Annotated in this window: 104 protein-coding genes, 1 tRNA gene, 1 other RNA gene and 1 pseudogene (1 of these 107 cut by a window edge); 42 read left to right on the top strand and 65 right to left on the bottom strand. The window is 65.6% G+C overall.

What is annotated here, in order from left to right:
• Positions 1-52: 52 nt before the first annotated feature.
• From purL to purS, 3 genes are read right to left on the bottom strand one after another with little or no spacing between them, the layout of a single operon-like run.
• Positions 53-2,353, bottom strand: coding sequence for a phosphoribosylformylglycinamidine synthase subunit PurL (purL, locus tag CIK75_RS09190; RefSeq protein WP_096223813.1), 2,301 nt, complete (start codon positions 2,351-2,353; stop codon positions 53-55).
• On the bottom strand, positions 2,350-3,120 hold the full coding sequence (purQ, locus tag CIK75_RS09195) for a phosphoribosylformylglycinamidine synthase subunit PurQ (RefSeq protein WP_096223815.1): 771 nt from the start codon (positions 3,118-3,120) through the stop codon (positions 2,350-2,352). Before purQ ends, purL begins: the two co-directional genes overlap by 4 nt.
• Positions 3,117-3,371 carry a phosphoribosylformylglycinamidine synthase subunit PurS gene (purS, locus tag CIK75_RS09200; protein WP_086999270.1) on the bottom strand — a complete coding sequence of 85 codons (255 nt, stop codon included), beginning with the start codon at positions 3,369-3,371 and terminating at the stop codon, positions 3,117-3,119. The genes purQ and purS overlap by 4 nt, the downstream gene beginning before the upstream one ends.
• A 181-nt stretch (positions 3,372-3,552) precedes the next feature.
• On the opposite strand from purS, the gene CIK75_RS09205 reads away from it, so the two are divergent.
• Positions 3,553-3,987, top strand: a complete 435-nt coding sequence (locus CIK75_RS09205) for a YchJ family metal-binding protein (protein WP_096223817.1) — start codon at positions 3,553-3,555, stop codon at positions 3,985-3,987.
• Here CIK75_RS09205 and CIK75_RS09210 read toward each other — a convergent pair.
• Together CIK75_RS09210 and CIK75_RS09215 are read right to left on the bottom strand one after the other, a co-directional pair.
• Positions 3,984-5,555 (bottom strand): Na+/H+ antiporter, encoded by a 1,572-nt coding sequence (locus CIK75_RS09210; protein ID WP_086999265.1) that lies wholly within the window; start codon positions 5,553-5,555, stop codon positions 3,984-3,986. The genes CIK75_RS09205 and CIK75_RS09210 overlap by 4 nt on opposite strands.
• 79 nt (positions 5,556-5,634) lie before the next feature.
• Positions 5,635-6,081, bottom strand: coding sequence for a hypothetical protein (locus CIK75_RS09215; RefSeq protein WP_143413304.1), 447 nt, complete (start codon positions 6,079-6,081; stop codon positions 5,635-5,637).
• Positions 6,082-6,151: 70 nt separating this feature from the next.
• Here CIK75_RS09215 and CIK75_RS09220 point away from each other — a divergent pair, with 70 nt between their 5' ends.
• Positions 6,152-6,739: a heme-binding protein gene (locus CIK75_RS09220; RefSeq protein WP_096223821.1), complete on the top strand. Its 588-nt coding sequence runs from the start codon at positions 6,152-6,154 to the stop codon at positions 6,737-6,739.
• A 14-nt stretch (positions 6,740-6,753) separates the two neighbouring features.
• Here the strand turns inward: CIK75_RS09220 and CIK75_RS09225 are convergent, their stop codons facing one another.
• Both CIK75_RS09225 and CIK75_RS09230 read right to left on the bottom strand, forming a co-directional pair.
• Positions 6,754-7,293 carry a hypothetical protein gene (locus CIK75_RS09225; protein WP_143413306.1) on the bottom strand — a complete coding sequence of 180 codons (540 nt, stop codon included), beginning with the start codon at positions 7,291-7,293 and terminating at the stop codon, positions 6,754-6,756.
• Between the two features lie 90 nt (positions 7,294-7,383).
• Entirely contained in the window at positions 7,384-8,295 is a 912-nt protein-coding gene (locus tag CIK75_RS09230; protein ID WP_096223825.1) for a 3-methyladenine DNA glycosylase, read from the bottom strand.
• 153 nt (positions 8,296-8,448) lie between these two features.
• Here CIK75_RS09230 and CIK75_RS09235 point away from each other — a divergent pair, with 153 nt between their 5' ends.
• Positions 8,449-8,685, top strand: a complete 237-nt coding sequence (locus CIK75_RS09235; protein WP_086999256.1) for a hypothetical protein — start codon at positions 8,449-8,451, stop codon at positions 8,683-8,685.
• Between the two features lie 90 nt (positions 8,686-8,775).
• A complete protein-coding gene (locus CIK75_RS09240) occupies positions 8,776-9,462 on the top strand; it encodes a GntR family transcriptional regulator (protein WP_096223827.1) in 687 nt (228 codons plus the stop codon).
• Between the two features lie 66 nt (positions 9,463-9,528).
• Here the strand turns inward: CIK75_RS09240 and CIK75_RS09245 are convergent, their stop codons facing one another.
• From CIK75_RS09245 to CIK75_RS09275, 7 genes and pseudogenes are all read right to left on the bottom strand, one after another.
• Positions 9,529-10,986: an MFS transporter gene (locus CIK75_RS09245; RefSeq protein WP_241895382.1), complete on the bottom strand. Its 1,458-nt coding sequence runs from the start codon at positions 10,984-10,986 to the stop codon at positions 9,529-9,531.
• A 28-nt stretch (positions 10,987-11,014) separates the two neighbouring features.
• Positions 11,015-12,220 (bottom strand): M20 family metallopeptidase, encoded by a 1,206-nt coding sequence (locus CIK75_RS09250; protein WP_096223829.1) that lies wholly within the window; start codon positions 12,218-12,220, stop codon positions 11,015-11,017.
• Positions 12,221-13,483 carry a PLP-dependent aminotransferase family protein gene (locus tag CIK75_RS09255; protein ID WP_096223831.1) on the bottom strand — a complete coding sequence of 421 codons (1,263 nt, stop codon included), beginning with the start codon at positions 13,481-13,483 and terminating at the stop codon, positions 12,221-12,223. It abuts the gene before it with no gap.
• A gap of 302 nt (positions 13,484-13,785) precedes the next feature.
• Positions 13,786-14,952: pseudogene (locus tag CIK75_RS09260) on the bottom strand (M24 family metallopeptidase); the annotation flags it as partial.
• Between the two features lie 99 nt (positions 14,953-15,051).
• Entirely contained in the window at positions 15,052-16,542 is a 1,491-nt protein-coding gene (locus tag CIK75_RS09265; protein WP_096223835.1) for an NAD-dependent succinate-semialdehyde dehydrogenase, read from the bottom strand.
• A complete protein-coding gene (locus CIK75_RS09270; protein WP_096224044.1) occupies positions 16,539-19,571 on the bottom strand; it encodes an FAD-binding and (Fe-S)-binding domain-containing protein in 3,033 nt (1,010 codons plus the stop codon). Before CIK75_RS09270 ends, CIK75_RS09265 begins: the two co-directional genes overlap by 4 nt.
• A 26-nt stretch (positions 19,572-19,597) precedes the next feature.
• The gene (locus tag CIK75_RS09275) at positions 19,598-20,869 is read right to left on the bottom strand and encodes an aspartate aminotransferase family protein (RefSeq protein WP_096223837.1); all 1,272 of its coding nucleotides are present in this window, start codon (positions 20,867-20,869) and stop codon (positions 19,598-19,600) included.
• 65 nt (positions 20,870-20,934) lie between these two features.
• Between CIK75_RS09275 and CIK75_RS09280 the strand changes: the two genes are divergently transcribed.
• On the top strand, positions 20,935-21,933 hold the full coding sequence (locus CIK75_RS09280) for a D-2-hydroxyacid dehydrogenase (RefSeq protein WP_096223839.1): 999 nt from the start codon (positions 20,935-20,937) through the stop codon (positions 21,931-21,933).
• A gap of 76 nt (positions 21,934-22,009) precedes the next feature.
• On the opposite strand, the gene CIK75_RS09285 is transcribed toward CIK75_RS09280, so the two are convergent.
• Together CIK75_RS09285 and CIK75_RS09290 are read right to left on the bottom strand one after the other, a co-directional pair.
• Positions 22,010-22,546 carry a nucleoside deaminase gene (locus tag CIK75_RS09285; protein ID WP_096223841.1) on the bottom strand — a complete coding sequence of 179 codons (537 nt, stop codon included), beginning with the start codon at positions 22,544-22,546 and terminating at the stop codon, positions 22,010-22,012.
• A gap of 79 nt (positions 22,547-22,625) precedes the next feature.
• The gene (locus CIK75_RS09290) at positions 22,626-23,912 is read right to left on the bottom strand and encodes an aspartate kinase (protein WP_096223843.1); all 1,287 of its coding nucleotides are present in this window, start codon (positions 23,910-23,912) and stop codon (positions 22,626-22,628) included.
• Positions 23,913-24,148: 236 nt separating this feature from the next.
• Between CIK75_RS09290 and CIK75_RS09295 the strand changes: the two genes are divergently transcribed.
• Positions 24,149-25,168: an ABC transporter ATP-binding protein gene (locus CIK75_RS09295; RefSeq protein ID WP_096223845.1), complete on the top strand. Its 1,020-nt coding sequence runs from the start codon at positions 24,149-24,151 to the stop codon at positions 25,166-25,168.
• Positions 25,165-26,385: an ABC transporter permease gene (locus CIK75_RS09300; protein WP_241895383.1), complete on the top strand. Its 1,221-nt coding sequence runs from the start codon at positions 25,165-25,167 to the stop codon at positions 26,383-26,385. The genes CIK75_RS09295 and CIK75_RS09300 overlap by 4 nt, the downstream gene beginning before the upstream one ends.
• A 43-nt stretch (positions 26,386-26,428) precedes the next feature.
• Here CIK75_RS09300 and CIK75_RS09305 read toward each other — a convergent pair whose 3' ends face one another.
• The 4 genes from CIK75_RS09305 to ehuB all read right to left on the bottom strand — a co-directional run bounded on the left by CIK75_RS09305 (position 26,429) and on the right by ehuB (position 29,683).
• Positions 26,429-27,274 (bottom strand): amino acid ABC transporter ATP-binding protein, encoded by an 846-nt coding sequence (locus tag CIK75_RS09305; RefSeq protein WP_275542622.1) that lies wholly within the window; start codon positions 27,272-27,274, stop codon positions 26,429-26,431.
• Complete coding sequence (locus CIK75_RS09310) at positions 27,258-27,926, bottom strand: ABC transporter permease subunit (protein ID WP_096223847.1); 669 nt, start codon at positions 27,924-27,926, stop codon at positions 27,258-27,260. The genes CIK75_RS09305 and CIK75_RS09310 overlap by 17 nt, the downstream gene beginning before the upstream one ends.
• Positions 27,923-28,651 carry an ectoine/hydroxyectoine ABC transporter permease subunit EhuC gene (gene ehuC / locus CIK75_RS09315; protein WP_241895384.1) on the bottom strand — a complete coding sequence of 243 codons (729 nt, stop codon included), beginning with the start codon at positions 28,649-28,651 and terminating at the stop codon, positions 27,923-27,925. Before ehuC ends, CIK75_RS09310 begins: the two co-directional genes overlap by 4 nt.
• Positions 28,652-28,738: 87 nt before the next feature.
• Positions 28,739-29,683 carry an ectoine/hydroxyectoine ABC transporter substrate-binding protein EhuB gene (gene ehuB, locus CIK75_RS09320; protein ID WP_096223849.1) on the bottom strand — a complete coding sequence of 315 codons (945 nt, stop codon included), beginning with the start codon at positions 29,681-29,683 and terminating at the stop codon, positions 28,739-28,741.
• Positions 29,684-30,079: 396 nt separating this feature from the next.
• Between ehuB and CIK75_RS09325 the strand changes: the two genes are divergently transcribed.
• The gene (locus tag CIK75_RS09325; protein WP_158225933.1) at positions 30,080-30,817 is read left to right on the top strand and encodes a GntR family transcriptional regulator; all 738 of its coding nucleotides are present in this window, start codon (positions 30,080-30,082) and stop codon (positions 30,815-30,817) included.
• A 36-nt stretch (positions 30,818-30,853) separates the two neighbouring features.
• On the opposite strand, the gene recR is transcribed toward CIK75_RS09325, so the two are convergent.
• The 4 genes from recR to ffs form a co-directional block, all read right to left on the bottom strand.
• Positions 30,854-31,450: a recombination mediator RecR gene (gene recR, locus CIK75_RS09330; protein WP_086999204.1), complete on the bottom strand. Its 597-nt coding sequence runs from the start codon at positions 31,448-31,450 to the stop codon at positions 30,854-30,856.
• 43 nt (positions 31,451-31,493) lie between these two features.
• Positions 31,494-34,574, bottom strand: coding sequence for a DNA polymerase III subunit gamma and tau (locus CIK75_RS09335; protein ID WP_096223853.1), 3,081 nt, complete (start codon positions 34,572-34,574; stop codon positions 31,494-31,496).
• Positions 34,575-34,602: 28 nt separating this feature from the next.
• Complete coding sequence (gene gluQRS, locus CIK75_RS09340) at positions 34,603-35,529, bottom strand: tRNA glutamyl-Q(34) synthetase GluQRS (RefSeq protein ID WP_096223855.1); 927 nt, start codon at positions 35,527-35,529, stop codon at positions 34,603-34,605.
• Positions 35,530-35,560: 31 nt separating this feature from the next.
• Positions 35,561-35,657, bottom strand: an RNA gene (ffs, locus tag CIK75_RS09345) — signal recognition particle sRNA small type.
• Positions 35,658-35,824: 167 nt separating this feature from the next.
• On the opposite strand from ffs, the gene CIK75_RS09350 reads away from it, so the two are divergent.
• Both CIK75_RS09350 and CIK75_RS09355 read left to right on the top strand, forming a co-directional pair.
• Positions 35,825-35,909: transfer RNA gene (locus CIK75_RS09350), tRNA-Ser, on the top strand.
• Between the two features lie 152 nt (positions 35,910-36,061).
• Positions 36,062-38,026, top strand: coding sequence for an aconitate hydratase (locus tag CIK75_RS09355; protein WP_096223857.1), 1,965 nt, complete (start codon positions 36,062-36,064; stop codon positions 38,024-38,026).
• Positions 38,027-38,097: 71 nt separating this feature from the next.
• Here CIK75_RS09355 and CIK75_RS09360 read toward each other — a convergent pair whose 3' ends face one another.
• The 4 genes from CIK75_RS09360 to CIK75_RS09375 form a co-directional block, all read right to left on the bottom strand.
• Positions 38,098-39,816: an ABC transporter ATP-binding protein gene (locus CIK75_RS09360; protein WP_096223859.1), complete on the bottom strand. Its 1,719-nt coding sequence runs from the start codon at positions 39,814-39,816 to the stop codon at positions 38,098-38,100.
• Complete coding sequence (locus CIK75_RS09365) at positions 39,813-40,841, bottom strand: ABC transporter permease (RefSeq protein WP_096223861.1); 1,029 nt, start codon at positions 40,839-40,841, stop codon at positions 39,813-39,815. The genes CIK75_RS09360 and CIK75_RS09365 overlap by 4 nt, the downstream gene beginning before the upstream one ends.
• A gap of 2 nt (positions 40,842-40,843) precedes the next feature.
• Positions 40,844-41,929, bottom strand: coding sequence for an ABC transporter permease (locus CIK75_RS09370; protein WP_086999187.1), 1,086 nt, complete (start codon positions 41,927-41,929; stop codon positions 40,844-40,846).
• 110 nt (positions 41,930-42,039) lie between these two features.
• Complete coding sequence (locus CIK75_RS09375) at positions 42,040-43,677, bottom strand: ABC transporter substrate-binding protein (protein WP_096223862.1); 1,638 nt, start codon at positions 43,675-43,677, stop codon at positions 42,040-42,042.
• A 244-nt stretch (positions 43,678-43,921) separates the two neighbouring features.
• Here CIK75_RS09375 and CIK75_RS09380 point away from each other — a divergent pair, with 244 nt between their 5' ends.
• The 3 genes from CIK75_RS09380 (at position 43,922) to CIK75_RS09390 (ending at position 46,838) form a co-directional block, all read left to right on the top strand.
• Positions 43,922-45,493 carry a fatty acyl-CoA synthetase gene (locus CIK75_RS09380; protein ID WP_096223863.1) on the top strand — a complete coding sequence of 524 codons (1,572 nt, stop codon included), beginning with the start codon at positions 43,922-43,924 and terminating at the stop codon, positions 45,491-45,493.
• On the top strand, positions 45,490-46,278 hold the full coding sequence (locus tag CIK75_RS09385; protein ID WP_096223864.1) for an enoyl-CoA hydratase/isomerase family protein: 789 nt from the start codon (positions 45,490-45,492) through the stop codon (positions 46,276-46,278). The genes CIK75_RS09380 and CIK75_RS09385 overlap by 4 nt, the downstream gene beginning before the upstream one ends.
• Before the next feature lie 65 nt (positions 46,279-46,343).
• The gene (locus tag CIK75_RS09390) at positions 46,344-46,838 is read left to right on the top strand and encodes a glutathione peroxidase (RefSeq protein WP_096223866.1); all 495 of its coding nucleotides are present in this window, start codon (positions 46,344-46,346) and stop codon (positions 46,836-46,838) included.
• Here the strand turns inward: CIK75_RS09390 and CIK75_RS09395 are convergent.
• Positions 46,835-47,413, bottom strand: a complete 579-nt coding sequence (locus tag CIK75_RS09395) for a TetR-like C-terminal domain-containing protein (RefSeq protein ID WP_096223868.1) — start codon at positions 47,411-47,413, stop codon at positions 46,835-46,837. The genes CIK75_RS09390 and CIK75_RS09395 overlap by 4 nt on opposite strands.
• A 63-nt stretch (positions 47,414-47,476) precedes the next feature.
• Between CIK75_RS09395 and CIK75_RS09400 the strand changes: the two genes are divergently transcribed.
• Positions 47,477-47,959 (top strand): DUF4188 domain-containing protein, encoded by a 483-nt coding sequence (locus CIK75_RS09400; RefSeq protein WP_096224049.1) that lies wholly within the window; start codon positions 47,477-47,479, stop codon positions 47,957-47,959.
• On the opposite strand, the gene CIK75_RS09405 is transcribed toward CIK75_RS09400, so the two are convergent.
• Together CIK75_RS09405 and CIK75_RS09410 are read right to left on the bottom strand one after the other, a co-directional pair.
• A complete protein-coding gene (locus tag CIK75_RS09405) occupies positions 47,956-49,098 on the bottom strand; it encodes an alcohol dehydrogenase catalytic domain-containing protein (protein WP_096223870.1) in 1,143 nt (380 codons plus the stop codon). The two genes, CIK75_RS09400 and CIK75_RS09405, sit on opposite strands and share 4 nt — an antisense overlap.
• 38 nt (positions 49,099-49,136) lie before the next feature.
• Positions 49,137-50,159, bottom strand: a complete 1,023-nt coding sequence (locus CIK75_RS09410) for a 2-oxoglutarate and iron-dependent oxygenase domain-containing protein (RefSeq protein ID WP_086999166.1) — start codon at positions 50,157-50,159, stop codon at positions 49,137-49,139.
• A 147-nt stretch (positions 50,160-50,306) separates the two neighbouring features.
• On the opposite strand from CIK75_RS09410, the gene CIK75_RS09415 reads away from it, so the two are divergent.
• Positions 50,307-50,606: a type II toxin-antitoxin system VapB family antitoxin gene (locus CIK75_RS09415; RefSeq protein ID WP_096223872.1), complete on the top strand. Its 300-nt coding sequence runs from the start codon at positions 50,307-50,309 to the stop codon at positions 50,604-50,606.
• A 4-nt stretch (positions 50,607-50,610) separates the two neighbouring features.
• Positions 50,611-51,360: a LytR C-terminal domain-containing protein gene (locus tag CIK75_RS09420; RefSeq protein WP_143413308.1), complete on the top strand. Its 750-nt coding sequence runs from the start codon at positions 50,611-50,613 to the stop codon at positions 51,358-51,360.
• Between the two features lie 31 nt (positions 51,361-51,391).
• Here the strand turns inward: CIK75_RS09420 and CIK75_RS09425 are convergent, their stop codons facing one another.
• The 5 genes from CIK75_RS09425 to CIK75_RS09445 form a co-directional block, all read right to left on the bottom strand.
• The gene (locus CIK75_RS09425) at positions 51,392-52,123 is read right to left on the bottom strand and encodes a DsbA family oxidoreductase (RefSeq protein ID WP_096223874.1); all 732 of its coding nucleotides are present in this window, start codon (positions 52,121-52,123) and stop codon (positions 51,392-51,394) included.
• A 54-nt stretch (positions 52,124-52,177) separates the two neighbouring features.
• Positions 52,178-53,251, bottom strand: a complete 1,074-nt coding sequence (locus CIK75_RS09430) for an alkene reductase (protein WP_096223876.1) — start codon at positions 53,249-53,251, stop codon at positions 52,178-52,180.
• Positions 53,252-53,305: 54 nt separating this feature from the next.
• Positions 53,306-54,619, bottom strand: coding sequence for an ABC transporter permease (locus CIK75_RS09435; RefSeq protein WP_096223878.1), 1,314 nt, complete (start codon positions 54,617-54,619; stop codon positions 53,306-53,308).
• A 187-nt stretch (positions 54,620-54,806) separates the two neighbouring features.
• Entirely contained in the window at positions 54,807-55,781 is a 975-nt protein-coding gene (locus CIK75_RS09440) for a 2-hydroxyacid dehydrogenase (protein ID WP_096223880.1), read from the bottom strand.
• Between the two features lie 56 nt (positions 55,782-55,837).
• On the bottom strand, positions 55,838-56,458 hold the full coding sequence (locus CIK75_RS09445) for a phosphatidic acid phosphatase (protein ID WP_096223882.1): 621 nt from the start codon (positions 56,456-56,458) through the stop codon (positions 55,838-55,840).
• Here CIK75_RS09445 and CIK75_RS09450 point away from each other — a divergent pair.
• Entirely contained in the window at positions 56,457-56,897 is a 441-nt protein-coding gene (locus tag CIK75_RS09450; RefSeq protein ID WP_241895385.1) for an XRE family transcriptional regulator, read from the top strand. The two genes, CIK75_RS09445 and CIK75_RS09450, sit on opposite strands and share 2 nt — an antisense overlap.
• Before the next feature lie 130 nt (positions 56,898-57,027).
• On the opposite strand, the gene aceB is transcribed toward CIK75_RS09450, so the two are convergent.
• Together aceB and aceA are read right to left on the bottom strand one after the other, a co-directional pair.
• Positions 57,028-58,665, bottom strand: a complete 1,638-nt coding sequence (gene aceB / locus CIK75_RS09455) for a malate synthase A (protein WP_096223884.1) — start codon at positions 58,663-58,665, stop codon at positions 57,028-57,030.
• A gap of 73 nt (positions 58,666-58,738) precedes the next feature.
• A complete protein-coding gene (gene aceA, locus CIK75_RS09460; RefSeq protein WP_086999143.1) occupies positions 58,739-60,043 on the bottom strand; it encodes an isocitrate lyase in 1,305 nt (434 codons plus the stop codon).
• Between the two features lie 112 nt (positions 60,044-60,155).
• Here aceA and CIK75_RS09465 point away from each other — a divergent pair, with 112 nt between their 5' ends.
• Complete coding sequence (locus tag CIK75_RS09465; RefSeq protein WP_096223886.1) at positions 60,156-61,718, top strand: helix-turn-helix transcriptional regulator; 1,563 nt, start codon at positions 60,156-60,158, stop codon at positions 61,716-61,718.
• Between the two features lie 90 nt (positions 61,719-61,808).
• On the opposite strand, the gene CIK75_RS09470 is transcribed toward CIK75_RS09465, so the two are convergent.
• Positions 61,809-63,233 (bottom strand): nucleobase:cation symporter-2 family protein, encoded by a 1,425-nt coding sequence (locus CIK75_RS09470; protein ID WP_096223888.1) that lies wholly within the window; start codon positions 63,231-63,233, stop codon positions 61,809-61,811.
• Between the two features lie 464 nt (positions 63,234-63,697).
• On the opposite strand from CIK75_RS09470, the gene CIK75_RS09475 reads away from it, so the two are divergent.
• Together CIK75_RS09475 and CIK75_RS09480 are read left to right on the top strand one after the other, a co-directional pair.
• Positions 63,698-64,954 carry an FAD-binding oxidoreductase gene (locus CIK75_RS09475; RefSeq protein ID WP_096223890.1) on the top strand — a complete coding sequence of 419 codons (1,257 nt, stop codon included), beginning with the start codon at positions 63,698-63,700 and terminating at the stop codon, positions 64,952-64,954.
• Positions 64,955-65,098: 144 nt separating this feature from the next.
• Positions 65,099-65,317 carry a PLDc N-terminal domain-containing protein gene (locus CIK75_RS09480; RefSeq protein ID WP_096223892.1) on the top strand — a complete coding sequence of 73 codons (219 nt, stop codon included), beginning with the start codon at positions 65,099-65,101 and terminating at the stop codon, positions 65,315-65,317.
• Positions 65,318-65,335: 18 nt separating this feature from the next.
• On the opposite strand, the gene CIK75_RS09485 is transcribed toward CIK75_RS09480, so the two are convergent.
• Positions 65,336-65,848 carry a metallophosphoesterase gene (locus CIK75_RS09485; protein WP_096223894.1) on the bottom strand — a complete coding sequence of 171 codons (513 nt, stop codon included), beginning with the start codon at positions 65,846-65,848 and terminating at the stop codon, positions 65,336-65,338.
• Between the two features lie 146 nt (positions 65,849-65,994).
• Here CIK75_RS09485 and CIK75_RS09490 point away from each other — a divergent pair, with 146 nt between their 5' ends.
• Together CIK75_RS09490 and CIK75_RS09495 are read left to right on the top strand one after the other, a co-directional pair.
• The gene (locus tag CIK75_RS09490) at positions 65,995-66,585 is read left to right on the top strand and encodes a TetR/AcrR family transcriptional regulator (protein WP_096223895.1); all 591 of its coding nucleotides are present in this window, start codon (positions 65,995-65,997) and stop codon (positions 66,583-66,585) included.
• Positions 66,586-66,679: 94 nt separating this feature from the next.
• Positions 66,680-67,627, top strand: a complete 948-nt coding sequence (locus tag CIK75_RS09495) for a helix-turn-helix domain-containing protein (RefSeq protein ID WP_241895386.1) — start codon at positions 66,680-66,682, stop codon at positions 67,625-67,627.
• 78 nt (positions 67,628-67,705) lie between these two features.
• Here CIK75_RS09495 and CIK75_RS09500 read toward each other — a convergent pair whose 3' ends face one another.
• From CIK75_RS09500 to CIK75_RS09525, 6 genes are all read right to left on the bottom strand, one after another.
• Positions 67,706-69,052: an NAD(P)/FAD-dependent oxidoreductase gene (locus tag CIK75_RS09500; RefSeq protein WP_096223896.1), complete on the bottom strand. Its 1,347-nt coding sequence runs from the start codon at positions 69,050-69,052 to the stop codon at positions 67,706-67,708.
• A 251-nt stretch (positions 69,053-69,303) separates the two neighbouring features.
• Positions 69,304-70,293 carry a TIGR00730 family Rossman fold protein gene (locus CIK75_RS16655; protein ID WP_096223897.1) on the bottom strand — a complete coding sequence of 330 codons (990 nt, stop codon included), beginning with the start codon at positions 70,291-70,293 and terminating at the stop codon, positions 69,304-69,306.
• Between the two features lie 58 nt (positions 70,294-70,351).
• On the bottom strand, positions 70,352-71,677 hold the full coding sequence (locus CIK75_RS09510) for an MFS transporter (protein ID WP_096223899.1): 1,326 nt from the start codon (positions 71,675-71,677) through the stop codon (positions 70,352-70,354).
• A gap of 104 nt (positions 71,678-71,781) precedes the next feature.
• Positions 71,782-72,930 carry a galactonate dehydratase gene (gene dgoD / locus CIK75_RS09515; protein WP_096223901.1) on the bottom strand — a complete coding sequence of 383 codons (1,149 nt, stop codon included), beginning with the start codon at positions 72,928-72,930 and terminating at the stop codon, positions 71,782-71,784.
• Positions 72,931-72,975: 45 nt separating this feature from the next.
• Positions 72,976-73,590 (bottom strand): 2-dehydro-3-deoxy-6-phosphogalactonate aldolase, encoded by a 615-nt coding sequence (locus tag CIK75_RS09520; protein WP_096223903.1) that lies wholly within the window; start codon positions 73,588-73,590, stop codon positions 72,976-72,978.
• The gene (locus tag CIK75_RS09525; protein WP_158225934.1) at positions 73,587-74,636 is read right to left on the bottom strand and encodes a 2-dehydro-3-deoxygalactonokinase; all 1,050 of its coding nucleotides are present in this window, start codon (positions 74,634-74,636) and stop codon (positions 73,587-73,589) included. The genes CIK75_RS09520 and CIK75_RS09525 overlap by 4 nt, the downstream gene beginning before the upstream one ends.
• Before the next feature lie 118 nt (positions 74,637-74,754).
• Here CIK75_RS09525 and CIK75_RS09530 point away from each other — a divergent pair, with 118 nt between their 5' ends.
• The 3 genes from CIK75_RS09530 (at position 74,755) to CIK75_RS09540 (ending at position 77,481) form a co-directional block, all read left to right on the top strand.
• The gene (locus CIK75_RS09530) at positions 74,755-75,501 is read left to right on the top strand and encodes an IclR family transcriptional regulator (RefSeq protein WP_096223907.1); all 747 of its coding nucleotides are present in this window, start codon (positions 74,755-74,757) and stop codon (positions 75,499-75,501) included.
• Between the two features lie 127 nt (positions 75,502-75,628).
• On the top strand, positions 75,629-77,131 hold the full coding sequence (locus CIK75_RS09535; RefSeq protein ID WP_096223909.1) for an APC family permease: 1,503 nt from the start codon (positions 75,629-75,631) through the stop codon (positions 77,129-77,131).
• Between the two features lie 95 nt (positions 77,132-77,226).
• The gene (locus CIK75_RS09540; RefSeq protein WP_096223911.1) at positions 77,227-77,481 is read left to right on the top strand and encodes a hypothetical protein; all 255 of its coding nucleotides are present in this window, start codon (positions 77,227-77,229) and stop codon (positions 77,479-77,481) included.
• A gap of 95 nt (positions 77,482-77,576) precedes the next feature.
• Here CIK75_RS09540 and CIK75_RS09545 read toward each other — a convergent pair whose 3' ends face one another.
• Positions 77,577-80,162 carry an ATP-dependent Clp protease ATP-binding subunit gene (locus CIK75_RS09545; RefSeq protein WP_096223913.1) on the bottom strand — a complete coding sequence of 862 codons (2,586 nt, stop codon included), beginning with the start codon at positions 80,160-80,162 and terminating at the stop codon, positions 77,577-77,579.
• Positions 80,163-80,346: 184 nt separating this feature from the next.
• On the opposite strand from CIK75_RS09545, the gene CIK75_RS09550 reads away from it, so the two are divergent.
• The gene (locus CIK75_RS09550; protein WP_086995914.1) at positions 80,347-80,727 is read left to right on the top strand and encodes a DUF202 domain-containing protein; all 381 of its coding nucleotides are present in this window, start codon (positions 80,347-80,349) and stop codon (positions 80,725-80,727) included.
• 8 nt (positions 80,728-80,735) lie between these two features.
• Positions 80,736-81,068: a DUF202 domain-containing protein gene (locus tag CIK75_RS09555; protein WP_096223915.1), complete on the top strand. Its 333-nt coding sequence runs from the start codon at positions 80,736-80,738 to the stop codon at positions 81,066-81,068.
• Here CIK75_RS09555 and CIK75_RS09560 read toward each other — a convergent pair.
• Both CIK75_RS09560 and CIK75_RS09565 read right to left on the bottom strand, forming a co-directional pair.
• On the bottom strand, positions 81,055-82,536 hold the full coding sequence (locus CIK75_RS09560) for an aldehyde dehydrogenase (RefSeq protein WP_096223917.1): 1,482 nt from the start codon (positions 82,534-82,536) through the stop codon (positions 81,055-81,057). The genes CIK75_RS09555 and CIK75_RS09560 overlap by 14 nt on opposite strands.
• A 66-nt stretch (positions 82,537-82,602) precedes the next feature.
• Positions 82,603-83,421, bottom strand: coding sequence for an MOSC domain-containing protein (locus CIK75_RS09565; RefSeq protein ID WP_096223919.1), 819 nt, complete (start codon positions 83,419-83,421; stop codon positions 82,603-82,605).
• A gap of 39 nt (positions 83,422-83,460) precedes the next feature.
• On the opposite strand from CIK75_RS09565, the gene CIK75_RS09570 reads away from it, so the two are divergent.
• Positions 83,461-84,465 (top strand): YdcF family protein, encoded by a 1,005-nt coding sequence (locus CIK75_RS09570; protein WP_241895387.1) that lies wholly within the window; start codon positions 83,461-83,463, stop codon positions 84,463-84,465.
• On the opposite strand, the gene CIK75_RS09575 is transcribed toward CIK75_RS09570, so the two are convergent.
• Together CIK75_RS09575 and CIK75_RS09580 are read right to left on the bottom strand one after the other, a co-directional pair.
• Positions 84,434-85,075 carry a DinB family protein gene (locus CIK75_RS09575; protein WP_096223921.1) on the bottom strand — a complete coding sequence of 214 codons (642 nt, stop codon included), beginning with the start codon at positions 85,073-85,075 and terminating at the stop codon, positions 84,434-84,436. The genes CIK75_RS09570 and CIK75_RS09575 overlap by 32 nt on opposite strands.
• An 11-nt stretch (positions 85,076-85,086) precedes the next feature.
• Positions 85,087-85,686, bottom strand: a complete 600-nt coding sequence (locus tag CIK75_RS09580; RefSeq protein WP_096223923.1) for a DinB family protein — start codon at positions 85,684-85,686, stop codon at positions 85,087-85,089.
• 61 nt (positions 85,687-85,747) lie between these two features.
• On the opposite strand from CIK75_RS09580, the gene CIK75_RS09585 reads away from it, so the two are divergent.
• Both CIK75_RS09585 and CIK75_RS09590 read left to right on the top strand, forming a co-directional pair.
• Entirely contained in the window at positions 85,748-86,713 is a 966-nt protein-coding gene (locus tag CIK75_RS09585; RefSeq protein WP_096223925.1) for a YafY family protein, read from the top strand.
• 55 nt (positions 86,714-86,768) lie between these two features.
• Positions 86,769-88,049: a glycoside hydrolase family 3 N-terminal domain-containing protein gene (locus CIK75_RS09590; protein ID WP_096223927.1), complete on the top strand. Its 1,281-nt coding sequence runs from the start codon at positions 86,769-86,771 to the stop codon at positions 88,047-88,049.
• Here the strand turns inward: CIK75_RS09590 and CIK75_RS09595 are convergent.
• The 3 genes from CIK75_RS09595 to CIK75_RS09605 are packed head-to-tail and all read right to left on the bottom strand — an operon-like array spanning position 88,033 to position 90,616.
• On the bottom strand, positions 88,033-89,277 hold the full coding sequence (locus CIK75_RS09595; protein WP_096223929.1) for an alpha-hydroxy acid oxidase: 1,245 nt from the start codon (positions 89,275-89,277) through the stop codon (positions 88,033-88,035). The two genes, CIK75_RS09590 and CIK75_RS09595, sit on opposite strands and share 17 nt — an antisense overlap.
• 36 nt (positions 89,278-89,313) lie before the next feature.
• A complete protein-coding gene (locus CIK75_RS09600; protein WP_096223930.1) occupies positions 89,314-90,363 on the bottom strand; it encodes a glucose 1-dehydrogenase in 1,050 nt (349 codons plus the stop codon).
• A 46-nt stretch (positions 90,364-90,409) separates the two neighbouring features.
• Entirely contained in the window at positions 90,410-90,616 is a 207-nt protein-coding gene (locus CIK75_RS09605; protein ID WP_086995938.1) for a hypothetical protein, read from the bottom strand.
• 208 nt (positions 90,617-90,824) lie between these two features.
• Between CIK75_RS09605 and CIK75_RS09610 the strand changes: the two genes are divergently transcribed.
• Positions 90,825-92,093: a glycerophosphodiester phosphodiesterase family protein gene (locus CIK75_RS09610; protein ID WP_096224056.1), complete on the top strand. Its 1,269-nt coding sequence runs from the start codon at positions 90,825-90,827 to the stop codon at positions 92,091-92,093.
• 109 nt (positions 92,094-92,202) lie between these two features.
• Complete coding sequence (locus CIK75_RS09615; protein ID WP_096223931.1) at positions 92,203-92,754, top strand: dihydrofolate reductase family protein; 552 nt, start codon at positions 92,203-92,205, stop codon at positions 92,752-92,754.
• A 19-nt stretch (positions 92,755-92,773) separates the two neighbouring features.
• On the opposite strand, the gene CIK75_RS09620 is transcribed toward CIK75_RS09615, so the two are convergent.
• The gene (locus CIK75_RS09620) at positions 92,774-93,499 is read right to left on the bottom strand and encodes a VOC family protein (protein WP_241895388.1); all 726 of its coding nucleotides are present in this window, start codon (positions 93,497-93,499) and stop codon (positions 92,774-92,776) included.
• 116 nt (positions 93,500-93,615) lie between these two features.
• Between CIK75_RS09620 and CIK75_RS09625 the strand changes: the two genes are divergently transcribed.
• The 3 genes from CIK75_RS09625 to CIK75_RS09635 are packed head-to-tail and all read left to right on the top strand — an operon-like array spanning position 93,616 to position 95,971.
• Positions 93,616-94,353: a hypothetical protein gene (locus CIK75_RS09625; RefSeq protein WP_096223935.1), complete on the top strand. Its 738-nt coding sequence runs from the start codon at positions 93,616-93,618 to the stop codon at positions 94,351-94,353.
• A gap of 46 nt (positions 94,354-94,399) precedes the next feature.
• Positions 94,400-95,482, top strand: coding sequence for an NYN domain-containing protein (locus tag CIK75_RS09630; protein WP_096223937.1), 1,083 nt, complete (start codon positions 94,400-94,402; stop codon positions 95,480-95,482).
• Positions 95,483-95,530: 48 nt separating this feature from the next.
• On the top strand, positions 95,531-95,971 hold the full coding sequence (locus CIK75_RS09635; RefSeq protein WP_143413310.1) for a hypothetical protein: 441 nt from the start codon (positions 95,531-95,533) through the stop codon (positions 95,969-95,971).
• 6 nt (positions 95,972-95,977) lie between these two features.
• Here CIK75_RS09635 and CIK75_RS09640 read toward each other — a convergent pair whose 3' ends face one another.
• Positions 95,978-97,069 carry an alpha/beta hydrolase gene (locus tag CIK75_RS09640; RefSeq protein ID WP_086995955.1) on the bottom strand — a complete coding sequence of 364 codons (1,092 nt, stop codon included), beginning with the start codon at positions 97,067-97,069 and terminating at the stop codon, positions 95,978-95,980.
• A 63-nt stretch (positions 97,070-97,132) separates the two neighbouring features.
• Here CIK75_RS09640 and CIK75_RS09645 point away from each other — a divergent pair, with 63 nt between their 5' ends.
• Positions 97,133-98,944, top strand: coding sequence for a gamma-glutamyltransferase (locus CIK75_RS09645; protein ID WP_096223941.1), 1,812 nt, complete (start codon positions 97,133-97,135; stop codon positions 98,942-98,944).
• 84 nt (positions 98,945-99,028) lie between these two features.
• Here the strand turns inward: CIK75_RS09645 and CIK75_RS09650 are convergent, their stop codons facing one another.
• Positions 99,029-99,454 carry a hypothetical protein gene (locus CIK75_RS09650; protein WP_096223943.1) on the bottom strand — a complete coding sequence of 142 codons (426 nt, stop codon included), beginning with the start codon at positions 99,452-99,454 and terminating at the stop codon, positions 99,029-99,031.
• A gap of 91 nt (positions 99,455-99,545) precedes the next feature.
• Here CIK75_RS09650 and CIK75_RS09655 point away from each other — a divergent pair, with 91 nt between their 5' ends.
• Positions 99,546-100,211 (top strand): transcriptional regulator, encoded by a 666-nt coding sequence (locus tag CIK75_RS09655; RefSeq protein ID WP_096223945.1) that lies wholly within the window; start codon positions 99,546-99,548, stop codon positions 100,209-100,211.
• Positions 100,212-100,223: 12 nt separating this feature from the next.
• Here CIK75_RS09655 and CIK75_RS09660 read toward each other — a convergent pair whose 3' ends face one another.
• Together CIK75_RS09660 and CIK75_RS09665 are read right to left on the bottom strand one after the other, a co-directional pair.
• Positions 100,224-100,670 carry a hypothetical protein gene (locus CIK75_RS09660; protein ID WP_143413312.1) on the bottom strand — a complete coding sequence of 149 codons (447 nt, stop codon included), beginning with the start codon at positions 100,668-100,670 and terminating at the stop codon, positions 100,224-100,226.
• Positions 100,667-101,104 carry a hypothetical protein gene (locus CIK75_RS09665; RefSeq protein ID WP_143269206.1) on the bottom strand — a complete coding sequence of 146 codons (438 nt, stop codon included), beginning with the start codon at positions 101,102-101,104 and terminating at the stop codon, positions 100,667-100,669. The genes CIK75_RS09660 and CIK75_RS09665 overlap by 4 nt, the downstream gene beginning before the upstream one ends.
• Positions 101,105-101,226: 122 nt before the next feature.
• Between CIK75_RS09665 and CIK75_RS09670 the strand changes: the two genes are divergently transcribed.
• Together CIK75_RS09670 and CIK75_RS09675 are read left to right on the top strand one after the other, a co-directional pair.
• Positions 101,227-102,852, top strand: coding sequence for a sialidase family protein (locus CIK75_RS09670; protein ID WP_096223949.1), 1,626 nt, complete (start codon positions 101,227-101,229; stop codon positions 102,850-102,852).
• Between the two features lie 120 nt (positions 102,853-102,972).
• A complete protein-coding gene (locus CIK75_RS09675) occupies positions 102,973-103,869 on the top strand; it encodes a hypothetical protein (RefSeq protein WP_096223951.1) in 897 nt (298 codons plus the stop codon).
• 22 nt (positions 103,870-103,891) lie between these two features.
• Here the strand turns inward: CIK75_RS09675 and CIK75_RS09680 are convergent, their stop codons facing one another.
• Genes CIK75_RS09680 through CIK75_RS09695 form a run of 4 tightly spaced genes read right to left on the bottom strand, consistent with a single transcriptional unit; the run spans position 103,892 to position 107,772 of the window.
• Positions 103,892-104,812 (bottom strand): macrolide 2'-phosphotransferase, encoded by a 921-nt coding sequence (locus CIK75_RS09680; RefSeq protein ID WP_096223953.1) that lies wholly within the window; start codon positions 104,810-104,812, stop codon positions 103,892-103,894.
• Between the two features lie 13 nt (positions 104,813-104,825).
• Positions 104,826-105,464, bottom strand: coding sequence for an LUD domain-containing protein (locus tag CIK75_RS09685; protein WP_198962422.1), 639 nt, complete (start codon positions 105,462-105,464; stop codon positions 104,826-104,828).
• Positions 105,464-106,975, bottom strand: a complete 1,512-nt coding sequence (locus CIK75_RS09690) for a lactate utilization protein B (RefSeq protein WP_096223955.1) — start codon at positions 106,973-106,975, stop codon at positions 105,464-105,466. The genes CIK75_RS09685 and CIK75_RS09690 overlap by 1 nt, the downstream gene beginning before the upstream one ends.
• Positions 106,972-107,772, bottom strand: a complete 801-nt coding sequence (locus CIK75_RS09695; protein ID WP_096223957.1) for a (Fe-S)-binding protein — start codon at positions 107,770-107,772, stop codon at positions 106,972-106,974. The genes CIK75_RS09690 and CIK75_RS09695 overlap by 4 nt, the downstream gene beginning before the upstream one ends.
• Positions 107,773-107,897: 125 nt before the next feature.
• On the opposite strand from CIK75_RS09695, the gene CIK75_RS09700 reads away from it, so the two are divergent.
• Positions 107,898-108,641, top strand: a complete 744-nt coding sequence (locus CIK75_RS09700; protein ID WP_241895389.1) for an FCD domain-containing protein — start codon at positions 107,898-107,900, stop codon at positions 108,639-108,641.
• A gap of 40 nt (positions 108,642-108,681) precedes the next feature.
• Here the strand turns inward: CIK75_RS09700 and CIK75_RS09705 are convergent, their stop codons facing one another.
• Both CIK75_RS09705 and CIK75_RS09710 read right to left on the bottom strand, forming a co-directional pair.
• Positions 108,682-109,332 (bottom strand): response regulator transcription factor, encoded by a 651-nt coding sequence (locus CIK75_RS09705; protein WP_096223959.1) that lies wholly within the window; start codon positions 109,330-109,332, stop codon positions 108,682-108,684.
• Positions 109,329-110,477 carry a histidine kinase gene (locus CIK75_RS09710; RefSeq protein ID WP_158225935.1) on the bottom strand — a complete coding sequence of 383 codons (1,149 nt, stop codon included), beginning with the start codon at positions 110,475-110,477 and terminating at the stop codon, positions 109,329-109,331. The genes CIK75_RS09705 and CIK75_RS09710 overlap by 4 nt, the downstream gene beginning before the upstream one ends.
• 164 nt (positions 110,478-110,641) lie before the next feature.
• On the opposite strand from CIK75_RS09710, the gene CIK75_RS09715 reads away from it, so the two are divergent.
• Entirely contained in the window at positions 110,642-111,115 is a 474-nt protein-coding gene (locus tag CIK75_RS09715; protein ID WP_096223963.1) for a DUF6326 family protein, read from the top strand.
• Positions 111,116-111,234: 119 nt separating this feature from the next.
• On the top strand, positions 111,235-112,174 hold the 5' portion of the coding sequence (locus tag CIK75_RS09720; protein WP_096223965.1) for a M20 family metallopeptidase. Its footprint extends 323 nt past the window's final position; only the first 940 of its 1,263 coding nucleotides appear in the window; its start codon is at positions 111,235-111,237; its stop codon lies beyond the right edge, outside the window.

Genomic DNA, 112,174 nt, shown 5'->3' on the forward strand with positions numbered 1-112,174 from the left:
CCCGTGGCCCGGCGGAAAACCGCCGGGCCACAGGTGTCAATGAGCTAACCGATCAGAAGTACTTCGGCAGCGTGCCCTCGTGGGCGGTGCGCAGTTCCTCGAGGCTCGCGCTGAACTGGCCCTGGACCTCCAAGGAGTCCGAGGACGCGTCGACGATGCCCAGCCGGACCACCGGGAAATCCCGGGCGGTGGTCATGTCCTTGAAACGGACCTCTTCGGAGCGCGGCACGGCCACGATGGCGCGGGCCTGGGACTCGGAGAACAACGCGGTGAACGCGTCGACGCCGTCGCGGTCGCACAGATCCTGCAGGGCCACCCGGGCGCCGACCCCGTAGCGCAGCGACATCTCCACCAGCCCTGCCGCGAGGCCGCCTTCGGAGAGGTCGTGGGCCGCGTCGATCATGCCATCACGTGAGGCATTGACCAGCAGGTCTCCGAGTAGCTTCTCGGCGGCCAGATCCACCTTCGGCGGCAGGCCGCCCAGATGCCCGCGCAGGTTCGCGAACTCCGAACCATCCAGCTCATCCGCCGTCGTACCCATCAGGTAGATGGCCTGCCCGTCGGCGCTGGAGTGCCAGCCCGAGGGGGTGCGGCGGGCGACGTCGTCGAACTTGCCCAAGACGGCGACCACCGGGGAGGGGTGGATCGGGGTGGTGCCTGTCTGGTTGTAGAGCGAGACGTTGCCGCCGGTGACCGGGATGCCCAATTCCATGCAGGCATCGGAGAGCCCGCGAATGGACTCGGCCAACTGCCACATCACGTCGGGGTCCTCGGGGGAACCGAAGTTCAGGCAGTCCGAAACGGCCAGCGGCACGGCACCGGTCGTGGCCACGTTGCGGAACGCCTCCGCCAGGGCCAGCTGGGAACCGTGGTACGGGTCCAGGTAGGCGTAGCGGCCGTTGGCGTCGGTGGCCAGGGCGACGCCCATTCCGGTTTCCTCATCCACCCGGACCACGCCGGCGTCATCGGGGGAAGCCAGCGCCGTGTTCCCGCCGACGTAGCGGTCGAACTGGTTGGTGATCCAGGACTTATCGCACATATTCGGTGAGGCGACCAGTTCCAGGACTGCGTCCTTGAGCTCCTCGCCCAGGCTCGGCAGGGTGACCCCCGCCGGGGAGGCCTTGAACGTATCGGCCTGCAGGGCATCCTGCCAGTCGGGGCGGGCATAGGGGCGATCGTAGACCGGGCCGTCGTGGGCGACGGTGCGCGGATCCACGTCGACGATGACCTCGTCGTCCCAGGTGATGACCAGCCGTTCGGTGTCGGTGACCTCGCCGAGCCAGGAGTATTCCACGGCCCATTTATCCATGACCGCTTCGAAGGCCTCGAGGTTTTGCGGGGAGACCACGGCCATCATGCGTTCCTGGGACTCAGACATCAGGATCTCGCCCGGGGTCAGCGTCGGATCACGCAGCAGCACGTTGGTCAGTTCGACCCGCATGCCGCCGTCGCCGTTGGAGGCCAGCTCACTGGTGGCGCAGGAGATGCCCGCGGCGCCCAGATCCTGGATGCCCTCGACGAGGGAGGCCTTGAACAGTTCAAGACAGCATTCGATGAGCACCTTTTCGGCGAAGGGGTCACCGACCTGGACCGCGGGGCGCTTGGAGGGTTTGGTCGCATCGAAGGACTCGGAGGCCAGCACCGAGGCGCCGCCGATACCGTCGCCACCGGTGCGGGCGCCGAACAGGACGACCTTATTGCCCTTCCCGGAGGCGTTGGCCAGACGGATGTCCTCGTGGCGCATGACGCCTACTGCCAGCGCGTTCACCAGCGGGTTGCCCTGGTATACCGGGTCGAAGACCATTTCGCCGCCGATGTTCGGCAGCCCCAGCGAGTTGCCGTAGCCGCCGATCCCGGCGACGGCGCCGTGCATGACGCGGGCGGTATCGGGGTGGTCGATGGCCCCGAAGCGCAGCGGGTCCATGACCGCCACCGGGCGGGCGCCCATGGAGATGATGTCGCGGACGATCCCGCCGATGCCGGTGGCCGCCCCCTGGTAGGGCTCCACGAAGGAGGGGGAATTATGCGATTCGATCTTGAAGGTGACGGCCCAGCCATCACCGAGGTTCGTGACCCCGGCGTTCTCGCCGATGCCCACGAGCAGGTCCTTCTTCATCTCCTCGGTCACCTTCTCGCCGAATTGGCGCAGGTGGTTCTTGGATGACTTATACGAGCAGTGCTCGGACCACATGACCGAGTACATGGCCAGTTCAGCACCGGTGGGGCGGCGGCCCAAAACCTTCACGACGTCGTCGTACTCGTTCTGCTTCAGGCCCAGTTCGGCCCAGGGCAGCTCGGTTTCGGGGGTGACCGCGGCGTTCTCGACGGTGTCGATGTTGAATTTCTGGCTCATTTGGTGCCTCCCACCAGGGTGCTCAGGACGGAGGAGAAGAAGCCCAGGCCGTCGGTTCCGGTGTGCGCGCCGGCGGCGGTCGTCGGGCCGAAGCCGGCCTCGACCGCATGTTCGGGGTGTGGCATGAGCCCGACGACGTTGCCTGCGGCATTGGTGATGCCGGCGATATCGCGGCGTGAGCCGTTGGGGTTCCAGCCGATGTAGCGCAGTGCGACGCGCCCCTCGGCCTCGAGGGCGTCCAGGGTTTTTTCGTCGGCGACGTACTGGCCGTCCTGGTTCTTCAGGACCACGGTGATCTCCTCGCCGATGCCGTAGTGGTTGGTCCACGCGGTGTTGTTGTTCTCCACGCGCAGGACCTGGTCCCGGCAGAGGAACTTCAGGTGATCGTTCTTGATCATCGACCCGGGCAGCAGATGCGATTCGGTGAGGATCTGGAAGCCGTTGCAGATGCCCAGTACGGGCAGTTTGGCTTCCGAGTTCGCGGCGTCGATGATGCGGGACATCATCGGTGCGAAACGGGCGATGGCCCCGGCGCGCAGGTAGTCGCCGTAGGAGAAGCCGCCCGGGATGATGACGGCGTCGACGTTCTCCAGGGAGTCGTCTCCGTGCCAGAGTGCCACGGCTTCGGCTCCGGCCAGATGCACGGCACGGGCGGCATCGCGGTCATCGAGGGTGCCGGGGAAGGAAACGACGCCGATGCGCGCGCCGTTCAGTGCGGTGTCCGGCGTGCTGTAGTCGCCGATCAGGGGAAGTGAATCGTTGCTCATGCTTCGGCGACGACCTCGACGTTGACCACGTCTTCAATGACCGGGTTGGAGAGCAGGGTCTCGGCTGCGGTGCGGGCCTGGGCCAGGATCTGATCGGTCACCTCGCCGTCAACGGTCAGTTCGAAACGTTTGCCCTGACGGACTGACGAAAAAGCGTCGAAGCCCAAACGGGGCAGTGCGCCCACGATGGCCTTGCCCTGGGGGTCGAGGATCTCTGGTTTGGGCATGACGTCAACAACGATGCGGGGCATCCGGGGTCTCCTGTGCGCGAGGTGGATTGAGTACGCCTGCGGAGGTGCCGTCTCACGCCGGGCTGGAGGCGCTCCGCGAGCTTGCCCGATTAGTCTACCGGGTTCGACGGGGCCCGCGGCCCGGCGTGACGCACCCCACGATTCTGTCTCAGCGCTCACGGTTTCCGCCTAGGCTGGGCCCATGGATGAGCAGCGAAACAACGGTGGGAATTTCCCCGACTACGACGCCGCTGCGCGCTGCCCCTGCCTGTCGGGGGAGGTCTTCGGCGCCTGCTGCGGGCCGGTGCACGCCGACCGCAGGGCAGGGGGCCCCGGGGCGGCGACGGCCGAGGCGCTGATGCGTTCTCGCTACAGCGCCTTCGTCACCGGGGATCGTGCCTACCTGTTGGCCAGTTGGCATCCTTCGACCCGGCCGGCCAGCCTGATATTGGACCCGTCAATGATCTGGCGGCGGCTGGACATCGTGGACACGGTCGCCGGAGGGCCTTTCGATGACACGGGGATTGTCGAGTTCGCCGCGCATTACCGGCAGGACGGCGAACGGGGGGTCCAACGGGAACGAAGCACCTTCCTCCGCGTGGACGGGCGCTGGTTCTACACAGCCGCCGTGTCCTAGCGGTCCAAGGTGACCGTCCGCAGGTCCAGCCGACGCAGTACCCGATCCACAGCTTCAGGATCCGCCCCGGGTTCGCGGCGCATCGCCAGCACCTCGCGCCGAGCTGCGCCGAGGGCCTCGCGTTGGACTTGGTCCATGGCTGCGAGGGTCTTTTTGACGATGCGCGCCTTCTCCGGGTCGTCACCAAAATCGTGTTCGAGGATCTGGTGCAGGGAGGACATGCGGCGGGCCAGCTTCTCGCGCCGTTCGGGGGAGAGCTTCTGGGCCGCAGCCGACTGCCTCACGGTTTCCATGGCGACCTCCTCGGCCCGGACGGCAACGGCCCGTTCGGCCCGTTCGGCCTTGGCCCGGTCGTCGGGCAGTTTCAGATGCCGCATCAGGGTGGGCAGGGTCAGCCCCGGGCCCACCAGGGTGACCAGCAGGACGGCGCAGGCGCAGGTGATGATGAAGTTGCGCCCCGGGAAGGGGTCGCCGTTGTCCATCTCCAGGGGGAGCGCCAAGGCAAGTGCCAGGGTGGCCAGACCGCGCATGCCGCACCAACTGACCACGAGGACTTCCTTGAGCGAGCCGGGGACACTATTGCGTTTTTCCGTGCCACCGACCTTGTACATCAGCATCATCCAGCCGAAACGCACCAGCAGCACCGCGGCGCAAACGACCAGGATTCCGGGGATGAAGGCGATAATGCCTGCACCTTCGTCCTCGAACACATAGCGCATCTCGATGCCCAGCAGACCGAAGGCGACACCGGTGGTCAGCATCTCCACCACGTCCCAGAAAGAGTTGCGGGTCAGGCGTTCCGCGGAATCCTGGGGGCGGGCCCTCCGGCCCAGTTCCAGGGCGGTGACCACGACGGCGACGACGCCCGAGCAGTGGATCTCCTCGGCCAAGATGTAGACGGCAAAGGGGGCCACCAGGGTGGCAGCGGAGCGGGCGACCAGATCGGGGACGAAACGGTTCAGCGTTCCCACCACCCACGCCATGGCCAAACCCAGCAGGACAGCGCCGGCGGCGCCGAGGAGGAAACGCGGAATCACATCCCAGCCGACGTCCTGGCCACTGGCGGCTGCGGCCACTGCGGTTTGGAAGATCACGATGGCTGTGGCGTCGTTGAAGAGCCCCTCGGTCTGCAGCACGGTGGTCAGCCGGCGGGGCATGCTGACCTTGGCCGCAACGGCCTCGACGGCTACGGGGTCCGGCGGGGCGACGATGGCGCCCAACGCAATGGCTGCGGGCAAGCCCATGGAGGGGATCAACAGCCAGGTGGCACCGGCAACGATGGCCACGGTCACGGCGATGAGGAGTACCGCCAGCAGCACCAGTGAACGCCAGCGCAGTCGGAAGACGGCCCAGGAACTGCGTTGGGCCACCGCGTAGAGCAAGGGAGGGAGGAATAGCGGAAGGATCATCTCCGCGTTGATATGGATTTCCGGGATGAACGGCAGGTAGGCGACCAGCGCCGAGAAGACGAGCATCAGCACCGGGTAGGGCAATCTGATCCGCTCCCCGAGCCCGGCAACGAGCACCGTTCCGAACAGCAGGCCAACGAGCAGGATCAAGAATTCCATGGGTGAGTTCCTCCGGGAGCTATTCTTTCACGCCGTAGACCGGTCGGGTGCCTCGTCCTGTCGAGCGCTAGCACGGTGACTACCCGGGGGATGAGGGCCGCCAGCGGATCCCCTGGTCCTCACAACCTGTGAGGTCGGTGTTGTCCTCTTCGAGGCAGGAGGCGTCCACGATAGCCCGGTGGCCCACGGGTTCGCTCAAGTTGATCGTGGTTGGTGCCGGGCTCACCCCCAGGCAGGTGGAGTTCCCGTCCGGCAGGTCGGAGAGCAGACCGCGGATGAGGATGCGCTCGGGTTCATAGGCGACGTGTGGTCTTTCGACGGTGCCGGTAGTCCCTCCCGAGCATTCGAGCCGATAAACGTCCACGTCCAGGCTGGTGGAATCGGGGGTGACCTTCTGTGGGGTGCGCAGGTCCCAGTCTTCGGTGATCGAACCGGACGGCGCCGGTGCTGAACATCCGGCGAGCAGCAACGTTGCTGCGAGGAAAGCTGCCGCCATCCGTACCGGCCGCATCGCTGTGCGCCTCATGTATTTCCCGTCGTGGTTTGATCGTGCGGTTTCAGGGCCCGGGTCCAGCTGCCGGGAGTAGGTTGGTTCCATGACCGAGCAGCAGCCCTACGAGGTGATCCGTGGCTACGAGCATTTTGAGTTACGACACTACCCTGAACATCTTCTGGCCGAGGTCTCCGTTGAGGGCTCCTTCGAGGCAGCCGGAAACCAGGCCTTCCGTCACCTCTTTGCCTATATCAGCGGTGAAAATCGTTCGAATCAAGCGGTATCGATGACGGCGCCCGTCGTGCAATCCGAGGGTTCTCAACGCATCGCGATGACTGCACCGGTGGTGCAGGAACCCGTGGGGGCCCCGGAGCCGGGGCAGCAGGCGGGGACCCATCGCGTCGCCTTCGTGCTGCCGGAGGACTTCACGCTGGAATCGGCGCCTCAGCCAACCGACCCGGTGGTGACCCTGCGTGTGGTGGCCGAACGTGAGGCAGCGGTCATCCGATTCAGCGGGCGGTGGAGCCAGACTCGTTACCTGCAGCAGCTGGAACATTTGCGTTCGGCCTTGCCCGTAGCAGGACTTCTTGAAACGGGAGGGCCACGATTCGCCCGTTTCGACCCGCCGTACCGGCCCTGGTTCCTGCGGCGCAACGAGATCCTTGTGGACGTTTCCCGCGCGCGTGACTGAGGGAACCGGGATGATTACTGGTCGCCACTAGCGGTTCCACGCCCCAGCAACGCCTCAGCAGATTTCCATGCCGAGATCCTGCAGCCGTTCCCCAGGGCGAAAGCGCGTTGGACCGATGCCTCGTTCAAGGTGCCCTGCACGATGGCCGTCTGCGGCCCCGCCGATTCCTGCGTGCAGTCGGCGTCCTTCTTCGTCTTCTCGGTCAACACGATCTTGCCGGGGCCGTCGAGGAAGGTGCAGGCTGCTTCGGCCTGGGGGTGGTCGGTCCCCTTTCCGGGGACCCCTCCGACGCAGACCAACCGGTACCGGTGGGCAACCTCCTCACCATCGGAGGTGATCGTGATGGACAGATCGGCGTCCGTGCCCTCGGCGGGACCTGCCGGCTGTTCGGTGGGTTTTGGTGCCGAGGAGGGGCTGGAGACGGTACTGTCCGTCGGTTCGGCGTCGGGAGTTTCGGCTGCGCAGCCGGCGAGCAGCAGCAGCCCCACGGCAGCAGTTGCGACACGTGAGACGGTTCGTGTGGTCCAGCGGTTGGCGTGGTTCGTTTCCATCATGCACCCCCGGTAGCGGTTGGTCGGGCAATGGCCCTCACTGGTGAATCTGCCACTCCCGGCCGCCGGTGTCCACCGTTTGACGTTGCCGATTCATCTGCCGTTGCTGGGCGCGGGGTCCATTTCCGCTGCGGCGAAGAGGTCGTCGGCGATGTCCAACAGGCGCAGACGGAGTTCATTGGCCTGCTCGGCAAAGCGTTGTTGCAACCTCACATATTCGGCTTTCCCGGCGGTGGTTTCGATGCGGATCGGGGTGTAACCCCAGTCGCCCAGATCGTAGGGCGAAGCCCGCATATCCATGGTCCTGATGTCCCACGCCAGTTCGAAGGTGGCCAAGAGTAGTTCCCCGGGGACGGCTGCCGAGAGCTTATACGCCCATTTATAGAGGTCCATGTTGGCGTGTAGGCAGCCGGGCTGGTCCAGGGACGGCTGGTTCTCCCGTGTGGGCTGCTCTTCGTTCAGGGGCACCGCCTGCGGGGAATAGAAACGAAAAGCGTCAATATGGGTGCACCGAATGCGGTGGCCTTCGACGACCTGGTCGGTGCCGGCGGCGCCCAGACGCAGGGGCAGCTGGTCGTGACGTACCCCGTTCTGCTCCGATTGATAGACCATCGCCCATTCATGGAGGCCGAAGCAGGAGAAGCGGGCGGGGTTGGACGCGGCCCCGGCCAGGATCGAACGGGCGTGGGCAACGGTCCGGTGCCGGTCGGTCATGAACGCCGCAGCATCGAAGGTGACGCCTGCGCCGTGGGGGCGGTGGTACTTCCAGTGAAGCCGTTCGGCGGCAGCTTCGCCCCAGAGGACGACGCCGGTGCCGGGGTTCCAGCGTTGCAGCCGGCCGGGCTTCTCCGTGTAGTAGGTGAAGAGGAAGTCCTCCACCGGGTGTTTACGCTGGGTGGAACGCCGCTGCAGGAACGGGTCGGCGAAGTGGTGGACCCGGTCCCGGTGTGCCCGGGCGCGGGGGAGCCAGATGTCCTCGGTCAGGTGGGAAAGTTCGGCTGGCATGTTCCCATTATCGGGCCCAACATCCCGCGGGGCCGCATCGGCGGCGGAACCGGGGAGGGAATAGTTGGATAGGATGGCCTGTCCAGGGATTCCGGCGCCCCGGGCGCATCCGCGCTCGGCACGAGGCAGGGAGCCCGAGCCTGAGAGGAACAGATGGACCATAAGCGGTTGCCCATTGTGAAGGACACCACCGGTTTGGGGATGGGATACAAAATCGGTTGGTGGTTGCAATTCTTCGGCTACTTCTTCTTCGGCCCCGCAGATCAGCTGCCCCACCTGGATCCCCGGGAACGGTTGAAGCGCGAACGGGCGCGGCGGGTCTTACGGGCTCATCGCAAACACGGCACTGAAGCTCCACACGAAGTCATGCTGGTCGCCGGCTCCGACTGAACCAGCTGGGGGATCGGGGAGGAAAAGCCTGCGAGGCAAGGTTGTAGGATTGTCTGCATCCGACAAAATCGACCCCAGTGAGGAACCCCCATGCCCGCCTCGAGCCTCGAGCCGTTGCAACAGGAGTCCACTCCCTCGATCATCGCGCGCAAGATCCGCACCGCCATCGGCAACGGAGAATTCGAGCCCGGGTCGCAACTGGGCGAAGCTGATCTGGCCGGCCGGCTGGGCGTCAGCAGGGGCCCGCTCCGTGAAGCGATGCAGCGATTGACCCAGGAGGGTCTGCTGATCAGCATTCGCAACCGGGGGCTCTTCGTCGTGGAACCGACGCGTGAGGATATCGCCGATATCTACCTCACCCGCACCGCGGTCGAACGTGGCGCGGCACTGAAGATCATCGAAGTGGACCGGACGGGACATGAAGCGGGCGCCGAGCTGTTGGCCATCGTCGAGAAAATGGCTGCCCTGGGTCCCGGAAGCGATCCTGCCGAACTGAGTTTAATGGATATCTCCTTCCATGAGGCCATGGTTCGCCGGGCGTGCAGCAAACGGCTGACCCGGATCCACCGCACCCTGGTCACCGAAACACGGATGTGCCTGGCAGCGCTGGAACAGGCCGAGTATTCACTCCATGACCGGGTCGAGGAGCACCGGCATATCGCCGAGGCCATCCTGCAGTCAGATGTCCCGGCCCTGCACCGCGCACTGGCCGAACATATGGACAGTGCCATCGCCCAACTGCTCGAACCGCTGAGCGACGACACCACTGACACCTGAGGCGGCGGCCCCAAAAAGGGAGGGTGCGCGCCGCGGCGCACACCCTCCCTCTGCCGATCTGACGTCCTACTGGGCCATGGCCTTGCCGGCGTCGGCTTTGGTCCGGTTGGTCTGCACCCATTTCTTGGATGGCCAGCCGACCGAGGCGGGATCGCCGGGCAGCTCCTCGCCACGCAGTGACGCCTGGGAGGTCTCACGCATGCACAGGATGGCGATGAAGCCGATGACGCCGGCCAGCGACATGTAAATCCCCGGCACCAACACGTTTCCGGTGATATCAATCAACTCGTTGGTCAGCGTCTGCGAGGGGCCCGCAATGAACGCCACGGAGAAGTTGTAGCCGATCGCGAAACCGGTATAGCGCACGTTGGTGGGGAACAGCGCCGGCAGGGTGGAGGACACCGAGGAGACCAGGATGACCAACAGGGCACCCAAGACGGCCAGACCGATGAACTGCAGGAAGAGGTTGTCGATGCCCAGCAGCACCATCGCCGGAACGGCCAAGAGAATATAGCCGCCGGCAGCGGTCAGGAGCAGGGGCTTGCGTCCGACCCGGTCCGAGAGGCTGCCCATGAACGGGATCACCACCAGCATGACGACCATGATCGCCACCAACATCCAGTTGCCCTGAGCGGTGCTGTGCCCCAACTGTTCGGACATATAGGTGGGCATGTAGCCGAGGATCAAGTAGAAGGCGACGTTGAGCAGGACGACGAATCCGCCCAGGATGAGCACTTCGCGCCACTGGGTGCGCAGGGTGTGGCGGATCGGGGTCTTGGAGGTTTCCTGGCTATCCGAGGCTTCGGAGAAGACTGCCGCTTCGCCCAGCTTCGTCCGGATGTACAGGGCGGTCAGCCCCAGGGGGATGGTCATCAGGAACGGCAGACGCCACCAGCCGGCGAGCATCCCGTCGTCACCGACGATCGTGATCAGCGCGGTGCAGACCGTGGCCGAGAGGATGAAGCCCACCATCGTGCCGAACTCCAGGAACGAGCCCAGGAAACCGCGGCGCTGGTCGGGAGCACATTCGGCCATGTAGACGGCGGCGCCACCATATTCGCCGCCGGCCGAGAAGCCCTGGACCATGCGGCAAAGCAACAGCAGCAGCGGAGCCGCCAAACCGATCGTCTGAATGGTGGGCAGCAGGCCGATGACGCCGGTGGCAGTGGTCATCATCAACACCGTCAGGACCATGACCTTCTGCCGGCCGAATTTATCTCCCAGCGGGCCCAGGATCAGGCCGCCCAAGGGGCGGACCAGGAAGGACATCGCCAAGGTGGCCAGGGCGAGGGTGACGCCGAGTCCGCCGTCGCCCTCCTCGGAGCCGAAGAAGTTCACTGCCATGTAAATGGTGAGGTAACCGTAGACGCCGTAGTCGAACCACTCGACCGCGTTGCCGAGGGCCGAACCCAAGATGGAGCGGTGCAGGCTGTCCTTGGCTTCTTGCGTCTGGGGTTCGGCGCCCGGGGCGTTCGGATCCTCCATCGTGATCGCTCCGGATGATCCCTGGGGTTGTTCGCTCATGATCGTTCGCCTTTCGGCCGTCGGTGGGCTAGGCGCCGGATGCGCCGTTATCGGGGTTCAGCAAGGTGGATATCAGCATGCCATATGCGCGGGTTGCTGCGATAACTTCGGATACGCGAACCGACTCGTTCGGTTGGTGCGCCTCCTCGTTGAGCTCGCCGGGCCCCAGCACGATGCTCGGGATCCCCAGGTCGCGGGAAATGAATCCGCCGTCACAGGAAGCGGTCCAGCCCGAGACGCGGGTCTGCACGCCGGCCTCGGCCAGTGCGGCGAGGGCCGCGGTGACCAGGGGGTGGTCGGGCTCGGTGCGGAACCCCGGCATTTCCATGGTGGTGCGCAGCTGAACGGAAATCCCGTCCCCGGTGATACCTGCGGCATCGATGCGGGAGAGCAGGTCTTCGCGGATGGAGGTGGTGTCCTCACCGGGCATGAGTCGACGGTCAAACCATAGATGGGCTTCGGGGGCGACCATCGAGGTGCCGCGGCCGCCGGAAACCATTCCGGTGTTCCAGGTGGCGTACCCCAGCAGCGGATCGTTCTCGGCCCGCAGGCGCTCCTGGTCTGTGGTCACCAGGTTGCAGATCCGTACCGCCGCGTCGATCGCGTTACGTCCGTCGCTCGGGCGGCCCGAATGGGCGGCCTGCCCCGTCACCTCGACCTCCAGATAGGAATCCCCGCGGCAGGCGATGACCGTTTCCAGATCGGTCGGTTCGGCGACCACACAGCCCAGATATGGGTGGTCCAGCCCGTCGGCGACCAGAGCCCGGATCCCCGCCCCGGTCTCCTCTTCGTCGACCAGACAGGCCAAGGTGACCGGTCCCGAAAGCTGGGTTCCGGCGTCGTGCAGCATGGTCATGGAGGTCAGGATGGCCGCCAGTCCGCCCTTCATGTCGGTGGCACCACGACCGAAGAGACGGCCGTCGGCCACATAGGCGTCGAAGGGATCACGGTCCCATCCGTCGCCGACGGGGACGACGTCGGAATGCCCCAGAAAGAGCAGCCCCGGCCCCTGCCCGCCGGGCAGGGTGATGAACACATTGGGTCGACCGGGTTCGACCTCACGGGTGGTGACCTGAAGTCCTCGTCGCCGCGCTTCGGCGACGAGGACGTCCACGGTGGCCTGTTCGGTTCCCCCGGGGTTGACCCCGCCGGCGTTGACCAGCTCGATCGTCAGGGCAGTGAGAACCGAGGTGTCGACCTGCCACGCGGTGGCGCCGGTCGCCGTCTCTGCCATTCAGCCACGTCCCGGGGCGGACGTGGAACTGGTGGCCGCGGCCTCGGGTTGCCGTGTCTCTTCCAGGGCCAGGTCCAGGGCGGTGACCAGGCGTTGGACGCCGGCATCGGTGCGCTCCGGTCCGGTGGAGGCGAAGCAGAGCCGGAACGCCGAGGCGAAGCGACCCCCGGCTGACAGGGCAGGGCCGGGGATGAAGGCCACGCCTTCGGCCAGGGCGATCTCGAACAGCCGGCGGGTATCCACTGCAGCATCCTCCCCGATCAGCGTGACCCAGAGGAAGAAGCCGCCATCCGGATGGGTGGTGCGGATCCGCCCGCCCAAATGCTTCTCCAGGCTGGCCTGCATGGCGTCACGCCGGGCATGGTATTCCCCGCGCAGGAACGTCAAATGCTCATCGAGGATCCCTCGGACCAGATATTCAGCCACCATATGTTGGGCCGGGACGTTGGTGCAGGTGTCCATCGCCTGCTTGGCGTTGATGATGAGCTGCTGGAGCGACGGGTCGGCGTCGATCCAGCCCACCCGCAGGCCCGGAGCCAGGATCTTGGAGAAGGTCCTGACCGAGAACACCAGCGGATCATTCTCGCTGAGCTGGCGGAACCCGGGCAGGTCCTCACCGGCGAAACGCAGCAGCCCGTAGGGGTCGTCGTCGATGATGACCGCACCCCATCGGCGGGCCAGAGCGATGAGACGTTCACGGCGTTCCAGCGACAGCGTGGTGCCCGAAGGGTTCTGGAAGTTCGGGATCGTGTAGATCGCCTTGGGGGTACGGCCCGCGGCGTCGACGAGGCGTTCGAGTTCATCGACATCCATCCCGTCCTGATCCATTGGCACCTCGAGCAGTTCGGCGCCGTAGCTCAGGGCGGTGGCCGAACCGTTGGTGTAGGTCGGAGATTCGACGATGACCAGATCGCCCGGGTCGACAAAGAGTTTGCAGGCGATATCCAGGCCTTGCATGCCTCCCGAGGTGATGCTGATCCTTTCGGCGCTGGTGGGCTCCGCAGTGGTGGCCAGATAGTCCACGAGCGCCGTGATCAAACGGGGTTCGCCCTCGGAGGCGCCGTAGGTGAAGGAGGAGGCGTCGTGGACGCTGGAGGCGATCTCGGTGAACGTCTCCACCGGGACGAACTCGTCGGCCGGGGCGCCCATGGCGAAACGGATGACGTCGTGTTTCTGGGCTGCGAGCAACGACGTGCTCGAGTCGATGACGGAGCCCACGAGGTTCTCGGCGCGGCCGGCGAGCGGCAGGTTCACGGTGGTCATGGTGTCTCCTTCGTGGGGTGATCGGTGTCGCTGTCGTCCTCGAGGGATTCCAGCGGCGGGGTGGTGGGTCGGGCCGGATCGCTATCGGCGGCCTCGGCATTGCGTGCCACAATGTTCATCGAACCGGTCAGGGTGGACTCCTCCGGGGTGGTGAACCCGAAACGCGGGGTGGCCGGACGGCGCGGTTCGTTGGTCGGAGGAGTCATCCCGGGCAGGCCCGGTGCGTTCGAGACCGCGCGCTCGCCGGGGTTGCCCAAGAGGCTGATTGACTGCGCCGCCTCGTGCCCGGACCGGCCGGCGGGGACGAGTCCACGCGGGAAGGACGTAAAGGTCTCGACACCGCTATCGGTGACCCGGATGGCCTCGGAGACCTCATAGCCGTAACCGTCCATCCACATGCCACACATCAGGTGGAACGTCATGTTCTCGGCCAACAGCGTCTGATCCTCACTGCGTAGGGAGATGGTCCGCTCGCCCCAGTCCGGGGGATAGCCAACACCGATGGAGTAGCCGATCCTTGAAGCCTTCTCGTAACCGTATTCGAAGAGCGTGCGGTTGAAGACCTGCGAAAGTTCCTGCACCGGGGTCCCGGGCTGCACCGTTTCCAGCACCGCCGCCAACGCGTGGTCGGTGGCCTGAGACAAATGGGCCAGCTGAGCGGTGGGGGTGCCGGTCATGAAGGTTCTGGCCATGGGGACGTGGTAACGCTGGTAGGCCCCCGCCAGCTCCACGATCATCGCCTGATCCTTCTCGAGCGTCTCGTTGTTCCATGTCAGGTGCGGGGTATCGGCTGATTCCCCGGTGGGGAGCATCGGAACGATGGCCGTGTAGTCACCGCCGAACTCCTCGGTGCCACGGATCTGTGCGTTGGTGATCGCCGCGGCGACGTCGCATTGCCGGGCGCCGACTTCGATGGCGTCCTGGGCCGCGTGCATCGCCATGTTGGTGACCACCGCCGCCTGGCGCATCAGCTGGATCTCCGCCGGTGACTTGATCGCCCTGACCCAGTTGACCAGTTCGAAGCAGTCGACCAGCGTCCATTCGGGCAAGGCGTTGACCAGTGAACGGTAGCCCTTGGGGGAGAAGAAATGGGCGTCCATCTCCAACCCCACACAGCCTTTGGTGGCCGGCGCGATCAGATACCTGGCGCGCAAGGCGTAGGCGACCCAGTCGAAGGGGTGCAGGTGAGGGCGGTGCACGTAGCGTTCCGGATACCCCACGATATTGTCCGAATCCAGCCAGGTGGTGCGGAACGCCCCGTTGGCGTCCATCTCACGGGTGAACAGGATCATGTCCCCTTCCATGGGGACGAAGACCATTTGCGGGGTGTAGAACGACCAGGCGTTGTACCCCGTCAGGTAATAGATGTTCGCTGGATCGGTGACGATCAGCGCGCTGAGGCCCTGCTCTTGCATGCGCACCCGTGCCGCGGCCAATCGTGCGGCGTACTCTTCGGTTGAGAAGAGCATGGGGGCGAAGCCCGTTTGTACCATTCAAGCTCCTTAACTACCCATCGTAGATTGTCTACAATTCTAGGTTGTGGTTCAGGTCACTGGCAAGCATGACGCCTATCGGCGTGGCATGGCCATGTACTTGGTTTCGAGGAACTCCTCGATGCCGACCCGGCCGCCCTCGCGTCCAAGCCCCGAAGCCTTGATGCCGCCGAAAGGTGCTGCGGGGTTGGAGACGATGCCAGTGTTCAGTCCGACCATGCCCACTTCGAGGGCATCCCCGACACGGAAGGCCCGGTCCAGGTCCTGGGTGAAGAGGTATCCGGCCAGCCCCCAGGGGGTGTCGTTGGCCATGGCCACGACCTCGTCCTCGGTGTCGAAGGGGATCAGTGGGGCCACGGGACCGAAGATCTCCTCGGTCATCAGATGGGCCGAGGGGTCCACGCCGGTGAGCACCGTGGGGGAGTAGAAGTAGCCGGCGCCCTCGGGGCGGGAACCGCCGCACACCACACGGGCCCCCTTGGCCACGGCGTCATCCACCAGTTCCTGAACCTTCGTCAGCGCCTTCTCTTCGACCAGAGGGCCGACGTCGGTTCCGTCGATGGCGCCGTTACCCACGGTCAGTGCCCCCAATCGCCGGGCGAGCTTCGCGGCGAATTCCTCGGCGACGGAGGACTGCACGAAAATCCTGTTCGCCGCAGTGCAGGCTTCGCCCATATTGCGCATCTTCGCGGCGAACGCGCCCTCCACGGCACGGTCCAAGTCGGCGTCCTCAAAAACGATCAGCGGTGCGTTGCCGCCGAGCTCCATCGAGGAGCGCATGACGTTCTGGGCCGCCTGCTCCAGGAGCCGGATCCCGACCCCGGTGGAACCGGTGAAGCTGACCTTGCGGGCGATCCCCGATTCCATCCACGGGGTGACCACCTCGGAAGCTGATTTGGTGCACACCACGTTCAGCACCCCGTCGGGCAGACCCGCTTCGATCAGGATGTCCACCAGGGCCAGTGAGGACAACGGGGTCAGGTTGGCAGGTTTGAAAACCATGGTGCAGCCGGCGGCGATGGCCGGGCCGATCTTGCGGGTGCCCATCGCCAGCGGGAAGTTCCAGGGAGTGACCAGCACGCAAGGCCCGACCGGCTCCTTGGAGACCATGATCCGGTTGGCGCCGTCCCCGGTGACCATCTGGTCGCCGCCGATACGCACGGCTTCCTCGGAGAACCACCGGAAGAATTCGGCGGCGTAGGCGACCTCGCCGCGGGCCTCGGCCAACGGCTTACCCATTTCGGTGGTCATGACCAGGGCCAATTCGTCCTGCCGGGACATGATCAGGTCGTAGGCCCGGCGCAGGATCTCGCTGCGGACCCGTGGGGGCGTGGCCGCCCAGTCCTTTTGGGCGGCACCGGCTGCTTCGATGGCTCGCCGGGCGTCATCGGCGTTGCCGTTGGCCACCGTGGTGATCACTTCCTCGGTGGCCGGGTTCACCACGTCGAAGCGCCTCCCGGAGGCGGAGGGGACCCATTCACCGTTGATGAACAGGTCGGTGCTGATGCCCGAGACGGCACGACGGGCTGACTCGGCGACGGATGAGCTGGAGGTCTCGGTGGTCATGGGTGCTCCTTCGGGTGGGTGGTGGAACGGAGGTGGTCGGTGGCTGGTTGGGGGTCGAGCAGTTCGGCCAGATGCAGGCCGCGTCGGCCGGCGTCGAGCTGGGCGACCTGCATGGTGCAGGAGAAGCCGTCGGCCAGGACGGGGACCTCCGGCTCGCTGGCGGCCATGGCAGGAGCCAGAGCCAGATCGGCGACCTTCATGCTGACCTCGTAGTGATCGGCCTCGAAGCCGAAGTTCCCGGCGACCCCGCAACAACCGGTGGCATCGGTGACATTGGCGACACCCAGGGCTGCCAGGGCCCGGCGTTGGATGGCGGCACCGAAGACCGAGTATTCGTGGCAGTGCGTTTGCAAGACCACTGAGGCGGGGACGGGGGCGGCCGGGGCCGGAGTCCACCCGTCGGCGGCCAGGGCGGCGATATGCCCGGCGAAGCTCCGGACCCGGGCCGCGACCCGGCGGGCGGCGTCGGTGTGGACGAGTTCGGGCAGGTCCTTGGACAAGGCGGCGGCGCAACTGGGTTCGATGACGACAATTGGGCGTTCGGTTCCGTCGTCGAGGACGCGGGCCGCTTGGTTCAGCAGGCGGCGGGCCGTCCCCAACTGTCCGGTGGAGATATAGGTCAACCCGCAGCAGGCCTCGGCCGAGCAGGTGACCGGTTCCCCGGTGCCGACCATCACCCGGGCAGCGGCCCCGGCGACTTCGGGGCGGAAGCCGCGGGTGAAGGTGTCCACGAACAAGACGGCGCCCGCGGTGTCGCGACCCGCCACGGCGTCGTTCTCGGTGGCGGTAGCCCGTGGCGTCCGGGCCCCGGAACCGGCGAGGGTGCGCGGCGGCCCGACCCGCTGTCGCGGTGCGGCGGCCAGGGCCGCGTCGACCTCGCGGCGCCAGGCCGACCCGGAGGCGAAACGCGGCAACGCACGTTGGGTGGTCAACCCGCCGGCGGCGGAGACGAGCTTGCCCAGCGGTGAGCCCATGACGGCGTTGACCAGTGGGGCGACCCGTCCGGTGATCTTGAGCCATCGCGGCAGCCAGCCCAGCGAGAAGTGCGAGAGCGGGCGCATGCGCCCGGCGTAGTAGTGGGAGAAGAACTCGGATTTATAGGTGGCCATATCCACCCCGGTCGGGCAGTCGGTCGAGCAGGCCTTGCAGGACAGGCACAGGTCCAAGACCTCGCGGACCTCCTTGGATTTCCAGCCCTCTTCGACGGTCTTCGCGCCGCGGACCATATCCTGCAGTACGCGGGAGCGGCCGCGGGTGGAGTCCTTCTCGTCCCCGGTGGCCCGGTAGCTGGGGCACATCACCCCACCGGTGGCCGAACGGCAACGCCCGATGCCGATACAGCCCTGGACCGCGTGGACGAACGGATCGAGCCCATCCCCGGTTTTTCCCGAGGCGGGGGTCAGATCGAAGCTGGTCCGCCACTGGCGTTCGGGCACCCCGGCCAGCAGCAGATTCTCATCGAAGGCGTCGGGGCTGGTCATCACCCCGGGGTTCAACAACCCCGTCGGATCCCAGATGGCACGAAAGTCCTCGAAGGCAGTGAGCATCGCCGGGGAGTACATCAACGGCAGGAATTCCGAGCGGGCCCGGCCGTCACCGTGCTCCCCGGAGAGCGAGCCGCCATGGGAGACGACCAGCGCCGCTGCGGCCGCCGTAAATTCACGGAAGACCTTCCGGCCAGCGTCACTGCGCAGATCGTAGGTGATGCGCACATGCATGCAGCCGGCGCCGAAGTGCCCATACATGACCCCTTGGAGCCCATGGTCGGCCAGCAAGTCACGGAAGTCGGAGAGGTAGTCGGCCAATCGTGCCGGCGCGACGGCGGAGTCCTCCCAGCCGGGCCAGGATTCCCCGCCGGTGGACAGCCGGGCCGAGAGGCCGGCACCGTCCTCGCGGACCCGCCAGAGGGAGGCGCGTTCGACGGTGTCGGGGACCACCCGGCCATCGACCATCCGCCCGATGCCACGCAACTTTTCCAGCAGGTTCCCGGCCTGAGTCCGAACCGATTCCGGGTCGGTCCCGTCCAGGTCGATGTAGAGCCAGGCTTTGCCGTCGGGCAGGCCCGTGACGGAGTCCTCCCCGCGCCGGGACTTCATGGTGGCCACGATGGCGTCGTCGATCCCCTCGACGGCGGCCGGGGAGAACTCCAGGATGGTTTCAATATCGCGGGCGGCCTCGACGACGTCCGGGTAGCCGACACACAGCAGCAGCGCGCTCGCAGGTTTCTGCACCAGGGCCATCCGGGCGCGGACGACCAGACCGCAGGTCCCTTCCGAACCGACGAAGGCCCGGGCGATGTTGAACCCCTTTTCCGGCAGCAGATGCTCCAGGTGATAGCCGGAGACCTGACGCTGGATTTGCCCCAGATCGGTGCGGAACCCCGCAAGGTTCTCCTGCACCAGCGACTCAAGCGACTCCGTCATCGCGGCGGCATGGCGCACCGCGGCGACGTCGTTCGTGTTCGTGGCGCGGATCCCGGAAGCGGTGGCCGTGAGTCGGCGGCCCTCGACGGTGACCAGGTCGATCTCCACGACGTGGTCGCTGGTCCGCCCGTAGCGCACCGAGTGGTTCCCGCAGGCATCATTGCCGATGGCACCACCGACGGTGGCCCGGTTTTTCGAGGACGGATCGGGGGCGAAGGTGAGCCGGCCCGAGGTGTGGGCCTCGATGCGGGCCGAGAGCGTGGCCAGAACCATCCCCGGTTCCACGTCGACCCACAGGTTCTCCTCGTCGATCTCCAGGACGTCGTTGAAAAAGCGCGAGGTGTCGATCACCAGTCCCGGGCCCACAGCATTGCCGGCCATCGAGGTGCCGCCGCCACGGCCGGTGACCGGGGTACCGGTTTCGTGGCAGGCCTGGATGATTGCCGCCACCTGATCGGCGTCGTGCGGGAACACGACGCCGATCGGTTCCACCCGATAGTTGGAGGCGTCATAGGAGTACTCTGCCAACCGTCGCGGTGAGGTGTCGACCTCGATTCCCGCCTCGAGGAGGAGGGCCGTCACGGCCTGGGTGGTGGGTGGTGCCATCTGGGTCACGAGTGGTGGATTCCTCTCTACGTCCGGCTTAGGGAGCGTTCGGATACGACGGAAAGTGCTGCCTCGAAGCGTTCCAGCCCGAGGGTGATCTCCTCGGAGGTGGCCACGAGTGCGGGGATCAGCCGCACCACGTTTCCGTGCGGTCCACAGGTCAGCGTGAGCAGACCGTGCGCGGTGGTCTCCTGCTGGAGGGCTGCCGCCGTGGCGGCGTCGGGCATGCGGTCGGCGGTGCTGAATTCGATGCCCTGCATCAGGCCCAGGCCACGCACGTCGCCGATGGCCGGGAAGCGGGTGGTTAGATCCTTCAACCCGGCCTGGAGCTGCTCCCCGCGTAGCCGGGAGTTCTCCACCAAGGACTCGTCCTCGACGACGGCCAGGGTGGCGACCCCGGCGGCGGCCGAGACCGCGTTACCGCCGTAGGTCCCGCCCTGCGATCCGGGCCAGCCCTGGGACATCAGCTCGGTGGAGGCGGCGATGGCGGAGATCGGGAATCCGGAGGCAATGCCCTTGGCGGTGATCAGGATATCGGGGGTCGCTGCCGAGTGTTGGTGGCCCCAGAACTTGCCGGTCCGTCCGACGCCGGCCTGGACCTCGTCGATGATCAGCAGGATGCCGTGTTCGTTCGCCCGTTCGCGCAGGCCCTCGAGGAACCGTGGCGGGGTGGGCAGGTAGCCGCCGTCGCCCAAGGCCGGTTCGATGATGAAGGCTGCTGTGTCGTTGGGAGCGGTGCGGGTGGCCAGCAGGTAGTCCAGTTCCTGCAAGGCGAAGTCCACTGCGGTCTCCACGTCCCAGCCGTAGCGGTAGGCGTAGGGGAAGGGGGCCATGTGAACCCCGGCCATCAACGGTGAGAAGCCGGCGGAGAATCGGGTGCCGGCGCTCGTCAGCGAGGCGGCGGCGACGGTGCGTCCGTGGAAGCCACCCTGGAAGGACACGATATTCGGCCGTCCGGTGGCCATGCGGGCCAGACGGAGCGAGGCCTCGACGGCCTCCGCGCCGGAGTTCGCGTAGAACACCGAGTCCAATCCGGTCGGCAGCTTCTCGCCGAGCTTTTCGGTCAATTCCAACAGCGGCTGATGCATGACCGTGGTGTTCTGGGCGTGGATGATCTTGCCGCACTGCTCTTGGGCGGCAGCCACGACGCGCGGGTGGCAGTGCCCGGTACTGGCCACACCGATGCCGGTGGTGAAATCCAGATACTCGTTGCCGTCCGTGCCGTAGATCCAGGAACCGAGGGCGTGATCGACCACTACGGGGGTCGCTTGCTTCAACAGGGGGCTCAGTGAGGTCATATGGCCATCGTGGAGGCCCCCTCGGTAGATTGTCAACAATCTTTCGGACCGGTAGCGTAGGTGACGTGAAACACGCTGATTCAAACCGTCCCCGCCTGGCCCTCCTCACCGCCGCCGGCGTCCCCGAACCCCACAACCTCGACGCGATTCGCGATCGCGCCGACGTCGTCATCGCCCATGCCGATGGTCTGGCCGAGGCACTTCACGGCGCCGATGCCGTCCTGCTCTGGGACTTCTTCTCCTCAGCGCTCAGCGACGCCTGGCATGCCGCCGACACCCTGGACTGGGTGCATGTTGCCGCAGCGGGCGTGGACGCCATGCTTTTCGACGGGCTCCGCCAGGCGCCGGTGACGCTGACCAACGCCCATGGGACGTTCTCCCAGCCAATCGCCGAGTTCGTGCTGGCTTCAGTACTCGCCCACGATAAGCAGTTGCATCTGAGCAAGGCGCTGCAGCAAGAACGGACCTGGAAACATCGCGAACTGACCCGCACTGCCGGATCGCGGGCCATCGTGGTGGGCACCGGAGGCATCGGGCGTGCCACCGCGAGGTTGCTGCGGGCCGTGGGACTGCAGGTCGAAGGCGCCGGGCGGAGGCCACGGGCCAACGACCCCGACTTCGGCACCGTGTTCACCAGCGACGAATTGGCGGACCGGGTGGGGGAGGCCGATCATGTGGTCTTGGCAGCACCGTTGACCGAAGCGACCCGCGGGATCGTCAACGCCGAGGTGCTCGCCGCGATGAAACCCAGCGCCCATCTGGTGAACATCGGCCGCGGGGCCCTGGTGGACGAGCCGGCACTGATCGAGGCGCTGCGGAGAGGGGAAATCGCCGCAGCCTCCCTCGACGTGGTCGCCGTGGAGCCGATGCCCGAGGACCACCCCTTCTGGGGCATGGACAACGTGCATATCTCGGCTCATATGAGTGGGGACGTGCACGGCTGGCGGGACGAACTGGCCGACCAGTTCCTGGACAACCTCGATGCCTATATCGCCGGCAGGGAATTGGCGAACGTGGTGGATAAGGACCGCGGCTACGTGTCCACGGCACCGGCGGCGACCTGAGCGGCCCAGTGCAAGGTCTCCCGATTTCGGATGCGAGGAGCCTAGCCACGGCCGTCGGAGCCAACAAGGGTTGTTGCTAGCCCTCGATACCAGCCAGCCGCGCCTGAAGGGAACGGATCTCCCCGGTGAACTCGGGGACGGGGCCGATGACCTGGATTCCGGGGGCGACGGCTTTGATCGGCAGCGGTGCCACGGGACCTGCCGGCACGCCCCATTCGCGATGCCAGGCGGTGAGTTGTTCGGAACTGGAGGCCAGCACAATGGTCCCCAAGCCAACCCAGGCGTGCGCGGCACTACACATCGCACAGTGTTCCCCCGAGGTATAGACCACAGCCTCTCGGCGTTCGGCCGGGCTGAGGTTCGCCGCAGCCCACCGGGCGATCGCGATTTCGGGGTGGCGGGTGGCATCGCCGTCCTTCACCCGATTGCGGTCCTCGAAGCGGACGGTTCCTGCGGCGTCGACCAGCAGCGAGCCGAAGGGGTGGTCGCCGGCCTCGAGGGCTTCGCGGGCCAGCTCCACACAACGGCGCAGATGGCCGCGGCCTGTCTCATCTAGTGGCTGGCCCTCTCTTCCGGGGCCGTCGTTGTTGGCTGTTGAGCGATGGGCGTCCATGCCGCCAACCTAGCAGGAAAGGCCCGGACTCCCCGCAAAAAACTTGGGGGAGGCCGGGCCTTTCACCGGTCGGGACGCTCTAGCGGCCGGTGCCGCCGTGGACCGTGGCTTCGGTTTCACCGTCGAGGTCGAAGGCCCCGTGAACGGCGCGTACCGCGGTATCGAGCCGTTCGGCGTCGGTGACGACCGAGATGCGGATCTCCGAGGTGGAGATCATGTCCACGTTCACTCCTGCCTGGTGAAGGGCCTCGAAGAAGCGGTAGGAGACGCCGGGGTTCGAACGCATGCCGGCACCGATCAGCGACAGCTTGCCGACCTGGTCGTTATAGGAGATGTCCTCGAAGCCGATCGTGGCGCGGGCCGCTTCCAGGGCCTCGAGAGCGTCAGTGCCTTCGACGCTGGGCAAGGTGAAGGAGATATCTGTTTTGCCGGTTTCGGCTTTCGAAATGTTCTGCACGATCATGTCGATATTCACGTTGGCACCGGCGATCACACCGAAGATCTCAGCAGCAGAGCCGGGGACGTCGGGGACGCCGACCACGGTGATCTTGGCTTCTGAACGGTCGTGGGCCACGCCGGAGATGATGGGCTGTTCCATGGTGTCTCCCTCTTGGAGCTTGATGTTGTCTTCGGGGCTGGGCAGCACCCAGGTTCCCTCATGGTCATTGAAGGATGAGCGCACGTGCAGTGGCACCCCGAAACGGCGGGCGTACTCGACGCAGCGCAGATGCAGGATCTTGGCTCCGTTGGCCGCCATCTCCAACATCTCCTCGCTGGAGATCACATCGATCTTCTGGGCCGCAGGCACGATCCGTGGATCCGAGGTGTAGATGCCGTCGACGTCCGTGTAGATTTCGCAGGAATCGGCCCCGAGGGCGGCAGCCAAGGCCACCGCAGTGGTGTCGGAGCCGCCGCGGCCCATCGTGGTGATGTTGTTTGATTCGCGGCTCATGCCCTGGAATCCGGCCACGATGGAGATGTAACCGCGGTCGATGGCCTGGCGCACGCGATGCGGCGAGACGTCAATGATGCGCGCCTTGCCGTGCACCGCATCGGTGATCATGCCGGCCTGGCTGCCGGTGAAGGACACTGCCTGGCTGCCGGACGATTCGATCGACATGGCCAGCAGGGCCATGGAGATGCGCTCACCGGCCGACAGGAGCATGTCCATTTCGCGCGCGGGCGGCGCATCGGTGAGCTGATTGGCCAGATCAAGCAGCTCATCGGTGGTGTCACCCATGGCCGAAACCACGGCGACGACGTCGTTCCCGGCCTCCTTGGTGGCGAGGATTCGGGCCGCGACGCGTTTGATGCCTTCGGCATCAGCGACCGACGAACCGCCGAACTTTTGGACAATCAGGCTCATGCGTTTGCACACTCCACAGGGTTGAGGATAGGACGGCCAGCCGCCGAGCCGGCCGGACACATTCTTAACCAGTGTAACGAGGCTGCGGCGTGGTGCCGTGTTCGAGTGACCGTGAACCGTCATGATGCGCCCCGAGATCATCCCGTGGGTTGACTCGCTCCGTACCGAACCAACGTAGGCTCATCCGCACGATCACGGGGCACAAGGCGCCGTGGCGCAGTCTGTCAGGAGGGGTGATGGGCATCCAGGAAACCCAGTACGACGGCGGTGCTCCGGTTCGAACACCGGCGGCCGGATCGGGGGTGGTGGCCACCGGGCTGGCCCGCTCCTTCGGAACCGTTCGCGCGGTCGAAGCCATGGATTTCACGGCTCGGCCCGGGGAAGTCACCGCATTGATCGGCCCCAACGGTTCGGGCAAGACGACCCTGCTGCTCATGCTCGCCTCACTGCTGGCCCCCGATACCGGAAGCATCAGGATCTGCGGCATCGATCCCGTCGAGGATCCACGCGGGGCCAGGGCCCTGTTGGGCTGGATGCCTGACACGCTCGGCGTGTGGGAAGAGCTGACCGTCCACGAGATCCTGGCGATGATGGGCCGGCTCTACGGGGCCTCCAAGGTCGATGCCTCCGCCCGGTCCCAGGAACTTCTGGAACTGGTGAAGCTCGATGAGTTCGCCTCCCAGCCAGCGCGCGTCCTCTCCCGTGGGCAACAGCAGAAGCTCTCCCTGGCCAGGGCGCTGGTCAATGACCCGCAGGTCCTGCTGCTGGATGAACCCGCTTCCGGGCTGGATCCGGGAGCCAGGATCGAGCTACGTAACCTGCTGCGTGAGCTGGCCGGACGGGGACGCACCGTGGTGGTGAGCTCCCATGTGCTGGCCGAACTCGATGAGATGGCCGACCGGGCGGTCTTCGTCTCGGCCGGTAGGACCGTCAGCGAGCAGCGGGTCGACGACGCGGGGTCCACGGGGCGCCGCTATGCCATCGAGGCGCTGGACCGCGAACAGCTGACTGGCGCGCTGGATGCCGCGGGCATCGAATTCACCCTTCCGGCAGGAACCCGGCAGGCGGAGGCCGTGGTCCATCTCGGTTCCGATCCGGAGGCCGCGGCGCTGTTGCGCCAACTCATTGTCGCCGGGGTCGGTGTGGTGGCTTTTGGGCCCGCCTCGGGAATCCTGGAGGAGTCCTACCTGCGTGCCGTGAACACCACCCAGGACCCTCCGACCCATCCAACAGCAGCAGGGGAGCCCCAGCCATGAGTACATCAACGGTGACGCGCCGTCCCGACGACGGGGGCCAGGGCAAGGAACAACGCGATGGCTCAGCATTGGGATTCTGGGCCGGAGTAGGAGCCGTCTTCCAACTCGAAAGCCGCCAACGGATGCGTTCGCGCGGCTGGTACGTGATGCTGGCCGTCTGGTTCGCCGTCACGGCATTGGTTGCCGGGCTGGCCGCGTGGACTGCGGGCTCCGAAGAGGGTTTCGGACAGGTCATGTTCGAACTGGTCATCGGGTTCGTGCTGTTCTTCGGCCTGCTGGTGGCCCCGGCGCTGTCGGCCAACACCATCACCGGTGACCGTGCCGGGGGGACCCTGGCCATCCTGCAGAACACCCTGCTGACCCCGGGCCAGATCCTGTGTGGCAAATGGCTGGCCGCCTGGATCTCCTCGCTGGCCTTTCTGCTGGTCTCGGTGCCGATGATCATCTGGGCGATGACCTATGGGGACGTCTACCTCCCGGCGGTACCGGTGCTGGTCGCCCTGACAGCCGTGGAACTGGGAGTTGCCTGCGCGATCGGGGTGGGGATTTCTGCCCGCTCCGCCCGGCCGCTGTTCGCGATTGTCGCCAGCTATCTGGTGGTTGCCCTGCTGGGGCTGGGGACCTTGATCATCTACGGTCTGAGCTTCCAGCTGGTCAAGGAGTCGGCGATGGCTTCCGAACAGATCTGGCCCGATGACCCCTGGGAGGAAGTCAGGTACAACGAGAAGGACGAAGCGGTGGACGCCCAGGGCGATGTCATCGAAGACCAGGAGGCCTATTTCGCCGAGATCGAGAAGAAGTCAGCGGCGGTTTTCGACGAGCAGAACTTCTCCTGCGGTAAAGCGCTATTTCCGGTCAACGTCTACCACACAGAACGAAACACGTGGTTGTTGGCGGCGAACCCCTTCGTGATGGTCGCCGACGCGGCACCGGTGAGACCCCGCAATGCGGCAGCCGATGACTATGTGGGTGAGGGGCCGATGGAGGCCGTCAGCACGATGGTCCGTCAAGCCCAACGGGGCACCGCGGCAACCGATCCGTGCCTGGACGGGGTGAAGCAGCCAGTCGTTGATGAATACGATCTGACCGGCACCACCCCGCTCTGGCCGCTGGGTCTGGGTGTCCAGGTCGTGCTGGCGGCGGGACTGCTGGAGTCGGGGCGCCGCCGGCTGCGCACCCCGGTGAAGAAACTGACGCGGGGGACCCGGTTGGCATGATAACGCGGGGTGTTCCCATCCCCCCTGGGAACACCCCGCGCGACTAGTGGGTACCGAGGGTGTTTTCACCCTCGCCGAGCACGGCGTGCAGGAAGTCCTTCGTGCGCTGGTGCTTCGGATCGCTGAACATCACCGAAGGTGAGGCCTCCTCGACGATCTTTCCGCCGTCGAACATCAGGACGCGGTTGGAGACATCGCGGGCGAACTGCATCTCGTGGGTGACGATCAGCATGGTGATATCAGTGGTTTCGGCGATATTACGCAGAATGCCCAGCACATCCCCGACGATCTCCGGGTCCAGGGCGCTGGTGACTTCGTCCAGCAGCAGGATCTCCGGGTCCATGGCCAGGGCGCGGGCAATGGCCACCCGCTGCTGCTGGCCACCCGACAGTGACGATGGGTGGGCGCCGGCCTTATCGGACAGGCCCACCCGCTCCAGCAGCTCCTTGGCCTTCAGGGTGGCCTCGCGCTTGGACTGCCCGAGCACATGCACCGGCGCTTCGATGATGTTCTCCACGACCGTCATGTTGGGGAAGAGGTTGAACTGCTGAAAGACCATGCCGATCCGTTGGCGGATGCGCTTCTGGTCCTTCTTGCTGACGGGCACCCGTTTGCCGCCGCGCTCCTCGTGCGTCAGGGGCTCGCCACCGACGAAGATGTATCCGCCGGTGAGCTCCTCCAGCGTCATGACCAGACGCAGGATCGTGGTCTTGCCGGAGCCCGAGGGGCCGATGAGGGTGACCCGATCGCCCTTCTGGACGCTGAAGTTCAGGTCATGCAGCACCACGTTGTCGCCAAAGGCCTTTTCGACATCGCGGAAGTCGATCACGGGGCCGTCGGCACCGGCACCCGCCGTCGGGATGGCTGTTGACTCAGGTTTTGTAGGCAAGGCGCTTTTCCAATCTGCCAATGAGGAGTGAAGTCGGGTAGCTGGCCAGCAGGAAGATGATACCCACCAGGGTGAACGCTTCGGTGTACCGGTAGGTGTCACCACCGTAGATCCTGGCGGCGTTGACCATGTCGACGACGCCGATGACCAGCAAGTACGGGGTGTCCTTGAACATCGAGATCGCATAGTTGCCCAGCGCCGGGATGGTCGCCCGGAGGGCCTGCGGGATGATGATGGCGGTCCAGGTTCGTAGCGTGGACATCGACAGGGCGGTGGTGGCTTCCCATTGTCCCTTGGGTACCGAATCAATGCCTGCGCGGTACACCTCTGACATGTAGGTCGCGTAGTGGATCCCGTAGACGATCACGCCGATGGTAATCAGGTCCAGTGACAAGAAGGCATAAGAGGCGAAAAGCAGCTGGATGATGATCGGGGTCATCCGGATGACGTTCGCGACCCATTTTACGGCCTCGGACAGCGGACGTGGGAGCACCCGAATCGCCATGGCGATGACCAGTCCCAAAAGGGAAGCGATCACGGTGCCCAGAACGGTGACCAGCAGGGTCACCTTCACGAACTGCGTCAACAGGGTCGGCAGGACGTCCGCGGCGGCGCTCCACTGCCATTCGAAGGCTGCCGGAATGCCAATCATGAGGCACCTCCTGCTCGGGTGGTCGCCGGCGGCGCCGGGGAAAGTACCCGCCACAGGGATGTGCCTTGTCCCAGCTTGTGCTTGGCCTGATGTTCCAAGGCGTTCATGAAGAACATCAGTACCAAGGCGAAGAGGAAGTAGCTCAACATGCCGACGACACCGTAGGTGAACAGGGTGCCCGCGGTGCGCTTGACCTGCTCGAGCTGGTACGTGAGGTCGGCCAGCGTAATGAAGCCCACGATGGCGGTGCCTTTCATCAAGTGGACCAGCAGACTGGATAACGAGGGAATCATCAGGGCCCAGGCCTGCGGGAAGATGATGCGGCGCATGCGCTGGACGGGGCCGATGCTGAGCGCGGTGGTGGCTTCCCACTGGCCCGTGGGGACGGCCTGAATCGAGCCACGGACCACCTCGGCGGAGTAGGCCCCATAGTTCAGTCCGAGGGCCAGGATCCCCACCAACAAGGGGTGCAGGTCGATGCCAAGCAGGGGCAGAACGAAGAACAGCCAGAAGACCTGGACCACCAGGGAGGTTCCCCGGAAGAACTCGATGATGACGCGGGCCGGGATGCGGAAGGCCTTGGCGGGGCTGGCGGCGGCCAGACCCAGGATCACGGCGAGGATGAAGGCGGCGATGGCGCCGAAAATCGTCAGCTCGACGGTGACTAGGAGGCCGTCGAGCAGGCGTGGCATGGCCTCGCCGATCGCGGCAAATTTCTCGTCCACGAGGAAGGGCTCCTTCTGGTGCGGGAGGGGCAGGGGGCAGTAGTGCTGCGGTCGGCCTGAGCGGCCGACCGCAGCAAGGTATTGCTACTACTTATCGCCGGGAGCACCCTCGCAGAGCTGCGCGGTGGTCATGTCCTTCGGCGGCAGGTTCTCTGCCGTGAAGCCGAATTCACCGACGACATCCAGGTAGGAGTCCTCGGATTCGGTGACCTTGGCCAGGCCTTCGTTATAGGCCTCGCGCAGTTCGTCGTCACCCTTGGCAAAGACGGTTGAGCCGGCGCCGAGCTGCTTGACGCCGTCGATCTCCTGGACGAATCCGTCACCGACGGAGATGTTGGCGTCAGGGTTTTCCTTGGCCATGGTGGTCAAGGAGATCGCGGTCATGGCGAAGGCATCGGCCCGGCCATTGTCCACCGTATCCATGCCCGTCTGCGCATCGGGAACCGACTGCACCTTCAGGCCCAGTGACTTCGCGTACCCGGCTTCGATGCCGCCAGCGAGGACGGCGAGCTTGATGTCTTCACCGTCGTCCATCTTGGATTTGATCGTGTCGAGGTCGTCAAGCCCCTTCGGGTTGTCCTTCTGCGTCATCACGGCGGTCGTATACATGATCTCCGGATCAGCGAAGTCGGCCTCGGCGCAACGCTCGGGCAGGATGGACATGCCTGCGCTGACTGCGTCGAAACGTCCGGCCTTCAAACCGGGGATCAGTGAGTTCCAGTCGACGAGTTTGGCATCGACCTTGTCGATGCCCATGTCGCCGAAGATCTTCTCGGCCAGGGCGATGGTGGCACCGGTGGGCTTGCCACCCTCCTCGTAGGAGTAGGGAACCTCGCCGGCGATGGCGACGGAGATGGAACCCTTGTCCTTCAGGTCCTGCAGGTGGCCCGATCCGGCCTGGACGGAGCCGCCGTCGCCGCCGGCCTCGCTCTCTGTAGTCGTGGAACCGCCACAACCGCTCAGGGCGAGGGAGGCGGAAGCAAGAATGGCGCCGGTGGCCAGCAGGGACCTGCGACGGATACTGCGGATCATGGTGTACCTCTTTCGGGGATGCATTGACCGGGTGGCGACGGTCCAGCCTCCCCCAGGAGGGCGGACCGACGTCGGGCGAACCCGACCGGTTGGTGCTGAGTGGTGTGAATCACGCTAGTCATGAAATAGTCAATTGACAATCCGACTTTCCAGACGTTGGATTGTCAACAATTGAAGATCCTGGAGATGAAATCCGTGGAAACTCGCGGAAACCTGCGGGAATTCGTGTCTTCTGCTCGTCCGGAAACACGCGAACAGCTCCACAATCACGATTAAGTTACGATCGAACCCCACGGATCCGGTAGCAGACCCCTCCAAGGTGCGAGCTCCCGCACGCCGCGAGCGGCAGAGAGGGAACTTCCAATGCCCATAGGGCAGCACTCAACGGCACCGAACATGGCACGCGTGCAACGGTCTTCCACGGTCGATCTGATCACCGCTCAGCTCCGCAACGCGATCTACGATGGGCTGCTCCTGCCGGGAAGCCAACTCCATGAGGCCATCGTCGCCCAACAATTGGGGGTGAGCCGGGGTTCGCTGCGTGAATCCGCCCAGCGGCTGGTCCAGGACGGGCTGCTCGTGGCCCGTCCTGGACAAGGACTCAGGGTGGCCACGGTCGGTGTCGAGGACCTCGAATCCCTGTACGCCGCGCGTTTGGTCATCGAAGAGGCCGCGCTGCGCACCTTGGCCGGGCTTCCGGGACGCGAGGCTCGACGAGGGCGTCTGGCCACCGTCATCCCGCTGCTGGAACGGCTGGAGGAATGGGATGCAGGGAAAGGCGTTCCTGGGTCCCCTCGTGCCATCGGTGACACGGACCTGGAGTTGCATTTCGAAACGGTGAAGGCCGCTGGGAACCTCCGGCTGGCCCACTTTATGACCTCGCTGGTGATGGAAACCCGTATCGCCAGCCTGGGACATCCCCGAGGCTATATCGTGCGCACCGACGTGGGTGAAGTGCATCGGCAACGCCTGGAACTGGTGCTCTCCGGGCGGGGAGACGCTGCGGTGGAACAACTCGGCGAACATTTCAGAGACACCCTGGACCGGCTCACGGGCCGCGTGCCCGCGACGGTGGCAACGGCCGCCGTCGAACAGCCCGAGAAAGACCAGCAGTTGGGGCCCATCGCCACCTGACATCCCTGAGGGGGGGCTAGGACCTCACCGTGCAGGTCAGGACATGACGCGGCGGCCTTCGAAGGCCCGCCCCAAGGTGACCTCGTCGGCATATTCCAGATCGCCGCCGACGGGAAGCCCCGAGGCAAGACGCGAGATCTTGATGCCGATGGTGGAGAGCATGCGCGCCAGGTAGGTGGCCGTTGCTTCGCCCTCAAGGTTGGGGTCGGTCGCGATGATGACTTCGGAAATCTTGTCGTCGTGCAACCGCCCGAGCAGTTCACGGATATGCAGCTGGTCCGGTCCGATTCCAGCGATCGGGTTGATGGAGCCGCCCAGCACATGGTAGCGACCGCGGAAGGATCGCGTGCGTTCGACCGCCATGACGTCCTTGGACTCCTCGACCACGCAGAGCACCGTGTCTTCCCGACGCGGATCACGGCAGATGCTGCAGGTCTCGGATTCGGTGACGTTGAAGCAGACCGTGCAGAACTTCACCTTGTCCTTGACCGCACGGATGGCATCAGCGAGCCGGTTCATGTCCTCCCGATCGGCTTCCAGAATGTGGAAGGCGATGCGTTGGGCGGACTTGGGCCCGATGCCGGGTAGCCGACCGAACTCGTCGATCAGCTCTTGGACTGCACCTTCGTACACGAAACCTCACACTGCAAAGTTGGATGACGGCTCCGGGTGGAACCTAGATGATCGGGGTGCCGTCATGGTTGCGCTCCTCGATCAGGCGGCCGTTGAGCAGGCGTTCGATCGCCGGGCGGCCGACCACTCCGGATTCCTCGATGGAGATGTCATCGTCGCTGGGAATGTCCTCAACGTAGGTCGATTCTACGTCCGTTCGGGGCCGGGGGGGCGTTGCCCCGCCGCCGGATGCTATTCCCTGGGTGTTTGAGGCTGACTGATCCTTCACCCGGGCCTGATTCAATAGCTGCTGGTATCGGCTCATCGGCTTATCGGCTGTGGGCTGCGGAGCTTCCCGTTCGGGAACGGCGGGGGCCGACGGCGGGGCCACGGCTCCGGGAGCCGGGGCCACGGGCGCCGCGGAGTCAGCCGGTGCCGGCGCTACCGGTGAGGCCGAACCGGCGGGCGCTGGTGCCGCAGGAGTGGAGGTACCGACCGGCGCGGGCGCTGCAGGAGCCGGTGCTACAGGAGTGCCGGCTGTCTGGTCTGCCGGTGTCGAGGGCGCGGGCGCTGCAGGAGCCGGTGCTGCCGGCTCCGGACGCTGCCAGGTTTCACCTTCGGGGCGGGTGGCGCGCTGGGTCGGGGGTTCGGCCGCAGGCGTCGCGGGGCCGGAGGGTTCGTCCCAGGGCGCTACGGGCACGGTGTCGCTGCCCCAGTCGTAGCCGCCGTCGTCCTCTGGCTCTGGGCCGAAGTCGGTGGGTCCTTCATCAGGTGAGCGGTCGGGTGCACCACGGGAAGGATGGGCGCTGGTCGTTGCGGCTCGATGCTGTCGCAAGGCGGCAGCAGGTCCCGATGCCGCGTGGGCTTCCGGCTTGCTGCCTCCGGGAGCCGGGGCTGCCGGAGGCTGGGTCGCCGGTACGCGGGCTGTCGGCGCTGGGACTGCCGGGGGCTGTGCCGCGGTCGCCGTGTTGCTGGAGGTCGACGGCGCGTGCGTGGGTGCTGCCGTGGCGCTGTTCTGCGCTACCGGGCCGCGGGACGCCGGCGCGGGCCGGCGCTCAGCTTTTGGGCCCGAACCACCCGCCGGAACGGAACCCCCGCCGGTGATGACGATCTCGGGCGCGACGCCCAGGATGTGGTTGATGGCACCCCGGAGCAGATCGATGTTCTCCTGCTTGGCGGAAAAGGCCTTCATGGGTCCGGGATTGGCGAAAGCGACCGTCAACGTCCGGCCATCGAAGCCAGCCAATGAGGCATGTGGCTGGATCGTCAGCCACACGAACTTCCTCTCTTCGCGCAGGGCGTCCATGATTTCCGGCCAGGCCCGACGGAACATCTCCACGGTGCCGGCAGTGCCGCCGGGCGCAGGTTCCTCCGCGGATGGTTCCGGCTGGGCCACCGGCTCATTGACCGGCGTCGAGGGTTCCTCCCGCGTCGGGGAGGGGGTGGCCACGGGCTGTTCCGGGGCGCTGGGAGCCGAGCCGCCGTCGGCCGGGCCAGCGGTTTCGGTGCGCTGGCGGTTGTTTTCCGTCGGGGCCGGGGCCTGGGCCTCGGTAGATGCGGCAGCAGCCGTGGGATCGGCGGGTGTCGCCGCGGCGGGCGGTGACGGATTCTCGTCGACGGGGCCCCAGGCCCCCCAGTCGGCCGATGATTCCTGCGGTGTGCCAGCAGGCTGCGGTGCAGCCGTGGGGGTGCTCGGCGACGGCGCAGCGGTTTCGGTCTCGACCGGTTGCGGTCCGGCTGCCGGTTCGGCAGGTTGCGGCGCAGCACTGGGCGGCTCGGTGTCCGGCTCCACGGGGCGGGGTTCGGTCGGGGCGGCGGTGGGCTGGTCCTTGCCGCGGGCTGCCCGCAACGCTTCGCGGACGGCAGCGGCCCCCTGGGGGCTGGTCGTGGATTCGAAACCCGTCGCCGCCTGCGGCGTGCCGGCGTCGCGCACCGGAACGTCGATCGAGGGTTGGCCGGCAGGGATCTCGGGGACGTCCCCGGCATAACTGAGGCGGCGTTCGATGCGGTCCACCCGGGCATTGATGCCCCGTTCGGTGGTGTCCGCCGCCGGCAGCAGCAACCGGGCGCAGAGCAGTTCGAGGTGCAATCGCGGGCTGGTGGCACCGGTCATTTCGGTGAGGGCCTGGTTGGTGACGTCGGCGCTGCGGCTGAGCTCCGCATGGCCCAATAAGGTGGCCTGCTGCGTCATGCGGTGCAGCTGGTCCTCGGGCAGCCCGCGGATCACCTGCGAGGCGCTTTCGGGCATCGCCTTCACGATGATCAGGTCGCGGAAGCGCTCCAGCAGGTCCTCGACGAAACGCCGCGGATCGTGCCCGGTCTGGATGACCCGGTCGACCGCCGAGAAGACGGTCGCCGCATCCTGGGCGGCCATCGCGTCCACCACGTCGTCCAGCAAGGTGGCATGCGTGTATCCGAGGAGGGAGACGGCCAGTTCGTAGTCCAGTCCCTCGGGGCCGGCGCCGGCCATCAGCTGGTCCAATACGGAAAGGGAGTCACGTACCGAACCGCCACCGGCACGAATGACCAGGGAGAGCACTCCGGGGGCCACGGGCATGTTTTCCTGCGAGCAGAGCCGCTCGAGGTAGGCCATCAGGGGTTCGGGGGGAACGAGCCGGAAGGGGTAGTGGTGCGTCCGGGACTTGATGGTCCCGATGACCTTATCTGGTTCCGTCGTCGCGAAGATGAATTTGATGTGCTCCGGCGGCTCCTCGACGATTTTGAGCAGCGCGTTGAAGCCGGCCGAGGTCACCATATGGGCCTCGTCGATGATGAAGATCTTGTACCTGTCGCGCACCGGGGCGAAGGTGGCGCGTTCGCGCAGGTCGCGGGCGTCGTCGACGCCGCCATGGGAGGCAGCATCGATTTCGATGACATCCAGGGAGCCGGATCCGCCGGTGGCCAACTCCAGGCAGCTATCGCAAGTGCCGCAGGGTTCCGCCGTCGGACCCTGGGCGCAGTTCAGGCAACGGGCCAGGATCCTGGCCGAGGTGGTCTTGCCGCAACCGCGCGGACCTGAGAAGAGATAGGCGTGGTTCACCCGGTTCTTGGACAGGGCAGCCATCAGTGGGGTGGTGACATGCTCCTGCCCGATCACGTCCGAGAAGGCGTCCGGACGGTAACGACGGTAAAGGGCTGTACTCACGAGTCGAAGCCTATCCGTTCCGCCGGGCTCATTGCATCCCCGGGGTGCCCGCAGTGAACCCGCCGAAGACCCACGGATCACGTGGAAGGTCGGAAGGGTCGAAGGCAGCCAGCGCGGCGGTCAATGAAGCACCCGGAAGTCCCAACGATTCCAGCAGGCGGGCGCGCACCCGCTGTGGGGGGAAACCTTCAGGTTCCAGCTGTGCCAACGTGACCGAACCGTCCCGTTTGGCGAGGCGTTGGCCGTGTTCATTCAGGACCAACGGGACATGCACGTATTCGGGCAGTTTTGCGCCGTGGAAGTCTCCGCCCAGACCGGAGAGCAGCGTGGCGAGGTACCCCTGACGTGGGGTGGAGGGCAGCAGATCATCACCACGAACCACCTGATCGACTCCCTGGAGGACGTCATCAACGACGACGGCAAGGTTATAGGCGGGGACGCCGTCATTACGGAGGACGACGAAGTCATCCACGACCCCGGTGTATGGCCCGTGGAGGGTATCGGTGATGGTGAACTGCACGACGTCGGTGCGTAGCCGAAGTGCTGCCGGGCGCAGCTGCCGGCGGCTTGCCCGTTCGGCCTCGTTCAACTCGCGGCAGGTCCCCGGGTAGGCGCCGGGGGCGGCATGCGGCGCCGAGGGGGCTTCGGCGATATCGCGTCGAGTGCAGAAGCATTCATAGAGCAGGCCTGCCTGCTGCAGGGCGGCGATGGCGGCGTCGTAGCCCTCGGCCCTTTCGGTCTGGCGGACCGCGGCGCCGTCCCAATCGATGCCGATGGCGTGCAGATCGGCCAACTGGACCTCTTCGGCGCCGGCGCGGGCGCGATCCAGATCCTCCACCCGCAGCAGGAAGTCCCGGCCAGTGGAGCGGGCAAAAAGCCAAGCCAGCACGGCGGTGCGCAGGTTCCCCACATGCAATTCACCCGAGGGGCTGGGGGCGTAGCGTCCGGCGCCCATGGTGACCTCCTCATCGCGCGGCGGTGGGAAAAGTAAAGACCCCTCATGCACCTGCCAGAGCCCACCTACCCTTGCTACCTTCCGGTCCTGGGGGAGTTCGACGGGATGACACCACATGAGGGGCCGACAAATAGTGTACCTGAAAATGCGTGCTCTCCCGTCCCGGGCTTCGGCCCCGTGGGGCGCTGGACCGGCAGCTATTTGGCAGCGGTCGGCCCGGAATGGGCGGGCTGGGTGTCGATTCGGTCTGCGCGGATTCTTCCGGTACGCTGGAAACTGCTCTTTTGGGCAATCTGGAGGATTCGCCTAGCGGCCTATGGCGCACGCCTGGAACGCGTGTTGGGTTCACGCCCTCGGGGGTTCAAATCCCCCATCCTCCGCGGATACAAAAGCGGCCCTGACATCGGAAGATGTCAGGGCCGCTTCTGTTTGCCCGGAAACCCAATCCTTTCGTGTCCCCGAATTCGTGCCTACCATGGGGACAGGTCCGCTGCCGGGCCGGTGGCGGATAGTCAACCGGAGGGAGCCCACCATGGCCACGCAGAGCACCAGCACCCCAGCGCGCAATGTCGCCCAAAAGCTGATCTCAACGCATTTGGTCGACGGGGAGATGACCCCCGGCGCCGAAGTCGGCATCTCCATCGACCAGACGTTGACCCAGGATGCGACCGGGACGATGGTCATGCTGGAATTGGAGGCTTTGGGGCTCGACCGGGTGAAAACCGAACTTTCGGCCCAATACGTTGACCACAACCTGCTGCAAACCGACGAGAAGAACCCCGAGGACCATCTGTTCCTGCAATCCGCTGCAGAACGGTTCGGGTTGTGGTTCTCCAAGGCGGGTAATGGCGTCTCCCACCCGGTCCACCAATCCCGCTTTGGCAAACCCGGTGCCACCATGGTTGGTTCCGATTCGCACACCTGCTCCGCAGGAGCCATCGGCATGCTGGCTGTTGGCGTTGGAGGCTTGGAAGTGGCCATGGCCATGGCCGGAGAGCCGCTCTATGTGGCGATGCCGGAGATCTGGGGTATCGAACTGACCGGGGAACTACCCGACTGGGTGTCGGCCAAGGACGTGATCCTGGAGATGTTGCGCCGCCACGGGGTGAAGGGCGGCGTCGGGCGGATCATCGAATACCACGGCCCCGGACTCGCGGGACTCACGGCCATGGACCGCCACGTCATCGCGAATATGGGGGCGGAACTCGGGGCCACGACCACCGTCTTCCCCGCAGACGAGGCGGTCCGCGAATATCTGGCGGCAGTCGGGCGGGAAGACGAGTTCCAGGAGCTGGTGGCCGACCCGGGGGCCGGCTACGACCAGACGGACTCCATCAACCTTTCCGAGCTGGAACCGCTCATCGCCAAACCCTCCTCGCCCGGCAACGTCGTCACCGTCGCGGAAGCCGCCGGGGAGGATGTTTTCCAGGTGGTCGTCGGTTCCTCGGCGAACCCCGGTCTGCGCGATTTTGCGGTATTCGCCGAGATCCTTGCGGGCCGTCAGGCCTCCGAGCAGGTCTCGGTCGATGTGAACCCCACCTCCCGCGAGGTCCTGGCAGATCTGATCGGCGGCGGCTGGCTGACCCAGCTGGTCGGAGCAGGAGCCAGGATCCACCAGTCAGGCTGCATGGGCTGCATCGGCATGGGACAGGCCCCGGCCACCGGTCGGAACAGCCTGCGCACCATGCCCAGGAACTTCCCCGGCCGCTCCGGAACCGAGGAGGACGCCGTGTGGTTGTGTTCCCCCGAAACCGCGGCCGCTGCCGCCTTGACCGGCAAGATCACCGACCCGCGCGAACTCGGCCGCACCCTGGAGATGGCCTACCCGCGCCCGAAAATGCCGAAAACGTTCAGCCAGAACTCCGACATGCTCCAAGCACCGTTACCGCCTGAGGAGGCGGCCCGCGTCGAGTTGGTCAAGGGATCGAATATCTCCAGCCTTCCCGATTTCGACGCCATCGCCGACGACCTGGACCTTCCGATCCTGTTGCGGATGGGCGACAACGTCTCCACCGACGAGATCATGCCGGCAGGGTCCAGGGTGCTGCCCTTCCGCAGCAACATCCCGAAGATCGCCGAGTTTTCCTTCTCCCGCATCGACACCGACTATCCGGCGCAGGCCAAGGAGAACGACGACGGCCACGCGGTGATCGCCGGGGAAAACTACGGTCAGGGGTCCTCGCGTGAACATGCGGTCATCGCCCCGCGTTACCTCGGATTGCGGGTAGCAGTCGCCAAGTCCTTCGCCCGCATCCACTGGCAGAACCTGGCGAATTTCGGGATCCTCGCGCTGGAATTCACCGATGCCGCAGATTACGACGCCGGGACCACGGGGGAGCGGCTGGTCATCAACGGCCTGCATGCCCAACTGAAGGCAGGCAACGACGTCGCGGCGACCTTGGGTGGTCGGGATGTCACGTTGCGCCATAAACTCTCGGACCGGCAGGTCGATATGGTGCTGGCGGGTGGACGGATTCCCGCCGTGGCGAAGGGCTAAAGAGAACCCGGCAGGGGGTTCGTAGCGGTGACGGCGAGGCCGCCACCGCTACGGTGCTCCGGGGCAGGACCCTAGTCGGTCAGCAGCTCGCGGTTGGCCGCACGACGGCGGGCCTGCTCGGCGGGATCCGGCACGGGCAGCGAGGCGATCAGGCGCCGCGTGTAGTCGTGGCGCGGACTGCCCATGATCTGGTTCCCGATTCCCTCTTCGACCAGCTCACCGCGGTACAGAACACCGACCCAGTCCGCGAGCATGTCCACGACAGCAAGGTCGTGGCTGATGAACAACGCGGCGAAGCCGTACTCCGTCTGAATTTCCTTGAACAGGTCCAGCACCGCGGCCTGCACGGACACGTCCAAGGCGCTGGTCGGCTCATCGGCGATCAGGAGTTTCGGGTTCAGTGCCAGGGCCCGGGCCAGGCTGGCACGTTGACGCTGCCCACCCGAGAGTTCATGGGGGTAACGGTCCACGAACCGGCCGGGTAGCTGGACCGCATCCATCAGTTCACGCACCCGGTCCCGGGCGCCCGAGACCGTGGGGTCCTGATGGACCCACAACGGTTCGGCCACGCAATCACCGATGGTCAGATGCGGGTTGAATGATGCGCCCGGGTCCTGGAAGACGAAACCGATGTCCTTGCGCAGCGGTTTGAACGTCCGCTCGCGGAAGTTGAGCATCTCGTAGCCGAGCACGTTCAGGCTGCCACCGGTGATCTTGTTCAGACCGGCGATGGAACGTCCGATGGTCGTCTTACCCGACCCGGATTCCCCCACCAGCCCGTACACTTCCCCAGCAGAGATCTGGAAGGACACCCCACCGACGGCCCGGAAACCGGATTTACCGATCCCTCCGGGGAATTCGACCTCCAGATCCGTGGCGCGCACCAGAACCTCGGCCTCGGAATGGGCCCGTTCCACCAGTCCAGCCGAGGCAGAGTTCCGCCCCAAGTGCGGGACGGCCGCCAAAAGCTCCTTGGTGTAGTCCTCCCGTGGGTTGGCGAACAGGTCCGCCACGGGTGCCTCTTCGACGACATCCCCGCGATACATCACCACCACGCGGTCGGCCAGATCCGCGACGACCCCCATGTTGTGGGTGATCAACACGATCGAGGTTCCGTCCTGATGTTGCAGCTCCCGGAGCAGCTCGAGGATCTCTGCCTGCACGGTGACATCCAGGGCAGTGGTTGGCTCGTCTGCCACGATGAGTCCAGGATTCAAGGCCAGCGCCGCGGCAATGACGACGCGCTGCTTCTGGCCTCCGGAGAACTGGTGCGGGTAGTAATCCACCCGGTGCTCAGGATCCGGGATCCCTACCTTGGCCAACGCTTCGATGGCGCGGGCCTTGGCCTGTTTGCGGCTGATCCGGTGCCCGGATCCTGCGTGGGCGCGAATCCCCTCGATGATCTGCCAGCCCACGGTGTGGACCGGATTCAGCGCGGTGGAGGGTTCCTGGAAGACCATCGCGACATCGCGGCCCCGCAGGCCACGCAGTTCGTGGGCACTGACGGAGAGGACATCCGAACCGTTGACCAGGACGGCCCCCGAACTGGTGGCCGTTTCCGGCAAAAGTCCCAGAATCGTCTTGGCCGTGACCGTCTTGCCCGAACCGGATTCGCCGACGATCGCGACGACTTCGCCGGGCTTGACGTCCAGATTGACGTCGTTGACCGCGTGGACATCGCCACCATCGGTCGCGAAGGTCACCTCGAGCCCCGAGATGGATAAGACGGGGCTTGTTCCACCGGCCGCGGCCGGGTTCGGGTCCTGCCCGGATTCACGTTCGTGACTCATTTGGTGACCTCCAGTCCGGTTCCATTGACATAAGCGCTAGCGGGCACGTTGGGACCGCCGCGCTTCTTCCTTCCGGCGCGACGCCGCCCGCGCAGCCGCGGGTCGTTCAGGTCGTTCATGGACTCACCGACCAAGGTCAGCCCGAGCACGGTCAGGACGATCGCGAGACCCGGGAACAGCCCGGTCCACCAGATGCCACTGGTGGCATCGGCCAGGGCCTTATTGAGGTCGTAGCCCCATTCAGCGGCCGATGACGGTTCGATGCCGAAACCCAGGAAGCCCAGACCTGCCAGGGTAAGGATTGATTCAGCGGCGTTGAGGGTGAAGATCAACGGCATCGTCCGGGTGGCATTGGGGAAGACATGCCGGGAGATGATCCGCAGGTTCGAGGTGCCGATCACCTTGGCCGACTCCACGAAGGGTTCGGCCTTGAGCCGGATGGTTTCGGCGCGGGCGACGCGGAAGTACTGGGGAATGAAGACCACGGTGATCGAAATCGCCGCTGCCATGATCCCCCCGAAGAGGTTGGACTGGCCGCCGCTGATGACGATCGACATCACGATGGCCAGCAACAGTGCCGGGAAGGCGTAGATGGCGTCGGCGATGACCACGAGCAGACGGTCGACCCAACCACCCAGGTATCCGGAGACCAGCCCGAGGATCACTCCGGCGAAGATCGACATGAGCACGCCGAGGATGATGACCAATGTCGCGGTCTGGGCTCCCCAGATCACGCGGGAAAAGACATCGTATCCACCGACGGTGGTACCCCAGATATGTGCTGCGTTCGGTGCCATCTGAGCGCCGAAACTGGTGCCGTCGGCTGAGGCCTGTGCGTAGCCGTAGGGGGCGATCAGGGGCGCGAAGATCGCTGTCAGGACCAAGGCGCCCGAGAGGATCAGCCCGATGACCAGCATGGTCCGTTGCAAGCCGACGCTCTTGCGCAAATGCGAGATGATCGGCAGTCGGGTCCACCGGGGCTGTCGGGCGGATTTCTGGGCAGATGTCGAGGTTGTGGTGTCCAAGATCAGTACCTCACTCTCGGGTCGATCAAGGCGGCTATGACATCCACCAGGAAGTTGGTCAGCGCCACGATCACCGCGATGAGCATGACGATGCCCTGGACGGCGACGAAGTCCCGGGCGGTGAGATATTCCGCGAGCATGAAGCCCAAGCCCTTCCATCCGAAAGTGGTCTCGGTCAGGATCGCGCCGCCCAAGGTCAAGGCGATCTGCAGACCCATGACCGTGACGATCGGGATCAGTGCCGGTTTATAGGCGTGTTTGGTAACCAGTCGATACTCGCTGACGCCGCGCGATCTACCGGCTTCGACAAAGTCGGAGCCCAGGGTGCCGATGAGGTTGGTGCGGACCAGACGCAGGAATACCCCGCCGATGAGTAGTCCCAAGGCGATGGCCGGGAGGACTGCGTGTTTGAGGACGTCCAGGGCGATCGTCATGTTCCCGGCGCGGAGGGCGTCCAGAAGATACAGGCCGGTCGGATTTCGTAGTCCCGAGAGTTCGGCCAGATAGTCGGTTCTGCCGGAAACCGGGAACCAGCCGAGCCACACCGAGAAGATCAGCTTGAGCAGCAGACCGGCGAAGAACACGGGGGTGGCATAGCAGAGGATGGCGAACAGTCGCAGGAAGGCATCGGAGAGCCGGTCGCGCTTATAGGCGGCAATCATGCCAAAGGGGACCCCGATGATGAAAGCCACGATCAGTGCGTAGATGACCAGTTCCAGAGTGGCTGTGCCGTACTGGGCGAGGATCTCGGTCACCGGGCGGTTATCCGAGAGCGTGGTCCCGAAGTCGCCACGCAGGATGTTTCCGAGGTAATCGAAATACTGGATGAGGACGGGGCGGTCGTAGCCGGCCGCATGGATCCGATCGGCCAGTTGTTCCGGGGGCAAACGGCCGCCCAGAGCGGCGCTGATCGGATCACCAGTGATTCGCATCAGGAAGAAGACCATGCTGATCAGGATGAACATGGTGGGGATGATCAGCAGGAATCTGATCACCAGATAACGGATCAGGCCGAGGTGTTGGCTTCTGGGTTTCTTCCCTTGTGCCGGTGCGGATCCGGCCGGCACCCTGTCGCTAATTACTGTCATAACTACCTATACTCGTGCGGCCCGGATCCAGGGATCCCGGCGTTGGACGGCAAGCGGGGCGGGGCAGCCGTTGGTCTTGCTGACTGCCCCGCCCCCATGGACCCGGTGTACTACTTCTTGGAGATGACACCGATCCGGAACTTATAGGAGGCATCCAAGGTGCTGTCGACCCCTTCAACATCCGTACCGGCGATGGCCACGGTTGATCCCTGCAGGATGGGCAGGGTGGAGAGGTCCTTGGCGACATCGGTCTGGATTTCGCCGATCAACTCGGAGCGCTTGTCCTTGTCCTTGGTCACCTGCTGCTTCGCGATGAGCGAGCCGACCTTTTTATTGTCGTAGTGGTTGGCCAAGAAGTTGTCTGGCGTGAAGAACGGCGTCAGGTAGTTGTCAGCATCCGAGTAATCCGGGAACCAGCCGAGCTGGTAGATCGGGTAGACGTCCTGGGTCCGGTCCTTGTTGTACTGGACCCATTCGGTGGACTGCAGATTGACCTTGAATAGGTCGGTGTCCTCCAGCTGCGACTTCACCATCGCATACTCCTCGCCGGAGGAGGGACCATAGTGGTCGGCGTTGTACTGGATGTTCAGCTCCACGGGGGTCTTGACCCCTGCATCCTTCAGGCGCTTCTTGGCGCGATCAACATCCGCGCCGCCGTCGCCGTCACCGTACATTTCCTTCAGGGGTTCGGTCGCACCGGGCAGGCCGGTGGGGACGAAGGAGTACACGGGGGTGTAGGTGTCCTTATAGACCTGCGTGGCGATGTCCTGCCGGTTGATGGAATCCGCCATGGCCTGACGGACGGCCAGGGCCTTATCCGGATCGGCATCCGAGGTCTTGGCCCCGAACGGCATGGTGTTGAAGTTGAAGACCACATAGCGCAGCTCGCCGCCGGGGCCCTTATGGACCTTGACCTTGTCATCCTTTTCCAGGTCGGCAATATCGGTCGCCGCCAGGCTGCGGAAGGCGACATCAATGTTGCCCTGCTGGATGTCGAGCTTCAGGTTGTTGGCGCTGGTGTAGTACTTATAGTCCACGGTGTCGGTTTTGGGCTTGTCCAGCAACCCCTTATAACCATCGAAGGCCTTATAGGTGACCAACTCGTTCTTCGTGTAGTTCGTGATCTCGTATTGGCCGGCGAAGGCCTTGCCCTTCACGATCTCGTTATCGGGGGTGATCTTGTCCTTGGAGAAGACCTCCTCATCCACGATCGGGCCGGTCGCACTGGTGAGCACCCCGAGGAAGGTCTGGTCGTTGCCGGCCTTCAGGTGGAACACAACGGTGGAGTCATCGGGTGCCTCGACACGGTCCAGGTTGGTGAGTAGTGCCGCAGGACCCTGCGGGTCGTCAATGGACACCACGCGGTCGAAGCTGAACTTCACATCGGAGGAGGTGAGGTCGTTGCCGTTGGCGAACTTCAGCCCGTCCTTGAGCTTGACGGTGAATTCCTTGGGCGAGGTGAACTCCGCCGATGTGGCGATTCCCGGTTCCGGTTCGGCGCTGCCTGGCTTGGAGTTCAACAGGAAGGGGTAGACCTGGGTCATGACCGTCAGCGAGCCGTTGTCGTAGGCACCTGCCGGGTCAAGGGAGACGATCTTGTCGGTGGTTCCGACGGTGACTTTCGGCCCGCTGTCCCCGCCGCTGTCGCCACCGGAGTCGTCGACGGGCCCGGTGCATGCGGAGAGCGACAGCGCGCCGATGCCCGCCGTGGCCAGTGCCAATCTGAAGGCACGTTTTGATGTGGTCATGGTAGGTACTCCCTTATTGGCCTCGTTGTGCAGGTGGGCTGCACAAAGCAGTGCGTGTGATGTAACACACGGTACTACTAATGATTCCTATCGGAAAACACCGGTCACGCGGCCTGCGCGGCGGAGGCCGTGGCCGGAACGTTGTTCCGCGGGGACTGTGGCGGGTGCCGTGGGGCCGGACTAGCCTGTGAAGTGAGCCACACTGGGGCCCACTATCGGGCCGATCCGCGGGAGGAAGAACACCATGAACGCATCAACCACGCCGAGCGGGAGGGCCAATACCATCGGTGCGGTGCTGCGCCGTTCCATCTCGCGCAATCCAGCGGCGACCGCCCTGCTCTTCGAAGACCGGCGGTGGACCTACGCCGAATTCGAAACCGCCGTCCACCGGGTCGCCCACCGGCTCATGCTCGCGGGGCTTCCCCGGGGTGCAAGGGTCGCCGCCTACGGGATGAACTCGGACGCCTACGCGATCCTCTATTTGGCGTGCGCCTCCACCGGACTGGTGCATGTGCCGGTGAACTTCGCGCTCAAGGGTGATGAGCTGGCCTACATCGTGGAGGATTCGGGGGCCAGCCTGCTTGTCGCCGATACCGGCCTGCTGCCGCTCGTGGATCAGGTCCGCACGGCAGGCCGGGCGACGGAAGTCCACGAGGTGTGGCCGATGCTTCCCGGAGCGGAAGACGGCGGACGCTCCGTTTTGGCGACGGCACTGGACACCAGCGTCACCGCCACCCAGGTCGACGTGGCCGTGGAGGGCAGCGACGTCGTGCAATTGCTGTACACCTCGGGCACCACCTCGGCCCCCAAGGGGGCGATGATGACCCACGAGGCCCTGGTCGCCGAGTACGTCTCGTCGGTCATCGCCCTGGATTTCACCGCGCAGGACAGGCCGCTCGTGGCGATGCCGCTCTATCACTCGGCGGCCATGCATGTCTTCTTGCTGCCGTATCTTTCCCTCGGGGCGACCATCCGGTTGATTGCACGCCCCGATATCGGGCAGATCCTGCGCCTGGTGGAGGAGGAACATATTGGCTCGCTGTTCCTCGCCCCCACCGTATGGGTGCCCCTGAGCAACCATCCGGAGATGGAAACCAAAGATTTGTCGTCACTGGTCAAAGCCCAATACGGGGCCTCCATCATGCCCGTCACCGTGTTGGCACGACTGCGCACGCGCTACCCGCGGATCGGCTTCTACAACTGCTTCGGGCAATCCGAGCTGGGTCCGTTGTGCACGGTCCTGCGTCCCGAAGAACATGACGCCCGCCCCGCCTCCTGCGGATTACCGGTCTACAACGTTGAAGCCCGCGTCATGACCGCTGACGGGGCGATCGCCGTCCCCGGTGAACCCGGAGAAATCCAGTACAGATCACCCCAGTTGATGACCGGATACTGGAACCAACCGGACGCCACCTACGCGGCCTTCGTGGACGGGTGGTTCCGATCCGGGGACCAGGTCACCCGGGATGCGCAGGGCTATATCCAGGTGGTCGACCGGATCAAGGACGTCATCAATACCGGCGGCGTGCTTGTACCCCCACGCGAGGTCGAGGACTGCATTTACGAGCTGCCCGAAGTCGCTGAAGTCGCCGTCGTCGGGATTTCCGATGAGCGGTGGATCGAGGCCATTACCGCCGTCGTCGTCCTCAAGGACGGTGCTTCCCTGACGGCCGAAGGCATCCGCGCGCATGTCAGGAGTCGGATCGCCGACTATAAGGTGCCCAAGCGGGTGGACTTCGTGGCCGAGCTGCCCCGCAACCAGTCAGGAAAACTGCTGAAACGAGAACTTCGCGCAGAACGGAGCACAGGGAAGTGAGCGCCGAGACGACCGGGGACGACCTGCCGGCGATCGGCATCGAACGCCGGCCCGGCGTGATCCGCCTGGTCCTGCAACGCCCCGAGGGCGGAAACGTGCTGGACCTCGCCCTCGCCCGCCAGCTGTTGGCTGCCGTCCGGGCCGCCGAGGCCGAGCCCGAGGTCTACGTGCTGACGTTGACCGGGGCCGGAAGGTTCTTCTGCGGGGGAGGGGACGTGGGGCATATGGCAGGATCCCCGCCCGCCGAACGCTCGGCGTTCATTGCCGCGCTGGCCGAGGCGGCCCACGAACTGGCTCTGGCCTTGGTCGGATCCCGGCTGCTGGTGCTGGCCGGGGTCAACGGGGTGGCTGCGGGGGCCGGCCTGGGGCTGGTGCTCAACGCCGACTGGGTTCTGGTGGCTGAGGAAGCGACACTGATGGCCGCCTACTCGGGCCTGGGATTCACCCCTGATACCGGGGTCTCCTACCTGCTGCCGGGGGCGGTGGGCCATCAGCGGGCCGTGGACCTGACCCTGGGCGGACGCAAGCTCTCGGGCAACGAGGCCGTGGAATGGGGGTTGGCCAACGCCTCCGCCCCGTCGGCAGTCTTCGCGGGAGAACTCACCGTGGCCGAGGACGGGTTCCTGCAAGGCGCCGTCCAGGCTCTGGGGCCGACGAAGGCACTGCTCCGGGCGGGAATGTTCGCTGGCTACGCGGCACATCTGGAGGCCGAAACTCGCAGCATTGCCGCCTTGGCCGCCCACCCCGATTCGGTGCAGCGCGTCAACCGGTTCGCCGGTCGCTGAAGGAGGCCCGCGAGCCGGGACTGGTGGCTAGGCTGAAGGAAAGAACCCGTGACCGAGAGGACATCATGAGCCAGAGGATTTCGGCCCTGCGGGATATCGCCATCACCTTCAACGACGGAACAACATCGACCTTCGGGGAGGCCTTCGCCGATCGGACGGTCCTGGTCGTCAATGTCGCCTCCAAATGTGGTTTCACCCCGCAGTATGCGGGCCTCGAGGAGCTCTATACGACCTATCGGGACCAGGGCCTGGTGGTGCTGGGGGTGCCGAGCAACCAGTTCATGGGCCAGGAGCCGGGGACGGACGCAGACATCGAAGAGTTCTGCCAGGTCAACTATGGGGTGACGTTTCCGTTGGCCACGAAGACCGACGTCAACGGGCCCGAGGCGCACCCGCTCTACCGCGAGCTCACCGCCTACCCCACCGGCGAGGTCCGGGATATCGGATGGAATTTCGAGAAGTTCCTCGTCGGTGCCGACGGGGTGGTTCTGGGCCGTTTTGCCTCCAATGTGGAGCCGCTTGCCGATGAACTCGTCGAGGCGGTGCGGGCAGCTCTCTAGCGCTCGCCGTAGAGGCCGACGATGCTGCGTAAGGTTGCCTCGTAGGCCTCGTCCCATGCGGTGTTTCCCGGCAGCGGAACCTGCGCCAGTTCCAGCGAGACCAGCCCGTGGACCTGCCCCCAGATGGTGGTGGTCGCCAAACGGGCCGACTGGCTGGAGCCGCTGCGTCGAAGGGTAGCGGTCACGGTTGCGTGGAGTGGCCCCAGCGCGGAAGCGGCGACGTCGGGGGATGCCGGGCAGTCGATCCCGGCGACCAGCGCACCACCGAACATGAGCCCATAGAGGGCGGGGTGCTCCAGGGCCCAGTCGCGGTAGGCCCGCCCCAGGGCGGTCATCCCCTCGGGTGCGGCCATCTCTTGGGAATGGCCGAAAGAGACGAAGGCCTCGTTGATGACCGCCGTGAGCAGCTGGGCCTTCCCACCGAACAGCGCATAGATGGCGCTGGTGGAGGTTCCGGCGGCCGCGGCCACATCACGCAGCACCAAATTTCCGTGGCCGAGCCGCGTGATCTGTTCGGTCGCCGTGCCGAGCAAGGTTTCACGCAACGCAGCATCATGAGTCAAAGGTCTTGCCATGAGGCCAAGTATTCCATAACATCGTTCTATAACAGTGTTATGACGCAGTGAGAGGCGATGGCCATGACGAAAACCGTGAACCCCGGAAGATTCACTGCCACCCCGGATCAGGAGGAAATCACCGTGTTCCTGATCGGGATGCGGGCCAATAAGTGGTGGAACCTGCCCGCGGTGCTTCCGATCGTGGCTGCCATGCCCCGGATGCTGGCTCATTTGGCGGCAGATCCTGATGCCGGTCTGCTGGGCTACCACCAATGGCTCGGCCGGACCACGATTCTTTTGAGTTATTGGCGCAGCCCCGAAGACCTGCAGCGTTTCGCCTCCGCTCAGGATGCGCCGCATCTGGGAGCCTGGCGCCGGTTCACGAAGAAGTCGGCAGGCAGCGGCGACGTCGGAATCTGGCATGAGACCTACCGGGTGAAGGTCACCGATCAGGAGAGTGTCTATACCGATATGCCGCTCTTCGGGCTCGGGGCCGCCACGCGCAGGGTTCGCATCGGGCGGGGCACGCATACGGCGCGCCAGCGGCTGGGACGCAACGGCTAGAACTCGATGACTTGCCGGACCGCCCGGCCCGCGGCGAGTTCGTCCATGGCCTCGTTGATCTCTTCCAAGCCGATACGTCGGGTGATGAGCCGTTCCAAGGGGAGTTTCCCGGCCCTCCATAAAGCGACGAATCGCGGAATATCGCGCGAAGGCACCGCGGAACCGAGGTAGCAGCCGATGATCGATCGGGCCTGTGCTGTCAGGCCCAAGGGGCTGATCCGTGAGAGGGCATCGGGTGCCGGTAGCCCGACCGTCACCGTCGTCCCGCCGGGGCCGGTGAGGTCAACGGCGGTCTCGAAAGCCACCGGGTGGCCGGCAGCTTCGATGACGAATGGTGCCGACAGCCCGCGCCCGATGGCCTGCTCCGGGGTGAGGGCCTCGTCGGCGCCGAGTTCCCGGGCCAACTCCAGCTTCTCGGTTTGCTGGTCGATACCGGTGACCCGGCCGGAGGTGAGGGCGCGGGCGACCATGAGCGCGGCCATCCCGACCCCGCCGAGACCGACCACGAAGATGTCATCCGTGGGGCCGGGCCGTGCGGCGTTCAGGACAGCCCCTCCGCCGGTGAGTACGGCGCAACCCAAAACCGCGGCGATTCCCGCCGGCACGTCAGCGTCCACCGGCACCACCGATCGACGGTCCACCACGGCAGCGGTGGCGAAACCGGAGACGCCCAGATGGTGGTGCACCGGTTCGGTACCTTCCGCGGTTCTGCGGCTCAGCCGTCGTCCACCGCCCAAGAGTTCGCCGGTGTTATTGGTGGCGCTGCCGGCCGAGCAGGGGAGCCTGCCGTCGGTGGCGCATTCGGCGCATTCACCGCAACGGGGCAGGAAAACCATGACCACGCGTTGGCCGAGGGCCAGATCATGCACACCGGCCCCGAGTTCCTCGACGATCCCTGCGGCTTCGTGGCCCAGGAGCATCGGCACCGGGCGCCTTCGGTTGCCGTCCACCACGGAGAGGTCCGAGTGGCAGACACCGGCGGCTTCGACACGCACCCGGATCTCACCTGGACCGGGGGCGGCCAGCGTGAGTTCCTGGATCCGCAGGGGAGTGGAGGCGGCAAAGGGGCTGGCGGCCCCGATCGTCTCCAGGACTGCGCCACGGATGGTCCTGCTGTCGACTGCGGTGGTCTCGTTCATGGCAATACCTTACGTCCGGTTCCGGGGCAGTACCGCTCCTAGGTCGCCAGATCGGGATAGTGGATGGCTGCGGTTTCCGGATGGGCCCGCAACCACCCCTTGAGAACGTTGGCGCCGTAGGAGGAGAGCATCGGATTGGTCGGGTCGTCGGAGACACCGCGGGCCTGGGCGGCCAACTCCGGCGGGAGCGGGACCGTATCGATCACCGCATCCAGTCGGGGGGACCAGAAGAAGGGAACCGAATAGCGGTCGACGCCGGCTGGTGGTGCCGTCACCCGGTGGATCGTGGCCATCAGGTAGCCGTTGGTCGCGACTTCAAGCATTTCACCGAGGTTGACGACCAGCGCGCCGGGGATCGGTTCCACCGGAATCCAATCCTCCTGCCCGTACGGTTGGACCTCCAACCCGCCGACCTCGTCCTGGAGCAGCAGGGTCACGAAACCATAGTCTGCGTGCAGGCCCACACCTTGGCTCCCGGCCTCGGGGACCTGCCCTCCGACGTAGTGGACCAGCTTGCCCATCCAGGCTGGGCTGTGCTGGAACGGTGCCTCGAAATGGTTTTCGGGCAGTCCCAGCGACACGGAGATCGCTGCGAGGAGTTCCGCACCGACCCGCGACATCAGCTCGGCCCAGGCCATGGCCACGCGCTCAAGTTCGGGGAAAGCGTCCGGCCACTGGTTGGGGCCCTGCAGGTTCAGGTAGGGGCGCTCCTGCGGGTAGCTGTCGAGTTTGTCTCGTGCGGGGCCATAGTCGATCTGTTCCCTGGAGTCGGCCCGGCCCTGGGTCATTTCCTTGCCCAGCCGGGTGTAGCCGCGGAACTGGGCTGAGGTGCGGTTGTCCAGCTTCAGTCGTTCGGCCAGGGGCAGGTTGAAGAAGGCCTCCATGGTCTGCAGCAGTTCCTGGGTCTGGCCTTCGGCGGCACCGAATCCGGTGAGTTGAAAGAACCCGACCTGATGGCTTGCGGCACGCAGGGTGTCGATGAAGTCGGGGTTGAAGCAGCCGTCGGCTTGGCGGGCCGTCGAGAAATCAAGAACGGGCACTGAGGTTCGCACAAAGTTCATGGCCGTAACGTTAGGGCGTGTTGGCCATGTCTGGACAGCAACGGTTACGCCCCGTTCCGTCATATTGCCTCGTGTGTCAGAACCCTTGACAGGGTGCACCGGCAGGTCGTCGTTTCACATTGGGGTGGTGTTCCCTAAGCTGGAGCAGTGATCTTCAAAGCAGTCGGCGAATCCCGCCCATATCCCGACCACAACCTCGTGACGCCGAAGGACTGGGCAGTCGTTGCCCCCCGTCAGGTGCGCCTCGATGAATTGGTGACCACCAAGGCGACCCTGGACCTGGCGGCGTTGTTGGCCGAGGACTCCACGTTCTTCGGGGACCTCTTCCCGCATGTGGTGGAGTGGAAAGGCACCATGTACCTGGAAGACGGTCTCCACCGGGCCGTCAGGACGGCCTTGCACCAGCGTTCGGTGATGCACGCCCGCGTCCTGGTCTTGGATTCGTGACCCCATGAGCGACGAACGCGACCCGACCGATTGGCATGGCCAACGGATCGTCACCGAGGAAGATCTGGATGAGGGGTTCTCGGATAACGATCCCGAACGGGTGGAGAATCCGCGCTACTACCGCCGTCGGCTGCTGCACGGCATGGTGTTGGGCCTGCTTGTCGCCCTGGTGATCACCGCACTCGTGCTCGCCTACCTGGTCAAGACCGGGGAAATTGTCATCCCGGCTCTTGAACCCGCGCCGGCGGCAACGGCAACGGCAACAGCGCAGGCCAAGGATCCGGCTGCCGCCGTCTGCCCGCAGGAAGAGCTGAAATATGCCCAGCCGAAGGACATCACGGTCAACGTCTACAACGCGACCACGACTGCCGGGCTCGCCGCAGCCACGGCACAGTCCCTGAAGGAGCGCGGTTTCAAAATCGGCAAGGTCGCCAACGGGAAGTTGAAGAACCCCAAGGTGGTGGGCACCGTGGTTTCGGGGACCAAGGGCAGGGCCAACGCACTGAGCGTCCAACGCCATATCAAGGGCACGGAATACGTGAAGAAGCCCAAACGCAGCGCCGACACCATCGACTTCGTGATCGGCAAGAAGTACAAACCCGAATCGATGGTGCCGCAGAAGAAGGTCGATACTGCCGACGGTCAGCTCAGCTGCCCGATCGCGGTGAAGGAAGCCCGCAAGCAAGCCAAGGAATCTGCTGCTGCCACCGAAAAGGCCAAACCCTCACCGGCCCCCGAAACAAAGGACAAATAGCCGAAGGGACGACGGCGGCCGGCGGGTCCTGCTAGTTGCAGCCCTCCGGTCCGCAGGCCGGGGCGTCCGTTCCGGTGGTGGCATCATGTCCTGCGTTGACCATGGACAGCGGCGAGATCTCGTTCCACGCGGTGGTCAGCGCCTCCGCGAAAACCTCTGCCGGTTGGGCCCCCGAGATCCCGTACTTCATGTCCAGGACGAAGAACGGCACACCGGTAACACCCAAGGCGCGGGCCTGGGCGACGTCGGCCTGGACCTCCGCGGTGTACCTATCCGATTCCACGACACCCACGACGTCCTCCTCGGCCAGTCCCGCTGCGGTGCCGATCCGGCGCAGCACTGCTGCCTCCCCGGTATCAAGGCCCTGTTCGAACTGGGCGGAGAGCAGCGCCTCCTTGACCTGACCGGCCACCCCGTGCGCGGCGGCCAGATGCAGCAAGCGGTGGGCGGTGAACGAGTTGGCCACCTTGAGGTTCCCGAAATCGTAGTGAAGTCCCTCTGCGGCCGCCTGTGCGGCGACGTGTTCAAGCGTCTGCTTCACCTGGTCCGGATCCATCCCCTTCTTTTCTGAAAGGTATTCGAATTCGGTGCCGTCGTAGTGGGCCGGCAGCGAGGGATCGAGCTGGTAGCTGTGCCAGGTCACGTCCACGCTGTCGCGGAAGGGAAGCGTGGCCAGGGCTGCTTCGAAACGGCGTTTGCCGATGAAACACCAGGGGCAGGAAATATCGGACCAGATATCGACGGAAAGGCGCGGAGAAGTCATGGATACTTCAACCTCTCCGCGCCGTCGACTATTCCCGCGGCTATCGGGTGGCTGCTAGTTCTGCCAGAACGGGTAGTCGATGTACCCGGTGGGTCCTTCGGTGTAGAAGGTCGCCTGGTTCGGCTCGTTCAGCGGCAGGTCTTCACGCCAGCGACGCACCAAATCGGGGTTGGCGATCGCGGGGCGGCCCACGACGACGGCGTCGGCCCAGCCGCTGGAGGTCAGTTCCCGGGCGTCTTCGACGGTGGTGATGGCCGCGAACCCCGAGTTCAACAACACGGGGCCACCGAAGCGTGAACGCAGGTCCTGCGCCAGCTCCCCGGTCGGCTCCCGATGCAGGATGCTCAGCGCGGACAGTCCCAGCGGGGCAATTCCGTCGACCAGGGCGCCGTAGGTGGCCGCGACGTCGTCGTGATCCTCCTCCAGGGTGCTTTGGACGTTGTGTTCCGGGGAGATCCGCAGGCTGGTCCGTCCGGCACCAATGGCTCCGGCCACCGCGGTGGCCACCTCGATGACCAGGCGGGCCCGGTTTTCCGGGGACCCGCCGTATGCGTCGGTGCGTGTATTGGCCGAGGGGGCCAGAAATTCATGGAGCAGGTAGCCGTTGGCGCCGTGGAGTTCCACCCCGTCGAAGCCCGCGGCGATCGCGTTCTTCGAGGCCTGGACGAACTCCTCCACGATGCCGGCCAGCTCGGAGGTTCCCAGCGACCGTGGGGCCGGGTAGGGATGCTTGCCGGTGTAGGTGCGGGTCGTGCCGTCCACGGCGATCGAACTGGGAGCCACGATATCCTCGGTGCCGGTGATATCGGGGTGGGTGACCCGCCCGGCATGCATGACCTGGGCGATGATCAGTCCGCCTTCGGCATGGACGGCGTCGGTGACGCGCTTCCAACCGGCGACCTGTTCGTCGGTGACCAGTCCGGGCTGGCGAACGAATCCCTGGCCGGTCTGGCTGGGGTAGGTTCCTTCACTGACGATCAGGCCCATCGAGGCCCGTTGGCGGTAATACTCCACGACGTCGTCGTTGGGTACCCCGTCAACGCGTGAACGTGACCGGGTCAGTGGCGCCATGACCAGCCGGTTGGGCAGGTCGAGGTCGCCGAGGGTGAGCGGGGCAAACAGATCCATGGGGGTACTCCTGAGATGGGGGGACACGGGGGTCAACGGCACGCGGGGGCGTGACTATTCCCGGTGCTTGGGTGGCCGGGGCAGGGTGGAGAAGTCGGATTCCAGCCCCGAGGGCCCGCTGTCGAAGCTCGGGTCGGTGGGCGTTGGGTCGGGGCCACCGCCCCGTCGTTGGGCGTCGTCATCGGGGTTCCAGTCCGCCCGACTGGCCCCGGGGCGGTCGACGACCATGATGGTCCCGGTTTCGGTGGATTCCAGCCCGTGACGGGAGAGGACCTCGTCACGTTCGGCGATCATGAAGGTGCGGTTGGCGGCCTGCGCGTCCCCGAACATGGTGGTGGCCCCGGTGGTGATGTTGTGCACCCGCTTGTTCTCCCACCTCCGTTTGCCCACCCAGGCCAGCAGCAATCCGATGCCGGCATAGGCGACCAACATGATCCAGCCCCGCCAGTACCCGGGGCCGACGTCGTAGATCATCCGTTTGAGCATTTCGGTGATCCCGCTACCCACAACGAAGGGGTTCAAGGCCCTGAACGGCTGGGGCATCAGCCATTCGGGGAAGGCAGCCCCGGAGGCAGGGATGGAGACGAAAACGAAGATGGTCAGGGCGGGCATCGTGATGAACCTGCCGAAGAAGTAGCTCAGCCCGTTGACCGCCAGCCCGACGGCCACGATCCAGGCCCACATCAGCCCCCAGAGCGGCAGGAAGAACTCCCCGGAGATGGCGCCCAGGACCGGGACGACCAGCACGTCGATGAGCAGGGAGAGCACCAGCGCCAGGCCGACGATGACGGTGAGCCGGGTCTTATGTCGCAGCGGCCCACCCATCATGCCGATGAACATGGCGGTCAGGTAGCCGGCAATGCACATCACGAGCATCAAATACATGGGGGTCATCCCCACGTCCCCCGCGGGCAGCGGGGCCAGGTCCTCGACCGCTGGAGGATTGTCGGGGGCACCCAGCAGCGGGGAGAGCAGTTCGGGCAGAATGGCCGAGGCCTGTGCTTGGTGGGCGCCGGCGAGCAGAATCGTGTGGGTCTCGGTGTCGAAACCGGCGCCGACTTCCCCGGTCACTACCGCCTCGCGGATGGAAGCGGCGTCGTCGTAGTGGAGGTATTCGACGCCTCCGGGAACTGCCTCGTCGGCGATCTTCTGGATGCTGGCCGTCGGGCCATTAACGGCAACCGGGATGTCATGCGGGGCGATGTGATTGAACGCAGCGATGTAGCACAGCGAGAACATGATGATGAAGAACAGCGGCATATACAGTTGCATGCCGATGAGCTGCAGGGAGGGGTGGAGCGAGGAGTACCAGCGGCGGAATCTGCCCGGCTCGGCTTTCTCTGCGTAGGTGACCGGGCTGTTCTGCATACGGGTGGACCTCTAACTGCTCGTGGTGCCGAAAAACCTATTCTTGTCCTCAGGACAGTAAGTTGCAAACTGGGTTTACGCTGTTGGCTCAAGCGGGGCCAAGCGCGCAAAGAGCCCGGAAAATCGTGACTTTTGACTGGTTTTTGGCGCAGCGGTCTGCTACTTCCCGGCGCTACGCGCAGGGCGTTTACCGCACCAGGTGAAGAGGTTCCCGGCCACTGGCCAGACGGCGGACCTGCTCGACGGTCAAGGCCGCGGACCGGCGCAAAAATTCATGGGTGTTCCCGGCCATATGCGGGGTGAGCAGGCATCCGGGGGCGTCCCAGAGCGGATGCCCGGCCGGTAGCGGCTCCGGGTCGGTGACATCCAGGGCGGCCCGTAACCGGCCGGCCTGCAATTCGGCGACCAATGCGTCGGTGTCCACGACCGCGCCGCGGCCGATGTTCACCAAGAGGGCGCCGTCGCCCAGCGCGGCCAGGAAGGCGGCGTCCACGAGCCGTTCGGTGCTTTCCTGGTGGGGCAGGGTCACCACGACGACGTCGGCTCGGGGCAGAAGCGCCGGCAGCTCCTGCGTCCCGTTCACCTGCACTCCGGTTGCGGTGGTGCGTTGGCGGCTGGCGACGGGAAGTACTGCCGCCGGGCGGAAGGGCTCTAATCGGGCAGCCACTTCCTGGCCCACCCCGCCATAGCCCAGAACCATGACCACCGAACCATGCAACGAGGTGGTCCACAGCGGCGACCAGTGATGCCGGTGTTGCTGTTGGGCTGCGACCGGAAGATCGCGTAAGGACGCGAGGATGAGGGCCAGGGCATGTTCGGCGGTGGCGTCTTCGACGGCCCCCCGCGAATTGCTCAGCGTGGTCCCGGCAGGCAGATGCTCCAGGACCCATTCGTAGCCGATGGACAGCAGGTGGACGTGACGCAGGCCGGGGATGGCCGAGACCCGGGAACGGTGGGCCGGGAAGCGGGGCCGCTCGGTGACCAGGACATCGGCTGCCGGGGCAGGGGAGGTATCGGTGTCGATATGCCAGATGATGGCTTGGACTCCCGGGCCGCTGATGTCGTGCGCCAACGCGGCGGAAGGGACCAAAACGCGAAGTACCAACGTGCTCCGTTCACAAGTGTTGCGCCGGGGCCTGCCCTGGCGGGTGGTTTCCGCCATCCTATAAGCGTTCTGCCGGCGGCGGGTGCGGGCACCGGCCCGTGTGGATCAGCCGTTCAGGAGAGGGCCAAACCGGCCACGAATACTGCACAACCCACCAGCGCACCGGCGAGCACCTGGCCCGGAGTATGGCGTCGGAGTTCCAGGCGGGACCAACCGACCAGAAGGGTCATGAACAAGGCGGCTGCCGGACCCCAGTCCGGGCCGGAGAAGACGGTGAGCCAGATGAAGGCGGCGACCGCCGTATGGACGGAGATCTTCCAGCGCAGGTTCACCACCAGGCAGATCAGCAGACCGGCCAGAATCAGGGCCAGCGTAGTGAAGACCGACGACGGCGCGCGCAGCAGCAGCAACGCACCACAACCGACGAGCAGGGAGGCCCCGGCGAGAACGAAAACCGGCCAGCGTTGGGACCGCTCGCGAACATGCAGATCGGTGACTCGTCCGCTATGCCTCATCCACACCACGCCCAACCAGGGCAGACCCGTGGTGAAGACCAGGGCCACGACGGCCTGCAGCCAGGTGGTTTCCGGACTTCGCCACGGCATCAGCAGCAGATAGGCGCTCACCAGGACGACAGGAGAGAAGAGGTAGGTGACGGCCCATGCTGCCGACGATCCCTGACCCGGCAGTTCGCCGGTGGGCGCATCGACGCCGTCCCCGGAGGTGATGTCCATGGGCTTGCTCCCCACCTTTTCCGGCCATCCGGTCCGTCCGGGGCCGTCATCCAGCCTACTGGCGTTCCCCCGCGTGGCCGGGGCAACTGACTTCGCCGACGAAGACTGGGATGATCAACTCATGACGAACCCATCAACATTCATTCCCGCCGATCTGGCCCGGGCAGCCCGCGCCATCACCCAGGTCTCGAGCAAGGTCATTGGCCGGGCTGCAGGGCTGGAGAAGCAACAGATCCGTGCCTTCGAAAAAGGCAACCAGGATCTAACCCTCGAACAGAACGCCATGCTGCGACATGCCTTGGAGCAGTACGGCGCGGTCTTCGTCGAAGAGGACGAGGATGCCGGACGGGGGGTCCGGCGCAAATACAACGCGTCGAAGGTCCGCCGGTTGGAAACCTGGGAGGGCGAGGGCGGGCCCGCCTACGAGGACGACATCTAGGCCCACCGTTAAAAGAACGACGGACCCCGGCTGCTCTGCCACATGGGGTCCGTCGTTGTTTGGGGGCCGCCCGCCCCGCACCCGGGTCCAATGGAGGGGGAACCTGGGTGACGGTGCGGGCGGTGGCTATTTAGGCGTCGATCATCTGCCGGGCCTTGGACTGGCAGAGGAACCGGGTGTAGGAGGGGACGGTGAGGAAGGCCGGGTAGTGATCCCGCAACGCGCACTCATCGAAGATCTCGCGGGCATCGGCGAACCGGTCACCCTCGAAGCGCTCCATCTTGGCGTACTCTTCCTCCACGATTTCCTCGACGAACTCGGTGGTGATCAGTTCGCCGTCGTCGGTCACCGCGCCTTGGCAGATCCACTGCCAGATCTGCGAACGGGAGATCTCCGCGGTGGAGGCATCCTCCATCATGTTCTTCAGGACGACTGCCCCATTGCCGCGCAGCCACGACTCGATGTACCGCAAGCCGATGACCACGTTCATCCGGACCCCGCCTTCGGTGATCAGGCCAGGGGTGCCGGCGATGTCGAGCAACGCCCGGTCATCGGGGGTGACGTCTTCGCGCAGGCGGTCGATCTGGTTCGGCTTTCCGCCCATGACCTCGTCGAAGATTCCCTGCACCACCGGCACCAGGTCCGGGTGAGCCACCCAGGCACCGTCAAAACCATCCGCGGCTTCGCGGGACTTCTCGACGGCGACGGTCTCGAAGGCGACAGCATTGGCGGCTTCGTCGCGGCGGTTCGGAATGAAGGCGCTCATGGAGCCGATGGCGGTGGCTCCGCGGCGGTGGCAGGCCCGCACCAGCTGCTCGGTGAAGGAGCGCATGAAGGGCGCGGTCATGGTCACCATCGCCCGGTCGGGCAGCACGAACCGCGGCCCGCGGGTGCGGAAGTTCTTGATCACCGAGAAAATGTAATCCCACCGACCGGAGTTCAGGCCGGCTGAATGCTCGCGGAGTTCGTAGAGGATCTCCTCGAGTTCAAAGGCCGCGGTGATGGTCTCGATGAAGACGGTGGCACGGATGGTGCCCCGGGGGATGCCCAGCAGCTCCTGCGCCCTGATGAAGACGTCGTTCCAGAGACGGGCCTCCAGGTGGTTTTCGATCTTGGGCAGGTAGAAGTAGGGGCCACGTCCGCCGGAGATCAGCCGCTGCGCGTTGTGGAAGAAGTACAGGCCGAAGTCGACCAGCGCCCCCGAGGTGGACTTGCCACCGATGGTCAGATGCTTTTCGGGCAGATGCCAGCCGCGCGGCCGGACCATGATGGTCGGCAGTTCGGTCAGCGTCCGACCGGTGACCCGGTATTCCTGGCCCTCTTCGGAAACGAAGTCGATATCGTTCTCGAGCACGGCTCGCAGATTCAGTTGTCCATTGATGACGTTCTGCCAAGTCGGGGTCGTCGAATCCTCAAGGTCGGCCAACCAGACGTTCGCGCCGGAGTTCAGGGCGTTGATCGCCATCCTGCGTTCGGGCGGCCCGGTGATCTCCACCCGGCGGTCCTCCAGCCCGGGGGCGATGGGGGCGACCTTCCAGGAATCGTCCTCGCGGAGGTGACGCGTCTCTTCCAGAAAGCGGGGATCCTGGCCGCCGGCGATCTCGCGGCGACGCGTTTCGCGCAAGGCCAGCAGCTCCTGGCGACGCGGCTCGAATTCGTGGTGCAGCTGCGCCAGGAAGTCCATGGCCTGGGGGGTGAGGATCTGCTCCTGGCCGCGGACCGGCGAAGCATTCGGCGTGGTGCCGTTCAGGGTGATGGGGTCATTCATGGCGGATCTCCTTCGAAAATGGTGGGGGACGACGCCGGTGCCCGGGCGGGCGGGCGCCGGCGTCGTGTGTTGCCTAGTGGAACTGTCCGGCTTCGGTGGATCCCACCAGAGCCAGGGTGGATGCTTCGGGGTTCAGGGTGGTAGCGATCTGGTCGAAGTAGCCGGTGCCGACCTCGCGCTGGTGCTTGGTGGCGGTGTAGCCGGCCGCTTCGGAAGCGAATTCACGTTCTTGGAGTTCGACGTAGGCGCTCATGCCGTTCTGGGCGTAGCCGGAGGCCAGATCGAACATCGAATGGTTCAGGGCGTGGAACCCTGCCAGCGTGATGAACTGGAACGTGAAGCCCATGGCGCCGAGTTCGCGCTGGAACTTGGCGATCGTGGCGTCGTCGAGGTGCTTCTTCCAGTTGAACGACGGGGAGCAGTTATAGGCGAGCATTTGGTCGGGGTGCTCGGCCTTGACCGCTTCGGCGAATTTCTTGGCCATCTCCAGGTCAGGTGTCCCGGTCTCCATCCAGATGAGGTCGGAGTACGGGGCGTAGGCCTTGGCCCGGGCGATGCAGGGTTCGATCCCGTTGCGGACCTTATAGAAGCCTTCGGCGGTGCGCTCGCCGGTGACGAATTCTGCGTCCCGCTCGTCGACATCCGAGGTGATCAGGGTGGCTGCCTCGGCGTCGGTCCTGGCGATGATCACGCTCGGGGTATCCGAAACGTCGGCTGCCAAACGGGCGGCATTGAGGGTGCGGATGTGCTGGCCGGTCGGGATGAGGACCTTGCCACCGAGGTGACCGCACTTCTTTTCCGAGGCGAGCTGGTCTTCCCAGTGCACCCCCGAGGCGCCGGCGGTGATCATCGACTTCATCAGCTCGTAGGCGTTCAACGGGCCACCGAAGCCGGCCTCGGCGTCGGCGACGATCGGAACCAGCCAATCCTCGACGGTCTGGATGTCCTCGGCGAACTCAATCTGGTCGGCCCGCTGGAGGGCGTTATTGATGCGGCGCACTACCTGCGGAACCGAGTTGGCCGGGTAGAGCGACTGGTCGGGGTAGGTCTGGCCGGAGAGGTTGGCGTCGGCGGCGACCTGCCAGCCGGAAAGGTAGATGGCCCGCAGGCCTGCCTTGACCTGCTGCACCGCCTGGTTGCCGGTCAGGGCGCCCAGGGAGTTGGTGTAGGCGCCGGTCTTGGCTTCGGCGGTCAGTTGGTCCCACAGTTTTTCGGAACCGCGGCGAGCCAACGTGTTCTCTTCGACGACGCGTCCCTGCAGGCGGATCACCTCGGCTGCGGTGTATTCGCGGGTGATGCCTTCCCAGCGGGGGTTGGCGCTCCACTCCATCTCCAGGGCCTGTGTGCGCTCTGCTGCGGAATTCTGCTTCTGCGTCATGGCCTTCTCCTTCAATCGTTCCGGGCTGTCCCGGGGATCCGACGACGTTCCCGGCGCCTCTGCCGGTTGGTCGATGTTTCCGTGTTTTTGTTCGTAGTCATGACTCTTCGTGATGTTCAAGGGGTTTTCTAGGGGGTTTGGGTGGAAAGATTTGCGGTTTTTGCGTTATCCTCAAAAAGTGACGACTCCCACATGGAACCGGCCCTCCGGCGGAAACCCCCCGCAGGGCACTTCGACGCACAACGATCCTGAACTGGATGCGATTGCCTTGGGGCGCAGGGTGCGCCACCTGCGCAAGGGGAAGGGGCTGACCCTTGATGGCTTGGGCGCGCTGGTCTCGGTGGCTCCCTCACAGCTGAGCCTGATCGAGAACGGCAAACGCGAGCCCAAGGTGGGGCTGCTGCGGCAACTGGCTGTCGCCCTGGATACCGGCGTGGATGACTTGCTGGGGGCGGAGCCCCCGAGTCGGCGGGCCGGACTGGAAATCGAGCTGGAAAAAGCTCAGCGGGGGCCGCTCTACGGATCGCTGGGACTGCCGAAGGTGCGCGTGTCCTCGCGGTTGCCGATGGATGTCCTCGAATCCCTGGTCGGTTTGCAGCATGAACTCGAGCGGCGACTTGAGGAGCAGGCGGCGACTCCCGAGGAAGCCCGTCGGGCGAATACCGAGATCCGCACCGAAATGCGCGAATGCAACAACTACTACCCCGAACTGGAGAAGCAGGCCCAGGGGCTGCTCGACGCCGTCGGGCACACCTCTGGTCCGTTGTCCCACCACGTCGCCGCCGACCTTGCCGAGCATCTGGGATTCGGCCTGCACTTCGTGGGTGATTTGCCGCATTCGACCCGTTCGGTGACGGATCTGAAGAACCGCAGAATTTATCTCGTGCAGGGGACGAAGAGTGACCATGACGCCCGTTCGGTGCTTTTGCAGGCGCTGGGACACTACGTTTTGGGGCATGAGGCACCACGAAACTACAGCGAGTTCCTCCGCCAGCGGGTCTACACCAACTACTTTGCGGCCGCCTTGCTGATGCCGCAGAAGACCACCGTGGGGTTCCTGGAGGAAGCCAAGAAGTCCAAATCGTTGGCGATCGAGGACCTGCGGGATGCCTACGCGGTTTCCTATGAGTCGGCGGCCCACCGTTTCACGAACCTGGCCACCGAGCACCTGGACATCACCTGCCACTTCCAAAAGGTGCATGAGTCGGGGATCCTGCATAAGGCGTATGAGAACGACGACGTGAACTTCCCTGCCGATCACACCGGTGCCATCGAGGGGCAATCGATCTGCAGGTACTGGACCAGCCGCGAGGTCTTCGACGTGCCGGATAAGTTCAGGGCCTTCGAGCAGTACACCGACACCGTGGCGGGAACCTTCTGGTGCACCGCCCGGACCGAACGTCACTCCTCGGGGATGTACTCGCTGAGCATTGGTGTCCCCTATGAACACGTGAAGTGGTTCCGTGGCCGCGACACCACCGAGCGGTCGAAGTCACGCTGCCCGGATGAGTCCTGCTGCAAGCGGCCGCCCGAAGCCCTGGCCCGCTCTTGGGCCGGGCAAGCCTGGCCGGCGGCCCGGGCCAACTCCCACCTGTTGGCGGCCATGCCTTCGGGGGCCTTTCCCGGGGTCGACGAAACCGAGGTGTACGAGTTCCTGCAGACCCACGGCGGCTAAAGCCCCGACATCACAGGCGAGGGAGCAGGCCCGGTTTCCCGGAGCTGCTCCCTCGCCTGTTCTTGCGGTTCTTGTTCTAGCGGCCGATGCCTAGACCTCGGAGACCTTCTGGTCCTCGAAGTCCTTTTCGGTGGCCGGCCGGACCGGGGCCTTGGCGAAGACCGAGGGATCCGTCGGGGTTCCGATCTTGATGTGGTTGAACAAGATGTTCAGCAGGATCGCGGCTACCGCTGCCGAGCTGATGCCCGAGTGGAAGATCGTGCCGACCCAGGTCGGGAACTCGTTCCAGAAGGTCGGGGCGGCGATCGGGATGATGCCGAAGCCGACACCCGTGGCAACGATGATCAGGTTCATGTTGTTCTTGTAATCGACCTTGGCCAACGTCCGGATGCCGCTGGCGGCAACGGTGCCGAAGAGCACGATGCCGGCACCGCCGAGGACCGCGGTGGGTACCGCAGCAACGACGCGTCCCATGATCGGCAACAGGCCCAGGACCACCAGGATCAGGCCGCCGGCGCTGACCACGAAACGGCTCTTGATGCCGGTGATGGCCACCAGTCCGACGTTCTGGGCGAAGGCGCTCTGGGTGAAGGAGTTGAAGATCGGGGAGATGAGGCTGGAGATCATGTCGGCGCGCAGCCCGTTGCCGATGCGCTTGGAATCGACCTCGGTTTCGACGATTTCGCCGACGGCCAGGATGTCGGCAGTGGTTTCGGTCAGGATGACCAGCGTGACAATCAGCATCGAGATGATGGCCGGCAGTTCGAAGGTCGGCCAGCCGAAGGCGAAGGGGGCCGGGAAGGCGAAGATCGGGCCGTTGCCGATGCCGGAGAAATCGGCCATGCCGGTGAAGACGGCGATCAGTGTGCCGATGACGATGGCCAGCAGGATGGACAGGCGGGAGATCGTCGCATTGCCGAGCTTGCTCAGCAGCAGGACGACCAACAGGGTCACCCCGGCCAGTCCGATATTGGCCATGGAGCCGTAGTTATCGGCCTTGGCGTTGCCGCCCATGGCCCAGTTGGCGGCCACCGGCATCAGCGATAAGCCGATGACGGTGATCACGATGCCGTTGACGACCGGCGGGAAGAACCTGATCACCTTGGAGAACACCGGGGTGATCAGTAGTCCGACGGCCGCGGAGACCATGACCGCACCGAAGACCGCTTGGATGCCACCACCGCCACCGATGATGGCCGTCATGGTGGCGACACCGGCGAAGGAAACACCCTGGACCAGGGGAAGCTGTGAACCGAAGAACGGAATGCCGATGGTCTGAAGCAAGGTGGCCAGGCCGCCGACGAACAGGCAGGCGGCAATGAGCAGGCCGACGTCCGAGGAGCTCATGCCCGCTGCGGTGCCGACGATCAGTGGCGGGGCGATGATTCCGCCGTACATGGTCAAAACGTGCTGGAAGCCGTAGGCGAAGGTGCTACCGATGGGCAGACGCTCGTCTTCGGGACGTGCAGGCGCGGTACTGCGGCGGGCCGCGGCGCTTGATGCGTTCTTGTTCATGGAGTTTCCCTTGTGTGCGGATGATCGGAAGCAGGTCCGGGCGACAGCTGTTCCTTGTACTGGGGTCCGGATCCCTGGCTACATCACCTGGGATTCCGTATAGCGGAAAAAGGATTTCGCTATGCAATATAGTGAACTGGGTCACATGGGCAATGTCAAGGGTTGTGTCGAGGCACTGTCATCCTCCGGGGAGGTTCCTGGCGCACAGGGGCGGCCAGACCGGCCCGGGCCGTCACGGGTCAGGGTGCGGTTGCACGGCCGGCTGTGATGTAGTCCCGGTGAACCTCAGAAGGAAGTCAAATAAAGTCCGAACTAAATACGGTGTGACAGCACCATGCCGTGTTTAATTCAATTTTTGGCTTCCCGGCGGCACCTCTGCCGTGGAAACCTCTCGAGGGGTTGAGGTTGTCTGCGGGCTCGGGCAGTCTTGCGGTGCGAGTTTGATCGAGCCAACGGGAGAAACCATGGGCATGCAGCATCCTGAACACGTCGTCGTCGTCGGCGCGGGCATCGTCGGCCTGTCGACCGCCTGGCACCTGCAAGAGCAGGGCGTCCGCGTCACCATTGTCGACCGGACCGGAGTCTCTGCCGGCTCCTCCTGGGGCAATGCCGGCTGGCTGACCCCCGCATTGACCCTGCCATTGAGCGAACCCTCCGTGTTCGCCACCGGGGCCAAGGCCATGCTGGACCCTGCCTCGCCCCTATACATTCCGCTGACCACCGACCCGTCGCTGATCAAGTTCCTGGCAGGATTCGCCCGACACTGCACCCCCGGCAAATGGCGGGAAGCGATGAAGGTCTTCAGCGAGATCGGCAGCACCGGTCTGGATGCCTTCGCCGAGCTGGCCGAGGGCAGCAACGCAGTCACCGAACCCACCAAACCGGCAGAGCCCTTCCTGGCAGCCTTCGCCAGCGAAAAGGACCGCCAGGGGCTGGTGCACGAATTCGAGGGCATCCGTGAAGCCGGCGGGTCCGTGGACTTCGACCTGATGACCGGTGCCGAGATCCGCGCCCTGGAACCCACCCTGGGTTCCGGGGTCACCGCCGGCGTGAAGATCCACGACCAGCGCTTCATCAACCCGCCGAACTTCATGGAATCGCTCGCCGATTCGGTGCGGAAGCGTGGCGGGGAGATCATTGACGGCTTCACCGTGTCCGACGTCCGTGAATCGTCGAACTCGGTGACGGTGATCGGCTCCAGTGGTAGAAGCTTGACCGCTGATGCGGTGGTTCTGGCGACCGGCGCCTGGCTGAACTCGCTGACCCGAAAATTCGGTGTCCGCCAGGTCGTCCAGGCAGGCCGCGGCTACAGCTTCACCGTCAAGCCCGAGGTCATGCCGACCCACCCCATCTATTTCCCCGCCCAGCGCGTCGCTTGCACGCCTCTGGGGGACCGCTTCCGGGTTGCCGGCATGATGGAATTCCGCGACGCCGATGCGCCGTTGGACGAACGTCGGATCCAGGCGATCATCAAGGCTGCCTCCCCGATGTACACCGGCATCGACTGGGAAGACCGCCAGGAGGAATGGGTGGGGGCCCGCCCCTGCACCGCAGATGGCCTGCCACTGATCGGTGCCACCAAGTCCCCGCGCGTCCACGTCGCCGGCGGCCACGGGATGTGGGGTGTCGCCCTCGGCCCGCTGACCGGCAAGATGCTGGCAGCCGAAATGACCGGTCAGGGCACAGCTCCGCTGATGCGGCACTTCAGCCCGCTGCGCTAACCCGCGCTCGGCCGGGCACGAGCCGGCCCCAGCAGTGCACGACGGCGGCACCCGATCCGGGTGCCACCGTTTCCGTTGGTTGCCACTGCGCATTGCGGGGGACTCGTTTAGGCTGGTGGTTACCTACGAACGTCGGGAGTGATCATGATGGCGAAGAAGCATTTCAAGGACCTCAGTGCAGGACGCAAATTCTGGGTGATGACACTGGGCGCGGTTCAGGTCGCGTTGCAGGGGGCTGTCCTGAAGGATCTTGCTGGTCGACCCGCAACCCAGGTCAACGGGCCCAAGATCGCGTGGTTCTTCGCCAGCTTCTTCAACTTCATTGGCCCACTCAGCTATTTCGCGGTCGGCCGCAAGAAGTAGGTTTCGCCGACGGCCGGGCTAGGCGCCGACCCGCTCCACCGGAATGATGTGGACCTCGCCCAGAACCCGGTCCTGCACGACGGCACTCATATACGTGCAGACCGGTTGGCGCCGCCGATCCGTCGGCGACCCGGGGTTCAGCAAGCGCAGGCCGTTGTCCGCCGTGGTGTCCCAGGGAATGTGGCTGTGCCCGAAGACCAGTACATCGGTGTCGGGGAAATCCTGAGCGCACCGCTTCTCCCTGCCGGTGGAGGCGCCGGTTTCGTGAATCATCGAAAAACGCAGTCCCTCGATCTCTACCTGGGCGACCTCGGGCAGTCGGGAGCGCAATTCCTCCCCGTCGTTGTTCCCATAGACAGCGACCAGCTTGTGGCAGCGCCGCTCGAGCTCGTTCAAGAGCTCCGGCTCAACCCAGTCGCCGGCGTGGAAGACCACATCTGCCGCCTCGATTTCCTCCCACAGGCTGGGGTGCAGCCCGCGGGCCCGTTTGGGCAGGTGGGTATCGGCGATCAGGACCAGGCGCGTACTCATATGGGCATCCTTTCACGAACGGCCCGGTCGCCGGGGCGCCGCCAGGCCGCGCATCGCCGTCGTTCCAGGGGCTGGAGGGAGCACGGGTCGCCTAAGCTGGTGGCAGGACCCTCAGATCGGGAGGGATGGCAGAAAGGTGCCGGTACATGCCCAAGATCGTCGATCACGAACGACGACGGATCGAGCTGGTGGAAGCGACCTGGCGGATCATCGCCAGACTCGGCCTGGAGCGCGCCACCATGCGTGAAGTGGCCGAGGAGGCCGGCTTTTCCAATGGCGCGCTCAAACCGTATTTCCCCACCAAGGATGCGCTGCTCCAGGCGACCTTCGAGCACGTCTTCCACCGGACCAGCGAGCGGATTGCCGAGGCGGCGGCCTCGCTGGAGGGGCTCGAGGCGCTGAAGGCCTTCGGGCGCGAAGTGCTCCCGCTGGATGCGACCCGCCTGGATGAGGCCCGGACCGTGGTGCCTTTCTGGCATGTGGCGATCCATGACCGGGAGAAGGCGGCGCTCAATGACGATTCGATGGTCATCTGGCGCGGGTGGATCCTGCGGTGGCTCGTCCAGGCGCGCGAGGCCGGGGAGTTGCGTGCAGGGGTCGATGTCGGTCCGGCCGCCGACGGGTTGTTGACTTTCCTGCTCGGCGCCCAGGTGACCGCCACCCTGGATCCGGGACATGCCGACCCGGTGCAGTTGACCCGCCAATTCGACGTTCATATGGGTCTGCTGTCGGCCTGAGGTTTTTCGACACTCGGAGAAAATAGTGACTTCCGCGGGGAACTGGCGTATTTTGACTGGTGTGTGACAGCTGTCACCAGAGGAGGAGGGGTCGATGACCATCGCGATGAGCCACCCGTCAGCCCAGCGGGCGGAAACCTTCACCAGATGGCGCGAACTCGTCTCCGCTTCCTTCGTCCCGCTCGAGGCCGATCCGGTGGCCCCGGGGCCCTTTGTCGGGCAGGTCTCCGGACATGGACTCCAGGATCTGGCGGTCTTCGAAGTCGATGCCATGGCCCACCGCGTGCGCCGCACCCCGGCGCTGATCAACCCCGCGGACCCCGGCTACTACAAGGTGAGCCTGCAGATGAGCGGTCATGGGATCCTCATCCAGGATGGACGCGAAGCCGTTCTGTCCCCCGGTGACCTGGCCATCTACGACACCCAACGCCCCTATACGCTGAGTTTCCATGAGGACTTCTCCACGCTGGTGCTCATGTTCCCCAAGCAGCTGATCGGGCTCGATGATGCCGACATGTCGATGTTGACCGCTCGTCGGCTGGGGTCCTCCGACGCCGTGGGCCGGGCCGTGGTCCCCTGCATCGCGCGCATCGGGGACCTGGTGCCCGAGGTCGGGGACGGGCTCGGCTACCTTCTGGCTCGCAATGCCGTGGATCTGCTGGGCACCGTGCTGGCGGCGGAGGTGCAGGTGGGGCCGCGGGCCGCCAATGCCGAGCGGGTGTTGCAGTTGAACAGGATCAAGCACCACGTCGAGTCCCATCTGTCTGATCCCGCGTTGACGCCCGGCTCGATCGCCGCAGCCCACTACATCTCGCCCCGCACCCTGCATAAGCTCTTCGAGCCCACGGGGACGACCGTGTCGGCCTGGATCAGGGAGCGCAGGCTGGACCGGTCCCGTCGGGAGCTGTTGGATCCGCTGTTGGCGCATCTGCCGGTCGGGGTCATCGGCGCCCGCAACGGGTTGCCCGATGCCGCCCACTTCAGCCGGTGCTTCCGCGCTGCCTATGGTTCCGCCCCCAGCGCCCTACGCGCGCGGAGCTGAAGGCAGGGGCCCCGGGGTTCCCGGTGGCTTGGCCTGGCGCCGGAGCGCGGCGTCGGCACAACGACGCCGCGCCCATACTCAGGCCTGCCCGGTGGACCCGGCCGCCAGCTCCTGCAGGATGGTTCGGGCGGTGGTGATCCCGGACTCGATGGCACCATCGACGACGACACCGTTCCAGCCCTTGGCCCAATCCGCGCCGGCGAAGTGCAGTCGGGTGCCCGTGGAGCAGAAGTGGTGCCAGCCGTCGGTGAACTGCTCGGAGGCAATGGTGGACCACGTTTGCCCGCTCCACTTATCGGCCACCCAGTCGTGCCCGGTGGTTTCGACCACCTCCAGATCCGGCCGCCAACGGCGGATGATCTCCTGCAGCTGGTCGGCGTCCTGCAGATCGATCCGCGTGTGGTCCGGCCCGAATCCCACCAGGACGGTCGTGCCGTCCTCCAGGAAGTACTCGCTCTTCATCATCGCCAGCGGGTTCCCCGACGGGGCGGTGGCCAGGAAGTTGTGGTGGCCCTTGACCTTGATCCAGATCTTGAACCCGGTGGAATTCGATCCTTGGCCCACCAGTCGTTGCTGGTCGGCCGAAAGCCCGGGGGAGAAGTCGAGGTTCTTCAAAGCGCCCCACGGCACGGTGACGATGACCGCGTCCGCCTCGTGCACCGCACCGTCGGCGGTCGTCAGGCGGACGCCCTCGCCGTCATGGTCGATCTGCTCTACTGCCGTCTCAAGGTGGATGGGGCAGCGTAAATCCGCAGCCAGGGGCTCGTAGATTGCACGCATGCCGTTCTTGAGCTTGAATTTCAGTGTCTGCTCATCGAGCAGGGACAGGCGGTGATCGCTGAGTGCGGCCCAGTGCTTGGCCATGAGTGGAGACGCGGTGGCCGTGTGGCCGTTGTAGCCGGCGGACCAGTAGGCGTCTGCCAGGTCGATTTCCTCCTGGCTGAAGTCCCCGCCGCGCAGGGCGTCGAGGACACTGCCCCGATCGGCCTGACGGAAGCGTTCGGCCACCTCGGGGGGGCCGTCGTAGTCCGGGCTGAGCACATGCAGGGGCTCGTGCGGGTAGGGGAAGAATTCCTGAGACCCCTCGAAGATCCTTGCCTGGGGCCGCTGCAGTTTGGTATCCAGCTCCGCCTCGGTCCCCTCGTGGACCGTTCCGCCGGTCAGCCAGTAGGCGTGATCGTAGTCCGGGCTGGGGTAGATCTCCTGGCCGTAGCGGATGATCTCGGTCCAGACGAACGGTTGCATCCAATGGACCCAGGTCGCGCCGATCTCCAGGGGGAGACCCATACGTTCCTCGGTCCATGCCCGGCCGCCGATCCGGTCCCGGGCCTCGAAGATCTCCACCTCCACTCCTGCGGTTTGCAGTTCGCGTGCGGCGACTAGGCCGGCGAAACCGGCTCCGACAATCAAGACCTTGGCAGACATGGGGACCGCTTTCTGGAGGCAGTGTTGAGGGGGGAGGCAGCGAGGAGGCCCTGGGTCGGTCCGTCGGGACCGGGAGGCCCGTGCGCTGCCGGGGGGTGATTTCGCGCTGTGGAGCACGTCACATCGTTTTTCTATGTCTGTAGAATATACGGCCGACACCGCGTTGTGGCAAGCCCCTGCTGTCCGGGGCCCGGCTGCGGGAAGGGCTGCGGCCCTGAGGTCAAGGGCCGGTCAGAGGCCGGCGGAACCGGCTATTGGGACCATTTGGGGGTCGGAGACCGCCACGCACCGAGTTGGTCCAGCAGGTCGTCGGGATCGTCACTGACGATCAACGTGTCCCGATACAGCGGAGCTAGGAATCCGCGCTCGGCCATGGCCTTGATCATGGCCAGGAGCGGATCCCAGAATCCCGCGACGTTGTACAGTGCCACGGGCTTGGCATGGATGCCCAGATGCTGCCAGGTCCAGGCTTCGAAGAACTCCTCGAGCGTTCCCGCCCCGCCGGGGAGCGCGACGAAGGCGTCGCAGAGGTCGGCCATGCGTTGCTTGCGCTCATGCATGGTGGCCACGACCTCCAATCGCGTCAACGATGTATGGGCTGTCTCGCCCTCGAAGAGCGCTTCCGTCGTGATACCGGTGACCGTTCCGCCGCGCTCCAGGGCAGCGTCGGCGAGGACCCCCATGAGCCCCACCTGCCCGCCGCCATAGATGATGCCGACGCCGGTTTCGGCCAACCGGGAGCCCAGCGTTGCGGTGGCCTCGAGGTAGGTGTCACCATGGCCGGTCCGGGAGCCGGTGAACAATGCGATCCGGCCGATGGGCCTCCGACCCCGGTCCTCCAGGGCGGGGATGACCTGTTCGGCCAGCAGAGGGGCCAGATCCCCGGGTAGGGGATCCGTCGAGGGGTCCAGCCAGCGCAATTCGGCGATCTCCGCGGCGGGGTGCGCCGCGACCAGTTCAGGATGCTCGAAGACGGTCGCCTGGACCTCGTGGCCCGGCTCGTTGGCGGCACGGCAGCGGAAGATCCCGAGTCGACGAAGGCCCGCGGGGTCCAGCTCCACGCCCAGCTCTTCGGAACATTCGCGCAGTGCCGTGATGGCGGCGCTCTCGCCCGCCTCGGGCTTGCCTCCGGGGAGCATGAACCGGCTGGTGCCTGCCTTGCGCACGGTCAGCAGCGCCCCGGAGGAATCCCTGAGGACGACGGCGCTGACATGGATGACACTGCTCGGATCGCTACTCACAGATCCACGATAACGCTCCGAAGCCTCGGCGCGGACTCGATACTTCTCCAGGAGGAGGTCATTCCTGAACCCGGGTAACCTTGCCGACGAGCAGGACGTAGGAGATGACACCAAGTGCAGTCACGGCGGTCATGTAGACGAAGGCAGGGCCGAAGCTCGTTTTCGTCACGAGCAATCCGATGACGATGGGCGTGGCGATGGAGGAGAGGTTGCCAATGAAGTTGAACATGCCGCCGGTGAGGCCGATGAGGCGTTCGGGAGCCAGCGCGGAAACCAGTGACCACGTGATGGAGGCCAAACCGTTCCCGAAGAACGCGATGGACATCAGGGCGATGATCACCGCTGTGCTGTCGGTGAAGTTGGCGCCGATGATCACGGTCGACAACAACAGGCCAACGATGATGGGGCCCTTGCGGGCAACACCTAGGCTTTTGCCCCGGCGGACCATCCAGTCCGAGATGAACCCACTGATCAGGACACCGACCAGGGCGCCGATGAAGGGGAGCGAGGTCAGGAACCCGGATTCGAGATAGTCCATCCCGCGATAGCTCACGAGGTAAGTCGGGAACCAGGTGAGGAAGAACCACAACGTCGAAGTGAGGCAGAACTGGCCTAGATAGATACCCCAGAGTTTGCGTTTGGAGAGGACGACTCCGGCGTCACGCCAGGAGAAGGGGGTCTTGGCGGAGGACTTTTCTTCCAGATCGACGAGTCCGCCACCTTCGCGGATCAGCTCAACTTCTGCTTCGTTGGCTCGGCTCATTTCCTGCGGAGACCGGTAGGTCATGTACCAGAACAGGGCCCAAACGATGCCGACGATGCCACTGGCGATGAAGACCCAGTGCCAGCTCAGGATCTCTTGCAGCCAGGCAAGGACGGGGGTGAGCAGTGCCAGGCCGATGAATTGGCCGGATGTGTAGAACGCGATGGCTGTCGCGCGCTCGCGTTCGGGGAACCAAGATGTCGCGACCTTGTTGTTGATGGGGTAGGCCGGTGCTTCGAACCCGCCGACGAGCAGGCGCAGGATGATGAGGGCGGCGAAGCCCCCTGCCATGCCCATGAACACCGTAGCGATGGACCATAGGGCTAGGCAGGCCGCATACAACACGCGGGGGCGAACCCTGTCGACGAGCCAGCCGCCGGGGAGCTGCATGGCGGCGTAGGTCCAGCCGAAGGCCGACAGCAACAGGCCCTGCTGGGCCGGATCCAAATCGAACTCCGCGGCGATGGAGGGGACGGCGATGGACAGGTTGGCCCGGTCCATGTAGTTGATGACCACCGTGATGAACAACATCAAGGCGATGAGTGTGCGCATCTTGGTCGGGCGGGAACCATTGCTGCCCGTGGATTTTGGCGAGGCCGGAGCCTTGGTGCTGGATTTCATGGGACTTCGTCTTTCCTTCAGACCTGGTCTCTGGCGATGGCTGCTCGATACCTGTTTGGTCAGGAATCAACGCCGTCGATGGATGGGAATGGCTATCGGTCGGTTCACCACTCGGCGAAGGAACCGTCACGATGGCGCCAGATTGGGTTGCGCCACCGGTGCCCTTCCTGAGCGCGTTCGATGACGTACTCTTCGTTGACTTCGATTCCCAGGCCGGGGCCCTCGGGAATCTGGACCATGCCGTTCTCGTAGGCGAACACGCCGGGATCCTTGACGTAGTCCAGGAGATCGTTCGAGGTGTTGTAGTGGATGCCCAGACTTTGTTCCTGGATGAAGGCGTTGTAGCTGCCGGCGTCGATTTGCAGGCAGGTGGCCAGAGCGATCGGGCCGAGCGGGCAATGTAGTGCCAGGGCCACGTCGTAGGCTTCGGCCATGTGGGCGATCTTCCGGGTTTCGGTAATGCCTCCAGCGTGTGAAGGGTCGGGCTGGATGATGTCCACGGCCCCGGTGGCGAGGATCTCTTTGAAGTCCCACCGCGAGAACAACCGTTCCCCGAGGGCAATGGGTGTCGAAGTGTTGCGCATGACATCCAAGAGCGAGTTGGCGTTCTCCGATAGCACCGGCTCCTCGATGAACATGAGCTTGTACTGCTCGAGCTCGCGCATGAGGACCTTGGCCATGGGCTTGTGGACCCGCCCATGGAAGTCGACGCCGATGCCGATGTTGGGGCCAACCGCCTCCCGCACCGCCTGGACGTTGTGCAGGCAATGTTCGACCTTGTCCCAGGAGTCGACGTATTGCATTTCCTCAGTGCCATTCATCTTCACCGCGGAGAATCCGCGGTCGACCGCCGAGCGCGCTGCCGTCGCCGTCTGGTCGGGCCGGTCGCCGCCGATCCACGAATAGACGCCGATCCTGTCGCGGACCTTGCCACCCAACAACTCATGGACCGGGACACCGAGGGCCTTGCCCTTGATATCCCAGAGGGCCTGGTCGATACCTGCGATGGCGCTCATGAGGATGGGGCCACCACGGTAGAAGCCGCCGCGATACATCACGGTCCACAGATCCTCGATGTTCCGGGGATCCTTCCCGATGAGATAGTCGGATAATTCCTCGACGGCGGCTGCGACGGTCGCGGACCGGCCTTCCAATACGGGTTCGCCCCAACCGATGACCCCTTCGTCGGTTTCGACCTTGAGGAACATCCAGCGGGGTGGCACCGAATACGTCGTCAGTGACGTGATTTTCATGGTTTCTCCTGTTTTACGGCTCCCCTGCGAAGGGAGCACGGGCTATTAGTTGGCGGTTCGCTGCCATACGGACATGAGCTTTCGGGCCCGGGTGCCGACTTCTGCCGGGGAGTGCCCGGGTTTGTATAGGGTGCCGCCGATTCCGGCACCTCCGGCTCCGCCTGCGATCCATGCGGCCAGATTGGATTCATCGACGCCTCCGACCGGTAGTAGCTCGATATGGGAGGGCAGGACGGCGCGCCAGGCCTTCATTCCCGGAATTCCCACGGCGTCCGCAGGGAAGAGCTTCAGGCTCGTGGCCCCCGCATCGATGGCGGTGAAGGCTTCAGTCGGGGTGGCCACGCCAGGATAGCTGCGCATCTCGAGGGCGACGGAACGCTTGATGACATCTACGTTCGTGTTGGGGGAGACGATGATGTCCGATCCGGCATCCTTGGCTCGTTCTACGTCTTCCGGCGTGAGCACCGTTCCGGCACCGACCGAGCAATCCGGGGGAAGCAACGACCTGAGTCGTTCGATCGATTCAAAGGGGAGGGGGGAGTTCAGCGGGATTTCAAGAGAACGAAATCCGGCGGCGTGGAGGGTCTCGCCGATTTCCGGGGCCTCTCCTGGGGTGAGGCCACGCAGGATAGCGACGAGTCCGGTCGGGGTGGTGTTCATGCCTTTTCCTTTGCTAGGAGTCCGGAAAGGACTGCGGTGTGCCACAGCCCTTTCGCCGTGGTGTCGTCAGCTGCGGTGTTGACTCGAATACCGAGGCGCAGGAAGGCGCGCTTGTATCGGCTGGCCAGTGACGGGTTTGCACAGATCGTGATGGATGGCCTCGGGGGTTCTTGGGTGGATGTCCGTCCAACCCAGCGTCGGGTAAATCCGGCGACCTCGGAGCCGATCAGCAGACCCGAAACATAGTCTTGGACCGCGTCGGCAGTGAGGTCATTAGTCATGGCCAAGGAGCGCGCGGAGAATAGGGCGGTGAGCAGGCCCGGGCGGCCCTCCTCCTGCGATTCAGTCCCGATGCCGACGTCGACCCCACGGAGGAAGGCGGCCTCGTCCGGGTGTCGGGGTGGTATGGAATGCCGACCGAGGATGCTGTGGTGGATGAGCAGGGAGTAGAGCTCCCCTGTCATGGACGTGGTGAAGTCGAGCACCTCGTCCTCGTCCAGGAGGACCCATTTCGTGTGGGTTCCCGGTAGGACGATGATCGATGAGGCGGGAGATTCCTTCCCGGAAAGAATGCCGCGGAGCTGGGTTTCTTCCCCGCGGATGACATCGGGGAGACCGTGGTCGTCAGCGCCGGCATCCTTGACCAGGCCCGGGGCGATATGCAGGATCCCCTGCCGGGTTTCGACAGGCGTGAGGGCCGGTCCTTTGGCCATAATCCGGGAGGGGAGGGGGGCATAGCCTGCTTCCGCCCAGCCCTGGTTGCTGCCGATCATGCCGCAGGCGAGCAGGGGAAGGTGCGGGGCTTCGTGGATCCAGTCACCGCAGAGGCGGGTCAGTTCAGCAGCGAATTCGGCGTCCTTCGTCGCTGGGTCCGCCGATAGCTGGAGGATGCCCTTTCCGTTCGACCTGGTCTCGATGACGAGGCCATCCGGGCCGAGCAGGTAGGCGCGGCATGAGGTCGTCCCCCAGTCGAGGGCGATGAGCCGCGGAGCCGGGAGGGCATCCGATGCGGTGGTGGGGCGGGGATCCGCTGAGAATTGGGTCACAACAAAACAGTCTGAGAGTCGTATCCCAAAATGTCGAACAACATCCCAACTATTGGGATATTGTGATTGCCGGCCTAGAGTCGTTGTGGAGTTTATTGGAACCAGTGGCAGGAAAAACATGGCAAAATCCCACCCATCCGGTACGCAAACCCTGGCCCGAGGCCTCGAGGTCCTTCGGGCTGTGGCCGGTGGTGCGGAGGACCTGGCGGCGGTGGCCGAAGCCACGGGTTTGGGGCGCAGTACGGCCCATCGCTTGGTCCAGCTGCTGGAGATCTACGGCTATCTGAGGACTATCAATGGGCGCGGCTACTCTTTGGGGCCGACGCTGATCGAGTATGGATTTCAGGCACTCCATCAGAATCCTCTGCCCGTGGTCGCGCGTCCGATCATCGAAGAGCTCGCCGCTCAGGTGCAGGACACCGTCCACCTGGCCATCGAGGATGCCGGTGAGGTCCTTTATCTCGATAAGATCCCCGGGCAGCGGGGCGCCGAGATGCGCTCGCGGATCGGGCACCGGATGCCCCTGACACGGACCGGTATTGGCAAGGCTTTGCTCCTCGACCGGAGCGCGGACTGGCAGCGGCTTTTTGTTGCCGAGCATCCCGAGCAGCCAACCGGGACGGATGACTTTCAGCAACTGATGGCCGGATACGCCCTTCAGGGGGCGTCGCTCGATCTGGAGGAGAACGAGCCTGGGATTAGATGTGTGGCTGCCCCCATCAGAAACGGTGGCGGGGAGATCGTGGCCGCCGTGAGTATCTCGGCGACCCGCCCTTATATGCCCATGCAAAGGATGCGGGCGCTCGTTCCGGTGATGAAGAAGGAGGCCCGCCGAGTCTCCTTGTCTCTGGGCTACCCCGGCTAGCCCGGGGCCTGCTGCGCCCGGGGGCAAGGGGGCGTCGCGCAAAGCCAAGCCCATCGGCTGTGATCCGGGGCACAGTGGTCTGTAGTGCCGGTCCCATCACGCCGTGCTGTCATCATCAGGAGGAACCATGACCACTGCCAAGACCCAGCAACAGGTCGGACAGGACCCGTCCGTCGGGATCGGGTTGGGGCAACGCCGACTCGGGATCCCGGCACTGGTCTTCATGATCATCGCCGCCTCGGCCCCGTTGACCGTCGTGGCCGGCGGGGTGACCAGCAACTTCGCGGTTACGGGTCTGCTGGGGGTGCCGCTGTCCTTCATCCTGCTCGGCGCGGTTCTGGTCATCTTTGCGGTCGGCTATCTGGCGATGAGTCGACATGTCCGCAACGCCGGGGCGTTCTACGCCTATATCTCCCGCGGACTGGGCAAGCCGGCGGGGGTCGGATCCGCCTGGGTGGCACTGCTGTCCTACAACGCCATGCAGATCGGCATCAACGGCCTGTTCGGCTTCGCCTTGTCCTCGTTCCTGGCAGGGCCCATGGGGCTCGACATCCCCTGGTGGGTCTGCTCGCTGGCCGGATGGCTCATCGTGGGCATCCTGGGGGTGAACAAGGTCGACCTCTCGGCCAAGGTGCTGGGCGTGCTGGTCGCGCTCGAATTCGTCGTGGTCATCATCTACGACGTGTTCGCCTTCGGCACCGCCCCGGAAGGCATCAGCACCGCCTCGCTGGAACCGGGCTCGCTGTTCACCACCGGTGTCGGCGCGGCCCTGGCCTTCAGTGTCGCGGCATTCATGGGATTTGAATCAGGGGCCATCTACAACGAAGAGGTCAAGGATCCGCGCAACACCGCCCGCCGGGCGACCTATATCGCTGTCGTCGTCATTGCCGCCTTCTACGCCTTCTCCGCCTGGGCGATGACCATTGCCGAAGGTGAGAGCCAGGTGATCGGCCGGTCGGAGGAATTCGGGCCGGACCTGATGTTCGTGTACTTCGCCGACCATGCAGCCGTCTGGTTCGTGGATCTGGCCAACCTGCTGTTCATCACCAGCCTACTGGCCGCCCTGGTGGCCTTCCACAACGTCGTGGCCCGCTACATCTTCTCGCTGGGACGCGAAAATGTCCTGCCGGCGAAGCTGGCCGCGGTGTCTGCGCGGACCCGGGCCCCCTTGGCCGGTTCGATCGCTCAGTCGGTGCTCGCCCTGGTCGTCCTGGTGGTCTTCGCCGTGGCAGGAACCGGCCACGAATACGGGGAGTTGTTCCCGGTCCTGACCCTGTTCACCTGGTTGACCAATACCGGTGCGTTCGGTCTGGTGCTGCTGATGGCGCTGACGTCCTTCGCCGTCATGGGTTTCTTCCGCCGCCAGCCCGCCAAACCCGGGGCCTGGACGACTACGGTCGCGCCGCTGCTGGCCGGGGTATCCCTGATCGCGGTGTTCGGAATGATCGTCGCGAACTTCGATGTGCTCATCGGGTTGGAGGAACCCGGGATGCTCAGCTGGCTGCTTCCGGCCATCATCGTGGTCCCGGGGCTCCTCGGCGTCGTCGGCGCCTACTGGCTGCGATCAGCCCGGCCGTCCGTCTATACCGGAATCGGTCGTGGCGGTCTGGACCCGGAGGAACTGGACTAAAACCCTCGGGGTCGTAGGCTGGAAGAAGAGCCCGAAGCGCCTGTGCCGAAACGAGCAGCGCCACGGGCCCGGGACGATCTGTCGAGGAGGACACCATGGGTACCCACGAACACCACCACCAGGACGCCGTCACCCAGGCTGGAATGGGCATGGATGGGACGCAACTTCCCCAGCCGGAGGCCACGGAGCACGAAACGCGTCGCGGCGTCGACGGCACCACCGAGATCGATTCGAGGTCGATTCCTGTTCACGGGGATGAGGAAACCGCTGACGAACTGGCGATGGAGGCCTATGGGGATGAAGACGAGGACGGGAATCCCGATATCCCCAACGCCCCGTTCCCGGGCTGAGCCCCTGAACGGAAACGAACATGGAGACGCCTCCGGACCATGACGTCCATGGTCCGGAGGCGTCTCCGCTGCTCGGAGATCCGGGACGGAGCTACCTAGGCGGCCAGGGCCTCCCGGGTGGCAGAAGTGCTCACGCGTAGTTCGCCATCATCGACCGAGAGGGTGACCGTGCCGCCCTCTTGGAGCGCTTCGACAACCAACAGGTCAGCGATCGCGTCGTCCACCTCGCGCTGAATCACCCGACGGAGCGGGCGGGCACCATACTCCGGCTCGTACCCGTGCTCGGCGATCCAATCAACCGCCGCATCCTGGACGTCCAGGCCAATGCCTTGGGCCTGGAGCCGGGCTTCGGTCGTGCGCAATTGGATGGACACAATCGAGCGCAGCTGCTCCTGGTCAAGTTTGCGGAACAACACGATCTCGTCGATACGGTTCAGGAACTCCGGCCGCATCGTCTCGCGCAGCCGTCCCATGACCCGATCGCGCAGCGCCTTCTCGGAACCGAAGCCGCTGGCACCTTCACCCGCTGAGGCGTTGAAGCCCAGGGCGCCGGTCTTGCTGGCCAGGAACTCGGAGCCCAGGTTGGAGGTCATGATGACCACGGTGTTGCGGAAGTCCACGGTGCGGCCCTGACCATCGGTGAGCCGGCCGTCGTCGAGCACTTGCAGCAGCAGGTTGAACACGTCGGGGTGGGCCTTTTCGATCTCATCGAGCAGCAGCACCGAGTAGGGGTTGCGGCGCACCCGCTCGGTCAACTGGCCGGCCTCACCGTAACCGACGTAGCCCGGAGGGGCCCCGACCAGCCGCGAGACGGTATGACGTTCACCAAATTCGCTCATATCGAAACGTAGTAGGGCGTCCTCGCGGCCAAACAACGACTCGGCCAGTGACTTGGCCAGCTCGGTCTTGCCGACACCGGTGGGCCCCAGGAACATGAAGCTGCCCACGGGGCGGGAAGCATCGCCCATGCCCGTCCGGTGACGCCGCACGGATTTGGCGATCACGCTCACCGCATCGTCCTGTCCGATGACTCGGTCATGCAGTTCCTCCTCGAGCTTCGCCAACCGGGCCCGATCGCCCTCGGTCAGCCGGGTCGCGGGGATGCCGGTGGCCCGGGAGATGATCTGGGCGATCTGCTCCTCGTCCACCACGTTGGCGGAGGCGTCTTCGGAAGGTCCGCCGGATGGCGCCCCGGAGGTCAGCTCGTCGAGGTGTTCACTGAGTGCGGTGATCTCGTCGCGCAGCCACCCGGCCTCCTCGAAGCGTTCGGTACTGACGGCGTCGTTCTTGCGTTCGCGCAAGGTGTCCAGCTCGGTGCGCAGCGACTCCAGGTCAACGGCGGGGCCGCGACGCAGACTCAGCCGCGCCCCCGCCTGGTCGATCAGATCGATCGCCTTATCGGGCAGGAAACGGTCGGTGAGATAACGCGATGAGAGGTCGACGGCGGCCCGCAGGGCACCTTCGGTATAGGTCACCTGGTGGTGTTCGGCGTAGCGGTCGACCAGCCCGGCGAGGATTTTGACGGAATCTTCCGGCGAGGGTTCGCCGACCGTGACGGGCTGGAAACGACGTTCCAGCGCCGGGTCCTTTTCCACGGTCCGGTACTCGGCCAATGTGGTGGCGCCGATGAGTCGCAATTCCCCACGAGCCAACCGCGGCTTGAGGATGTTTCCGGCGTCCATCCCGCCTTCGCCGGAGCCGCCGGCACCGACCACATTATGCAGCTCGTCGATGAAGACGATGTACTCACCGTCGCCGGCGGCGATTTCGTCCATGGTCTTGGTCAGGCGTTCCTCGAAGTCACCCCGGTAGCGGGTGCCGGCGAGCATCCCCGGCAAATCCAGCGAGATCACGTGTTTGCCGTGCAGCTGGGCGGGGACGGAATCGGCGACGATGGCCTGGGCCAGACCCTCGACGACGGCAGTCTTCCCGACGCCGGCCTCACCGATGAGCACCGGGTTGTTCTTGGTACGGCGTGCCAGGATCTCGATGGTCTGCTCAATCTCCTGCTGGCGTCCGATGACCGGGTCCAGCTTCTCTTCGTGGGCCAAGGCGGTCAGATCCGTACCGTAGGTATCGAGCATCGGGGTCTGCGAATCCCTCGGGGCCCCGGCCTGCGGGGCGCCGTTTTGCGTCTCCGAGGGAGCCTGCTGGGCTGCCGCCCCAATATTCTGCAGCGCTTCGGGGGTCACCCCGGAAGCGGCGAGGACCTGCCCGGCGGGGGAGTCCTGGTTCAGGACGAAGGCCACGAAGAGATGTTCGGGGTCGATGTAGGTCGAGCCGAAGGCGCGAGCCACCTGGCGGGCATCAAGGAGGGCTCGCTGGGTCGAGGCCGTCAATGCCGGGGCACCACCGGTGATCTGGTGGGAGGACTGGGGTAGACGCTGCTCCGCGTTCCGGGCGATAGCCTCCACGTCGATACCTCCCGCGCGTAGCTGGGCGGCTGGTCCGTCCTGGGAGACGAGGACCCGCAACAGGTGCAGGGCGTCAACCTCGGCATGACCGTGCTCGGCCGCGAAGGCGGCTGCCTGCCCGAGGAGTTCGTGCGTGCGCCGGCTCAGTAGACGGGTGATGTCGATGGGGCGACCCGCGGCTGCGGCTCGCTGGCCCTGCAGATAGCGGGCCAAAAAGTCATCAAATGAGCCGCTTCCCGATCCTGTGGGTCCGAAGAACGCTGGCATTTTCCCTCCAAGTAACTTGAGTGTCTTACGCTCAAGTATAGACCTGAGTGTATGTCACTCAAGTTAACGTCTTGCCTTCGTGGTTATTCCCGCAGCGGTTTCCGCACGGCCGGTTCCGCGGAGACCGGTAGGATTTCCAGCGAGAGCAGCCGGTTCCGGCTGGGTTGACAGCGGGAGGAGAACGGTGGCCGAACCAGACGAACGAGGATGGCTGGCACGCAAGGCGCTACCCAGCGGCAACGAACCGGATCCGCGCTTCACACTGGCCAATGAGCGCACCTTCCTGGCCTGGATCCGCACCTCGCTGGCCTTCCTGGCCGGCGGCATAGCCCTGGAGGCCTTCGCCTTCGACGCTTTCCCCACCGACCTGCGCAAGGCCATCTCGATCCTCGTCATCTGCCTGGGCCTGCTGATCAGCGCCGGTGCGGTGTTCCGCTGGCTGCGGATCGAGTCGAGCATGCGCAACCACCGTCCGCTGCCGTTCCCGGCGATCGTGCCGCTGCTGGGGATCGGCGGGGCCCTGGCCGCTGCGGTCATCGTCGTCGTCCTCGCGGTCTCGGGATAGGCCCGTCGATGACCATCCCCATCACGCGCGGACACCAGGACCCGGGGCTGCAGCCCGAACGCACCGTCATGTCCTGGGGCAGGACCACCCTGTCGCTGTTCGTGGTCAGCGCCGTGTTCCTGCGCTGGATGCACCACTACGGGCCGTCGATTCTGATCCTGGTGGCCGTGGGGGGCCTCGGGGCCCTGTCCATCTACGCGACGCAGCGCCGCCGCTACTCCACCCGCACCCGGGGGATCGCCGAAGGCCGTCTGGAGGCCGATGTGGCCGCCATCTTCTGGACCGCCGGTGCGGTCATGATCCTGGGGGTCCTGGCCTTGATCGTGGTTACGGCGACCTGACGGTCAACCAGATCGTCTTGAGCTGGGTGTACTGTTCCAGCGCTTCCAAACCGTTGTCACGCCCCCCGAAACCCGAGCTCCGGTAGCCGCCGAACGGGGTGGTGATGTTGCCTTCGCTGTAGCCGTTAATGGCCACGGTTCCTGCCCGTACCCCGCGGGCCAGCCGGATCGCCCGATCGATATCGTGGGACCAGATGGTCGCGGCCAAACCGTAGGTCGTGTCGTTGGCCAGGGCCAACGCTTCGTCCTCGTCGTGAAACCCGATCACCGCGACGACGGGACCGAAGACCTCCTGGCGGGCGATCGGCATCGCGGCGGTGACCTGGTCGATGACGGTCGGGGCGATAAACCAGCCGCCGCTGTCTTCGAAGAGGGCTCGTCCTCCGGTGACGATCCGTGCCCCGGCCGCTTGGGCTTCATCGATGAACCGCAGGACCCGGGCCAACGCCTCGGCCTCGATCAGCGGGCCGAGAATCGTCTCGGGCTCTGCGGGATCCCCGACGGTCCGCTGCTCGGCTTGCCGGGCCAGTTCCGCCACGAAGTCAGCCCGCAGCGATTCATGCACCAGGATGCGTGAGCCCGCCGAACAGTTCTGCCCCGAAGCCCAGAACGCCGCCTCCGCCAGATTGGCGGCCACCTGCGGCAACCTATCAGCATTATCTGCCAGTACGATCTGCGGTGACTTTCCACCACATTCCAGGGTGATGTTCTTCAGGTTGCTATCGGCGGCATACCGCAGGAACTGCCGACCCACCTCGGTGGAACCGGTGAACGTGATCATATCGACGTCCGGGTGCAGGCCCAGGGCCTTCCCGGCAATGTGCCCGAGGCCCGGTGCCACGTTGAACACCCCATCGGGGATGCCCGCCTCGGTGGCCAGTTCGGCAATCCGCAAGGTGGATAAGGAGGCCAGTTCAGGGGGTTTGACCACCAGAGAGTTCCCTGCAGCCAAGGCAGGGGCCATTTTCCAGGCGAGCATGGCTGCCGGAAAATTCCAGGGCAGGACCGCCCCGACGACGCCGATGGGCTCGCGGACGATGAGCCCGAGCGCGCCGGGGCCGGTGGGTGCGACCTTGCCGAAGACCTTGTCGATGGCTTCGGCATACCAGCGGATGGTGCCAATGGTGTCCGGAAGGTCGAATTCATGGCAATCGGCCAGCGGCCGGCCAGCATCCAAGGATTCCAGCCCGGCCAATTCGGTGGTGGCTGCCTCGATGAGATCGGCCAGACGCAGCAGCACCTGTTGACGTTCGGCGGGCTCGGCCTCGGACCAGACCCCCGAATCGAAGGCGGTGCGGGCACTGGACACGGCGGCATCGACATCCGCGGGGCCGCAGGCCGTGACCTCGGCAATCGGGCGGCCGGTGGCGGGGGAGCGGGACGTGAACGTGGCCCCGTCGGCGGCAGGGCGGAACCTGCCGTCGATATAGGCCCCCGTGCGCAGGGGTCCGGTGGAGGGGTCGGTCATTTCTGCCTCCATCCGGATGGTCGACGTGCCTTGATCGTAGCCCCGACACCCCGGCCCCGACCATGGTTATTCCGGAACGACGGCGGTGCCTTCCGTGAGGGTTCCCGCGGTGCGCACCTGGGCGTAGACGCCCATATTCGTGTGCCCGAAGGCATCGTGGAGTAATTGCAGGACCGGCAGATCCCGCCGCGAGCTCACGGGGTCCACTTCGGTGGCCGGGCATCTGCCGATCTCTTGGAAGACCTCGAGCCGGGCACCCCCGGCCCGCAGGAAACCGCCCTGCAGCTGCCGTTCGGCCCAGGGAGGCAGGCCATCGAGGTAGATATTGGCACGGAACCGCAGGGGATTCACCTCGGTGCCGGCGATCCGGGACAGTTCCCGGACGGAGGCCAGATTGATGATCGACACGGCTTGGGCTTCCTCATCACCCTTGGACAACAGATCGGGGAAACACCGCCCGGGTTCGTGGGCGACAACCGGCACATCGTCCCAGGCCAGACCCAGCAATTCGGCCACCGTCGACGCCAGCCGGTCGCGGCCGGCAGGGGTGGACAGGTCGGCGTGTACCACCTCTCCGCCGTCGCGCTGCGGGCGAGCGAGGGTGATCGTCCGCGTCGAGGAGTCGTAATGGCTGCGCAATCCAGCCAAGGCAAAATCGCGAGCCAGAACATGAAAATTACGTTTGCCCAGATTCTGCGCTGTGTTCGGGACGTACTTGCCTGCCGCCCGGGCGAGCGCGTAGATCCGGTCGTCGGGGAAACCCTGCCCGGGACGGAGCCCGACCTCGGTGAGCGGCTGCGGGGACAGGCCCTTGACCGGATAGTGGTAGAGGGCGGCGATGGAGGCGCCGGTACCGCCCGGCGGGGATTTCGGACTCTGCTGCACGGCTCCAGTCTAGAGGTGATGCCTTGCTAATCTGGCCGGGTGAGTTTCCTGATCATTGCCGCACTGTTGGGCCTGCTCTACTTCTGGCTGCGCCATAAGGACCGGCGCATGCTGCGCAACGGCGTCGTCCTGGTGGCTGCCTGCTGGTTTGCCCTCACCGGGGCCACGGCGCTGTTGAGCAACTGGTCCCCGGTCTTCGACGACATCACCGTGGGCATCCTGGCCCTGGTTCCCCTGGCGGTGATCGTCCTGGCTGGATTCCTCATCGCCAACGGGCTGACCATGATGCGCAGCGAAGGCCGCCGGCTGGGGAACCTGCTGACCCTGGTGCTGGGCATCGCGATGTTGGTGCTGCCGGTACTCGCCCTGCTGCTGGTCTTCACGCTCCAGCCACTGCTGGTGGGACTAGCGTTTTTGCTCTTCTTCCTCTGCGGCTATCTCGGAGTCGTCTTCGTCATCTTCCTCGCCTACGCCGTGGCCTACGGCCGCATGGAACACGATATCCACCCCGAAGCCATCACGATCCTGGGTTCGCGGTTGATCGACGGGAAGGTTCCCCCGCTATTGGCCAGTCGGCTGGACCAGGCCATCGAACTCCACCGGCAGGCACCGGACCCGAAACCATTGCTGATTCCCTCCGGCGGCCAAGGCCACGACGAGTCGCGGCCCGAAGGGGAGGGGATGGCCGAATACCTGTACGACGCCGGAATCCCTGCTGCCGACGTGGCACCGGAGAACCAGGCGAAGACGACCCGGGAGAATCTGCGCCTCTCCCGCGAGGTCCAGAATGCGGCAGGGCGCCCCGGACCGTTGCTGGTGGTGACCAATAACTACCATGTGCTGCGGGCAGCCCTGTTGGCCCGCAAATACGACGTCGATGCCCAGGTGGTCGGTTCCCCGACCGCCCGCTACTACGTCCCCAGCGCCTTCCTGCGGGAATTCGTGGCCATCATCAACGAACATCGCGTCCTCAATGCGGTGTTGTGCCTGCCGTTCTTCGCCATTTCCGGTTTCATCGTCCTGGGCGTGCTGGCGGGGCAATAGCCCCGGGGGCCCGGCCGGCCGGCGGAGTCCAGGGCTTCAGCCATTCCGTTTCCTTCCAGCCGTCCGCGGCGGCCATCAACTCGAACCAGGTGGCCCCATCGATGGACTCACGGATGATGTCCGCATGCCCGCAGTGCCGGGCGATCTCCTCGATCAGGTGCCCCAGGACCCAGCGGATGGACCAGGCATCGATATCGCGGGGGAACCACGGGGCGTTGCGGGGCACAGGGACCGCTGCATCGAGGTCGGCGGCCTGCACGATCCGCGTCGTTTCGTGCTCCTGGGCCTCCAGTTCCGCGAGCAGTGTGTGCAGGGTTTCGGCATCGGTCACCGTGTACTGGTCCGCGTAGCGCGCGACGGCCTCGCCGAAGGGGACGGCGTCCCCGGCCGGCGGGTGGGGCGCAGCGGCGACCCTGCTCATCCAGCTGGCCTCGCAGGTGTTCACGTGTTTGATCAGCGCCCCGATGGACAAGGCCGAGGCGCTCGGCGTGGAACGGGCCTGGGCCTCGGTCAGCCCGTGGGCGATGGTGCGCAGGTTCGTGCGCTGCTGGTCCAAGAAGGCGAGCAGCAGGGACTTTTCGTCGGCGACGGGGCCGGGCATGGCGGGCATGGTCTCTCCTTTTAGTGGTGACGCGGCAGATACAGGTCGCGCAGTAGGGCGATCTCGGCACCGTGGTGAATGATTTCGCGGTGGATGTGTAGGACCAGATCGGCCATCGGCGCCTGCGCGAAGGGGCCCTCGGACTCCCCGCAGGGGCCTTCGAGGCCGCTCTCGTCCAGTGAGGCGACGCCGGCCATCCAGCGAGAGGAGGCGGCGTCGAGCTGTTCCAGGGCTTCGGCGGCGGTACCGGCATAGGCGTGTGTTTGATAGCTGCATGCGGGGCCGGCGAAGTGATCGGCATTGCGTTGTCCCAGAACCCCCACGATCACATGGGACAGCCGCCAGGCGATGGAGGTGAAGGGTGCCGGTTCGGGCATCGGGAAGGCGAAGTCGATGACGAAGTCCCCCGAACCGGCGGTGACGGCGCCTGCGTAGGCGGGGCCAGCTTCGCCGCGGGGCCTGACGGTCCAGCAATCGGCCACGGGTTCGCTGAGATACTCCTGATCGGTGAGCCCCTCCAAACGTGGACGGAGCTGGTTCTCCCAATGCCATCTCAGTTGTTCCCTGAGGCGCCGGTTCCACTCTGTTGGTGCTGTTCTGTCTTCCGTTTGCGTGGTCATCTCATCAGTGTGCTGCAGCTATAGGACTGTTTCTGTCCGCTATAGGTGGGAGACTGGGGTCATGAGCGAAACCCTCGAACGCGTGCTGCGCCTGCTCGGTCTGCTGCAGTCGCGCCCGGTCTGGACCGGTACCGAGCTGGCCGCTGAGCTGGCGGTGACCACGCGGTCGGTGCGGCGTGACGTCGAACGCCTACGTGGCCTCGGCTACCCGGTACGGGCCACCCAGGGAGTCGGCGGCGGCTACCAGCTCGGTGCCGGGAGAGAACTGCCACCGCTATTGCTCGACGATGGGGAGGCTGTGGCCGTCGCTGTCAGTCTGCGGGTGGCTGCCGGGGGATCGATCGCCGGGGTGGGGGAGCCGGCGTTGCGGGCCCTCTCGAAGCTGGACCAGATGCTTCCCTCCCGGTTGCGTGGTTCGGTCGAAGCGGTGGCGGGGGCCACGGTATCCCTCGATGGCACCCGTGGAGGCGAGGGGCCGGTGCCCATCGCTTTGCTGCTGGAGTTGGCCCATGCGATCCGCACCCCCGAGCAGGCCACCTTCGATTACCTGAAAGCGGGCGTCGAAGGGCCCGGGGTTCAGCGACGCGTGGAACCCTATCGTCTGGTGTCCGCCGGACGACGTTGGTATCTCATGGCCTTCGACCTGGACCGTGATGATTGGCGGACCTTCAGGTTGGACCGCATCGTTGCGGTGCACCGCACGGGCTGGCGGTTCATTCGCCGCAGTGCCCCGGACGCCGTCCAGTTCGTCCAGCGGGCGATCTCACAGAACCCCTACGCCCATATCGCCCGCTTCAGAATCGCCGCCCCCGCGGCAGCCGTGCGCGCCTCGATCCCGCCGAATGTGGCCGCCGTGGAACCCGATGGCGAAGACGCCTGCCTCTTGACCGCGGGTGGCAACTCGTGGGAACTGATCGCCGTCCACGTCGCCCTGCTTGGCTTCGAGGCCACGGTGCTGGAACCGGCAGGACTTAAAGCTGCGCTGGGGGAACTCGGGGACCGGCTGAATCGCCTGGCTGGTGGCTGATGGGACCCCCACTACACTGGAGCGTCAGGTCTGCCTGCGAACCCGCCGAAAGGGCATGATGAAAAAACATTTGAGGAACGTGGCCACCGCCGCGTTGATCTGCGCCGCCCTTCCGCTGGCCGCCTGCACGACGCCGGAACCAGGGCCCGCCTCCAGCGGGTCCGCCGGTGCTGCTTCATCCGGTGCCAGCTCGGAAGGAACCGGTTCTCCGGAATCGACGTCGGCCCCGGGCTCGGAGGGATCCGCGCAGTCCTCAGCGGGTTCGGCATCGCCGTCGTCCCCTCCCGAGACGCCCGCGGCAGAAACCGCGGCGCAGAAACGCCTCGACACCCTGAGCCTGGAACAACGCGTGGGACAGGTCCTCATGATGGGGGTCCCGGCCGCGGGGGCCACCGCCGCGGACCTGGGCATCGTGCAGAAGAACCACGTGGGCAACGTCTTCCTCAAGGGCCGCAGCGCCGTCGGACTGCAGGGAACCGCCGCCGCAGTGCAGAAGATCGAAGACACCGTCACGCAGAAGACCACCGGCGGTGTGGGACAGTTCATCTCCACCGACCAGGAAGGCGGCAAGGTCCAGGTCCTGAAAGGTCCCGGCTATTCCACCATCCCCGCCGGTCTCACCCAAGGCTCCTGGGACCCGAAGACCCTGGAACGCCGGGCCACCGGCTGGGGCAAGGAACTGGCGGAATCAGGTATCAACGTCAACCTCGCGCCGGTCGCCGATACCGTGCCGTCCTCCATCGGTGCGGCCAACGCACCGATCGGTGCGTTCGGCAGGGAATACGGGAAGACCCCGGGCAGTGCGCAGGCCGGATCCTCGGCCTTTGCTGCGGGCATGGACTCTGCAGGGGTCAGCCCGGTGATGAAGCATTACCCCGGGTTGGGGCGGGTCGGCCAGAACACCGACGTGTCCCATGGGGTCACCGACACGGTGACGACCCGCGACGACGAATCCCTTGAACCCTTCCAAGCGGGGATCGACGACGGGGCGGACTTCATCATGCTCTCCAGCGCCTACTACTCCCGGATCGATGCGAAGAACCCGGCAGCCTTCTCCGATACCGTCATCAACGGGATGCTGCGCGAGGACCAGGGATTCGACGGGATCGTCATTTCCGACGATATGTGCGATGCCACTCAGTTCCGTGACTGGAAATATGCCACCCGGGCCAAGAAGTTCTTCGACGCAGGAGGCACCATGATGCTCTGCGTGAACCAGGACGCCATCGGACCCATCACCGCTGGTCTCGTCGCCGAGGCGAAGGCGGACCCGGGGTTCAAGGCCAAAATCGACGCGGCAGCCTTACTCGTCCTGAAGGTCAAGGACGGGCTATAGGCCTGGCCTGCGGGCCACGCCAGTGCATCCGTGCATGCTGCGGGCCCAGTTCGGCCACCGAGGAAACACCCAGCAACGTGGTGACCACCCGCAGCTCCTCGGCCAGGATATCCAGCGCCCGTTGCACCCCGGCCCGGCCACCGGCCATCAGCCCATACATATAGGCACGACCGATCAGGGTGAAGTCGGCACCGGCGCAGAGTGCGGCGGCGATATCCCCGCCGGACATGATGCCCGAATCGAGGATGAGTTCGATATCGGGGCCCACGGCGTCGCGGACCTCGCGCAGCGCCTGCAGGCTCGCCGGGGCGCGGTCGAGCTGACGACCACCATGGTTGGAGACCACCAGGCCGTCGGCGCCGGATTCCAACGCCTTGCGGGCATCTTCGGCGGTGAGCACCCCCTTGACGAAGAGTTGGCCCGGCCACACCGAACGCAACCACCTGAGGTCCTGCAGCGACAGGGTCGGGTCGAACATCGAGTTGATCAGCTCGGGCAGTGAATGCGAGGTGCCGCTGAGCGAGGCGAACTTCAGCGAGTCGGTGGTCAGGAAGTTGAACCACCACTCGGGACGGTAGGAGGCGTCGAGGACCGTCTTGAGGTTCAACTTCGGAGGGATGGTCATGCCGTTGCGGACATCGCGCAGGCGTTGACCGGCAATGGCGGTGTCCACGGTGACCATCAGGGTGTCATAGCCGGCGGCTGCTGCCCGATTGACCAGATCGAGCGATGCCTCGTGGTCGTTCCAGAGGTAGAGCTGGAACCAGCGCCGGGCTGCCGGTTGGAAGGCGGCGACCTCCTCGATGGACCGCGTGCCCATCGTCGAGAGGGTGTAGGGGATGCCGGTGTCGACGGCGGCGCCGACCCCTGCTTCCTCACCTTCGGAGTGCATGAACCGGGTGAAGCCCGTCGGGGCGATGCCCACCGGCAGCGCGGACCGGGCCCCGGCAATCGTCGTGGACAGATCGACTGTGGGGTGTCCGCCGAGGATGCCCGGGAGGAACTCCACCTCGGAGAAGGCCTGCCGGTTGCGGCGGAGCGTCTCCTCGTTTCCGGCACCGCCGTCCACGTAGTCAAAAGCGGGTTTGGGGGTCCGTCGGCGGGCGATCCGGCGCAGGTCCCACAGGTCGGCCGCCTGGGCCAGCCGGTTGGCCCGGAAGTCCAGGCTCGGGCGTTCGAACTGCAGGAGCGGGCGCAGCTCGGAGAGCTGAGGGAAATTGCGTTGCATGGGTCCCTTCGGGGCCGGGCCGAATGTTCTCTACGGTCAAGATGTGGCGATGTCGATGACGACCTTCACGTCGCCGTCGCGGTGTGTGAAGGCCTCGGCATAGTCTTCCATGGGGTGGCGTCGGCTGATGAGCCGCCCCAACCATGAGGGGTCTGCCTTCGCCAGGGCTTCGGCACCTTGCTCGTAGTGTCGACGGTTGGCGTTGACGGAACCGAAGACGACGTCGTTTTCCAACACCGCAGTGCGGTTCATCGTCCCGACGTCCAGCGTCGTCTTGCCTCCCGGGCTCGAAACCCCCGTCAGGCAGACGATGGCGTTCTTGCCGTTATTGGCGATCGCGTCCACGATCACCGGCGCCACCCCGGTGCATTCGATGATGATGTCCGGTTCGAGGCCGGAATCCGGCAAGGAGTCGGTGTGGAAATGGGCCCCTAGATCGGCCACCAGTTGGGGTTTCGGCCCGTCGGTGACGACATCGTAAACGTGGACCTCGTAGCCGCGTTGCACCCCCAAGAGTGCGGCGAGCAAACCGACCGGACCGGCACCGGTGATCGCCACGACCCGCGGGGCGAAGAACGCGCGGGCCCCAATGCGTTCGACCTGATCCCAGGCCTTGGCCACGATGGTCGTCGGTTCCAGTAGGACACCGACGTCGGCCAGGGAGGTATCGAGTTTAACCAGATGTCCCGGATCCTCGCGCCACTGTTCGCGGCCGAAACCATCCAGGGAAGCGATGCCATGCTCGGTGTACTTCCCATTCAGGCACATATCCCATTCACCGGCGGCACACGCACCGCAGGGGACCGGGTCGGGCCGGCGGACAATGCCGACCACCAGATCTCCAGCGGAGAATCCCGACTCCTGGGGTGCCTGGCTGACTCGCCCAAGATTCTCATGCCCGATCACCAGCACGTCCCGGCCCTCCGGGGCGGTGCCGTACTCGGCGTTGATGATCTCCCGGTCCGTCCCGCACAGCCCGATGGCCAGGGCATCGACCAGGACGCTGCCTTCGGATGGTTCGGGGGGCCCCACCTCCTGCAGGGTCAGCGAATCCTTGCTTCCCGGCGTGACGGTGAGGGCCTTCATGAACACTCCTTGGGTGGGTGGCGCGGGGCGGTGGTGGCGGGGCTGGTTAGCCGCTGAGGGGCATCCGCGGAATATTTGGTTTGCCGTCGCTTCCGGCCCCATACGCCTTCAGGGCGATCTTGGTGGCCAGCTCCTCGTTGATCCGATATTTATAGATCGGTGGAACAGGTACCTGATCCGCTGCGGCCAGGGCTGCATGTGCTGCGGGCGCAACGATCTTCTCGTGGATCCGATGCCTTCTGAACAGGCTCATGATGACCTCCTCGTCAACCCGGCAGATGCTGCTGGTTCTTTCAGGATACGCCGAATATCCCCGGAAACCAGAGGATCGACGGATCCCCTTCGCCGCGATTGCCGGGACCTTCATACCCGGTTCACCACCCGTTGATTCAGCCGTCGTCCGGGGTGGGCAGCATGGACGTGGAGCACCCGCACCCCGAGCGCCGAAGGAACCGAATCGCATGGCATTTCGCCGCACGTCCACTCCGAAACCCCGCCGACCGCTGACAGTTCTTATCCTCCTCGTCGCCGTTCTGGTGATCCCCACCGCAGTAGTCCCTGCCGCTGCCGCCCCGGCACCCGCCGTGGCACCGGAGGCCATGAAAGCAAAGCCGCCGTCCGCTGACCCGCTGCTGATCGGACACCGTGGAGCTGCCGGGGTGGCACCGGAAAACACGGTGGCCGCGTTCAGGGCAGGAAGGGCAGCCGGCGTCGATTTCATCGAAACGGATGTCCAGCTCAGTGCCGATGGGGTGCCGTTCCTCTTCCATGACAACACCCCGGCACGGACGACCAACGTCGAGGAGGTTTTTCCCGGCCGGGAGAAGGACCCGATTACTTCCTTCAGCTGGGCAGAGCTGCGACGTCTGGACGCCGGTTCCTCCTTCGATCGCCGGTTCGCCGGGGCACGGATCCCCCATCTGGATGACATTGCCCGCACTGCGAACCGCAGAACGGGGGTGTACCTGGAGATCAAGTCCCCGCAGAACTCCCCCGGAATCGAGAACGTCGTGGCCACGAAGCTGGCCGAGGACCCCGCCTGGAGACGGCTGGTGAACGCCGGGAAGGTCAACGTGCTGGGATTCGATGCTTCCTCCAATCGCCGGTTCGCTACCCTGGCACCACGTATTCCGTTGCAGCAGCTGGTCGGCTCCGTGCCAACGGCACGGACCCTGGCCGATTGGTCGACCTTCGCCGATTCGGTGGGCACCAACTACCGCACGCTGACCTCCGAAGGGGTCGGCAAAGTCCACGCAGCGGGACTCGGCCTCGGGGTCTACACGGCGAACTCACCTGAGGCCATCGATGCCGCCGTCGATCTGGGAGTGGATATGGTCACCGGGGACTTCCCCCAGCAAAGCGTGCGATTACAGGCCGGCAGGAATCCATTCCCCCGGGCTCGTGGCCTGGAGATCGCCGAGATGGTCAATAACCCGCCCGGCAACGACATCGAATTCGGGGCCGGGGAATATGCCGTCGTTCGCAATACCTCGGCACGGACCATCGACGTCACCGGGCTGGTGCTGCGTGACGCGGCGAACAACACCCTGACGGTCGGTGCCGGCTACCGGATCGCTCCCGGCGGAGAGCTGCGCGTCCATACGGGCCCCGGGAACAACACCGCCACCGCCTACTTCAACGGCGGCACGTCAGCGATCCTGAATAACGACGGCGACTCGGTGGCCCTCTGGGATCAGCGGGGACGACTGCACGACGTTTTTGCCAACTGAACACCATGAGAGCAAGCGACCGCCCGTACATGACCTCTTGACGACCGCCGGTGGGCGGCAGATGATCGAGCAGGTACGGCGGACAGCAGGATCTGATGACGGAGGCAGCATGCGCGAGGTCAAGGTGGGACTGTTCCAATCGGTCGACGGGGTGGTCGAAGCGCCCAACCTCTGGCAGTTCGACAGCTTCGACGAGGAGCTTGGTGCCGGGATGACCTCCATGATGGAACAGTCGGACACCGTTCTGCTGGGGCGGCGCAGCTACCAGGAGTGGGCCGGGTACTGGCCGAATGCGGGGAAGGACGACCCATTCGCCGCCTTCATCAATCCCGTCGAGAAGTTCGTGGCCTCCCGCACGCTCACCGGGGAGCTCGCCTGGCAGAACTCGACGTTGATCCAGCGCCCCTTGGAGGACTTCGTCCGCGAACTACGCCAATCCGACGGCGGGGACATTTCGGTCTGCGGCAGCATTTCGGTGGTACGCCAACTCTTGTTCGCCGGCCTGCTGGATTCCCTGCTGTTGATGGTCCACCCGGTGATCGCCGGAGCCGGGAAGCACCTGTTCGAACCCAGCGACCCGGTGACCCGGTTGGTGCTGCAAGATTCCCGGCAAACCAGCAAGGGCAATATGTTGCTCAGCTATGGCCGGCATAGTGACTGAGGGGCCGGGGCTGCCGGCTTCACGGTAACGGTTGTGCGATCTTGAAAAGGGCACCTGTTGGATCCGATAGGGCGGCAACCCTGCCGAAAGGGGTGTCCGAGGGCGAGTCAATCACACTGGCCCCCAGGCCCAGCGCTTCGGCGATCGTCGCCTCGGCGTCCACGACCTGAAAGTAGACCCGCCATGCTGCGGGGTGGCCCGTGGGTAGGTGGGCGGTCGCATCGAGGATCCCCGCGGTGGCCTGCGGTCCCTGACCCAGGGTCGTGTAGTGGAAGTCATCGGTTGCGGAAACGACGGTGGTCTCCCAGCCGAAAACCTGGCGGTAAAATTCCACGGCCTGCGCATAATTGCGGGCATGAAGTTCATGCCAGTAGGGGGCGCCCGGTGCCCCGTGCAGACGGAATCCCCGGTGCTCGTCGATCTCCCAGAGGCCCACCGAAGCCCCCGCGGGATCCTTGACGAGGGCCACCCGGCCCCGCGGAATGATCTCCGTGGTTGGAGCAAGGACCCGACCGCCCAGGCTGACGGCGACGGCGAGCGTGGCCTCGATGTCTTCCACGCGCAGGTAGGTGCTCCACGTATCGGGTAAACCCGCCTCGCCGTCGTTGCCGACGATCCCGGCGACCGGTAGCCCGTCCTTGAAGGCGGTGAAGTAGTGGCCGGCCTGTGCCGGGTCGGCGGTGTCGTAGGTCCATCCGAAAATTGCCGCATAGAACCTGCGGGCGCGCTCGGGTTGTGAAGACATCAGATCGATCCAACAGGGGGCACCGGGGCGGGGGACGGGCATGGGCATGACGACCTCCTAGGATGGCGCGGATGGAACCGTGCGGTGAGTCTATGCCCGGGAGGCCGGTCGCGCCCATGGGTCCGGGGGTTCCCGTCCTCCGCGTCATCCCCGGCGGGGGTGGCAGACTGTTCGCCACGGGCAGGGTTCTGGCCTACGGTGAAGCCATGGCCATCCTCTACCGTGCTGAGCTCACCCCCTCAAAACAAGAAATCGTCACCGCCTGGCTTGCCCGCCAATCGTGGTCGGGAGTTGCAGCAGGCGATTCCATCGAGATGATCGGCGCCTACCGGTTCGATGACCCCGACGAAAAAATCGGCATCGAAACCCATCTGGTCCAACGCTCCGACGGCACGGTCCTGCACGTCCCGTTGACCTACCGTGATGCCGCCGTGGCTGGGGCCGAGGAGCATCTGGCCGGGGAAATGGAGCATTCGGTGCTCGGGCATCGCTGGATCTACGACGCCACCGGAGACCCGGTCTATGCTGCGGCGCTGGCTTGGACCATCGTGCGCGGGCAGGCCGGCGCTGACCAGTTCCGCGATATCGACGGAACCTTGGTGCTCCAGCCCAACACCGTCGTCGTCCACGGGTTTGGGGATCACTCGGCAACCGCCCCGGCCATCACGACGGCTGCTCCTTCCATCGCGGAAGAACCAGGGATGGGACCCGTCACCACGATCACCACCGATGGTCCTGCGCTGGCCGTCTACCGCACACCTCAGGTCGCTTCAGACGATGACGGGCACGAAGGTCAGCTCACCGGCCGCTGGGATGGGCTCGGGAACGCATTGCTCTTGGCAGCCCTCGCCTGAGCTGCCCGGCCGAGGAGCCCCAGCCGCTGCCCGTAGGATGTGGTCCATGACGACTCAGAGCGCAATCTTCGTGGATGCCGGGTTCCTCTTGGCCATCGGCGGGCAGCATACGGTGGGTACGTCGCTCCGTTCGGCCTTCCGAGTGGATTACGAACGGCTCGTCGAAGGCATTGCCGCCATTGCGCGGGAAGACAGCTCCCTGCCGGTGCTGCGCACCTATTGGTATGACGCCTCCCGCGATGGGCTCTTCACCGACCACCATAAACGCATCGGCATGGTCGACGGCGTCAAAGTACGGTTGGGCCGCATCTCCTATAGCGGTGAGCAGAAGGGCGTGGATCTGCGTCTGGCGCTGGACCTCGTGGGACTGGCCCGCAGCGGAGCCGTCTCGGTGGTCTACCTCGTCTCCGGGGACGACGACCTGGCCGAGGCCGTCGAGGAAGCCCAGGATCTGGGGGTGCAGGTCAAACTCATCGGTTTGCGCCAACCAGAGACCCGCATCGGTCTGGCCTCGGTGGCCGAACATTTGGCCCTGTGCGTGGACGGCATCACCGAGCTTCCCGCCGAGCTGCTCCACCAGACGTTCACCCGGACGGTCACTCAGGGGTCGATGCCCGGCCCGGGAGTCCATGCCACCTCCGGGACGACGCCGGAAGGTGCGGCGGGTGCCACGATTCCGGGCCCGGAGGAAACCCTGCCGGTGACGACGGCCAGGCCCGAAGAGACCCCGGCGCGTCCGCAACGACCGGTGCCCGGCCCATCCCCGGTGCGCATCCCCACGAACACCGGGCAGCTTCCGTACGTGCCATCGGCCGGACCACAGCTGGTCCACTCCTCAAGCAAGGAAAACTCAGCCCTCGCCACGGGTGGAGCCTCCGAAGCCAGCGATAGCGCGTTATTGCGGGCCGTCGGCGAGGTTGGAGCGAGCGTGGCGGACAACTGGTTTGTGAATACCACCCAGCGCGAACTCACCGAACTGCAAGCTGACCGACCGTTACTGCCGCCCGAGATCGACCGGGTGCTGCTCAAGGATTGTGCCCAGCAGATCGGTGAATGGAAAACCGATATCCAGGTGGTGCGTCGGGCCTTGCGCGCCTCTTTCTGGGACCGGCTCGACGAACTGACCTGACCCGCCCGACGGTTAACCTTTTACTGGCCCACTAGTAGGGTCGACAGTATGAGTGAAGATGATGGCGCTCCGACGGCTGACACAACGGAGCCCCGACAGCAGACCGGGGCCTCGTGGATCAGTAGCAACCGGCCAGCAAGCATGTATGCGGCGGTGATGATGCTCATCTCCGGCGGAGTCGTCTGGTCCATGGCCGGAGCCCCCGAGGAGGCGGCCAAAAATTGGCTGATTCTGGCGTGGATCCTGCTGACCTCCACCTTCACGGCGTTCGCACTCGCCCCGAGGCCGGTGCCCCGTCTCGTGAACTTCGCGCTGGCCGGCGCCGTAGTGGCCGTCGTCGTGTGGGTGTGGTCGCCCGGCGTGCAGGAGAGTAGCCTGGCCACGCCCTTCATTCCCCTGGCGATCGGGGCCGTGTCAATGGCTTTTTCCGGGGGCCGCTTCTGGCCCGAAGCAGCGGATCCCGAAGGGATCTCACAGCAGCACGGTTGAGGCGTCTCAGCGCCGCCCGTTGCCGGCATCGTGCACGAGTTCGCGGATACCTGCGACGAAGTTCTTCCACGCCGAACGTTGCAGGGCGGGCGGTTCCTCGACCCCGCGGATACGGGCAGCCCACAACTCATTGGTCGTGCTGTCCAGCGCGTCCTGCGCCCAACCACCCATGAGCCCATACGCCGGGGCGCGGACCGGAGCGGGGGACAGGAAGATGTCGTGGAACCCGTCCTGGATCCGCCGGATGGTGACATCGCTTCCCAGCGAGGAAGCCCGTTCGGCCACGACGTCGACATTCAGGGCGACATCGGCGGTGGTGGCCTCGACGGACCAGCGTGGCTGCAGATAGCTTCGGGAGGAGAGCATCACCAGGACCGGAATCTCCAGGTCCAGCCCGCGGGCGACGGTGGCCTGTCCTTCAAAGACGGCGTTGAGGAAGGAGCGGGTCAGCCGGAATCCGCGTTCGGGTCGCCAGGCCAGGTCGTAGTCCCATTCGCCGTCGAACCGGCTCGAGACGGCCCGGGTGTAGATGCCCGGGTCGATGGTCGGCAGCGAGGCCGCCGGGCGTAGCCAGGACCCGGCATGCATCAGCGGGGCCATCATCGCCCGGCCGATATCCCGCCCCTGGAACTCCAGCCACGGGGAGTTCAGGACCAGGGCGTCGACCTGCTGCGGATGGCGGGCGGCCCACAGTGTGGCCGTCAGACCGCCGGTGGAATGCCCCATCAACAACAAGGGGGTCGTGGACGCCGAATCGCGGCCCATGGCGGCCAGTGCCGCGGTGATCTCCTCGTCGTACTCGTCGAGTCTGGTGATGAATCCCGGAGTCGATCCCGGGCGGAGGCTGCGCCCGTAGTGGCGCAGGTCGACGGCGAAGAAGCGTGCCCCGGCACGATGCCAGAACTCCGCGAGCTCACGTTGGAAGAAATAGTCGGACCAGCCGTGGAGATATAAAACGTCGACCCCCGCCAGTTCCGGGACATTCCAATCCTGGATGCCGCCGTCGTACCTGACCAGGGTGGCCACCTCGCCCGATGGCAGGTCCAGGGTGAGCTGCTCAAACCCCGTGCCCAACACATCGGGAACCCACGTCGTCATGTTCGCAGCCTACAACGCTTCGATGCCGCCCTCCTGCCGCGGCAGGGAACCTAGAGTAGGGGTGTGACCTACACCGCACCGGAATCCTTCACCACCCGCCCGACCCTCCACGGCAGCTTCGGCATGAGCGCCGCGACGCACTGGCTGGCGGCGGCCTGCGCCCAATCGGTCCTCGAACGCGGCGGCAATGCCTTCGACGCCGCGGTGGCCGCCGGCTTCGTGCTCCACGTCGTTGAACCGCATTTGAACGGCCCCGGCGGCGATATGACCGCCGTCTTCGCCACCGCCGAACGGCCGGATGAGCCAGTGGTCCTGATGGGCCAGGGGCCGGCGCCGGCGGCGGCCACCGTGGAACACTATCGGGGACAGGGCCTGGACATGGTGCCCGGGGCCGGGGCCTTGGCGGCAGCGGTTCCCGGTGCGGTGGATGCCTGGCTGTTGCTGCTGCGCGACCACGGGAGCTGGAACCTGGCCGACGTGCTGGCCTATGCCATCGACTATGCACGGGGCGGGCACCGGATCCTGCCTCGGGTCCGCGACACCATCGCCACGGTCGCCGATCTGTTCTCCCAGCAGTGGCCCAGTTCGGCCGAGCGCTGGCTACCTGACGGAAAACTGCCCGCCGAAGGGTCGCTGCTGTATAACCCGACCTACGCGTCGCTGCTCGAAGGTCTGGGGCGGGAAGCGGCGGCCGGGGCGGACCGGGCCGCGGGCATCGATGCGGCCCGCGAGTTATGGGCGCGCACCGTCGGGGCGGAGGCCGAGGCCTTCCTCTCGACCCCACACCGGCATTCCTCGGGAACCGACCATGCAGGGGTCATGGCAGCCGCCGACGTCACCGGTTTCAGGGCCAGCTACGAACCGGCGGCCACCGTCATCTTTCGCGGGCACACCATCGCCAAGACCGGCCCCTGGGGCCAAGGGCCGGCACTGCTGCTGGCCCTGGCCATCCTCGAGGGGTACGACGACGAATACCTGGACCCGTCCACCGAACTCGGCGCCCACACCATCCTGGAGGCCCTGAAGCTGGCGATGGCGGACCGGGAAGCCTATTTCGGGGACACCGATGTCCCGCTGGAGTACCTGCTGGGTGCCGGATATGCAGCCGAGCGGCGCAATTTGATCACCGAACGGGCGAGCCATGATTTCCGGCCCGGGACCGTCCCGGGCCGCCAGCCGTTCGTCCCCGAACTGCGCACCGAGGAGCCGTCCCCGGCCCGGGCCGACGGCGCCAAGACCGGTTTCGCCGGGGTCGGGGAACCGACGGTCCGTCCCAGCGGGGAAACCCGCGGGGACACCTGTCATCTGGATGTGGTGGACCGGTGGGGGAACATGGTCTCGGCCACGCCCTCGGGTGGGTGGCTGCAATCCTCGCCGACCATCCCGGCGCTGGGGTTCTGCCTGGGCACCCGGTTACAGATGACGTGGCTCCAGCAGGGGTCCCCCTCCACGCTCACCCCGGGGAAGCGACCGCGCACCACGTTGACCCCCACGCTGGTGCTGAAGGGCGGCCAGCCCGTGGCGGCAGTGGGCTCGCCGGGAGGGGATCAGCAGGACCAATGGCAGCTGCTCTACCTGCTGCGCACCATCGTCGGCGGGTATACCCCGCAGCAGGCCATCGACGCCCCGGCACTGCACACCACCTCGATCCCCGGCTCCTTCTGGCCGCGGACCTGGGCTCCTGGTGGGGCCGTGGTGGAGGATCGTCTGGGCGAGGCGGTCATCGCCGGGCTTGAAGCCCGTGGCCATCGGGTGACCCGGGCCGGCGACTGGGCGCTGGGGCGGCTGTCCGCCGTCGTCCGGGATCCGGCGACCGGTCAACTTTCGGCGGCGGCGAATCCCCGCGGGGCGCAGGGCTACGCCGCGGGACGCTGACCTTCCCGTTCAGGTCGCTCCCTTTCCCGGACGGCGATCAGCGCGGTTCCCGCCGTGGAGCCGGGTCCCGCGCCGGTGTGGACGCTACGCCTTCTGCGGAGGTGTCACGGCCTCGCTACTGGCCAGCCGGTTCAGTGCCAAGGCTGCCACCAGAAGGCCGAAGTCCCGCAGCCCCACATCGAAGAACCCGGGGAGCAGGAGGAGGTTCACGATGATGCCGGCGAGCCAGGCGACGATGACCAGCGAACCGATGTGTGGCCGCAGCGCGACCAGAATGCCTGCGGCGATCTCCACGATGCCGACCCCGTACATGAAGACTTCCGGGCTGACCGGGACGATGTCGGTGGCGATCGGGGCCAGGTAATGCGTCCAATCGGTGAGCACGTTGGTGAACTTGTCGATACCGAAGATGATCGGCGCGATGGTGAAGATGGTCCGCAGCAGGAGGAAGGCCTGATGCGTGGCACGGCTTTGTTGCCGGGTGCCCTCCGGAGCGAGATGGGTGGTCATGACGGGAACCTTTCTAAAGTAGAGATAACTCACATTAGAGCCGTCGGTACTCTAAATCAATACTTATTCGTTTTAGAAGTAGACTGATGTCATGAGACCCGTATCGCGCCATCGTTCCCTGCAGGACATCGCCACCGTCGCGGACCCCTTAAGGGCTTCGATTTACGAGTTGGTGTCCCGCAGCCGGGAATCCGTGGGGCGCGACGAGGTCGCCCGGGAACTGGGCCTGGCCCGCCATGCTGCGGCCTTCCAGCTGGATCGCCTCGCCGAACAAGGGCTGCTCACGGTGGAGTTTCGTCGGTTGAATGGGGCCACGGGCCCCGGCTCCGGCAGACCCTCCAAGGTCTACCGCGCGACCCGGACCGAGGTCTCCGCCAGCGTCCCGCAGCGCGAATACACCGTCGCCGCGGACATCATGGCCGAAGCCATCGACGCCTCCCGTCTCGACGGTAGGTCGATGGACGAGCATCTACCCGAAGCTGCCCGCGAGGCGGGGCGCCGGCTGGCGGCCGGCCAAGCGGATGTCCAGGCTTTCCTTGCCGCGAACGGCTACCGGCCCGAAGATCGCCAGGACGGCACCACGGATCTGACCAACTGCCCGTTTCATTCCCTGGCCAACCGTCATACCGACACGGTGTGCGGGATCAACCAGGAGCTGATCTGCGGGGCATTGGAGACGCTGGGCTCGGAGCGGCACACCGAACGGGTCGAACCCAGCGCGCCCTGCGGATGCTGCGTCAGGTTGGCCGCGGAGTAGCTGCCAGCAAGCCTACGGCTCGCAGAACAAATTCTCCGGGGCGAGGATGGTCCGCAGGACGTCACCACTTTCGGGGTCGACGAAGACCACGGAATCCTGTGGCCATGCTGGATCCTGTTCCACCCGGTCCGGGGCCGCGGAGGCAGGTGCCGAAGCCCGGGGTGCGTTGCTGGCGTGCCCTGTGTGAAGGACCGTCCCACTATTGGTCTCGATGATCCTGACATCGTCGGGCAGTCCGTCGTAGAAATCGGGCCCGCGCTCCGCCTCGGCCCATCGGGCGGCGGCCTCGGGGCAATCGGCCGAGGTCGTCCCGACGGGAGAAGGAATGGGAAACAGGGTTTCCTCTGCTGCCGAGCTCTGCTCGCTCGACGGGGCTTGCCCCGCACTGCAGCCGGCCAGGAGAGCGCCGACAGCAAAAAGCGGAATGATGGTGGTGAGAGGGAAGCCCCTGCTCGTCACGGGGCGCACTTCAGCTCATCGGGAACATCGATGGCCTTCACGACGTCACCGCTGGCGGGATCGACGAAGACCACGGAATCCTTCGGCCATTCGGGGTTCGGCTCCACCCGGTCGGGGTACTCGGCTGCGGGGGAAGAAGCGTCGGGATCGTCGGCGGCGTCCGAAGCGAGCATGCTGTTTTGAAGGATGGTCCCGCTGGTGGTCTCAACGACCCGCACGCCCTGGTCCACCCCGTCGTAGAATTCCTGCGGCAGATCCCCGGCAATAAATCTCTCCTGCAACGCGGAACAGTCGTCCGAAGCCACGGCCGAAGAGGATGCGGCGGCGGACTCCGGCGGCGCTGAGTCATCAGGCGCCGTTGCCCCCGCGCCGCAGCCGGTCAGCAAGGCGCCGACCGCGATCAGCGGCAAGATCGTTCCGGTCTTCAGTGACATGCGTCCCCCGATGTTGTGGTTTTGCCCACCGTATCGCAGGGGGGAAGCCAGCAAAAACCCTCAGCTGTTCCGGGGGCAGGTCATCATTGGCCGTTGTGCCTCACACCGTGTAGTTCTGGGGTGTGCTTCCACCGAATCCCGGCGCCGACCCGTCCGCCACATCCACCACCGAATCCACCGAACGGGTCCTGGCGACCCGAGGTCACGGCGGCTACCGGCAGTACCGGATCCCCGCGCTCGCCGTGAGCACCAGGGGAACGGTGCTGGCCGCCTATGACGGGCGACCCAATCTCGATGACCTGCCCAACACCATCGACCTGCTCCTGCGCCGCAGCTTTGACCACGGCAAGACGTGGGGTCCACAACAGCTGATCCGTACCGGGGAAGGCCTGGCAGGGTACGGGGACCCCAGCTTGCTCGTGGACCGGCAGACGGGACGCATCTTCTGCTTCCATGCGGCAGGAACCCATGCCGGGTTCTTCGAAGCCGTCGAAGGGCTCGAACCCGTTGACCAGGTCCAGCAGGTGGATCTGTCCACCTCGGATGATGACGGTGCCACCTGGTCCCACCGGCGACTGACCGGCGAGCTCAAACGCGAGGGGATCACCGGGATCTTCGCCGCCGCCGGAAACGGGATCCAGCTCGACGCCGGCCCGTATGCCGGCCGACTCGTCCAGCAGATGGTCTTGCTGTTCCAGGGGGCCATCCGTGCGGCCAGCGCCTACTCCGACGACCACGGAGACACGTGGACCCTCGGCGAACCCGCCCCGGGGGAAGCGAACGAAAACAAGACAGTCTGTCTGCCCGACGGCACCGTGCTGCTGAACTCGAGGGCGCCGGGGGCCCGCAGGGGAGCCATCTCATACGACGGCGGCCACAGCTACACGCCGCTGGAAACGATCCCCGCACTCCCCGATCCCGGGGACAACGGATCCATCCTGCGCCTACGCACCACCGATGAGGGCGAAGCCGTCCTGCTGGTGACCAATAATCGGGACAGCTCACTGCGCCGGCAGACCGTGCTGAGTGTCTCCTACGACGCCGGGGCCAGCTGGTCGCCGGTGCGCACCCTCTGCGCCGGAAGTTCGGCCTATTCCACGGCCGCCGTGCTGGGCGACGGCTCAGTGGGGGTCTTCTACGAACGCTCCGGCTACACCGAACTGGTGTTCACCCGCATCGACGCCGACCAGTTGAGTGATGAAGCGCTCGCCGCCGCCGCAGCCAGCTTCACCGAGGACGACGGCGGAGCGCTGACCCTGGTGCTGCGTTCCCTCACCCCCGGGCGGCCCACCGAATGGGTCACGGTCGGGGACTCGCATTCGATCCCTGCCGTGGCGGGGCCGTGGGGTATGCACACCTGGAAGGAAATCGGGCACGGCTATGCGGAGGAGGGGCAGATCCTGGGGACCCGCGAGGCCCAGATCGCCAACTACGGGCCGCCGGCTCCCGGGGTCAAAGCAGGGGACATCCTGGCCTTCACCGGGCGGTTCAGGAACCTTCGGGATGAAACGGTGACCGCCGAACTCTCCGGGACCTTCGATGGGGAGGTGGCCGGCAGCTTCCCGCCGGTTGAACTGGAGCCGGGCGCCGAGACGCTGTACTTCACCCCGACCCAGACGGTGAGCGCAGCAGATCTGGCAGCCGGAGCCGTCGTGGTGCACTGTGCGGTCACCGCCGGAGGGAAGTACTTCGAGCAGACCTTCACCCTGGACACGAAGACCGGAACCGGGGGAACCGGTGGGCAGTAACGGTCGGACGACAATATAGACAAGCCGAGTGGAAGTCTCTTCGAGTGCTGTAGCGTGGCCGGAAATGCCCGTCGCGCAGGCGCCGAGCCGGACCACTGGCACCGTGGGGGGAGGCATCTCATGATCGGTCAACACGCAGTGAGGCCAGGGATCGCGGTCTGCGCCGCGGCGACGCTCTTCGTGGGTGTCGGGCTGAGCGGCTGCACCTCATCGGCCGAATCGTCGGCTGCCACCTCCACGGCAACGTCGAACCAGCAGGGGCTGGAATACGAAGCCAACCTCGGAACCATGTATGCCGGCGTCCCGGTCCTGTTCAACCCGGCGGAACTCAGCGGCGGGGCGGCAGTGGACGATCATGAACGACTGGAGTTCGACGCCGGGCAGGAGATGCCGAAGGGACTGGAGATCGCCACCCCCGGCGTGGCCGAGCTGCCGCGGCTCTGCGAGGGAGCAGAGCCTTGCCGGGACGGCGAAGCACCGAAGTTCGCCCCGGAGGAGGCGGTCGTGGCCATGGCCTCCGAAGGGTATGACGGGGCGCCCTTCACGCTCACCGGGCAGGCGATCGACGCCGATGGCCACACTTCCGACGTCAGCATGGTCATCACGCCGGAATCCGTCGAAAAAGCGCCAGGGTCTACGGCGTTACCCGGGGTCAATAGCATCACCGCGGAATCGGGGGACAGCAAGCTGACCATCGACTTCTCCGAGGCGATGATGGTCAACCATGCGGGAGGCAAAAGCTACGTCACCGGCACCTACGAGGCCGAGTTCCCGGCGATGGCCGTTCCCCCCGATGGCGTCCTGGACAGCACCCACGCCGGCGACTTCACGGCCGATGAGATCTTCAGTCATGTCGTCGACCAGAAGAAACCGCAGCTCTCCGGCGAACGGGGCGTTCTGGCGGTCCTCATCGACGATACCGCCGGCGGGGTGACCTACTCCCTCGCCGCCGGCCCCGTCCTGTCGTTCCCCTACGCAGACGTTGTGGATTCGCTGCCCCACACCACGGGTCACTAGGCGCCGACACCCTCCCCGGCGGTTAGTGGTCAGAGGTCTCCGGGTTGAGCATGCTCGCGGCGGCGGCCCGGTGTTCCTCCAGTCCGGTGGCCAGTGCGTAGAGCGCATGACTCAGCGGGCTGGCCGCCAACAACGAGGCGCAGCGTTCGGCCAGTCGGGGCTCCTCCCGCCCGGTGAGCTCGGTATAGCGGGCCACGGTCCGTTCGAAGATCTCGGCGCTGGAGATCATGCAATGAAACGCGAAATCGACCACCGGATCGCTGACCCGCGCCGTGGTCCAATCCAGCACCGAAACGATGTCTTCATGCTCATCGAGCAGCAGATGCGCCGGGTAGAGCTCCCCATGGGTGAACACGGTGGACTGCGGCCATAAACCGTCATCGGCCAACCAGGCCTCCCATCCGCCGACCAGGTCGTCGGAGACCACGAACTCGGCACGTACCCGTTCCAGATCGGCGCGCCACCGGGCCCTGACCTGCTCGGGGTCCTCATGCGGAACGCCCGCAGCGTGGGCCTGATCCGTATCCAGGGTGTGTAGTTCGGCGAGCAGCCGGGCCAGCGAATCGGCATAGGCCTCTGATTCGGTGTCGACGTTCCACAGCGGCTCACCGGCGTCGTCCAGGGTCAGGCCAGGGAAACCGGGCAATAACGGATAGGCGATGAGCTCCTCGGTGCTGATCCGCCAGTCGGGGACGGCGACCGACAGCCGGGGTCGCACGAAATCCAGGATCGCCCGTTCCTCGCCGAGGTTGGCGGAGACGTCCTCGCGGCGCGGGATCCGCAGCACCCACTGTTGGGATACTTCGGAGTCCTCGTGGCCGAACGCGACCCGGTAGTCGAGCCCCGATTCGTTGAACGTGATGCCCTCTTCGGCCAGGGCCAGATCGTGGCGGGAGGCCAGGGCGCGGACGTCTTCGGGGGTTTCCGGCAGGTCGGTGCTCATGGACAGTATTGTCTCAGAGGTCGGTGACGATGACGACGTCCAGACGCCGCGGCCCGTGGACCCCTTCCACCCGTTCGAGCTCGATATCGCTGGTGGCGCTGGGGCCGGAGATCCAGGTCAGCGGCCGGGTGATCTCGATCCGTGACATGGCCTCGGGCAGGATCTGGACGATGGACGACGCCGGGACGATGCACACATGCTGATCGGGCACCAGGCTGATGGCCCGCCGGCCCTGGTCGCCGGAGCCGTCCAGGACGATCGTGGCCGATTCGGCGACGGACACCGTCGAGGAGGTGACCACGGAGGAGAGCGCATCGAGTTCGGGCACGGACAACCGGTGGCCGGGGGCGTCGGTGACCCGCCGGTCGTCGGCCCGCAGCCCATCGACGTCGAACCAGGACTCGGGCAGCCCCGGGGGGACCACGTAGCCGGTGGCCTCCTCCAGGAGTGTCTCGAGGGTCCCCGGGAGCCCGGCGGAGGACACGACGTCGACGTGGGCTTGATAGTCCTCGAGTCGTTCGACCAGCATCGCCTCGATGGCCTGCCCCGACAGATCGGCGGACCGGCGGTAGGTACGCGGGACCTCGGGGATGGCGGGCTCATCGGCCAGGGCCGAGGTGATGCGTTCCAGGATTTCTTCGCGGGCGCCCATTATTTGCCGTCCTTGCCGGTGCCGGTGTCCCCGGCGTCGTGTTCGGAGGCCCACCAGTCCCGGAAGGACTTCTTCGGCGGTGCCGGGATATCACGGGAGGCGGTCCACCCGCCGGCCAGACGTCCGGGAAGGCGTTTGATCTTGTGATCCCGTCCGGCAGCCAACCGGCCCAAGGGCAGGGCCTTTTCCACCAGGTTCAGGTGCCGACCGGAGGAGAACGCCCACTGGGCACCCTTCATCATCAGGTCCATTTCCGAGGGCAGCCGGGGCTTTCCACGCCGGGAATCGACGTCCTTGCCGCGCAGGTGCACCAGGATTTCGGGGATGTTGATCTTCACCGGGCAGGCGTCGAAGCAGGCCCCGCACAGGCTGGAAGCGTAGGGCAGCGAATTATTTTCCTCCGCCTTGATGCCGGTCATCAGCGGGGAGAGGATCGCACCGATCGGCCCCGGGTAGGTTGAACCGTAGGCGTGGCCGCCGGTGCGCTCGTAGACCGGGCAGACGTTCATGCAGGCCGAACAACGGATGCAGTGCAGCGCCGAGCGTCCGTACCGGTCCGATAGGGCTGCGGTGCGCCCGTTGTCGAGCATGACCAGGTGCACGTTTTGCGGCCCGTCGTCTGCGTGGACGCCGGTCCAGAAGGAGGTGTAGGGGTTCATCCGTTCCCCGGTGGAGGAGCGGGGGAGCAGCTGCATGAAGACCTCGAGGTCCTCGGCGCGGGGGAGCAACTTCTCGATGCCCATCACGGTGATCAGTGTGTGTGGCAGCGTCAGGCACATCCGGCCATTGCCTTCGGATTCGACGACGCCGAGCGTTCCGGTATCGGCCACGGCGAAGTTGGCGCCGGAGATGGCGACCTTGGCCGAGAGGAACTTGCGCCGCAGATGGGCCCGGGCGGCCATCGCCAGCTGGCGCGGATCATCGGTGAGGTCCGGGTCGACGTCGGGCATTTCGCGCAGGAAGATCTCACGGACCTCCGAGCGGTTCCTGTGGATGGCCGGGACCAGGATATGGCTGGGCTTATCGTGGCCGAGCTGGACGATCAGTTCGGCCAGATCGGTTTCGAAGGCCTCGATTCCCTCGGCCGCGAGGTGGTCGTTGAGCCCGATCTCCTCGGTGGCCATCGACTTGACCTTCACGACTTCCCGGGTGTCCTGCTCGCTGACCAGGGAGGCGACGATCCGATTGGCCTCGTCGGCGTCACGGGCCCAGTGGATGATCCCACCGCGGGCCGTGAAGTTCTCCTCGAACTGGGCCAGCAGGGCCGGCAGATCGGCCATGGCCGCTTCCTTGGCCGCCGACCCGGCAGAACGAAGATCCTCCCAGTCGGGTAGTTCCCCGACGACCTTCAGCCGTTTATCGCGGATGGAGTGGGTGGCATGGCGCAGGTTGGTGCGCATTTGCCCGTTGGCCAGCTCGTGCTCGGCCGCATCGGGGAAGGACTCGGTGGCATGCAGGTTCCCGATCCCGTAGGCGGGCAGCGACGGCATGCCGACGAAGACGGCGCTCATCGGGCCACCTGCGCCTTCGTGTGGTGCCCGGTTCCGGCGTCGTAGGGGTGCTCCCGGGTACTGGCGAGGATTTCGGCGAAGTGCAGGGTGCCGGCGGCGGCGCCGGAGCGGGAGAGCCCGCCACCGATATGCAGCAGGCAGGAGGCGTCGCCCCCGGTACAGAGCGAGGCGCCGGTGGACATGATGTTGCCCGCCTTGTCGTCGAGCATGGCCGAGGAGACCTCGGCGTTCTTCATCGAGAAGGTCCCGCCGAAACCGCAGCACTGGTCGGCCTCGGGCAGATCGGCCACCGTGATGCCCTCGACGGTGCGCAGGAGGGACAGCTGGCGGTCCTCAAGACGCAGCAGCCGCATCCCGTGGCAGGAGGGGTGGTAGGTCACCGAGGTGGGAAACCAGCTGCCGAGTTCTGCCGCGGCATCGGTGATGCCCAGGACGTCGGTGAGCAGCTGGGAGAGCTCATAGGTGCGCGCCCCCACCGACTCGGCCCGGCTCTTGAGCCCGGTATCGCCGGCGCGCTCGGCGATCATCGGGTGCTGGTGCTTCACCGAGGCGACGCAGGAGGCCGAAGGGGCCACGGCCACGTCGTAGTCGGCTCTGTCGAAGGCCTCGACGTGGTTGGCGATCACCGGCACCGCTTCGGCGAAGTAGCCGGAGTTGATATGCATTTGGCCGCAGCAGGCCTGGCCTTTCGGGAACACGACCTCGTGCCCGAGGCGTTCCAGGATCGAGACGGTGGCCCGTGCGGTGCTCGGGTACATGCCATCGACGATGCAGGTGGCAAAGAGGGCGATTTTCATTCAGGGCCTTCCGGTGGCGTCGTCGGGCGAGCCATGGGCTATGTGGTCAGACCACTATAGGGGTGTGGCGGCCCATCGTCCAGCGTCCCGCACCGCCGGTGGTCGGACCATGGAAGAATGACCGGGTGACCACCGAAAACCCTGCCGGGGTGCCGACGCCGAAGGCCTACCAGACAGTCCTGGACGCCATCGAGGACCAACTGCGCCATGGGCAGCTGAAGGTGGGGGACCAGCTGCCCGGCGAACGGTTGCTGGCCGAAACACACGGTATCTCCCGCGCCTCGGTCCGCGACGCCATCCGGATCCTCGACGTCATGGGCGTGGTGCGCACCTCGACCGGCTCCGGTCCAGGGGCCGGGGCCGTGGTGATCTCCGAACCGGCCACCGGGATCGCCACCGCCTTGCGCATGCACGTCGCATCGGCCCGGCTCAGTGTCGAAGAGATCGTCCAAACCCGCATCCTGTTGGAAACCTGGGCCGCGAACACGGCGAACCTGGATTCCGACCCCGAACGCTCCGAGCGCCTGCTGGGTGCGGCCCGGGATCTCCTCGAAGCCATGGACGATCCGCAGCTGGACCGTGCCGGGTTCCATGCGATGGACGCCCGCTTCCACGTGCTGCTCTCCGGGCTGGCCGGTAATGCGGTGATCGAAGCCATGATGGAGTCCTTGCGGCTGTCCATTGGGGATTATGTGCGCGAATCGGTGCGCAGCGACGCCGCCTGGGAACCCATCGCCGAGGTCCTGCGGGCCCAGCACCATGCGATCATGGCGGCGGTATCCACCGGACAAGGGGCCGAAGCGGCCCGTTTGCTGCGCGAACATATCGAATGGTTCCACCAGGAATCAACTGACCTGCGCGGGGCGTGAGCGTGCCGCGTGGGAAGCCTCCTGGACGGTTGGTGGCGGTTCACTCCCTGCGCCCGGTCTCGTAGGCCCAGATGGCCAATTCGACTCGATTCCGGGCCTGAAGTTTGGCCATGAGGCCGCCGAGATGGAATTTCACGGTGCTCAGGCTGATATGCAGGTCCTGACCGATTTCCGCATTGGTCCGTCCGCCCGCGACACCCAGGAGCACTGCTTCCTCACGGGTGGTGAGGGGATCGAGGGGCTCGGGAGGGCGGGCCGGGACGCGACGGGTGAAGTGGGCCAGGAGCCGGGCCGTCACCCCGGGATCGATGAGTGCCTCGCCCCGGACGGCGGCGTGGACCGCTTGGACGAGCTGTTCGGGTGAGGCGCCCTTGAGGAGGAACCCCCGCGCGCCAGCCTTCAGCGCCCCGTAGACATGTTCATCGGTGTCGAAGGTGGTGATCACGACGACGGCGAGCGGCCTCTTCACGCCGGGCCCGGCCAACAGGCGGGTTGCCTCGATGCCATCAAGGTTCGGCATCCGGATATCCAGCAGACAGACGTCGGGGCGTAACCGCAGAGCCATATCCACGGCCTCCCGCCCATCGGCAGCCTGGCCGATGACGTTCAGGCCGGGCTGGTTGTCCAGAATCGTGCTCAGCCCGGCCCGAATGATGCTTTGATCATCGGCAATGAGCACCCGCAGTGTCATGATGCGGCTCCCGGGCGGGGGAGAACTGCCGTGACCAGCCAGCCGTGTTCGGCCCCGGGCCCGGCATGGAAGGTCCCCCCGAGCAGCTGGACCCTCTCGGCCATGCCGATCAACCCATAGCCGGGGACACCACCGGTGGTGGCTGCTCCGTCGTCCACGACCCCGAGCCTCACCTCGGCGCTACAGGCCACGACGGTGACGTCGATCAGGGTGGCTCGTCGTGCATGCCTTTTCGCATTCGTGACCGCTTCCTGGGCCACGCGATAGAGGCCAGCCTGCACCCCCGCAGGCAGGCCCGTCAGATCGCCCCGCAACTGAACCTCGACCCGGGGAAGCCCGGGTCCACGGCAGGCCAGGTTCTGCAGATCGGCCAGCTGGCCCCCCGAGGCAGCCGGTGACCGGTCGCCGGTACCGCGCAGGCTGCCGACCATGGCCCGCATTTCCTGCAAGGTGGTGGCGGCTTCGCGCTCGATGATCTCCAGGGCCTCAAGGGCGCCGCTCGCCGATGCCGAACGAGCCAGGACCAGACCCGCTTGGGCTTGGATGGCCATCGCGGAGACGTGATGGGCGACCGTGTCGTGGAGATCCCTGGCCAGTTGCTCCCGCTCCTGGAGCCTGGTTTGTTCGATCAGTTGACCCCGCACCAGGACCCGATAGCGTCTGGCAGCCCCCACGGCGGCCGCCGACACCAGGACTGCTGCCCCACCGATCGCGTCCGCCGGCCCACTGAAGTCCGTCAGGATGCTGAGCAGAAGTTCGATCATGATCACCCCGGCGCCGAGGAGGACCTCCCGTCCGGCGGCCCACCGGAAGAGCGCATAGACCACAACGAGCACGGCGACCCCGCTCGAGAGAGCCACCGGGTCCGCACCGGAAACGACGGTGCCCAGATCCACGAGAACGAACATCCCGAAAGCCAGAACGACGGCGGCCAGGCAGTGCGCTCGCCGGATCAGCACCGCCACGGTCACGGCCAGCCCCATCAGCATGATGAGCCACACGGGACCGGGCCCAACGATCGCCTCGAGGCCCGCCGCAACGGCCACGGCCGCCGCGAGGAGGCCGTCATACCAGCGGATACCAGCCGACGCACCCCGAGCGGGCGGCTCGACCCACAGCGACCTGGCGACACTCCACATGTTCATCAGCATAGAAGAGCGGTGCCGGCAACGGAACGGCCGAAAGACCAGCCGGTACCCGGCCGAAGGGCCAGGTCGATTCAGGCCTGCGGGCCGGTGTGCTGCCGGGGATGCCCGGCCCACACTGGAGCCAAGAACCACTCCCCACCCTCGATGAAAGTGAATCCGTGATGCGTAGGAACCAAACGACAGGTCGGCAGGACTCCCGGATCGACGACAGGATCGTGCTCAGCGGGCTGTGGACCAGCGTGCTCTTCATCTTCGCCTATGTCGACATCTTCGGATTCTGGCGGGCCGATATCCTCCGGGGAGCGCTCGACGGACGGGTCTCCGGTACCGCGGTGGCCATCAATCAGACCTTCCTGGCGTTGACGACTGTCTACATCCTGGTCCCCAGCCTCATGATTGTCGTCTCGCTCCTGGCTCGGGCCAGGGTGAACCGGGCCGCCAACATCGTCATCAGTTTGCTCTATATCGTCTCCATCGTGGTGACGGCCCTGGGCGAGAGGTGGACGTACTACCTGGTGGGCAGCGTCGTCGAGCTGCTTCTTCTGCTGATGATCGGGCGTACCGCGTGGATCTGGCGGCAACGTTCCCACCCGGCGCTTCCGCTGGCCAGTTCCAGTGAAACCCCAGCGACCTGAGGCATCGAGGAGCTGCCCCGGCCGTGGCCTGGGTGCGCCGTCAATGAATCCGGGCCGGGTCTACGCTGGGGTGTGCCGGGGCGTTTTACAGCTCCGGCACCACATCTCGAGAGGACCCCATGGCACCCGCATCCTCAGCGGATCTCACGGCCGGCCTGTTGGCCGACGCCCGCGCACTTCACCCCGAGATCACCGACCTGCGGCACCGGCTGCACCGCGAGCCCGAAGTCGGGCTCGATCTTCCCCGTACCCAACAGAAGGTCCTGGACTGGCTCGACGGGCTGGGCTTCGAGGTCTTTACGGGGAACCGCACCACCTCGGTGACCGCTGTGCTCCGGGGCGGCGGGCAGCAACCGAGCAACGACACCGAAGGCGCCGGGCAGAGGCCCGCCGTACTCTTGCGCGGGGATATGGACGCCCTGCCCATCCACGAGGAGACCGGGCTGGACTACGCTTCGCAGATCGACGGGGCCATGCACGCCTGCGGTCATGACCTGCATACCTCCATGCTCGCCGGGGCCGCTTCCTTGCTGGCGGCCCGCCGCGAAGAGCTTCCCGGGGACGTGGTGCTGATGTTCCAACCGGGGGAGGAGGGGTGCGACGGCGCATCGGTCATGATCGAGGAGGGGGTTCTGGAGGCTGCTGGTCGCCGAGTCGACGCAGCCTACGGACTCCATGTGACCAGCGCGTTGGCGCCGGGCGGAGTGCTGCTGACCCGTGAAGGGCCGATCATGAGCGCCGCAGACGGCCTCGTCGTGTCGGTACGCGGTGCCGGAGGGCACGGATCGGCCCCGCATCTGGCCCGGGACCCGATCACCGCTGCGGCAGAAATGATCACCGCGCTACAGGCCATGGTCACCCGCCAATTCGATATTTTCGATCCGGTGGTTCTCACCGTCGGCGTGGTTCGTGCCGGCACGGCCCGCAATGTCATCCCCGATCAGGCCTTTTTCGAGGCAACCATCCGATCGTATTCGGCGGAGGCCAATGATCGCCTGCGGACCGCGATTCCGCGGTTGCTGCAGGGGATCGCCGAGGCCCATGGTGTGGCAGTGGAGG

Origin of the sequence: Glutamicibacter sp. BW78, from assembly GCF_002332245.1 — a bacterium.
Lineage (GTDB): Bacteria > Actinomycetota > Actinomycetes > Actinomycetales > Micrococcaceae > Arthrobacter_H > Arthrobacter_H rhombi_A.

Bases quoted from the DNA above. Each gene is read 5' to 3' on its own strand.
- CIK75_RS09400 (WP_096224049.1), top strand. From the start codon at position 47,477: ATGACGAAAACCGTGAACCCCGGAAGATTCACTGCCACCCCGGATCAG.
- CIK75_RS09450 (WP_241895385.1), top strand. From the start codon at position 56,457: ATGGGCTTGCTCCCCACCTTTTCCGGCCATCCGGTCCGTCCGGGGCCG.
- CIK75_RS09605 (WP_086995938.1), bottom strand. From the start codon at position 90,616: ATGAGCCTGTTCAGAAGGCATCGGATCCACGAGAAGATCGTTGCGCCC.
- CIK75_RS09620 (WP_241895388.1), bottom strand. From the start codon at position 93,499: ATGTCTTCACAACCCGAGCGCGCCCGCAGGTTCTATGCGGCAATTTTC.
- CIK75_RS09650 (WP_096223943.1), bottom strand. From the start codon at position 99,454: ATGACCACCCATCTCGCTCCGGAGGGCACCCGGCAACAAAGCCGTGCC.
- CIK75_RS09495 (WP_241895386.1), top strand. From the start codon at position 66,680: ATGACCATCGCGATGAGCCACCCGTCAGCCCAGCGGGCGGAAACCTTC.
- CIK75_RS09360 (WP_096223859.1), bottom strand. From the start codon at position 39,816: ATGAGTCACGAACGTGAATCCGGGCAGGACCCGAACCCGGCCGCGGCC.
- CIK75_RS09300 (WP_241895383.1), top strand. From the start codon at position 25,165: ATGAGTACATCAACGGTGACGCGCCGTCCCGACGACGGGGGCCAGGGC.
- CIK75_RS09255 (WP_096223831.1), bottom strand. From the start codon at position 13,483: ATGACCACCGTGAACCTGCCGCTCGCCGGCCGCGCCGAGAACCTCGTG.
- CIK75_RS09440 (WP_096223880.1), bottom strand. From the start codon at position 55,781: ATGGCGGAAACCACCCGCCAGGGCAGGCCCCGGCGCAACACTTGTGAA.
- CIK75_RS09250 (WP_096223829.1), bottom strand. From the start codon at position 12,220: ATGGCAGAGACGGCGACCGGCGCCACCGCGTGGCAGGTCGACACCTCG.
- CIK75_RS09685 (WP_198962422.1), bottom strand. From the start codon at position 105,464: ATGGGCGCCCGCGAAGAAATCCTGGAACGCATCACCTCGGCCCTGGCC.
- CIK75_RS09230 (WP_096223825.1), bottom strand. From the start codon at position 8,295: ATGCCAGCCGAACTTTCCCACCTGACCGAGGACATCTGGCTCCCCCGC.
- CIK75_RS09295 (WP_096223845.1), top strand. From the start codon at position 24,149: ATGGGCATCCAGGAAACCCAGTACGACGGCGGTGCTCCGGTTCGAACA.
- CIK75_RS09575 (WP_096223921.1), bottom strand. From the start codon at position 85,075: ATGCCCGCCATGCCCGGCCCCGTCGCCGACGAAAAGTCCCTGCTGCTC.
- CIK75_RS09405 (WP_096223870.1), bottom strand. From the start codon at position 49,098: ATGAACGAGACCACCGCAGTCGACAGCAGGACCATCCGTGGCGCAGTC.
- gluQRS (WP_096223855.1), bottom strand. From the start codon at position 35,529: ATGGGCGCCGGACGCTACGCCCCCAGCCCCTCGGGTGAATTGCATGTG.
- CIK75_RS09625 (WP_096223935.1), top strand. From the start codon at position 93,616: ATGGGTCCGGGGGTTCCCGTCCTCCGCGTCATCCCCGGCGGGGGTGGC.
- CIK75_RS09500 (WP_096223896.1), bottom strand. From the start codon at position 69,052: ATGTCTGCCAAGGTCTTGATTGTCGGAGCCGGTTTCGCCGGCCTAGTC.
- CIK75_RS09435 (WP_096223878.1), bottom strand. From the start codon at position 54,619: ATGCAGAACAGCCCGGTCACCTACGCAGAGAAAGCCGAGCCGGGCAGA.
- CIK75_RS09465 (WP_096223886.1), top strand. From the start codon at position 60,156: ATGTTCAAGGGGTTTTCTAGGGGGTTTGGGTGGAAAGATTTGCGGTTT.
- CIK75_RS09695 (WP_096223957.1), bottom strand. From the start codon at position 107,772: ATGAAAATCGCCCTCTTTGCCACCTGCATCGTCGATGGCATGTACCCG.
- CIK75_RS09205 (WP_096223817.1), top strand. From the start codon at position 3,553: ATGGATGAGCAGCGAAACAACGGTGGGAATTTCCCCGACTACGACGCC.
- CIK75_RS09680 (WP_096223953.1), bottom strand. From the start codon at position 104,812: ATGAGCACCGACCTGCCGGAAACCCCCGAAGACGTCCGCGCCCTGGCC.
- CIK75_RS09445 (WP_096223882.1), bottom strand. From the start codon at position 56,458: ATGGACATCACCTCCGGGGACGGCGTCGATGCGCCCACCGGCGAACTG.
- CIK75_RS09270 (WP_096224044.1), bottom strand. From the start codon at position 19,571: ATGGCACCACCCACCACCCAGGCCGTGACGGCCCTCCTCCTCGAGGCG.
- CIK75_RS09560 (WP_096223917.1), bottom strand. From the start codon at position 82,536: ATGACCGACCCCTCCACCGGACCCCTGCGCACGGGGGCCTATATCGAC.
- CIK75_RS09540 (WP_096223911.1), top strand. From the start codon at position 77,227: ATGGGTACCCACGAACACCACCACCAGGACGCCGTCACCCAGGCTGGA.
- CIK75_RS09380 (WP_096223863.1), top strand. From the start codon at position 43,922: ATGAACGCATCAACCACGCCGAGCGGGAGGGCCAATACCATCGGTGCG.
- CIK75_RS09475 (WP_096223890.1), top strand. From the start codon at position 63,698: ATGGGCATGCAGCATCCTGAACACGTCGTCGTCGTCGGCGCGGGCATC.
- CIK75_RS09595 (WP_096223929.1), bottom strand. From the start codon at position 89,277: ATGCAACGCAATTTCCCTCAGCTCTCCGAGCTGCGCCCGCTCCTGCAG.
- CIK75_RS09430 (WP_096223876.1), bottom strand. From the start codon at position 53,251: ATGGATCTGTTTGCCCCGCTCACCCTCGGCGACCTCGACCTGCCCAAC.
- aceA (WP_086999143.1), bottom strand. From the start codon at position 60,043: ATGACGCAGAAGCAGAATTCCGCAGCAGAGCGCACACAGGCCCTGGAG.
- CIK75_RS09265 (WP_096223835.1), bottom strand. From the start codon at position 16,542: ATGACCACCGAGACCTCCAGCTCATCCGTCGCCGAGTCAGCCCGTCGT.
- CIK75_RS09690 (WP_096223955.1), bottom strand. From the start codon at position 106,975: ATGAGCGCCGTCTTCGTCGGCATGCCGTCGCTGCCCGCCTACGGGATC.
- CIK75_RS09630 (WP_096223937.1), top strand. From the start codon at position 94,400: ATGACGACTCAGAGCGCAATCTTCGTGGATGCCGGGTTCCTCTTGGCC.
- CIK75_RS09480 (WP_096223892.1), top strand. From the start codon at position 65,099: ATGATGGCGAAGAAGCATTTCAAGGACCTCAGTGCAGGACGCAAATTC.
- purL (WP_096223813.1), bottom strand. From the start codon at position 2,353: ATGAGCCAGAAATTCAACATCGACACCGTCGAGAACGCCGCGGTCACC.
- purQ (WP_096223815.1), bottom strand. From the start codon at position 3,120: ATGAGCAACGATTCACTTCCCCTGATCGGCGACTACAGCACGCCGGAC.
- purS (WP_086999270.1), bottom strand. From the start codon at position 3,371: ATGCCCCGCATCGTTGTTGACGTCATGCCCAAACCAGAGATCCTCGAC.
- CIK75_RS09615 (WP_096223931.1), top strand. From the start codon at position 92,203: ATGCGCGAGGTCAAGGTGGGACTGTTCCAATCGGTCGACGGGGTGGTC.
- CIK75_RS09600 (WP_096223930.1), bottom strand. From the start codon at position 90,363: ATGAAGGCCCTCACCGTCACGCCGGGAAGCAAGGATTCGCTGACCCTG.
- CIK75_RS09535 (WP_096223909.1), top strand. From the start codon at position 75,629: ATGACCACTGCCAAGACCCAGCAACAGGTCGGACAGGACCCGTCCGTC.
- CIK75_RS09245 (WP_241895382.1), bottom strand. From the start codon at position 10,986: ATGAGCGAACAACCCCAGGGATCATCCGGAGCGATCACGATGGAGGAT.
- CIK75_RS09675 (WP_096223951.1), top strand. From the start codon at position 102,973: ATGATCGGTCAACACGCAGTGAGGCCAGGGATCGCGGTCTGCGCCGCG.
- CIK75_RS09545 (WP_096223913.1), bottom strand. From the start codon at position 80,162: ATGCCAGCGTTCTTCGGACCCACAGGATCGGGAAGCGGCTCATTTGAT.
- CIK75_RS09530 (WP_096223907.1), top strand. From the start codon at position 74,755: ATGGCAAAATCCCACCCATCCGGTACGCAAACCCTGGCCCGAGGCCTC.
- CIK75_RS09665 (WP_143269206.1), bottom strand. From the start codon at position 101,104: ATGTCACTGAAGACCGGAACGATCTTGCCGCTGATCGCGGTCGGCGCC.
- CIK75_RS09710 (WP_158225935.1), bottom strand. From the start codon at position 110,477: ATGAACATGTGGAGTGTCGCCAGGTCGCTGTGGGTCGAGCCGCCCGCT.
- CIK75_RS09485 (WP_096223894.1), bottom strand. From the start codon at position 65,848: ATGAGTACGCGCCTGGTCCTGATCGCCGATACCCACCTGCCCAAACGG.
- CIK75_RS09375 (WP_096223862.1), bottom strand. From the start codon at position 43,677: ATGACCACATCAAAACGTGCCTTCAGATTGGCACTGGCCACGGCGGGC.
- CIK75_RS09420 (WP_143413308.1), top strand. From the start codon at position 50,611: ATGAGCGACGAACGCGACCCGACCGATTGGCATGGCCAACGGATCGTC.
- CIK75_RS09655 (WP_096223945.1), top strand. From the start codon at position 99,546: ATGAGACCCGTATCGCGCCATCGTTCCCTGCAGGACATCGCCACCGTC.
- CIK75_RS09610 (WP_096224056.1), top strand. From the start codon at position 90,825: ATGGCATTTCGCCGCACGTCCACTCCGAAACCCCGCCGACCGCTGACA.
- CIK75_RS09520 (WP_096223903.1), bottom strand. From the start codon at position 73,590: ATGAACACCACCCCGACCGGACTCGTCGCTATCCTGCGTGGCCTCACC.
- CIK75_RS09425 (WP_096223874.1), bottom strand. From the start codon at position 52,123: ATGACTTCTCCGCGCCTTTCCGTCGATATCTGGTCCGATATTTCCTGC.
- CIK75_RS09715 (WP_096223963.1), top strand. From the start codon at position 110,642: ATGCGTAGGAACCAAACGACAGGTCGGCAGGACTCCCGGATCGACGAC.
- CIK75_RS09490 (WP_096223895.1), top strand. From the start codon at position 65,995: ATGCCCAAGATCGTCGATCACGAACGACGACGGATCGAGCTGGTGGAA.
- CIK75_RS09410 (WP_086999166.1), bottom strand. From the start codon at position 50,159: ATGAACTTTGTGCGAACCTCAGTGCCCGTTCTTGATTTCTCGACGGCC.
- CIK75_RS09580 (WP_096223923.1), bottom strand. From the start codon at position 85,686: ATGACCACGCAAACGGAAGACAGAACAGCACCAACAGAGTGGAACCGG.
- dgoD (WP_096223901.1), bottom strand. From the start codon at position 72,930: ATGAAAATCACGTCACTGACGACGTATTCGGTGCCACCCCGCTGGATG.
- aceB (WP_096223884.1), bottom strand. From the start codon at position 58,665: ATGAATGACCCCATCACCCTGAACGGCACCACGCCGAATGCTTCGCCG.
- CIK75_RS09310 (WP_096223847.1), bottom strand. From the start codon at position 27,926: ATGATTGGCATTCCGGCAGCCTTCGAATGGCAGTGGAGCGCCGCCGCG.
- CIK75_RS09470 (WP_096223888.1), bottom strand. From the start codon at position 63,233: ATGAACAAGAACGCATCAAGCGCCGCGGCCCGCCGCAGTACCGCGCCT.
- CIK75_RS09510 (WP_096223899.1), bottom strand. From the start codon at position 71,677: ATGAAATCCAGCACCAAGGCTCCGGCCTCGCCAAAATCCACGGGCAGC.
- CIK75_RS09585 (WP_096223925.1), top strand. From the start codon at position 85,748: ATGAGCGAAACCCTCGAACGCGTGCTGCGCCTGCTCGGTCTGCTGCAG.
- ehuB (WP_096223849.1), bottom strand. From the start codon at position 29,683: ATGATCCGCAGTATCCGTCGCAGGTCCCTGCTGGCCACCGGCGCCATT.
- CIK75_RS09285 (WP_096223841.1), bottom strand. From the start codon at position 22,546: ATGGACGCCCATCGCTCAACAGCCAACAACGACGGCCCCGGAAGAGAG.
- CIK75_RS09640 (WP_086995955.1), bottom strand. From the start codon at position 97,069: ATGACGACGTGGGTTCCCGATGTGTTGGGCACGGGGTTTGAGCAGCTC.
- CIK75_RS09325 (WP_158225933.1), top strand. From the start codon at position 30,080: ATGGCACGCGTGCAACGGTCTTCCACGGTCGATCTGATCACCGCTCAG.
- CIK75_RS09395 (WP_096223868.1), bottom strand. From the start codon at position 47,413: ATGGCAAGACCTTTGACTCATGATGCTGCGTTGCGTGAAACCTTGCTC.
- CIK75_RS09225 (WP_143413306.1), bottom strand. From the start codon at position 7,293: ATGATGGAAACGAACCACGCCAACCGCTGGACCACACGAACCGTCTCA.
- CIK75_RS09635 (WP_143413310.1), top strand. From the start codon at position 95,531: ATGAGTGAAGATGATGGCGCTCCGACGGCTGACACAACGGAGCCCCGA.
- CIK75_RS09370 (WP_086999187.1), bottom strand. From the start codon at position 41,929: ATGACAGTAATTAGCGACAGGGTGCCGGCCGGATCCGCACCGGCACAA.
- CIK75_RS09275 (WP_096223837.1), bottom strand. From the start codon at position 20,869: ATGACCTCACTGAGCCCCCTGTTGAAGCAAGCGACCCCCGTAGTGGTC.
- CIK75_RS09235 (WP_086999256.1), top strand. From the start codon at position 8,449: ATGGACCATAAGCGGTTGCCCATTGTGAAGGACACCACCGGTTTGGGG.
- CIK75_RS09355 (WP_096223857.1), top strand. From the start codon at position 36,062: ATGGCCACGCAGAGCACCAGCACCCCAGCGCGCAATGTCGCCCAAAAG.
- CIK75_RS09220 (WP_096223821.1), top strand. From the start codon at position 6,152: ATGACCGAGCAGCAGCCCTACGAGGTGATCCGTGGCTACGAGCATTTT.
- CIK75_RS09590 (WP_096223927.1), top strand. From the start codon at position 86,769: ATGATGAAAAAACATTTGAGGAACGTGGCCACCGCCGCGTTGATCTGC.
- CIK75_RS09215 (WP_143413304.1), bottom strand. From the start codon at position 6,081: ATGAGGCGCACAGCGATGCGGCCGGTACGGATGGCGGCAGCTTTCCTC.
- CIK75_RS09390 (WP_096223866.1), top strand. From the start codon at position 46,344: ATGAGCCAGAGGATTTCGGCCCTGCGGGATATCGCCATCACCTTCAAC.
- CIK75_RS09240 (WP_096223827.1), top strand. From the start codon at position 8,776: ATGCCCGCCTCGAGCCTCGAGCCGTTGCAACAGGAGTCCACTCCCTCG.
- CIK75_RS09555 (WP_096223915.1), top strand. From the start codon at position 80,736: ATGACCATCCCCATCACGCGCGGACACCAGGACCCGGGGCTGCAGCCC.
- CIK75_RS09210 (WP_086999265.1), bottom strand. From the start codon at position 5,555: ATGGAATTCTTGATCCTGCTCGTTGGCCTGCTGTTCGGAACGGTGCTC.
- CIK75_RS09705 (WP_096223959.1), bottom strand. From the start codon at position 109,332: ATGACACTGCGGGTGCTCATTGCCGATGATCAAAGCATCATTCGGGCC.
- CIK75_RS09290 (WP_096223843.1), bottom strand. From the start codon at position 23,912: ATGAGCCTGATTGTCCAAAAGTTCGGCGGTTCGTCGGTCGCTGATGCC.